Annotated in this window: 89 protein-coding genes, 3 tRNA genes and 1 pseudogene (1 of these 93 only partly in view); 47 read left to right on the forward strand and 46 right to left on the reverse strand. The window is 67.2% G+C overall.

All coding sequences use genetic code 11. The features are described from left to right. Nucleotides 1-820: tetratricopeptide repeat protein (locus ABWO17_RS13170; RefSeq protein WP_353119268.1), on the forward strand; the 820-nt coding region annotated here is incomplete at its 5' end. A 131-nt stretch (nt 821-951) separates the two neighbouring features. Here the strand turns inward: ABWO17_RS13170 and ABWO17_RS13175 are convergent. Together ABWO17_RS13175 and asnS are read right to left on the reverse strand one after the other, a co-directional pair. After that, nucleotides 952-1,395 (reverse strand): universal stress protein, encoded by a 444-nt coding sequence (locus ABWO17_RS13175; RefSeq protein WP_353119270.1) that lies wholly within the window; start codon nt 1,393-1,395, stop codon nt 952-954. A gap of 256 nt (nt 1,396-1,651) precedes the next feature. After that, a complete protein-coding gene (gene asnS, locus ABWO17_RS13180; protein ID WP_353119541.1) occupies nt 1,652-3,037 on the reverse strand; it encodes an asparagine--tRNA ligase in 1,386 nt (461 codons plus the stop codon). Nucleotides 3,038-3,877: 840 nt separating this feature from the next. Between asnS and ABWO17_RS13185 the strand changes: the two are divergent. Then, nucleotides 3,878-4,054, forward strand: a pseudogene (locus tag ABWO17_RS13185) (DUF8462 domain-containing protein); the annotation flags it as partial. Nucleotides 4,055-4,455: 401 nt separating this feature from the next. After that, nucleotides 4,456-4,531 (forward strand) — tRNA-Ala (locus ABWO17_RS13190). Between the two features lie 142 nt (nt 4,532-4,673). On the opposite strand, the gene ngr is transcribed toward ABWO17_RS13190, so the two are convergent. Beyond that, nucleotides 4,674-5,282 (reverse strand): nigerythrin, encoded by a 609-nt coding sequence (ngr, locus tag ABWO17_RS13195; RefSeq protein WP_353119272.1) that lies wholly within the window; start codon nt 5,280-5,282, stop codon nt 4,674-4,676. A gap of 476 nt (nt 5,283-5,758) precedes the next feature. Further along, nucleotides 5,759-8,080, reverse strand: coding sequence for a methyl-accepting chemotaxis protein (locus ABWO17_RS13200; RefSeq protein WP_353119274.1), 2,322 nt, complete (start codon nt 8,078-8,080; stop codon nt 5,759-5,761). Between the two features lie 704 nt (nt 8,081-8,784). On the opposite strand from ABWO17_RS13200, the gene ABWO17_RS13205 reads away from it, so the two are divergent. Further along, nucleotides 8,785-8,997 carry a hypothetical protein gene (locus ABWO17_RS13205; protein WP_353119276.1) on the forward strand — a complete coding sequence of 71 codons (213 nt, stop codon included), beginning with the start codon at nt 8,785-8,787 and terminating at the stop codon, nt 8,995-8,997. 232 nt (nt 8,998-9,229) lie between these two features. Here ABWO17_RS13205 and ABWO17_RS13210 read toward each other — a convergent pair whose 3' ends face one another. After that, nucleotides 9,230-10,945, reverse strand: a complete 1,716-nt coding sequence (locus ABWO17_RS13210) for a glycosyltransferase family protein (protein WP_353119278.1) — start codon at nt 10,943-10,945, stop codon at nt 9,230-9,232. A 393-nt stretch (nt 10,946-11,338) separates the two neighbouring features. On the opposite strand from ABWO17_RS13210, the gene ABWO17_RS13215 reads away from it, so the two are divergent. From ABWO17_RS13215 to ABWO17_RS13260, 10 genes are all read left to right on the forward strand, one after another. After that, nucleotides 11,339-12,445 (forward strand): glycosyltransferase family 2 protein, encoded by a 1,107-nt coding sequence (locus ABWO17_RS13215; protein ID WP_353119280.1) that lies wholly within the window; start codon nt 11,339-11,341, stop codon nt 12,443-12,445. Between the two features lie 375 nt (nt 12,446-12,820). After that, nucleotides 12,821-14,260, forward strand: a complete 1,440-nt coding sequence (locus ABWO17_RS13220; RefSeq protein ID WP_353119282.1) for a putative sulfate exporter family transporter — start codon at nt 12,821-12,823, stop codon at nt 14,258-14,260. 73 nt (nt 14,261-14,333) lie between these two features. Continuing rightward, on the forward strand, nt 14,334-14,507 hold the full coding sequence (locus tag ABWO17_RS13225) for a hypothetical protein (RefSeq protein WP_353119284.1): 174 nt from the start codon (nt 14,334-14,336) through the stop codon (nt 14,505-14,507). Nucleotides 14,508-14,595: 88 nt separating this feature from the next. Further along, a complete protein-coding gene (locus ABWO17_RS13230; RefSeq protein WP_353119286.1) occupies nt 14,596-17,145 on the forward strand; it encodes a c-type heme family protein in 2,550 nt (849 codons plus the stop codon). Continuing rightward, entirely contained in the window at nt 17,142-18,557 is a 1,416-nt protein-coding gene (locus tag ABWO17_RS13235; protein ID WP_353119288.1) for a sigma-54-dependent transcriptional regulator, read from the forward strand. Before ABWO17_RS13230 ends, ABWO17_RS13235 begins: the two co-directional genes overlap by 4 nt. 19 nt (nt 18,558-18,576) lie before the next feature. Beyond that, complete coding sequence (locus tag ABWO17_RS13240) at nt 18,577-18,918, forward strand: hypothetical protein (RefSeq protein ID WP_353119290.1); 342 nt, start codon at nt 18,577-18,579, stop codon at nt 18,916-18,918. A 356-nt stretch (nt 18,919-19,274) separates the two neighbouring features. Next, the gene (locus ABWO17_RS13245; RefSeq protein ID WP_353119292.1) at nt 19,275-19,961 is read left to right on the forward strand and encodes a flavodoxin family protein; all 687 of its coding nucleotides are present in this window, start codon (nt 19,275-19,277) and stop codon (nt 19,959-19,961) included. A 214-nt stretch (nt 19,962-20,175) separates the two neighbouring features. Continuing rightward, entirely contained in the window at nt 20,176-21,576 is a 1,401-nt protein-coding gene (locus ABWO17_RS13250; RefSeq protein ID WP_353119294.1) for an MFS transporter, read from the forward strand. A 69-nt stretch (nt 21,577-21,645) separates the two neighbouring features. Further along, complete coding sequence (locus ABWO17_RS13255; RefSeq protein ID WP_353119296.1) at nt 21,646-21,903, forward strand: type II toxin-antitoxin system RelE family toxin; 258 nt, start codon at nt 21,646-21,648, stop codon at nt 21,901-21,903. Further along, nucleotides 21,887-22,225: a helix-turn-helix domain-containing protein gene (locus tag ABWO17_RS13260; protein WP_353119298.1), complete on the forward strand. Its 339-nt coding sequence runs from the start codon at nt 21,887-21,889 to the stop codon at nt 22,223-22,225. The genes ABWO17_RS13255 and ABWO17_RS13260 overlap by 17 nt, the downstream gene beginning before the upstream one ends. Before the next feature lie 118 nt (nt 22,226-22,343). Here ABWO17_RS13260 and ABWO17_RS13265 read toward each other — a convergent pair whose 3' ends face one another. Next, nucleotides 22,344-23,687, reverse strand: coding sequence for a glutamine synthetase family protein (locus ABWO17_RS13265; protein WP_353119300.1), 1,344 nt, complete (start codon nt 23,685-23,687; stop codon nt 22,344-22,346). 444 nt (nt 23,688-24,131) lie between these two features. Here ABWO17_RS13265 and ABWO17_RS13270 point away from each other — a divergent pair, with 444 nt between their 5' ends. The 4 genes from ABWO17_RS13270 (at nt 24,132) to ABWO17_RS13285 (ending at nt 28,017) form a co-directional block, all read left to right on the forward strand. Next, nucleotides 24,132-24,626: a mobile mystery protein A gene (locus tag ABWO17_RS13270; protein WP_353119302.1), complete on the forward strand. Its 495-nt coding sequence runs from the start codon at nt 24,132-24,134 to the stop codon at nt 24,624-24,626. Then, on the forward strand, nt 24,626-25,249 hold the full coding sequence (locus ABWO17_RS13275; protein ID WP_353119304.1) for a mobile mystery protein B: 624 nt from the start codon (nt 24,626-24,628) through the stop codon (nt 25,247-25,249). The genes ABWO17_RS13270 and ABWO17_RS13275 overlap by 1 nt, the downstream gene beginning before the upstream one ends. Before the next feature lie 63 nt (nt 25,250-25,312). Next, on the forward strand, nt 25,313-26,284 hold the full coding sequence (locus ABWO17_RS13280; RefSeq protein ID WP_353119306.1) for a hypothetical protein: 972 nt from the start codon (nt 25,313-25,315) through the stop codon (nt 26,282-26,284). A 344-nt stretch (nt 26,285-26,628) separates the two neighbouring features. Beyond that, nucleotides 26,629-28,017 (forward strand): MFS transporter, encoded by a 1,389-nt coding sequence (locus ABWO17_RS13285; protein WP_353119308.1) that lies wholly within the window; start codon nt 26,629-26,631, stop codon nt 28,015-28,017. 156 nt (nt 28,018-28,173) lie between these two features. Here ABWO17_RS13285 and ABWO17_RS13290 read toward each other — a convergent pair whose 3' ends face one another. From ABWO17_RS13290 to ABWO17_RS13310, 5 genes are all read right to left on the reverse strand, one after another. Further along, nucleotides 28,174-29,043, reverse strand: a complete 870-nt coding sequence (locus tag ABWO17_RS13290; RefSeq protein WP_353119310.1) for a universal stress protein — start codon at nt 29,041-29,043, stop codon at nt 28,174-28,176. Next, nucleotides 29,030-30,088: a sulfite exporter TauE/SafE family protein gene (locus ABWO17_RS13295; protein ID WP_353119311.1), complete on the reverse strand. Its 1,059-nt coding sequence runs from the start codon at nt 30,086-30,088 to the stop codon at nt 29,030-29,032. Before ABWO17_RS13295 ends, ABWO17_RS13290 begins: the two co-directional genes overlap by 14 nt. 19 nt (nt 30,089-30,107) lie before the next feature. Then, nucleotides 30,108-30,431, reverse strand: a complete 324-nt coding sequence (locus ABWO17_RS13300) for a hypothetical protein (RefSeq protein ID WP_353119313.1) — start codon at nt 30,429-30,431, stop codon at nt 30,108-30,110. Nucleotides 30,432-30,508: 77 nt separating this feature from the next. After that, entirely contained in the window at nt 30,509-31,066 is a 558-nt protein-coding gene (locus tag ABWO17_RS13305; RefSeq protein WP_353119315.1) for a putative universal stress family protein, read from the reverse strand. A 90-nt stretch (nt 31,067-31,156) separates the two neighbouring features. Next, entirely contained in the window at nt 31,157-31,405 is a 249-nt protein-coding gene (locus ABWO17_RS13310; RefSeq protein ID WP_353119317.1) for a hypothetical protein, read from the reverse strand. Between the two features lie 282 nt (nt 31,406-31,687). Between ABWO17_RS13310 and ABWO17_RS13315 the strand changes: the two genes are divergently transcribed. From ABWO17_RS13315 to ABWO17_RS13335, 5 genes are all read left to right on the forward strand, one after another. Then, on the forward strand, nt 31,688-33,946 hold the full coding sequence (locus tag ABWO17_RS13315) for a S16 family serine protease (RefSeq protein WP_353119318.1): 2,259 nt from the start codon (nt 31,688-31,690) through the stop codon (nt 33,944-33,946). Then, the gene (locus ABWO17_RS13320) at nt 33,934-35,727 is read left to right on the forward strand and encodes a sensor histidine kinase (RefSeq protein ID WP_353119320.1); all 1,794 of its coding nucleotides are present in this window, start codon (nt 33,934-33,936) and stop codon (nt 35,725-35,727) included. Before ABWO17_RS13315 ends, ABWO17_RS13320 begins: the two co-directional genes overlap by 13 nt. After that, entirely contained in the window at nt 35,724-37,253 is a 1,530-nt protein-coding gene (locus ABWO17_RS13325) for a sigma-54-dependent transcriptional regulator (protein WP_353119322.1), read from the forward strand. The genes ABWO17_RS13320 and ABWO17_RS13325 overlap by 4 nt, the downstream gene beginning before the upstream one ends. Before the next feature lie 279 nt (nt 37,254-37,532). After that, entirely contained in the window at nt 37,533-38,537 is a 1,005-nt protein-coding gene (locus ABWO17_RS13330) for an ABC transporter ATP-binding protein (RefSeq protein ID WP_353119543.1), read from the forward strand. 243 nt (nt 38,538-38,780) lie between these two features. After that, complete coding sequence (locus tag ABWO17_RS13335) at nt 38,781-39,275, forward strand: hypothetical protein (RefSeq protein WP_353119324.1); 495 nt, start codon at nt 38,781-38,783, stop codon at nt 39,273-39,275. A 260-nt stretch (nt 39,276-39,535) separates the two neighbouring features. Here the strand turns inward: ABWO17_RS13335 and ABWO17_RS13340 are convergent, their stop codons facing one another. Continuing rightward, nucleotides 39,536-40,453, reverse strand: a complete 918-nt coding sequence (locus ABWO17_RS13340; RefSeq protein WP_353119325.1) for an ADP-ribosylglycohydrolase family protein — start codon at nt 40,451-40,453, stop codon at nt 39,536-39,538. A 355-nt stretch (nt 40,454-40,808) separates the two neighbouring features. Next, complete coding sequence (locus ABWO17_RS13345; RefSeq protein WP_353119327.1) at nt 40,809-40,994, reverse strand: hypothetical protein; 186 nt, start codon at nt 40,992-40,994, stop codon at nt 40,809-40,811. 248 nt (nt 40,995-41,242) lie between these two features. Between ABWO17_RS13345 and mnmM the strand changes: the two genes are divergently transcribed. Together mnmM and ABWO17_RS13355 are read left to right on the forward strand one after the other, a co-directional pair. After that, nucleotides 41,243-41,992 carry a tRNA 5-(aminomethyl)-2-thiouridylate-methyltransferase MnmM gene (mnmM, locus tag ABWO17_RS13350; protein ID WP_353119328.1) on the forward strand — a complete coding sequence of 250 codons (750 nt, stop codon included), beginning with the start codon at nt 41,243-41,245 and terminating at the stop codon, nt 41,990-41,992. A gap of 122 nt (nt 41,993-42,114) precedes the next feature. Beyond that, the gene (locus tag ABWO17_RS13355) at nt 42,115-42,357 is read left to right on the forward strand and encodes a hypothetical protein (RefSeq protein WP_353119330.1); all 243 of its coding nucleotides are present in this window, start codon (nt 42,115-42,117) and stop codon (nt 42,355-42,357) included. A gap of 102 nt (nt 42,358-42,459) precedes the next feature. On the opposite strand, the gene ABWO17_RS13360 is transcribed toward ABWO17_RS13355, so the two are convergent. The 6 genes from ABWO17_RS13360 to ABWO17_RS13385 form a co-directional block, all read right to left on the reverse strand. Then, nucleotides 42,460-42,918: a periplasmic heavy metal sensor gene (locus ABWO17_RS13360; RefSeq protein ID WP_353119332.1), complete on the reverse strand. Its 459-nt coding sequence runs from the start codon at nt 42,916-42,918 to the stop codon at nt 42,460-42,462. Nucleotides 42,919-43,169: 251 nt separating this feature from the next. Beyond that, nucleotides 43,170-43,793, reverse strand: a complete 624-nt coding sequence (locus ABWO17_RS13365; RefSeq protein WP_353119334.1) for a tetratricopeptide repeat protein — start codon at nt 43,791-43,793, stop codon at nt 43,170-43,172. Beyond that, a complete protein-coding gene (locus ABWO17_RS13370) occupies nt 43,783-44,175 on the reverse strand; it encodes a hypothetical protein (RefSeq protein ID WP_007525518.1) in 393 nt (130 codons plus the stop codon). Before ABWO17_RS13370 ends, ABWO17_RS13365 begins: the two co-directional genes overlap by 11 nt. A 2-nt stretch (nt 44,176-44,177) precedes the next feature. Then, nucleotides 44,178-44,846, reverse strand: coding sequence for a YkgJ family cysteine cluster protein (locus tag ABWO17_RS13375; protein WP_353119336.1), 669 nt, complete (start codon nt 44,844-44,846; stop codon nt 44,178-44,180). Between the two features lie 467 nt (nt 44,847-45,313). Beyond that, nucleotides 45,314-45,502 carry a ferredoxin gene (locus ABWO17_RS13380; protein WP_007525515.1) on the reverse strand — a complete coding sequence of 63 codons (189 nt, stop codon included), beginning with the start codon at nt 45,500-45,502 and terminating at the stop codon, nt 45,314-45,316. A gap of 256 nt (nt 45,503-45,758) precedes the next feature. Then, entirely contained in the window at nt 45,759-47,345 is a 1,587-nt protein-coding gene (locus tag ABWO17_RS13385) for a trypsin-like peptidase domain-containing protein (protein ID WP_353119339.1), read from the reverse strand. Nucleotides 47,346-47,695: 350 nt separating this feature from the next. Here ABWO17_RS13385 and cobT point away from each other — a divergent pair, with 350 nt between their 5' ends. Next, nucleotides 47,696-48,775 carry a nicotinate-nucleotide--dimethylbenzimidazole phosphoribosyltransferase gene (gene cobT, locus ABWO17_RS13390; RefSeq protein ID WP_353119341.1) on the forward strand — a complete coding sequence of 360 codons (1,080 nt, stop codon included), beginning with the start codon at nt 47,696-47,698 and terminating at the stop codon, nt 48,773-48,775. A gap of 227 nt (nt 48,776-49,002) precedes the next feature. Here cobT and ABWO17_RS13395 read toward each other — a convergent pair whose 3' ends face one another. After that, nucleotides 49,003-49,587 (reverse strand): cyclase family protein, encoded by a 585-nt coding sequence (locus tag ABWO17_RS13395; RefSeq protein WP_353119343.1) that lies wholly within the window; start codon nt 49,585-49,587, stop codon nt 49,003-49,005. A gap of 144 nt (nt 49,588-49,731) precedes the next feature. On the opposite strand from ABWO17_RS13395, the gene ABWO17_RS13400 reads away from it, so the two are divergent. Continuing rightward, nucleotides 49,732-50,271 carry a MarR family winged helix-turn-helix transcriptional regulator gene (locus tag ABWO17_RS13400; protein ID WP_353119344.1) on the forward strand — a complete coding sequence of 180 codons (540 nt, stop codon included), beginning with the start codon at nt 49,732-49,734 and terminating at the stop codon, nt 50,269-50,271. Nucleotides 50,272-50,457: 186 nt separating this feature from the next. Here the strand turns inward: ABWO17_RS13400 and ABWO17_RS13405 are convergent, their stop codons facing one another. Further along, the gene (locus ABWO17_RS13405; RefSeq protein ID WP_353119346.1) at nt 50,458-51,420 is read right to left on the reverse strand and encodes a LysR family transcriptional regulator ArgP; all 963 of its coding nucleotides are present in this window, start codon (nt 51,418-51,420) and stop codon (nt 50,458-50,460) included. A 240-nt stretch (nt 51,421-51,660) separates the two neighbouring features. Between ABWO17_RS13405 and ABWO17_RS13410 the strand changes: the two genes are divergently transcribed. Continuing rightward, entirely contained in the window at nt 51,661-52,290 is a 630-nt protein-coding gene (locus ABWO17_RS13410) for a LysE/ArgO family amino acid transporter (RefSeq protein ID WP_353119348.1), read from the forward strand. 231 nt (nt 52,291-52,521) lie between these two features. Here ABWO17_RS13410 and ABWO17_RS13415 read toward each other — a convergent pair whose 3' ends face one another. The 4 genes from ABWO17_RS13415 to ABWO17_RS13430 all read right to left on the reverse strand — a co-directional run bounded on the left by ABWO17_RS13415 (nt 52,522) and on the right by ABWO17_RS13430 (nt 56,399). Then, nucleotides 52,522-54,117 (reverse strand): DEAD/DEAH box helicase, encoded by a 1,596-nt coding sequence (locus tag ABWO17_RS13415; protein ID WP_353119350.1) that lies wholly within the window; start codon nt 54,115-54,117, stop codon nt 52,522-52,524. Between the two features lie 2 nt (nt 54,118-54,119). Continuing rightward, entirely contained in the window at nt 54,120-54,437 is a 318-nt protein-coding gene (locus ABWO17_RS13420; RefSeq protein WP_012613238.1) for a GIY-YIG nuclease family protein, read from the reverse strand. A 281-nt stretch (nt 54,438-54,718) separates the two neighbouring features. Further along, nucleotides 54,719-55,459 carry a metal-dependent hydrolase gene (locus ABWO17_RS13425; RefSeq protein ID WP_353119352.1) on the reverse strand — a complete coding sequence of 247 codons (741 nt, stop codon included), beginning with the start codon at nt 55,457-55,459 and terminating at the stop codon, nt 54,719-54,721. Nucleotides 55,460-55,808: 349 nt separating this feature from the next. Next, nucleotides 55,809-56,399 (reverse strand): UbiX family flavin prenyltransferase, encoded by a 591-nt coding sequence (locus tag ABWO17_RS13430; RefSeq protein WP_353119354.1) that lies wholly within the window; start codon nt 56,397-56,399, stop codon nt 55,809-55,811. Between the two features lie 444 nt (nt 56,400-56,843). Between ABWO17_RS13430 and ABWO17_RS13435 the strand changes: the two genes are divergently transcribed. Next, nucleotides 56,844-56,920 (forward strand) — tRNA-Arg (locus ABWO17_RS13435). A gap of 903 nt (nt 56,921-57,823) precedes the next feature. Further along, a complete protein-coding gene (locus tag ABWO17_RS13440) occupies nt 57,824-59,479 on the forward strand; it encodes an L-lactate permease (RefSeq protein ID WP_353119356.1) in 1,656 nt (551 codons plus the stop codon). A 338-nt stretch (nt 59,480-59,817) separates the two neighbouring features. Here ABWO17_RS13440 and ABWO17_RS13445 read toward each other — a convergent pair whose 3' ends face one another. Continuing rightward, complete coding sequence (locus tag ABWO17_RS13445) at nt 59,818-61,905, reverse strand: methyl-accepting chemotaxis protein (RefSeq protein ID WP_353119358.1); 2,088 nt, start codon at nt 61,903-61,905, stop codon at nt 59,818-59,820. A 463-nt stretch (nt 61,906-62,368) separates the two neighbouring features. Then, complete coding sequence (locus ABWO17_RS13450; protein ID WP_353119360.1) at nt 62,369-63,595, reverse strand: glycosyltransferase family 2 protein; 1,227 nt, start codon at nt 63,593-63,595, stop codon at nt 62,369-62,371. A gap of 303 nt (nt 63,596-63,898) precedes the next feature. On the opposite strand from ABWO17_RS13450, the gene ABWO17_RS13455 reads away from it, so the two are divergent. Further along, on the forward strand, nt 63,899-65,317 hold the full coding sequence (locus tag ABWO17_RS13455; RefSeq protein ID WP_353119362.1) for a B12-binding domain-containing radical SAM protein: 1,419 nt from the start codon (nt 63,899-63,901) through the stop codon (nt 65,315-65,317). A gap of 103 nt (nt 65,318-65,420) precedes the next feature. Here the strand turns inward: ABWO17_RS13455 and ABWO17_RS13460 are convergent, their stop codons facing one another. The 4 genes from ABWO17_RS13460 to ABWO17_RS13475 form a co-directional block, all read right to left on the reverse strand. Continuing rightward, the gene (locus ABWO17_RS13460; protein ID WP_353119364.1) at nt 65,421-66,728 is read right to left on the reverse strand and encodes an MFS transporter; all 1,308 of its coding nucleotides are present in this window, start codon (nt 66,726-66,728) and stop codon (nt 65,421-65,423) included. A 309-nt stretch (nt 66,729-67,037) separates the two neighbouring features. Then, nucleotides 67,038-67,637, reverse strand: coding sequence for a TetR/AcrR family transcriptional regulator (locus ABWO17_RS13465; RefSeq protein ID WP_353119366.1), 600 nt, complete (start codon nt 67,635-67,637; stop codon nt 67,038-67,040). A 275-nt stretch (nt 67,638-67,912) separates the two neighbouring features. Then, the gene (locus ABWO17_RS13470; protein ID WP_353119368.1) at nt 67,913-69,961 is read right to left on the reverse strand and encodes a diguanylate cyclase; all 2,049 of its coding nucleotides are present in this window, start codon (nt 69,959-69,961) and stop codon (nt 67,913-67,915) included. A 335-nt stretch (nt 69,962-70,296) separates the two neighbouring features. Continuing rightward, a tRNA-Ala gene (locus ABWO17_RS13475) sits at nt 70,297-70,372 on the reverse strand. 435 nt (nt 70,373-70,807) lie between these two features. Here ABWO17_RS13475 and lgt point away from each other — a divergent pair. Both lgt and infA read left to right on the forward strand, forming a co-directional pair. Then, nucleotides 70,808-71,605: a prolipoprotein diacylglyceryl transferase gene (gene lgt / locus ABWO17_RS13480; protein ID WP_353119369.1), complete on the forward strand. Its 798-nt coding sequence runs from the start codon at nt 70,808-70,810 to the stop codon at nt 71,603-71,605. A gap of 331 nt (nt 71,606-71,936) precedes the next feature. Next, on the forward strand, nt 71,937-72,155 hold the full coding sequence (gene infA / locus ABWO17_RS13485; protein ID WP_007525542.1) for a translation initiation factor IF-1: 219 nt from the start codon (nt 71,937-71,939) through the stop codon (nt 72,153-72,155). A gap of 386 nt (nt 72,156-72,541) precedes the next feature. Here the strand turns inward: infA and ABWO17_RS13490 are convergent, their stop codons facing one another. Next, nucleotides 72,542-74,593: a sensor histidine kinase gene (locus ABWO17_RS13490; RefSeq protein ID WP_353119372.1), complete on the reverse strand. Its 2,052-nt coding sequence runs from the start codon at nt 74,591-74,593 to the stop codon at nt 72,542-72,544. Between the two features lie 220 nt (nt 74,594-74,813). Continuing rightward, nucleotides 74,814-76,082, reverse strand: a complete 1,269-nt coding sequence (locus ABWO17_RS13495) for a MerR family transcriptional regulator (protein WP_353119374.1) — start codon at nt 76,080-76,082, stop codon at nt 74,814-74,816. A 431-nt stretch (nt 76,083-76,513) separates the two neighbouring features. On the opposite strand from ABWO17_RS13495, the gene ABWO17_RS13500 reads away from it, so the two are divergent. Genes ABWO17_RS13500 through ABWO17_RS13510 form a run of 3 tightly spaced genes read left to right on the forward strand, consistent with a single transcriptional unit; the run spans nt 76,514 to nt 79,591 of the window. Then, a complete protein-coding gene (locus tag ABWO17_RS13500; RefSeq protein ID WP_353119376.1) occupies nt 76,514-77,587 on the forward strand; it encodes a TRAP transporter substrate-binding protein in 1,074 nt (357 codons plus the stop codon). Between the two features lie 8 nt (nt 77,588-77,595). After that, complete coding sequence (locus ABWO17_RS13505; protein WP_353119378.1) at nt 77,596-78,306, forward strand: TRAP transporter small permease; 711 nt, start codon at nt 77,596-77,598, stop codon at nt 78,304-78,306. Nucleotide 78,307: 1 nt separating this feature from the next. Next, nucleotides 78,308-79,591: a TRAP transporter large permease gene (locus ABWO17_RS13510; RefSeq protein WP_353119380.1), complete on the forward strand. Its 1,284-nt coding sequence runs from the start codon at nt 78,308-78,310 to the stop codon at nt 79,589-79,591. A 42-nt stretch (nt 79,592-79,633) separates the two neighbouring features. On the opposite strand, the gene ABWO17_RS13515 is transcribed toward ABWO17_RS13510, so the two are convergent. Next, nucleotides 79,634-80,647 carry a LysR substrate-binding domain-containing protein gene (locus tag ABWO17_RS13515; protein ID WP_353119382.1) on the reverse strand — a complete coding sequence of 338 codons (1,014 nt, stop codon included), beginning with the start codon at nt 80,645-80,647 and terminating at the stop codon, nt 79,634-79,636. Nucleotides 80,648-80,847: 200 nt separating this feature from the next. Here ABWO17_RS13515 and ABWO17_RS13520 point away from each other — a divergent pair, with 200 nt between their 5' ends. Continuing rightward, nucleotides 80,848-80,979, forward strand: coding sequence for a hypothetical protein (locus ABWO17_RS13520; protein ID WP_353119384.1), 132 nt, complete (start codon nt 80,848-80,850; stop codon nt 80,977-80,979). Between the two features lie 302 nt (nt 80,980-81,281). Beyond that, nucleotides 81,282-81,866, forward strand: coding sequence for an NAD(P)H-dependent oxidoreductase (locus ABWO17_RS13525; RefSeq protein ID WP_353119386.1), 585 nt, complete (start codon nt 81,282-81,284; stop codon nt 81,864-81,866). A gap of 267 nt (nt 81,867-82,133) precedes the next feature. Here the strand turns inward: ABWO17_RS13525 and ABWO17_RS13530 are convergent, their stop codons facing one another. Next, nucleotides 82,134-84,263, reverse strand: a complete 2,130-nt coding sequence (locus tag ABWO17_RS13530; protein WP_353119545.1) for a peptidase U32 family protein — start codon at nt 84,261-84,263, stop codon at nt 82,134-82,136. A gap of 1,093 nt (nt 84,264-85,356) precedes the next feature. Between ABWO17_RS13530 and ABWO17_RS13535 the strand changes: the two genes are divergently transcribed. Next, on the forward strand, nt 85,357-86,226 hold the full coding sequence (locus tag ABWO17_RS13535) for a dihydroorotate dehydrogenase electron transfer subunit (protein WP_353119388.1): 870 nt from the start codon (nt 85,357-85,359) through the stop codon (nt 86,224-86,226). Nucleotides 86,227-86,283: 57 nt separating this feature from the next. Continuing rightward, a complete protein-coding gene (locus ABWO17_RS13540) occupies nt 86,284-87,210 on the forward strand; it encodes a dihydroorotate dehydrogenase (RefSeq protein ID WP_353119390.1) in 927 nt (308 codons plus the stop codon). A 93-nt stretch (nt 87,211-87,303) separates the two neighbouring features. Here the strand turns inward: ABWO17_RS13540 and ABWO17_RS13545 are convergent, their stop codons facing one another. The 4 genes from ABWO17_RS13545 to ABWO17_RS13560 all read right to left on the reverse strand — a co-directional run bounded on the left by ABWO17_RS13545 (nt 87,304) and on the right by ABWO17_RS13560 (nt 92,404). After that, nucleotides 87,304-87,843 (reverse strand): GNAT family N-acetyltransferase, encoded by a 540-nt coding sequence (locus tag ABWO17_RS13545; protein ID WP_353119392.1) that lies wholly within the window; start codon nt 87,841-87,843, stop codon nt 87,304-87,306. Continuing rightward, nucleotides 87,840-88,112, reverse strand: a complete 273-nt coding sequence (locus ABWO17_RS13550; protein ID WP_012613255.1) for a type II toxin-antitoxin system TacA family antitoxin — start codon at nt 88,110-88,112, stop codon at nt 87,840-87,842. Before ABWO17_RS13550 ends, ABWO17_RS13545 begins: the two co-directional genes overlap by 4 nt. 239 nt (nt 88,113-88,351) lie before the next feature. Continuing rightward, nucleotides 88,352-91,396 (reverse strand): L-glutamate gamma-semialdehyde dehydrogenase, encoded by a 3,045-nt coding sequence (pruA, locus tag ABWO17_RS13555; RefSeq protein ID WP_353119394.1) that lies wholly within the window; start codon nt 91,394-91,396, stop codon nt 88,352-88,354. Between the two features lie 480 nt (nt 91,397-91,876). Then, complete coding sequence (locus ABWO17_RS13560; RefSeq protein WP_353119396.1) at nt 91,877-92,404, reverse strand: periplasmic heavy metal sensor; 528 nt, start codon at nt 92,402-92,404, stop codon at nt 91,877-91,879. 354 nt (nt 92,405-92,758) lie between these two features. Here ABWO17_RS13560 and ABWO17_RS13565 point away from each other — a divergent pair, with 354 nt between their 5' ends. Both ABWO17_RS13565 and ABWO17_RS13570 read left to right on the forward strand, forming a co-directional pair. Continuing rightward, on the forward strand, nt 92,759-95,041 hold the full coding sequence (locus tag ABWO17_RS13565; protein WP_353119398.1) for an ATP-binding protein: 2,283 nt from the start codon (nt 92,759-92,761) through the stop codon (nt 95,039-95,041). Further along, nucleotides 95,038-96,489, forward strand: coding sequence for a sigma-54-dependent transcriptional regulator (locus tag ABWO17_RS13570; protein ID WP_353119400.1), 1,452 nt, complete (start codon nt 95,038-95,040; stop codon nt 96,487-96,489). The genes ABWO17_RS13565 and ABWO17_RS13570 overlap by 4 nt, the downstream gene beginning before the upstream one ends. A 120-nt stretch (nt 96,490-96,609) precedes the next feature. Here ABWO17_RS13570 and ABWO17_RS13575 read toward each other — a convergent pair whose 3' ends face one another. Next, nucleotides 96,610-97,782 (reverse strand): glycosyltransferase family 2 protein, encoded by a 1,173-nt coding sequence (locus ABWO17_RS13575; protein WP_353119402.1) that lies wholly within the window; start codon nt 97,780-97,782, stop codon nt 96,610-96,612. Nucleotides 97,783-98,118: 336 nt separating this feature from the next. After that, nucleotides 98,119-98,790 carry a LysE family translocator gene (locus ABWO17_RS13580; RefSeq protein ID WP_353119404.1) on the reverse strand — a complete coding sequence of 224 codons (672 nt, stop codon included), beginning with the start codon at nt 98,788-98,790 and terminating at the stop codon, nt 98,119-98,121. A 354-nt stretch (nt 98,791-99,144) separates the two neighbouring features. Between ABWO17_RS13580 and ABWO17_RS13585 the strand changes: the two genes are divergently transcribed. The 3 genes from ABWO17_RS13585 to ald all read left to right on the forward strand — a co-directional run bounded on the left by ABWO17_RS13585 (nt 99,145) and on the right by ald (nt 103,062). Next, complete coding sequence (locus tag ABWO17_RS13585; protein ID WP_353119406.1) at nt 99,145-99,681, forward strand: PaaI family thioesterase; 537 nt, start codon at nt 99,145-99,147, stop codon at nt 99,679-99,681. 85 nt (nt 99,682-99,766) lie between these two features. Next, the gene (locus ABWO17_RS13590) at nt 99,767-101,581 is read left to right on the forward strand and encodes a sigma-54 interaction domain-containing protein (protein ID WP_353119408.1); all 1,815 of its coding nucleotides are present in this window, start codon (nt 99,767-99,769) and stop codon (nt 101,579-101,581) included. Between the two features lie 365 nt (nt 101,582-101,946). Next, nucleotides 101,947-103,062 (forward strand): alanine dehydrogenase, encoded by a 1,116-nt coding sequence (gene ald, locus ABWO17_RS13595; RefSeq protein ID WP_353119410.1) that lies wholly within the window; start codon nt 101,947-101,949, stop codon nt 103,060-103,062. A 542-nt stretch (nt 103,063-103,604) separates the two neighbouring features. Here the strand turns inward: ald and ABWO17_RS13600 are convergent. From ABWO17_RS13600 to ABWO17_RS13620, 5 genes are all read right to left on the reverse strand, one after another. Further along, nucleotides 103,605-103,934: a P-II family nitrogen regulator gene (locus tag ABWO17_RS13600; RefSeq protein ID WP_309540538.1), complete on the reverse strand. Its 330-nt coding sequence runs from the start codon at nt 103,932-103,934 to the stop codon at nt 103,605-103,607. Between the two features lie 18 nt (nt 103,935-103,952). Beyond that, a complete protein-coding gene (locus ABWO17_RS13605; protein WP_353119412.1) occupies nt 103,953-105,335 on the reverse strand; it encodes an ammonium transporter in 1,383 nt (460 codons plus the stop codon). Nucleotides 105,336-105,879: 544 nt separating this feature from the next. After that, nucleotides 105,880-107,151 carry an ABC transporter permease gene (locus tag ABWO17_RS13610; protein ID WP_353119414.1) on the reverse strand — a complete coding sequence of 424 codons (1,272 nt, stop codon included), beginning with the start codon at nt 107,149-107,151 and terminating at the stop codon, nt 105,880-105,882. A 9-nt stretch (nt 107,152-107,160) separates the two neighbouring features. Continuing rightward, on the reverse strand, nt 107,161-110,412 hold the full coding sequence (locus ABWO17_RS13615; protein ID WP_353119416.1) for an ATP-binding cassette domain-containing protein: 3,252 nt from the start codon (nt 110,410-110,412) through the stop codon (nt 107,161-107,163). Then, on the reverse strand, nt 110,409-111,500 hold the full coding sequence (locus ABWO17_RS13620) for an HlyD family secretion protein (RefSeq protein ID WP_353119418.1): 1,092 nt from the start codon (nt 111,498-111,500) through the stop codon (nt 110,409-110,411). Before ABWO17_RS13620 ends, ABWO17_RS13615 begins: the two co-directional genes overlap by 4 nt. 148 nt (nt 111,501-111,648) lie before the next feature. On the opposite strand from ABWO17_RS13620, the gene ABWO17_RS13625 reads away from it, so the two are divergent. Continuing rightward, nucleotides 111,649-112,371 carry a TetR/AcrR family transcriptional regulator gene (locus ABWO17_RS13625; RefSeq protein ID WP_353119420.1) on the forward strand — a complete coding sequence of 241 codons (723 nt, stop codon included), beginning with the start codon at nt 111,649-111,651 and terminating at the stop codon, nt 112,369-112,371. A 107-nt stretch (nt 112,372-112,478) separates the two neighbouring features. Further along, a protein-coding gene (locus tag ABWO17_RS13630) for an efflux transporter outer membrane subunit (protein ID WP_353119422.1) crosses the window boundary here: on the forward strand, nt 112,479-113,385 show its 5' portion. It continues 677 nt past the right edge of the window; only the first 907 of its 1,584 coding nucleotides appear in the window; its start codon is at nt 112,479-112,481; its stop codon lies beyond the right edge, outside the window.

The raw sequence follows: 113,385 nt of genomic DNA on the forward strand, positions 1-113,385 counted from the left end.
AGAGGTACGGAGAGGGAGAACCTTTTTCAAAAGGTTCTCCCTCTCCGTGCTTTTGTCTTTCATTTTGGTACTTACAGTTGTTTTGGCTGGCTGCGAGAAGGCGGCGCCGCCGGACGACATGGCGGATGCGCGCACGGCGGCGGCGGAGCGGCGTTACGGCGAGGCGGAGAAGCTGCTGGAGCGGTACCTGCGTCTGAACCCGGAGGGTGACGAGCGGTGGGAGGCGTGGCAGCGGCTGGTGCAGATTACCCAGGACGTGCGGGCTGACGACAAGGCGGCCATGGAGTTGCTGGAGGCCATGTACCTTGAGTTCGGCATGGACGGGGACAAGGCACGCGAGATTCTGGTGCGGCTGGGCGGCCTGCTGGAGACGGCCCGGCGCTGGGACCGTGCGGCGGACGTGTGGCGCAAGCTGATGGAGGTGCCGGACCTGCCGGGCGACGAGAATGCCCGGACGCACCGGCGGCTGGCGCGCATTCATGCCTCGCGGCGCGAATTCGGCATTGCGGAGGACGTGCTGCACCAGTGTCTGCAACTGAAGGCCACCGAGGCCCGCCGGGCCGAATGCCTGTACGACCTGGCCGATGTGCAGATGTCCATGGAACACTTTGCGCGGGGGGCGGACCTGGCGCGACAGATACTGGCCATGCCCGGCGCGGACAAGGAACTGAAGGCGCTGGCCGGGTTCCTGCTGGGCGATGCGCTGGAGCAGCAGGGCCGGACGGCGGATGCGCTGGCCATGTTCGAATCGGTACGCGAGACGTACCCCAATGAAATGGTGGTGGAAACGCGTATCCGACAGTTGCGCAAGGGGCGTTAGTCGCCGCAGGGGTGCAACGCGCAGAGCCCGACACGCGGTACGACCGCCGCTCTCCCACATGGGGGGGGCGGCGGTCGCGTCGTTGTGCGGTCGGGTAAGGAGCGCGGGGAGAGGGTTTTCGGAAACAGTCCCTAGGCCGCCACCATCACGGTGCACGGTGCCGCGCGCACCACGTGTTCGGCAGTGCGGCCCACGTCCGGTTCGTCGTCGTTGCCCGTGCCGTGACGCCCCATGACGATGAGGTCGCAGTGTTCGCGCAGGGCCACGCCCAGGATGGTTTCCGCCGCGGGGCCTTCCACGGTGTGCTCCATGTACCGGACCTGATGGTCCTGAAGGATGTCGCGCGCGGGACCGACCCGCTCGTGGGTTGAGGGTGCCGCATACCCGGCAAGCTCTTGTAACCCTCCGGTTTTTCCGGTGGAAAACGGCAGGGACAGCGAGGGATGCGGGTCGGCGCAGTGCAGCAGGATGACCTCTGCTCCGGTGAGGTTGGCGATGAGGGCGGCCTGGTGCGCCGCGCGGTAGGAACCCTGGGTTCCGTCGATGGCCAGCAGAATGCGGGATGGCTTGATCATGTATTCCCCCTGTCCGTTCCCTTGTTCACAACCCGGTGGCATGCTGGCGCGCGGCAACGCGGTACACGCAGGGCCGGCCCGAACCGGACGGACGGACTTGCATTCACCATACCCCGTCAGTGGTGGCTGGGCAATGGGGGTAGCGAAAAAATGGTGCTACTGCTTGCTTTGCGGGCAGGCATTGCGGCGTGGAAAACGAAAACGCGGCGCAGGGTTGCCCCGGCGCCGCGCGTGCGTGAGATTTTTATGACGATGTTTAGAATTCGAGATTGCCGGGAGTCCGGGGAAAAGGCACCACGTCGCGAATGTTGGCGATGCCGGTCAGCAGCATCAGCAACCGTTCGAAGCCCAGCCCGAAGCCCGCGTGCGGCACGGAGCCGAAGCGCCGCAGATCCAGGTACCACCAGTAGTCGTCGGGGTTCTGATCCATCTCGCGGATGCGTGCTTCCAGCACGTCCAGCCGTTCCTCGCGCTGGCTGCCGCCGATCAGTTCGCCGATGCGCGGCACCAGCACGTCCATGGCGGCCACGGTCTCGTTGTCATCGTTCAGGCGCATGTAGAACGCCTTGATGGACTTGGGATAGTCGTACACGATCACGGGTTTGCCGAAGTGCTCCTCGGCCAGGTAGCGCTCGTGCTCGGTCTGCAAGTCCAGCCCGAAGGACACGGGGTAGTCGAACGTCTTGCCGCAGGTCTTCAGCAGCTCGATGGCATCCCGGTACGCTACCCGGGCAAAGGGCTGGTCCGCGATGGTGCGCAGCCGTTCGACGAGTCCGTTGTCCACGAAGCGGTCGAACAGTTCGATGTCGGCGGCGCAGCGCTCCAGCACGCGGGCGACCACGGTGCGGGTCATGGCCTCGGCCAGTTCCATGTCGTCGTTCAGGTCCGCGAAGGCGAATTCCGGCTCGATCATCCAGAATTCCGCTGCGTGGCGGGCGGTGTTGGAGTTCTCGGCGCGGAAGGTGGGGCCGAAGGTGTAGACCTTGCCAAGGCCCATGGCCAGCGCTTCGGCCTCCAACTGGCCGGACACGGTGAGGTTGCATTCCTTGCCGAAGAAATCGGCCTCGAAGCGGTTGCCGGAAGGCGGAACCGCAGCGCCGGACGCGGGCAGGGTGGTTACGCGGAACATCTCGCCCGCGCCCTCGCAGTCCGACCCCGTGAGAATGGGCGTGTGCACGTGGAAGAAGCCGCGCTCGCGGAAGAATTCGTGGATGGCGTAGGCGGCTTCCGACCGGATGCGGAAGGCCGCGCCGAACTTGTTGGTGCGCGCGCGCAGGTGCGCGATGGTGCGCAAAAACTCGTCGGAATGGCGCTTCTTCTGCAACGGATAGGTTTCCGCGTCGGCCCCGCCCAGCAGGGCAAGAGAGGCGGCGCGCACTTCCCACTTCTGGCCCTTGCCGGGCGATTCCACCAGTTCGCCGCGCACGTCCACTGCCGCGCCGGTATTCACGTCCTTGATCACGGCGTAGTCGGGCAGGGCTTCGTCCACGATGCACTGGATGTTGGCCAGGCACGAACCGTCGTTGATTTCGAGAAACGAGAAGCCCTTGGCGTCGCGTCGGGTGCGCACCCAGCCGCAGATGCGGATGTGGGCCACGGAGGCCTCTGCGGTAAGGGCATCGGCCACGGGGGTGCGGGCCATGGAGTTGGCGGAAGCGGTCATGCGGCGTCTCCTTGGTGGTCGGTGTGGCGGCCCGGCGTGTGGTGCGGCGGGCAGTGGAACGCGCAGCGCGCGGTGGGCGCGGGGTAACGCGCAGTAGGCGCGGCGCATGTGCAAAGGGTGTACGGTGCAATGGTGGGGCGGTCAACGGGGTGTGGGAGGGGAAGGGGAGGGGGGGGATGGGAAAGAGAGAAGAGGAGAAGAGGGGAGAGGAGGAGCGTTGTTTGGACACGCTTCTACGAAGACAGTTTTGCCCTGTTGGTAACGCCCGATTTCGTTATGCCTCCGGCGGGCAGGGGGTGTTGTAACGAACACCCCCTGCACCCCCGCGTTCCGGTGGCTACGCCCCCTGGACCCCCATCTTTTCATGCGCGGCGTCTCTTCGGCGGCAGCTTCCCTCCGGCGCAAGGCGCCTTCGGGCGATCTGCCCCCGGTGACGCCAATGCGCGTGGTGCTCTCGCCGCGATGATGAAGCGTATGCGCCTTCAGCCACAGGAATCCCGCACCGCATTCCCTGCCGGGCAGCTTCCCTCGGTCAAAGCTCCTCGGGCGATCTGCCCGGCGGCACACGCTTCTACGCACGAAGCGTTGTGTCGGGCAGAGCTTCAAGGCCCCAAGTCTCATGGTCTTGGGGGAAAGGCCGTGGGGCAGGGGGGGGGGCGAACGGGTGCGGCAAAGGCGTGGAACACGCGGCGTGGGCGTGTTAGGGTGCGGCAAGGTTTTGGTTGGCGGAAAAGTGGTGGGGTACGGGGTGAAATGGTTGACGAGCGGCGGCCATTTCATTATCAGTAATTATTCCTATTTTAATTACAAAGGAGCACACCCATGGAAGATCAGGTTCTGAAAGCCATGAAGGAAGCGGGCAAGCCCGTGCGCCCCGGTGACATCGCCAAGGCCCTCGCCGTGGATTCCAAGGACGTTTCCAAGGCCATCGACGCGCTGAAGAAGGCTGGCAAGATCCACTCGCCCAAGCGCTGTTTCTACGAGCCGGTGGCGTAGCGCCCAGGGGAGGGCACCATGAACGGATGGTAATCGCACCGAGACGATGCGGCCGCCTGGCCCAAGGCCGGGCCACCTGACCCACCCGTTTCAAAACCCCCGCCATGCCCGCAAGGGCAGGCGGGGGTTTTTCCTTGCGTTTCATCCTGCGGCTTCGGCCTTGCGCGGGTTCATGACCGTTGGCGGGGCCTGATATCCCAGAGGTTCCAACGGCCCGGTGATTCCAACGAGCCCCTGTGGTGGCCTGTGGAGCCCTGTTGAGCCCGGATGCTGATGAGATCGGTGCACGGCAGCGGGATGCGCCCCACCGCACGTTTTTCCTGCCTGATTGTTGACAAACCCGGTGTGCTGGGGCAATGTCTGCTCCGCGCCCGGCCAAGCCGGTGCGTCCCAACACGCCTGGGGCTGTAGCTCAGTTGGGAGAGCGCTTGAATGGCATTCAAGAGGTCAGGAGTTCAATTCTCCTCAGCTCCACCAGAAAGGATAAGGGTTCCACATCACTGTGGAACCCTTTTTCTGTTGTGGACGGTGCGTCCTTTCTCTGGCGCGGCTGCCGTCAGCGGGTTCGCGCGCGGGAAATGCGCGGCCCGCAAACGCGGCGAACCCGCGCGGATTCCGCTCAATACGCCGTAAAGGTGTCCTTGGGGCGGAAGCAGATCGGACACTTCTCGAAGTCCTCGCCCTTGTGGATGTACCCGCAGATGGGGCACAGGTAAAACTTGTCGTCGTCCGGCGCGTCCATGTCGTTGTAGGCGGCCAGGTAGCGTTCGGCGTGCACCGATTCGGCCAGCTTGGCCCGCGAGAACACGTGGACGGCCTTTGCGTTGCCTTCTTCCTGAGCCTTCCGGATGAAGGCCGGGTACATGTCCGACGTTTCGTAAATCTCGCCATTGGCCCCGGAAATAAGGTTGAGGTCGCATGCCTTGGCGGCGGGGGCAGCCACCGTGGGCTTCTGGTAGCCGGGTTCCATTTCGGCCACCAGGGTATACTCAAGATCGATGTGGATCAGCTCTGCCGCTGCCGTGGCCTCGAAAAGGCGGGCGATCTGCGTGTAGCCCTGTTCCCTGGCGGCCTTGGCAAAGGCCGTGTACTTGGCATTCGCACCGGTTTCACCGGCAATGGCGGCCTTGAGGTTGTCGAGGGTGCTTCCCACGGCGGTCTTGCTGTCCGCCACTGTATTGAAGTTGGTTGCGTTCTTGACGGTGGGTATCTGCGCGCGAACTTTCATGGATGCCGACTCCTTCCTGGTTGAAGTGACGTGTCTTGTGCGCCTTGCGGGATAACGATAATCAATGCCCCAAAGCCCAACGCACTACCATGTACGCCAGTATCTGCTCGCAATCGCCGTGCGCGTCAAGTTGCGGGCCACCGGTGAAGTTTTGGGGAGGGGGGCAGTGCATGACTGCATGACCGCGTGCATTCATGTGCGCGTCCTTGCCATGGCATGCAGTGCAGGCCGCAACCATGCCCGCCACCTTCAAGGCGCACACCTTGCCATTGCGGATGGGCGGTGGCTGCCATGACATGCGCGCCCTGTCGTACCGCGTCACGGGCGTACTGGTCGGCCGGGGGCAGGTTCGATTATCCCGGTTTCGCCACAAGGAAAAAGGAGGCCGCATGTCACGGTCTCCCTTTTTTCTTGCCCGATGTCGGCAGGTCGGCGGCAGGTCAGTGGATGGGGGACGACGGGGTGGACGGCACGCCTCACCCGTTACCCTGGTCCTGCTCGCCTTCCATGTCCGCAATGATGCGGTTCAGCGCCTGGGCCTGGTCCGCAAGTTCCACCACTGCCTGCGCCGATTGCCGCATGGTGCTGCTTGTCTCCGCCGAAATGCGGCTTACCGCTTCTATGGCGCGGTTGATTTCGTCGCTGGTGATGGACTGCTGCTCCGAAGCCCGGGCGATGGAACGCACCTGCTGCGAGCCGTGCTCCACAAGGCGCACGATTTCCTTCAGCAGGCTGCCCGAGGTGTTGGCCAGATGGGTCGCTTCCTCGATGGTCGCCGCAGCCCGGTCAACGTTGCCGATGTTCTTGCGGGTGCCGTCCTGAATGCCGCCAATGGCGCTGCCCACCTCTTTGGTGGCGGTCATGGTCTTTTCGGCCAGCTTGCGCACCTCGTCGGCCACCACGGCAAACCCCCGCCCCGCGTCACCAGCCCGAGCCGCCTCGATGGCCGCGTTGAGGGCCAGCAGGTTGGTTTGGTCGGCAATGTCGTTGATGACGTTCATGACCTGGCCGATCCCCTCCGCCTGCTGGCCAAGCGCGCCCATGTCCTGCTTCAGGTCCAGCGCATGCTGGCGCACCTCTGCGATTTCGCGGATCACCCGCTCGACCACCGTCTCGCCCTCCTGCGCCCGGTCGCGCGCGTTGTCGGTGGTTTCTGCGGCAAGGGATGCGCTTCTGGCCACCTCCATCACCGTGGCGTTCATTTCCTCCATGGCCGTGGCGGTTTCCGCAACCCGATGCGATTGCTCCTCCGCCCCTCGGCTGGACTGTTCCACCTGGGCTGACAGCTGTTCCGTGGCGGTGGACACCCGGTTGGAGACCATGCCCGCCCGAGAGGCCACTTCCAGCATTTTGCCGTGCTGCGCCTCTATGCGGCGCTGCTGCTCCATGGTGGAGGTAAGGTCGGTGACCAGGGCGAACCCGGCAATGACGTTGCCGTCCAGGTCCAGAAGGGGGGCGGCATCGACGGCGCAGGTCTTGGTGCGCCCGTCGCGGGTTTGCATTTCCACGCTGGGCACGCTGATCGACCGCTTTTCGGTGCATGCCTTGGTGGTGATGACCTGGCGGTTGCGGTCATTGTAAAAGAATTCGCCGTTCTTCATGCCCAGGTACTTTTCCGGCGGCTGGGGCAGCCCCACGAATGCCACCATCTCCTTGTTCAGGAACAGGATTTCTCCGTCCGGGCCGGACACGATGAACGGTACGGTAAGCCCTTGCAGGATGCCCTGCGAGAAGCCCAGCTTGCGTTTCAACTCGCCCAGCATGGCCGATATCTGGCGGGAAAGGTCGTCAAGTTCGCAGCGAAAGACGCCCTTGAGCTCCGAGGAAAAGTCGCCCGCCGCGATGCGGGCGGTGTGCTCGGTGATGGCGTGCAGTGGCCGGACGATGAAGTTGCTGGTCACCGCCAGCAGCACGGCTATGGCCGCCAGGGCGGCAACCAGCCCGATGCCGGCGATGGTCCAGCTTTGCCTGCGGGCTCCTGCGGAAAGGTCGTCGGAATAGGCAGTGGTCACCGCAGTCCACGGAGTGCCCCGAATGGCCTGCCAGACCTGAATCTTGCCGCGTCCTTCCCATTGGTATTCCTGCGTGCCCTCTCTGGTGCCCAGCGAGGCCTGCACGAACGCCTCGCCGGAAACATCCTTGAGCATCAATTCCGCCTTGGGGTGGAAGGCCAGCACGCCGTTGCCGTTCAGAATGTACGAATACCCCGAACCCGCCACCTTCACCGAGCGGATGTAGGTCGTCACCAGGTCGTCCACGCTGAGCGCCAGCCCGACCCCGCCGACAACAGCTCCGTTCACCCGCACGGGGCTGGCAAAGACCAGTGCGTGCCGCCCGGTGGTCTTGGACTGGACGGGCAGGCTCTGGACGTAGCTTTTGCCGGAAAGGACGGTGCGCACATATTCCCTGTCGGCAATGTCGAGCTGCCGCGCCTCCTTGCCCCCCTGCATCAGCAGGTACCCGGCGATGCCCTTGGCATCGAAGACGAACAGCGTGTCGAAGGCATCGTTCTTGGCCGCCTCCAGCTTGAGGAACGCGGCCAGGGGCTCCTGGCCGCCCTGGGTGAAGTAGTCGTGTACGGGCTGCGAACCTGCGAGAAATTCGCATTCCTTGGTGCTGGACTGGACGAACTGTTCGAAGGAATGGACCAGCATGGAATTCACCACGCGCATGTTTTCCGATTCCCTGTCCTTGGAATGGGCAATCGATGAGGCGACAACGTACGCGGTAAGGCCTGCGACTTGCAGTCCGATGATGCTGATGATGATAAGGCCCAGCCAGGATTTTATGCTGCGCATTTTCACAATGAATCTCCGCCGCGATTACAGTGTTTTATGCCAACAATGCATATTGTCACTTGGCAATGTTTGTATGCAACGGAGTGGTTTTATCCGTGAAGCTGTGCTCAAAAATATTAACAATGCGTCATTCGTCTTGTTTTGCCGTTGCGCTGGAAAAAGCATGAAATGATATGAATGCAATATTTCACCATGCAGCGACACGGTTCATCAAGAGCGCATCACGAATGCGTGCTGATATTTTTCAGGCATGATTCTAACCACACTTTGTGGAGCAGTACAAGTTGATCCGTCAGTGACGCATGGTATCGGCTTCGCAGAGATCAAGGGCGCGCCTGGTTGGTGTAACATGGATGTTTTTGATATTGTTGATATATGCGGAAGATGTATGCAGCACGATGAAAAATCATGGCAATCCATTTTTTGGTACCACAATGCAGAAAACGGCGACAGGACTGCCAGCGTCCGCGACATGGCGCGAGATGGGAAATCCCGATTCGCCGCGTGGAATCTGAAAACATATTCCACGTGCAAATAATACATCGCTATACACAGATTGCGTTTGCCGGTATTTTTCTAAAAATGGTAGCATCAGCCAATGCATGAAGTAAAATGGAATGAATTTATTTTTTATAAATCCTGATTGGAATAATCAAAATAATGGAACTGCGCTTTCAGGAAAGCGCAGGACAAGGGGAAACACCATGCCCAATTGCGAGATGATCGAGAAGTGTATTTTCTTCAACGACAAGATGGCCAACAAGCCCGGCACCGCCGACATGATGAAGAAAAGTTACTGTCAGGGAAACTGGCAGGAATGCGCCCGCTACAAGGTGTGCAAGAGCCTGGGGCGGGAGAAGGTGCCCGGCGACCTGTTCCCTTCGCAGATGGACAGGGCCAAGACACTGATGGGCTAGATGCGGTGGGGGGAGCGTCCTTGCGGTGCGCGACAGTCCCGACAGGCCCGACAGGCCCGACAGGCGCGTGCAGGTGCCAGGCCGGGGCAGCCGGTAGTCCGACAACCCAGCCGTGTGCGTGGGGAAAGGATTTGGCTGTCCGACGCCGACTTCTGGGCGTTTGGCTGGGCAGTTCGCCGGGAAGGTGCGGGGGAACGACAGGCAGGACACCGCGAACGGCTGCGCCCGGGCTCTACGTCAGGGTTTTCCTCAGCGCCCGAACGGCCACTTTCGCGAAGGAAACGTCGTAATATTCCAAGGCAAGCGATGCGGAAAGGGCGATCTGCGCGTCGGAAGCGGTGCCCGCCAGCGTGGCCTGCCGGATGAACGGCAGCGCTTCCGGGCCGATGCCCGCTTTGGCAGTGCAGCGGATGATGGCGTCCAGCGCTTCCGTGGTCTTTTTGGCGGCAAAGGCCAGCAGGGCGTATTCCAGGGCAGTGTCGGGCAGGTGCTCCGGCTCCTGCCGTAAAAAGCCCAGGTGGTGGTTGCTGCCTGCGTGGTGCAGGATTTCGCAGGCCAGCATGCAGCAGTTGTAGCGGACATCCTGGCCGTCCTTGAGGGCGTTCAGGTACGGCAGGTGGCGCCTCCGGATGTGCCCGGTGCGCAGCAGGGCGCTTGTCAGCTGTCCCAGGCTGGCCAGACGCCAACTGTCTTCGGCATGGAGCAGCAGCAGCTTCAGCAGGGCCGCAAGGGCCGGTGTCATCCCCGGTTTCGCCCCGGTTCCCATTCCCGCACCCGTTCCCGCTCCCGTCAAGGGTACCGTCCCCGATTCCGTTCCGGAGGCCGCCGCCCGTTGCAGCAGCGCAACGCCCGTCTCGGTCCTGCCCTGGCGCAGGAGGATGCCGCCCAACAGTTCCGCAGCGCGCATCGCGTGGCCAGGGACAAGGCCGGTCCGGTTCCTGCCGGGGCCGACCGTGTCGTCAGGGTTGTCCAGGGTGTCCGGGCCATCCGGCGTGGCCGCGGCGTGTTCCAGAAAGGCCACGGCTTCCTCGAAAGGGCCGCCAAAGCGCAGGGCATGGTGGTACTTGGCTTCCGCCTCGTCCAGCCTCCGCGCGCGCAGGGAAGATGCGACGCGCCCCCTGCCAGCCCCCGTTTCCGTCATGTCCCGCAGCACCTCCCGCGCCCTGTGCGCGCTGGTGTGGCGACGGGCGCATTCCTCCTGCCCGCGCGCGGCGATGCGCGCCGCGTCCTTCCTGCCCTGTTCCACGGAACGAATCACCGACATCACGTCGCCGGGTGCATAGCCCAGGTAGTGACGCCCCTCGCGAAAGTGACGGGCCACGCCGTACCCGCGCCGTTCGGTGAGCAGCAGCGACCCGGAGGCCAACGCGTGGAAGAAACGCAGGTTCAGGCCAGAGAAGAAGTTTTCGTTCAACACCATGTGCGACGCGGCAAAGACATCAAGCATCCCCGCCGTGGAAACGCCCTGCACCACATTGACGGGAAAGTGCCCGCTCAGGTGGCGCAGCAGGTTGTTACGTTTGATGCGGTGCGGGGTGGTGCGGCCCACGAAGGAAATCAGGTGCCGTTTTTCGGCGGGGGCGCGGAAGTCGCCCGCATTGACGCACAGGGGCAGCCACCGGGCATCCACGCCGCCCTCGCGGAATCGGGGCACCGAAGACAGTTGGTCCACGTAGATGTGGTCGAACAGCCGCGCCAGCGGGACGAGCCAGAATTCGTTGAGCGGGGCGTCGATGCAGTAGGCAGCCAACCTGTGGCGGCTTGCGGAAATGTCGCGGGGCAGGGAGGTTTCGCCAAAGAGTTCAAGGAACACCACGTCCGGGGCGGCTCCGTGTTCCTCGACCTGCTCGTCCAGCGTCCGCGCGGGGTCTATGCTGAACGGCACGACATCGCATCCGATGCTGACGAATCCTTCGCGCAGGAATGAGCCGGAGTGGAGTATGCGCATGACAATCCGTGTGCCCGAGGGGCAGCGTGAAGGGCGACATTCGCGGGGCCTCGCAGGGTACGGTCACTGCTCGCAGGTCTATCCAAGCCTTGCCGGGCGCGCAAGAGCAGGGGGCTTCGCGCGGGGCCGGGGCAGCATGCGCCCGCCACGGAAATTGCCGTGAGCATCCCGACGCACCGCCAACACCGGCAATGCGCACTCCAGGGCCACACTCCCCGACCTGCCGACAGCCGAAAGTGGGGTTGGCGCCCGGCCAGGCAGCCAAGGTTGTTTACACATCTTTACGTTCGGTCAAGGGAATGCGAATGCAGGCAGACCGCCACCCGGATGGGCGGCATTCCCGCCCGTCCTGCCGGTGCTGCCCGCGCACGCTCCAACACGTCATGGTGCCGCATGCAACTGAACGCCATCCTGTGCCTGTGGAACGAGGAAGACATCATCGCCTCTACCGTGCGGCATGCCTTTGCCCAGGGGTGCGCCAACGTCTGCTTCGTGGACAACGGCAGCACGGACGCCACGGTGCGCGTGGCGCAGGATGCCGGGGCGCGGCTGGTGGCCACGTTTCGCACCGACGTCTTCGACGAATCGAAGAAGGTGCACTACCTCAACGCCGCCGTGGAGGCCCTGAACAGGGCCTCGCCCCATGACGTCAACTGGTGGCTGTACATCGACGGCGACGAGTTTCCGGACCTTGGCACGGGCATGCCCCTGCGCGATTTCGTGGCCGGGCTGCCCGACGACACGGGCGCGGTGCACGGGTACATGCACGACCACCTGCCTACGCACCGGCCCTATTTCGCCTCCGGCTACCACCCGGCAGACTTCATGCCGCTGTGCGTGAACACCGGCGTGGGAAAGGTGCCGCTGCTGCGCTACGTGCGGGGTACGCCGCACCTCGTATCGCTGGGCGGCGCGCATACCTTCGATCCCAACGGCAACACCTTCGAGGTGGTGCACGGTGCGCTGGCCATCCACCATTTCAACCACCGTGACCTTGACCGCACGCTGGAGCGGCTGGCCCGGCTTGTCAGCCGCAACGCGGACGGAACCAGCCGCATCGACTGGATGGATGCCTACACCCGCAGGGTGCACGGCAGGGACAGGTCCATGTACCACGAACGGTACGCCACCCTGCGCGAAACCTATGCCCGCAACGCGGGCCTGGCGCTGAAGACGCGTGACCCCGGCTATGCGTACGGCAATCTGGTGCGCTGGTACGACGTGCACGCGGACAAGCACATCCCCTCCGCCACGCGGCTGGAAAACTGCATCGCCAACGGGCTGCACCATCTGTTCTGCGGCCAGCCCGACCTTGCCCTGTGCAGGTTCGACGACGCGCTGGAACAGTCCTGCCCCGACAGCACCCGGCTGTGGCTGCTGATCCGGATGGCGGAATGCTTCGCCCACACCGACAGGCAGGCCAGCCGCGAGATCATCGACGCCATCCGCCCTGCCTGCGATGCGGAAATGGCCGCCTACCTGCGCACGCTGCCGCTCTGAGCATCTGCCGCACGCTGCCCGTCTGAGCATCTGCCCCATCCGTCCCCGGCTCTTCCTTTCCCTTGTCCGCCCTTGTCCTTCCTGTCCGCCTTTGCCTGGCACGCCGGTTCGCGCGGCGTGCCTTTTTCGCAAGGCGCGGTGCCTTTTCGAGTTGGCGGTTTCGTTGCCGTCCTCCACCACGTTCATGCCGTAACTACGGTATATTCTTAATCGGACCGCCATGGTCCCGATCTTGCTCATACGTGAGTACTCAGGCCGCGCACGGCGCGCGGCCATCGCGGGGGCGGGCTCCCCCGCTCCGGATTCCCGCCGGTGGCCCTGCCACATGCCGGTCGCCGGATAGACACCGTACCCACACTGCGCAAGGAGATTCACATGGCACAAAAACGGTGGCTGACCGAGGACAAGCTGGCCCTGATCATGGGGCTGTTCCTCTTCCTGCTGGGCACGCTCAACTTCGCCGGGGTGGACGCCCTGGGCTGGAGCGTGAAGACCAACGTGTGGCTGAGCGTGGACAAGATATTCAGCGCCGCCACGGGCTCCTACAAAGGCATGCCGGGCTATGCCAGCCTGCTGCTGACCTACCTCTTCGTCACGGTGTTCCTGTCCGTGGGGGTGAAGTTCCTGGGCGGCGACGTACCCAAGTTCGTCAAGTCGTTCACCGTGGTCTTCTTCGTCAGCGTGGGCTGCTACGCCGCTGGCCACTATGCCGTGGTGGCCGCCACCCCCGACCAGGTGGCCAAGCTGGGCATTCCGTGGGCCATGGGCCTGACCGGCGAGGCGGGCTTCATCATCGCGCTGGTGCTGGGCATCGTCATCGGCAACTTCACGCCCGGCCTTGCGTCGGAACTGAAGGAAGCCCTGCGCCCGGAAATGTACATCAAGATCGCCATCGTCATCCTGGGCGCGGAACTGGGCGTGAAGGCCGTTGACGCTCTGGGCCTGGCCTCTTCGGTCATTTTCCGGGGCCTGTGCGCCATCGTCGAAGCCTACCTGATCTACTGGGCCCTCGTGTACTACGTGGCCAGAAAGCACTTCAAGTTCAGCCGTGAATGGTCGGCCCCGCTGGCCTCCGGCATTTCCATCTGCGGCGTGTCGGCGGCCATCGCCACCGGCGGCGCCACCCGCGCCCGGCCCGTGGTGCCCATCATGGTGTCGTCGCTGGTCGTGGTGTTCACCTGCATCGAAATGCTCATCCTGCCCTTCGTGGCGCAGTGGGGCCTGTCGTCCGAGCCCATGGTGGCCGGGGCCTGGATGGGGCTGGCCGTCAAGAGCGACGGCGGCGCCATCGCTTCCGGCGCCATTACCGACGCCCTGATCCGCGCCAAGCTGCTGGCCGATACCGGCGTGCAGTACCAGGAAGGCTGGATCACCATGGCGGCCACCACCATCAAGATCTTCATCGACGTGTTCATCGGCATCTGGTCGTTCATCCTGGCCATGGTGTGGAGCGCCTTCATCGACCGCAAGGAAGGCGAACGCATGAAGTTCAGCGAAGTGCTCGACCGTTTCCCCCGCTTCGTGCTGGGTTACGTGATCACCTTCCTGATCATGCTGGCCCTGTGCGCCAGCGGGCCGGAACTGCTGAAGTTCGGCAAGGCCACCATCGCGGGCACCAACACCTTCCGCGGCCTGTTCTTCCTGATGACCTTCTTCACCATCGGCCTCGTGTCCAACTTCAAGAAGCTGTGGGCCGAAGGCATTGGCCGCCTGGCCGCCGTGTACGTGGTGTGCCTGTTCGGGTTCATCATCTGGATCGGCCTGTTCATTTCGTGGCTGTTCTTCCATGGCGTCATGCCGCCTGTTGTTTCCTAGGGCAACAGCCTGAACGAACGATTCCGAACCGTTGGGCCGCGCCCGGCGCGGCATACGCACAAGGAGCTTGACCATGCAGCTTGAAGAAAACAAGATCGCCGAAGAAATCCAGAAGATGGAGTACGAGCCGCTTCTGCCCGTGGAGAAGAAGCTCATCGCCTGGAGCCTGACCATCGGGATCGTGTCCCTGGTGGTGCTCTACTGGGTGAGCGCCGTCTTCTTCCCCGCCGCCCACGGCGCCGCCTAACCGCCATCCCCCCTCCCGCCGCGTTCCGCGTCCGCCCCCGGCAGTCGGGCAGACGGGCCGGAGCGCGGCGGGGGCATCGGAACACCGCATGTCGCATCCCCTCCACGGCAAGATCCAGCACAAGTTCCTTCTGGGTCTTGCGTGCATCTTCCTGCTGCTGGGGGGGGTGTTCCTCTTTTCGCTCAACCTGCACCTGCGCGAGATGCTGCACATCGAAGCCGAGGCCAAGGCGGAACTGGTGTTCTCGCACGTTTCGTCGTTGCAGCAGTACGTGCGCGACACCCTGCGTCCCTCGGTGCGCGGGCACATCCCGGACGAGGACTTTCTGCTGGAGGCCATGAGCACCTCCTTCGTCACCCGCAAGGTGTTCGTGGAGCTGAACGGCCAGCGCGACCAGTACCTGTACCGCCGGGTGTCCATGGTGCCGCGCAACCCCGCCTCGCAGGCCAACGAGCTGGAGCGCGAACTCATCACCGGCTTCCGCAACGATGGCGACCTCAGGACCCTGCGTGGCTACCGGGTCATTGACGGGGTGGAGCACTACATCCTGGCCCGGCCCGTGTATTTCGAGGCCGACTGCATGTACTGCCACGGCGACCCGGCGGACGCCCCCCGCGTGCTCCTGGAGCGCTACGGCGCCGTGCGCGGCTTCGGCCACCAGGCCGGGGATCTGGCGGGCATGGACTTCGTGGGCATGCCCGTGGACAAGAGCGTGCAGCAGGTGCGCGAGGCCATCACCCTGTTCGGCAGTTCGTTTTACGCCGCCGCCGCCGGGGTGTTCCTGCTTATCATCATCTTTTTCAACCGGCTGGTCGTGGCCAACCTGCGCCGCCTGACGGCCATCTTCCGCCAGAACTTCCAGAGCCCCGGCGACAGGAGCATCCTGAACCGGCTGGACGAGGGCGACGAGATCAATTCGCTCATGGAGGCCTTTGGCGCGTTCGCCGCGCACCTGCGCGAGGCCCGCGTGAAGCTGGAAGACTACGCCGCCAACCTCGAGGACAAGGTACGCGAGCGCACCGAGGACCTCAGCCTGGAAGCGTCGGAGCACCGCACCGACGTGGAACTGTTCGTGGACCTGCTGGGCGACCTGAACAGCAGCCAGAGCCACGCCGAACTGCTGAAGGGCGCGCTGCCGCGCATCGCCGCCCGCTTCGGCGCCAGCCGGGCCACCTACCTGTGCGCGCCCATGGGCCGCGAACAGTACGCCTGGCCCACCCCTCCCGGCCCCGACGACGCCACCCGCATGCCCGAAGACTGGCTGAGCGTGGTCAACGCCCGCCAGGTGCGGGTGGAGCCGGGCCGGGTGCTGGTGCCGGTGAGCACGTCCGACTTCAGCCGGGGGCTCATGGCCCTGTACTGGGAGAGCGGCGGCACGCCGGACCTGACGCCGGAAGTGCTGCTGGCCCTTGGCCAGCAGCTCGGCATCGCCATCGAGAACCTGGACGCCATCGACGCGCTGCTGCGCCAGAACCGCCTGCTGGAACTCATCTTCGAGGGCATTTCCGACCCGGTGCTGCTGGTGGAGGAAGGCGGTACGGTGGTGCTGGCCAACACCTCGGCCCGGGCGCTGGCCGAGGGGGTGCGCCCCGGCGCGCGCATCGGCACGTGGCTGGGGTCCATCTCCGCCCGTGCCCTGGCCGACGGCGACCTTGCGGCGGCCATTGCCGGGCGCGATCCTTCGAACCTCGAACTGGAACTGCCGGGGCCGCGCGTCATGGCCGTGAGCGTGTACCCCCTGCGCGACGGCGGTGACATGGGCCGCGCCGTGGTCTACCTGCGCGACACCACGCTGGAGCGGCGCGTGCGCGCCCAGATGCAGCAGAGCGAAAAGCTGGCCGCGTTGGGCCAACTGGCAGCGGGCCTTGCCCACGAGATCAACAACCCCCTCGGGGTCATCAATTGCTACGCCCAGCTATTGCAGAAAACCCAGCAGGACCCCCAGGCCCAGGAAGACCTGGAGGTCATCGTGCAGCACACCCAGAAAGCCCGACTGGTGTTGCAGGACCTGCTGGGGCTGGCCCGCGCCAACCGCACCCTGACCGGGCCGTCGGACCTCAATGCCGTGCTGCGCGACATGGCCCAGATATTCCGCGTGCAACTGGAAAGCGCGGGCGCGGACATCGTGCTGGACCTTGCGCGCGGGTTGCCCCGCGTGGCGGCGGACGCCACCTCGCTGGAGCAGATCCTGACCAACCTGCTGGTCAACGCCATCGACGCCATGCCCCCGGGCAAGGGGCGCATCCGGGTGCGTACCGAAACCATGGGCACCGATGCCGCGGGTGCGGACGCCGAAGGGTACGGCGACAGCGGACGGGGCCGCAGCGGCGGCTACGTTCGCCTGACCGTGTCCGACAACGGTCCCGGCATTCCGCCGGAAAACATGACCCAGATTTTCGACCCGTTCTTTACCACCAAGGAAATCGGCAAGGGCACCGGCCTTGGCCTGACCGTGGTGCACGAACTGCTGCGCGACCTGGGCGGCATGGTGGAAGTGACGGGCGACGGCGGCGCCACCTTTGTCATCACCCTGCCCGTGGCGCCCGATGTGCCCGAGATGCCGGATACGCCCGAAATTCAGGACGCCGCCGGTGGTGACGACGCCACCCGCGCCAACCCCGAAGGAGACCGCGCATGAGCCCCGCATCAACCCCGTGCTGCGGCAGTGTGCTGGTGGTGGACGACGAGCGCGTGTTCGCCGTGGGCCTGGCGCGCCTGCTGTCCACCCAGTTTCCGGACTGGACCTTCGATGTGCGGTGCAGCGGAGAGGAAGCCCTTTCCGCCATTGTCCACGGCGACTATGCCGTGCTGGTGACCGACCTGCGCATGCCCGGCCTGTCCGGCCAGACCCTGATGCAGGAGGCCCTGGCCCAGGACCCCGCGCTGACGGTGATCATGCTTACCGCCTTCGGCTCCGTGGAAACGGCGGTGGCCGCGTTGAAGCAGGGTGCCTACGACTTTCTGACCAAGCCCATCGACCAGGAGCACCTGTTCCGGGTGGTGGGCAAGGCCATGGAGCGCGGCGTGCTGCTGCGCGAAAACGGTCGCCTGCGCCAGAAGGCCGCCGACGGCGACCTTGGCCCCATGCTCATTGGCAAGAGCCCGGCCATGCAGCGGCTGCGCAAGTCCATAGCGGCAGTGGCCGCGTCGGACTACACGGTGCTCATCCGGGGTGAATCGGGCACCGGCAAGGAACTGGTGGCCCGCGCCGTGCAGTCGCTCAGTCAACGGGCCGACGGCCCGTTCATCATGGTCAACTGCCCGGCCATTCCGGACGCATTGCTGGAAAGCGAGCTGTTCGGCCACGTGAAGGGGGCCTTCACCGGCGCGGACAGGAACCGCAAGGGCCTGTTCATGGCGGCGGACAAGGGCACCATTCTGCTGGACGAAATCGGGGACATTCCGGCTTCGGTGCAGAGCAAGCTGCTGCGGGTCATCCAGGAGGGCGAGGTGCGCCCCGTGGGCACCAACGAGGCCCAGCGGGTCAACGTGCGCATGGTAGCCTCCACCAACCGCAACCTGGAAGCCAAGATCGCCGACGGCAGCTTTCGCGAGGACCTGTACTTCCGGCTCAACGTGCTGACCATCAACGTGCCTCCGCTGCGTGACCGCATCGAGGACATTCCCCACATCGCCGCCCACTTCCTGTTCCGGGTGTGCAACGAACTGGGCGTGCCGGAAAAGGAATTCTCCAACGAGGCGCTGTCCTATCTTTCGTGCCGCCAGTGGCCGGGCAACGTGCGCGAACTGCTGAACCTGGTGCGGCGCGTGGCCGTGTTCTGCCCCGGCGAACGCATCGAGGGGGCCTTCGTGCACCGCATGGAGCACGGCACGGACGCGGACCCGGAGTGCGGGGCGGGCTTTTCGCCCTACAAGGACGCCAAGCAGGTGGCCGTGGACGAATTTACCCGCAGCTACGTGCACCGGCTGCTGGAGCATACCCACGGCAACATTTCCGAGGCCGCGCGCCTGAGCGGGGTGGAACGGTTCACCTTGCAGAAGATCCTGAAGCGCATGCACATCGACACGGCGGACTACCGCAGGGGGTAGCGCCATGGGAGAACACGACATGGATACCGCAACCACCGCCGGGGTTGGCGCCGCCAACCGCAATGCTTCCACCCCCATCGCCCGCGACCCGGAACTGGACCGCGTGCTGGCAGGCCTGCTGGCCATGCTGCGAGAGGGCGAGCGCGACCGCCTGCGCACCCGCATCGAGGCCGCCGTGGCCGCAGAGGCGCGCGGCGAGGCAGACGATGCGGCCCGGCAACTGCGCTTCGTGCAGGATCTGGACATTCTGGTGCATGTGCACGGCCCGCAGTTCATGTATTCGCGCGGCATCGCCGAAACCCTGCGCGTGGGCGAGGACATCGTGGAGTTGGCGTACGACCTGCAAAAGGCGCTGAAATAGTCCGAATGGTCTTTTCGTCCGTTGGCGTCCGACCCGAAGGGCTCGAAACGGGCGGAGCTTCATTTTCGGATGAATGGCAAATGACGGCACTTGTCCGTCAGGATGCCTAACCATCGCCGCACCCGCGCGGCGCGTACCTGTCGGCCCTTGCCGGGGTGTGCGCCGCGTTTTCCGTTTGTCCACTCCGCGCGTTTCGTCCGCTTCATTTGTCGGGCAGCCGTTCGTCCGCCCGTCATTCCTTCGGCATGGTTCCCAAAGGGGTACTATCTACCCTTGCGGACAGTTCTTGCCTTTTCCCCACCAGTGGGCATCATGGTTCTTTCGCAACCCGCAACCGCCCGCCGGGCAGGAGTGCCATGAACATCATCGCCATCAACGGCAGCCCGCGCAAGAAATGGAACACCGCCACCCTGCTGCAAAACGCGCTGGAAGGCGCGGCGGAGCGCGCCGCGCAGGCGGGCCATGCCGCCAGCACCGAACTGGTGCACCTGTACGAGCATGACTACAAGGGCTGCATCAGCTGCTTTGCCTGCAAGAAGATCGGCGGCAAGAGCTACGGCCATTGCGCGGTGAAGGACGGCCTGACGCCCATCCTGGAGCGCGTGGCCGAGGCGGACGTGCTGCTGCTGGGCTCGCCCATCTACTTCTACACCGAAACCGGCGAGATGCGCTCGTTCCTGGAACGGCTGCTGTTCCCCTACCTTTCGTACTCGCCGGGCTATCAGCCGCTGTTTCCGCGTCAGTTGCCCACGGGGTTGGTGTACACCATGAACATCCCCGAGGATAAGATGCCCGACTACCAGCAGGACCGCGCGGTAAAGGCCACCTGGGCGGTCACCCGCAGGATTTTCGGCAAGTGCGAACTGTTCCTGTGCACGGACACCTTCCAGTTCGACGACTACTCCAAGTATGTTTCCACCAGTTGGGACCCGGTGGCCAAGGCCAAGCGGCGCGAAGAGGTCTTTCCGCAGGACTGTGCCCGCGCGCGCGACCTGGGCGCGTTGCTGGTGGATCAGGCCGGACAGGTGGGCCAGGCCGATTAGGTGAGCCACACGGGCCAAGCGGGCCATGCCCGCCGGTGACAGCGCTGCTGCCGCCGGACTGGACACCGACGCGGCCCGGTCGTAGGTACTGACGTCCATCCCGTTCGTACCGTTTCGTCGCGCTCCGCGACGCGGCAGCGCCACGTGACGCCGCCCGCCCTGCGCCGTGCGGGGACGGGCGGCGCGGGCCATCGTTTTTCCGCGAGGTAGCGCAATGCAGTTCACGCCGGTACGGCTGGGAGATGCCGGATCGCCGCGCATGGTGCTGGCCACTGTGTGCATCGCCCAGTTCATGGTGCCGTTCATGCTTACCGCCGTGGGGGTGGCCCTGCCTTCGCTGGGGCGCGACCTGGGCGCGTCCGCCGTGCAGTTGGGCCTTGTGGAGCAACTCTACGCCCTGGCCCTGGCCATGAGCATGCTGGCCTGCGGGCGGCTTGGCGACATCGTGGGCCAGCGCCGGGTGCTGCTGCCCGGCCTTGCCGTGTTCACCGGGCTTACCCTGCTGGTGGGGCTGGCTCCCTCGGTGGAGCTGGTCATGACCCTGCGCTTCGGCCAGGGGATCGGCGCGGCCATGATGCTGTCCGGCAGCCTGGCGCTGGTGGCGACGGCCTACCCGCCGGAACTGCGGGGCCGGGTCATCGGCATCGTCTCCGCGTTCACCTATGCCGGGCTGTCCATCGGCCCGGTGCTGGGCGGCTACACCACGGACCACTTCGGCTGGCGCAGCGTGTTCCTGATGGTGGTGCCCCCCGGCCTTGCGGCCACGGCCATGTGCCTGTGGCGCATGCGCCCCCAGCCCGGCGCGGACAGGGGCGCGCACATGGACTGGCCCGGCAGCCTGGTCTACGCGGTGTCGGTGTGCATGGTCATGACCGGGGCCGCCCGCGCCACCTCCGTGCCCCTGGGGCCGGTGCTGATGGCGGCGGGTCTGGCGGGCCTTGTGCTGTTCCTGAAGGTGGAGGCGCGCAGCAAAAGCCCCCTGCTGGACGTGAACCTGCTGCTGCGCAACCGGTTCTTCTCGCTGAGCTGCCTGGCCGCTTTCGGCAACTATGCCGCCGTGTTCGGCGTCACCTTCCTGTTCAGCCTGTTTCTGCAATACGCCAAGGGCCTGCCCCCGCGCGAGGCCGGGCTGATCCTGCTTATCCAGCCGGTGATGCAGGTGCTTACCGCGCCGCTGTCGGGCCGTCTGTCGGACAGGATCGACCCCGGTCGCGTGGCCACGGTGGGCATGCTGTGCAGCGCCGCCGGGCTGCTGCTGGCCATGACCACCATTTCGCCGGGCATGCCCGTGTGGCTGCTGGCGGCGGAACTGGTGTGCATCGGCATCGGGTTCGGCATCTTCGTCACGGCCAACTCTGTGGCCATCATGAGCAGCGTGGACAAGGCCCACTTCGGCGTGGCCTCGGGCATGGTGGGGGCCATGCGCACCCTGGGCATGGCGTGCAGCATGACCGCCGTCTCGCTCATCTTTGCCCTGCACCTGGGCGAGGCCGCCATCACCCCCGCCGTGCTGCCCGAATTCCTGTCCGCCACCCGTACCGGCCTTGCCGTGGCCGCCGTGTTCTCGTGCCTGGGCGTGCTGGTTTCCGTGGGGCGCGGGCGAAAGCGGGATTGAGAGGCTGGCTGACGGACGAACGAGCCGCCGGGGCTTGCCAGAAAACTTATTTTTACTTATTAAAAACTCATGGTGCGCATCGAATGGGCAGTGCGAGCGGTGAAGCAGTTGCGCAAGCTGCCGCATGGGGATCAGGTGAAGGTGCATGCCGCCGTGGGCGGGCTTGCGCAATGGCCTGACGTGCGGAACGTCAAGGCGCTGGTCAACAGGGTCGACTACCGCCTGCGCGTGGGCCGCTACCGCGTGCTGTTCCACGTGCTGCCCGACGGTTCGGTGACCGTCATCAATATCGACGAGGTGAGGAAGCGCGATGAACATACCTATTGAACATCAGGTCATCCGGCACAACGGGCAGCCCGTGGCCGTCGTGGTGCCCTATGCGGAGTATGTTCGCACCTTCGGCGGGCAGGCCGTGCCGGAACCCACGGTGCCGCACGACGTGGTGGGCCGGGTTGTCGGTGATGGGGCCTCCCCTTGCCGGGCTTGGCGCGAACACCTTGGGCTGACCCAGGCCGAGGTTGCCAGCCGCATGGATATCAGCCAGTCCGCCTATGCCCAGATGGAGGCGGCGGATGCCCGACCTCGACCGGCCACGCGCCGCAGGATAGCCGCCGCGCTGGGCATTGCGGTGGAGCAACTCGATCTGTAGGCGGCGGACTTTCTGCCATGCCGCCCGGTGTGGCATGCGCCAGTTTTCGAAACAAAAGGCGTCGCGACCAACTGGTCGCGACGCCTTGCGTTTTCTGGGGCGTATCGGGTGCGTGCGCCTACAGCACGGGCAGGTAGCGCTGCAATTCGAACTCGGAAACGTGGGTGCGGTAGGCGTCCCACTCGATGAGCTTGTTGCCCACCAGGTTGGCGTGGGTGTGTTCGCCCAGCACTTCCTGCATCAGGGTACTGCCCTTCAGTTCCATGGCCGCCTCGTACAGCGAGCCGGGCAGGGAGCCGATGCCGTGCTTGGTCAGGTCTTCCTCGCCCATGTGGAAGATGTTGGCTTCCACGGCCTTGGGCAGTTCATAGCTCTTTTCGATGCCTTCAAGCCCGGCGGCCAGCATCACCGAGAAGGCCAGGTAGGGGTTGCAGGCCGGGTCGGGGCTGCGCAGTTCGATGCGGGTGGCCGCTTCCTTGCCGGGCTTGTACATGGGCACGCGGATGAGGGCCGAACGGTTGCGCTGCGCCCAGGCCAGGTACACCGGGGCCTCGTAGCCGGGCACCAGGCGCTTGTACGAGTTGATCCACTGGTTGGTGACGCAGCAGAACTCGCGCGCGTGCTTCAGCAGGCCCGCGATGTACGAGCGGCATTCGCCCGACAGGTGGTGCGGGTCGTTGGGGTCGAAGAAGGCGTTGCGGCCGTTGCGGAACAGCGACTGGTGCACGTGCATGCCGCTGCCGTTCTGGCCGAAGATGGGCTTGGGCATGAAGGTGGCGTACACCCCGTGCTTGCGGGCCATCTCCTTGACCACGACCTTGTAGGTCATGACCACGTCGGCCATCTTCATGGCCTCGTTGTAGCGCAGGTCGATCTCGTGCTGCGAGGGGGCCACCTCGTGGTGCGAATATTCCACGGGAATGCCCATGCGCTGCAAGGCGAAGATGATGTCGCGCCGCACGTCGTTGCCAAGGTCCAGCGGGGGCGCGTCAAAGTAGCCGCCCGCGTCGATGGGCTGCGGGCACTGCGAGCTGGCGAACAGGAAGAATTCCAGTTCCGGCCCCACGTAGTAGGTGTAGCCCTTTTGCGCGGCCTTTTCGGTCAGCTTGCGCAGGATGTAGCGGGGGTCGCCCTCGTAGGGGGTGCCGTCGGGGTTGCGCACGTCGCAGAACATGCGGGCCACGGGGCGCTCCAGGGGGCGCCAGGCGCAGATCTGGAAGGTGGTGGCGTCGGGAAAGGCCACCATGTCGCTTTCCTCGATGCGGGTGAAGCCCAGGATGGACGAGCCGTCGAAGCCCATGCCTTCCTCGAAGGCGGCCTCGAGCTCGCTGGGGGTCACCTGAAAGCTTTTCAGGTTGCCCAGAATGTCCACGAACCAGAACTGGATGAAGCTGACGTTGTATTCCTTGACCGCCCTGATGACATCATCGCCGTTCTTGCAATTGAAAACGGGAAAGTCCATGTGCACCTCCTGCAATTGGTGCTTCGCGCCCGGGTCGCGGCCCGGCCGGCCCCGCATGGCCGTGGTGTGTCTGTATGTGCCGCGTCGGGTGGCGCGTGTGAAGCCGGACGAAAGTCCGGCAGGAAACAGGTCGGGGCAATGCTAGGCATAGCAGATACGCAGGGGGGGTCAATGAAAAGGCCCCCGCTTGACATCATTGTAAAACGGCGTGGGGATGCAGGCATGACGCGGCATTGCGGGGGGCTTGCCGGAGGCGGAGGCAGCTGCGGCAGACGGAGCAGAGGGGTGCGGACCCGCACGGGCAGCGAGGGCCATGGCGGGAGAGGCGCACGGTAAGACTGCGACCGGCAGGCCGCGCGTTAGATAGAAATAGCTACCTTCTTGGCAGATTGAAAATTATGTATTACTATCTTTCAAAACCAAAAAAGATAGGAATAGCTACCTATGAGTGTCAGGGACACGGTTCGTTTGCAGCAGGCCAGGCTGGTGGATGCGGCGGCTGGCAAGGTTTCCGGGGTGTCCGTGCCCAAGGGGGGCTGGATTGCGGCGGTACGCAAGGCGCTGGGCATGTCGGGAGCGCAGTTGGCCCGACGGCTTGGGGTTACCAATGCCGCCGTGTACCAGCACGAACGTAGCGAGCCGGAAGGGGCCATCACCCTGCGGCAGATGGAAAAGATGGCCCAGGCCATGGGGTGTCGTTTCGTCTACGCCATTGTGCCGGATGCACAGATGGAAAAAACGCAGGCGGAAAACGGGCGGGTGGAGGATGTTCTTCGGCGGCAGGCGCGCGCAAAGGCCGAGGCGCTGGTGCTGTGGGCCAGCGGGCACATGGCGCTGGAGCAGCAGGCGCTGCCGCCGGAACGGGTGCAGGAGGAAATCGTGAGGATGACCGAAGAGCTTGTGCGTAATCCTCCCTCGGATTTCTGGGAGGAACGCTGATGTTCCCCGAACCTGAAGGGGCGACGCCCCTTGATCCCAACGAGACGCGCGACCTGAAGCACAAGCATGTCGCCACGCGCGGTGAACTGGATGAACTGGAGCAGGACAACATACAGCGAGGTGGGGCTTGGCTGCGGCGCAAACGTAAGGGCGACATCTTGACCCTGAATTTTCTTTGCAAGTTGCACGACAAGCTGTTCGGCGACGTGTGGCGCTGGGCGGGCAGGTTCCGGAATACAGAAAAAAACATCGGTGTGACGCCCTCACAGGTGCCCGTGCAGTTACATGCGCTGTGCGGCGATGCCCGCTTCTGGGCGGAAAACGCCACCTGGTCTCCAAAAGAGGCTGCCGCCCGCTTCCACCATCGCCTGGTGAAGATCCATCCCTTTCCCAACGGCAACGGGCGCCACGCCCGCATCGCGGCGGACGAGTATCTGAAGCAGTATTTCAATGCACCCCCCATCGACTGGGCCACCGGGGTGAACCTGCAAGTCGATTCGGCGCGGCGCACCGCCTATATCGCGGCCCTGCGCGCCGCCGATGGTGAAGACTATGGGCCGTTGCTGGTGTTCGTGGGCGCGCAGGAGCAGCCCCCCGCAGGGAATTTTCCAGCCGCCCCCTAATCTCCTGCCCGGTGCTGCCGAAAAGACGACCAGCGGGGTGTGCCACACCCCCGGGAGCACCGCATGAGCCTGAACCTGACCCTTGGCGCGCTGCACGCGCGGAACGGCCTTTCCCCGTACGGGGAAGGGCTGGGCGCGCTGCTGGGCACGTCTGTCGGGTCGGGCACCAGCACGGGATCAGGGACGCGGGCTTCGGGCCTGTCGCCGGACAAGACCGCCGACGTGTTCGGGGCGGACATCGTGCGCCGGACATCGGTTGTGCCCGCAGCCGCCAGCACGGACACGGCAGGCACGAATACCGACGCCACCACGGACGCCGCGTCCACGGCGCCGACCGACGCCGAGCGCGAGGCCCTTTCCGGTGCGTTGTCCGGCAGCGTGCGCTGGGTGGCCGACAAGTTCGGCGATGCGGCGGCCACCGCCGTCATGGGCATCGTGTACAAGAGCATCGGCGACGGCCCGGTCACCGAGGATGCGCTGGGCGAAGGGCTGCTGGATGCCCTGCGCTTCGTGGACCGCCAGTTCGGCACGACATCGGGCGATGCGTTCATGGCCCAGCTCAATGGCGGTGGCCTCAACGACGCCCTCAACGACTATTTCGACAACGGCCTTTCCGAGCGGTTCATGGTGGCGGGCGCGGGCAACCTTGCCGCCGACGCGGTGCAGGGGGCCGAGGCGGCCAAGGCCACGCTGGTGCAGCAGGCGGCGGACGGCGAGGGCGACAGCGGGGCTGACGCCATGCAGTCGCTGCTGGACACGCTGCGCGAGATGGGCGTTTCGGATGCCCAGGATTCCACGGATACCACCCAGCCTGCCGCCGCCTCTGGTGCGACCGCAGGGGGGCAGCCCGCAACAGCCACCGCTGCCGACTCCATGGCAGGGCTGTTGTCCGGCGCGTTGTCCTCACTCTCCGGACTTTCAGGGCAGGCCGGATACCGCACGGGCGGTCTTGCCGCCGGGTACGGCCCCACCGGCGCGGCGTCGGAAACTCCGGGCACCCTTGCCCCCGGCCTGCTGCTGCAAACCAGCGTCTAGCCGTTTGCCGCGCCTGCGGGCGCCTGCCGATGTTCGTCGGTCACACTTCCTCACCGGGCGTTGCCCGGTGTTTCCGTTTCAAAAGCCCTGCCGCGCAAGGCGCGTCACGCTGGCTTGCCATGGGGTGCCAGAGGCGTATACCGAACTCCCCGCCCGCTCAATGAAGCGGCGGCGACCGGTACCGGGTGTGCGCGCCGTGACCTGTGTCGGTGCATCCTCCCCGTCCGGCTTCAAGAGGTCGCGTCCGCCCCGTCTGGCCCGTCTGGCCGTCCGTATCGCCCGCATCGCCCGTATCGGGCAGACCGCCCGGACCCTCAGCCACATTTCGCCCGCCCGGTATTCCCATGCCCACACCATCGCCCTCCACGCCCGCCAGCACGTCCCCGCTGCGCGAGGTGACCCGCATCCCCTCGCTGCCGCGCTTCTGGGTCAGCCAGTGCGGCTCGTACCTGGCCTACAACATGCTGGCCGTGGTCATCGGCTGGCAGATCTACGCCATGACCGGCAGCGCCATGCATCTCGGCCTGGTGGGTCTGGCCCAGTTCACCCCGCAACTCCTGCTCACCCTGGTGGTGGGCGGCGTGGCCGACCGCTTCGACCGGCGGCGCATCGCCTTTTGCTGCCAGCTGGCCGAAGGGCTGATGGCCGTGGCGCTGGCCGTGGGCAGCGCCACCGGCACCCTGACCCCCGCCGGGGTGTTCGCCGGGGCCTTTCTGACCGGCGCGGCACGCGCCTTCGAGCAGCCCGCCATGAGCGCCCTGCTGCCCGGCCTGGTGCCGGTGGTGATGCTGCCGCGCGTGCTGGCCTTCGGTGCCGGGCTGCGCCAGGCGTCCATCATCGCCGGGCCCGCGCTGGGCGGCTTTCTGTGCGCCGCCGGAGCGCAGGCGGGCTACGGGGTGTGCGGCGCGGCATTTCTTGTTGCGTGCGCGGCCATCCTGCTTGTCCGCCGCCCGGACACGGCCACGAAACGCGAGCCCATGACCCTGCGTTCGCTGTTCGGGGGCATCGACTACGTGCGGCGCAACCCGGTCATCCTGGGGGCCATCAGCCTGGATCTCTTTTCGGTGCTGCTGGGCGGGGCCACGGCCCTTTTGCCCATCTACGCCAGCGACATCCTGCACACCGGGCCGTGGGGCCTCGGCCTGCTGCGCGCATCACCGGCCGTGGGTGCGTTGTGCATGTCGGTGTACCTGGCCCGCGTGCCCATGCGGCGGCGGGTGGGGCGTCGGCTGTTTGCCGGGGTGGTGGGCTTTGGCGTGGCCACCATCACCTTCGGCCTGTCGCGCAGCTTTCCCCTGTCCATGGCCGCGCTGGCCGCGCTGGGCGCCTGCGACATGATCAGCGTGGTGGTGCGCCAGACCCTGGTGCAGCTGGAAACGCCGGACGCCATGCGCGGACGGGTGGGCGCGGTGAATTCGGTGTTCATCGGCACCTCCAACCAACTGGGCGAGTTCGAATCGGGCGTTACCGCCGCATGGTTCGGGGCCACGGCTTCGGTGGTGCTGGGCGGGGTGGGCACCATTGTGGTGGCCCTGCTGTGGATGCGCCTGTTCCCGGCCCTGCTGCGCCGTGACCAATTGGCGATCACATCCGCCGAACGTCCGGAGCAGGCATCCCTGAATGCGCCAGATGCGCCAGATGAGGATGACGCGCCAGATGAGGATGATGCACCGGATGAGGATGATGCGCCAGGTGCGGAAACCCAGCCGGAAACGGCGCAGGCACCCGGCTAGCCGTTCCGTTTCCTGCCTTGTTCGCGCGCTTCCTTTCCATACGTACAAGGGCCGCGCGGCGGGCGTGCCATGCCCGGTCGCGCGGCCCTTTCCCCTGCCTCTTGCAGTTGGCAGGGTGTGGCCTGATCGAAATTCAAGAGATATGTCGGGAGGTTGTTACCGCCGCAGCTTGTCCCGCACGGCCACGTAGACCGGAATGTGCGCACTGGCCACCACCTCTTCGGCCACGCTGCCCAGCAGCAGCCGGGCCAGGCCCCCCTTGCCGTGCGAGGCTATGAACAGGCACTCCGCGCCCAGCCGTCTGGCCGTGGCCAGGATGCGCTCCGCCGCCTCGCCCTGGGCCACGTGGCCGCATGCCCGCACTCCTTCCTGCCCGGCCCGCGCCGCAATGGCCTCCACCACGGCCCTGCCGTGCTCCACTTCCATGTCCGCCGCCAGCTGCCCTTCCGCCGAATCGGGAAAGGCCAGGTCGGCCACGTACAGCACGTGCAGGTCCGCGTCGTGCTCGCGCGCCAGTTGCAGCGCGGTGACGGCGGCATAGGTGCAATAGCGCGAACCGTCCGTGGCCAGCAGAATGGACCGGAAGCCCAGCACCGCGCCCTGCGGCACCAGCAGCACGTCGCGCTCGCTGTGGCCGATGGTGCGCAACGGCACGTTGCCTCGCACCAGCCGCCCCAGGGCGGAGCGGTCGGCCACGCCCATGGCGATGAGGTCGGCCTTCACCCTGCGGGCGGTATCCACGATGACCTCGAAGGGCTCGCCCTCCTCGCACAGGCAGTCGATATCCATGCCGCGCGCGTTGGCCATTTCCAGCGCGCGGGCCAGGGCCAGTTCGCTGGGTTGGCGCAGCAGCCGCTTCAGGTCCGCCAGCGCGCTGGAGCCAAGGTCGCCGGTGTAGGGCGGCACCACGGAGAGGACCGCCACCCGGCACTTGCGGGTGGCGGCGAACTCCAGGACCTGATCCAGCGCGTACAGGGAATGCTCATCGCCGGTGACGGGCACCAGCAGACGTTCAAGCCTGCCCATGCGCCTCCTCCTGCGCGGCCGCGCGGCCTTTCCACATGCTGCCGAGGATGATCACCGCGCCGGTCAGCAGGGCTAGGCACATGGACGCGAAGCTGATCTTGCCCAGCACGTCGAGCATCTCGGGCGACATGTCCATCAGGCCCAGCTTCACCAGGTAGCGCGGCAGGGCAATGCCCCGGCTCACGGCCACGATGAGCATGATCACGGCCATGACCATCTTGATCATGTGCTCGCGCACGTAGGTGGTGCCGATGGCCCCCAGCTGCACGCCCAGCAGCGACCCGCCGAGGATGATCAGCACCAGGCGGATGTCCACCATGCCGTGCATGGCCCAGTTGATGGACCCGCCAAGGCCCATGACGAAGGCGATGACCAGTTCGGTTGCCGAGGCCATCAGCCCGGGCACGCCCATGACATAGATCATGCCGGGCACGCCGATGAACCCGCCCACGGCGATGGTGGCGGCCAGCATGCCGGTGGCGAAGCCCACGGGCAGGGTGAACCACAGCGAAATGCGGATGCCGGAGCGGCGGAAGGTGATCATGGGCGGAAGTTCGATGGCCTGCAGGCGCAGGGCCAGGGGCGCGGTGGTTTCCACGCCGCCGCAGCGGGCGCAGCGCAGCGCGTCGCGCATGACGTAGCCGCCCACCAGTACCAGCACGGCCACGAAGGACAGGCTGACGTACAGGTCCGACCCGACCTGGCCCCATTTTTCAAGGATGACCTGCTGGATGCGGATGCCGATCTGCACGCCCACGGCAGCGGACGCCGCCATGACCAGACCCATCTTCACGTCCACCTGGCCGTACCGGAAGCGCTTGATGGCTCCCACCAGTGCCTTGGGGAACTTGTGGCACATGTTGCTGGCCACGGCCACGGTGCCGGGCACGCCCAGGCTCATCATGCCGGGGGTGAGCACGAAGGCCCCGCCCGAGCCGATGAAGCCGCTGACCAGCCCGCCGATGAAGCCGACGAGGAACAGGAAACAGATGCCCGATGCGGTAAGGTCGATGAATTTCGTGGGGTCAAGGGCAAGAATATCCATGCTTCGTCTCCTTGGGCGCCTAAGCGTTCAGCGTGGCGCGGCGAGCGGCCGGGCGGGCGGTGGCGGGCTTGCCGACAGTGGTCGCGGTGGTCGTTTCCGTCTTGCGGGCGGGCTTGCGGGTGGCCTCTATGCCCAGCACGCTCCACAGGTTGCCGGTAAACTCGCCGTGCACGTACGAGAACAGGAACACCGTGGCGATGGGCCCGGCGGCCCAGTACGAGCCCTGTGCGAAATGGGCGGCGATGGTGTCCGCGAAGGCGAACACCCCTGCGTACAGGGCGGCGGACAGGATGCCGAAGACGATGGTCTTGGCCCAGGGTTTGCGTGCGGTTTGCGTTGCCATTGCTGACTCCCGTGGTGGCGCCGCCTGCGTGACGGCCCGTTGTCCCCGTTGGCGGGGGTTGTCGAGGGCGGTCGCCCTCATTCCACCGTGAACAGCGCAAGGCCGGTGCGGCCCCGCATCAGTTCGCTCTCTTCCGGTTCGCTCAGGATCAACTCGACGCGGCCATGGGCGCGCGCCGCTTCTTCCACTGCATGGTCCGGCCTTCCGGCCGGGGCAAAGCGCACCTCGTGCAGGGCCGCCATGCCCTCCGCCCGCGCCGCTTCCATCCATTCAAGGGCCCCCGCCCGCGCCTGCCGTTCGAAGGCCGCGCGGCGGTAGGCGTCGTGCGATGCATCGCCCACGTGCAGGAACAGCAGGCCGCTGCCCATGCGTCCGGCCAGGCTCAGTGCGTAGCCCGCAAGACGCGATGACAGGCCGCAGCCGTGCCCCAGCACCAGGATGCGGCGGACCTGGGCCTCGCCCCGGCGGATCACCGCTCCGGCCAGCAGCTGTTCGCCCGCCTCGGCCAGGGCCAGGGCCTCGGCGTAGTCGGCCAGGCGTTCCTCCATCCGCACGGCGGCGGTGGAACGCATGCGGATGTCGCCCTGCCCGGCCGCACCGCCGGGGGCGGTACGGCGAAACCATCTACCGGGCATGGGCGGCCTCCATGAAAAAGGGGCGGGCGGGTGAGTGGTCGGCTGCGCGAAAGAAGCGGGCCGCCCGCGAAAACGAAATCAACAGCATGCTCATTCGGCTCTCAGCACCGGGCGCTGGCGTTGCCCGGCGGTTGCGGTGCGGGCTTGCGCACCCGTTGCGGGGGACGCGGGGGACGCGGGGGACGCGGAAGGCTGGACCGCCTCCGTATGGTGGGCCTGCCCGGTCTGGCGGGTGTCGTCGCCCCCGCGCAGTTGCCACACGGCCTCGTCCGCCCGGTTCCGCTCCGCAAAGGCCACTGCGACAAATGCCGACTCGATCGATTCGCGGATGGTTCCCATTTTGCTTCCTCACGGTTTGTGTGTGCTTACGCATAAACAAGTGTCGTGCCAGAACATGTATTTCTGCATAACAATATGAATTTACAGATGATTAAGGATTGTCTCGAAAGGCGGGCCGCAGGCATGTGCTGTTGCACTTTGCAACGCCAACTGCTACCAGTCCGCGTAACAGGCCGGTTTCGCGCGGGTTCGTGAAAAAAAGCACAGCGTTGCGAAACGCAACGGTGCTTCACTCCGCAACGGTGATGCCGGCCAGCCCAGAGGGAATGCGAGGAGGCGCGCATGATCTTCTTTCGGCGGCAGGGTGGGGACACCCCGCCAGAACCATCCGGGGCGACGGGCCAGGCAGGGCAGACGGGCGGCCAGTCCGGTCCAGCGGATCAATCAGGTCAGGCAGACCCCACCGGCCTGCGCGCCAGATGCGCGGCGGCGGACCTGCCCGATGCGGTGCGCGAGGTACTGGAGGCGGAAACAGGCCGCATGGAAAAGACCGACGCAGCCGCGCCGGAAAACGCCATCGCCCTCAACTACGTGGAATGCCTGCTGGACCTGCCGTGGAACGCCCTTACCCGCGACAGCCTGGACCTTGCGCGCGCGGCGGCGGTGTTCGACACCAGCCACGCGGGCCTTGGCCAGGTGCGTGAACGGGTGCTGGAGCACCTGGCCGCGCGCGTGCTGTGCGCCACCCAGCCCGCCGCCGTGCTGGTGGTGGACGATGAATCCATCGCCCGCGACAACGTGGCCCACGTGCTGGCGCGCGATGGCTACGCCGTGGACACGGCGGCCAACGGTGAAGAGGCGTTGGCCTGCCTTGCGCGGCGGCGGTACGACTGCATCGTCACCGACCTGAAGATGGACCGCATGGACGGCATGCAGCTCATCGAGGCGGCGCGGCGGATAACCCCGGATACGCGCATCGTGGTGGTGACCGGCTATGCCACGGTGGACACCGCCGTGCAGGCCCTGAAGACCGGCGCGGTGCAGTATCTTTCCAAACCCATCGACATCGCCGAACTGCGCGCCACCGTGCGCGAGGCACTGGCCGACCGCGTGCAGGGCCTTTCGTCGCGCGCGCCGGTGTTGTGCTTCACCGGGCCGCCCGGCGTGGGCAAGACCTCGGTGGGCCGGGCGCTGGCCGAGGCGCTGGGGCGGCGCTTCTACCGCATGTCGCTGGCCGACCTGCGCGACGAGGCGGAACTGCGCGGTCACCGGCGCACCTACGTGGGGGCCATGCCGGGGCGGATCATCCAGGCCCTGCGCACCACGGGGGTGCGCAACCCGGTGTTCATGCTGGACGAGATCGACAAGGTGGGACAGGACGCCAAGGGCGACCCGGCCATGGCCCTGCTGGAGGTGCTGGACCCGGAGCAGAACGCCCGCTTCGTGGACCGGTATCTGGAAATTCCCTTCGACCTTTCGCAGGTGCTGTTCATCGCCACGGCCAACGGGGTGGAGCGGCTGCGCGGCCCCCTGCTGGACCGCATGGAGGTGGTGGAATTCCACGGCTACGCAGAGGCGGACAAGCTGGATATCGCCACCCGTTTCCTGCTGCCCCGCCAACTGCGCGAACACGGGCTGACCGCGCCGTATCCGCAGGTGACCCCGGCGGCCCTTGCGCGCATCATCAACGATTACACCAGCGAGGCGGGCGTGCGCGGGCTGGAACGCGAGCTGGCCCGGCTGTGCCGCAAGCTGGCCCGGCTGCGGCTGGAGGCGGGGGGACATGCGGGCGCAGCGGACCCGACTGAACCGACTGGCGACATCGCCCCCGGAAAGTCGTCGCCGGATGCCCAGCCGCCGAATACCCTGCTGGTGGACGATGCCGTGGCCGCCGCCCTGCTGGGGCCGCCGCGCTACCGGCACGACGCCGTGCACGGCGCGCCCCGCGTGGGCACGGCCACCGGGCTGGTGTGGTCCGAGGCGGGCGGCGAGATCGTGTTCGTGGAGGCGGCCCGCATGGCCGGTTCCGGCCAGCTCATCCTTACCGGCTCGCTGGGCGAGGTGCTGAAGGAATCGGCGCGCATCGCGCTCAGCCACATCCGGGCCGAGGCGGAGCATCTGGCAGAGCATTGGGGCGTGCCCGGCCTCGGCAACCCCGGCAGTCTGGATATCCCGGCGGGCGGCGGCCAGGGCGGCCACCCCGCGCAGGACATCCACATCCACATTCCCGCCGGGGGCATCGCCAAGGACGGTCCCTCCGCCGGGCTGACCATCTGGGTGGCCCTGGTCTCGCTGCTGTCGGGCCGCCCGGCGCGGGCCGACGTGGCCCTTTCGGGCGAACTTTCGCTGTCGGGCCGGGTGCTGCCGGTGAGCGGCGTGCGCGAAAAGCTGCTGGCCGCAGCACGGGCCGGGGCGCGCACCGTGGTGCTGCCCGCCGCCAACGAACCGGAGGCACGCGGCCTGCTGGCGGAATTTGCCGCGCGCGGGTCCGGCGGCCTGCCGCAGGTGGCATTCGCCGCGCGGGTGCAGGATGCGCTGGCCGTGGCCCTGCTGCCCGCCGGGGCTGCGGGTGACGAAGGGGGCGCGCCGTGCAGTTCCTGATCCGCCGCCTGGCCGAAGGCAACATCCGGCAACTGGTGCTGTTCGGCATCTCGGTGTCCATCCTGGGGTTCTCGCTGCTGGGCGGGCTGTCGTACAACTACCTGCTGCAGATCGAGGACGCCCTGGCCCTGGCCGAGGTGGTGGACGACCTCAGCAACGACATCCTGGAAATCCGCCGCTACGAGAAGAACTACCTGCTCTACGCCATGGAGGAGGACCACGCCGAGAACCTGGTGTTCATAGGCCGGGCGCTGGATGTCATCGAACGCATCGAGCCGGGCGGCAACGGTGTACAGGGCGCGGACCTGCGGGGCAGCGACGGGCTGCGCGCCCTGCGCCGCGACCTGCACGGCTACCGCGACACCTTCAGCCGCCTTGGCGAGGTGCAGCTGGCCGGGCCGCAGCGCGAACGCGAGCGGGGGGCGCTGCGCGACGACCTGCGCGAGCAGGGCAAGGCGCTGGTGGCGCAGGCCCGCCAGATCGTCACCTACCAGCGCGAGCGCATCCTGGGCATCGTGGGGTCGCTGAAGCACCAGTTGCTGCTGTCCATCGGGGCCATGGTGGGGCTGGCGGCGTTCTTTTCGTGGCTCATCGGGCGGCGCATTCTGGGCGCGCTGTCGGTCATCGAGCGTTCGGCCCGGCAGATCGTGCAGGGCAGCCTGGAACGGTTGCCCCTGCCCGCCACCAGCGACGAGACGCGCGGCGTGGTGGAGGCCTTCAACCACATGCTGGTGGAGCTGGAGCACCGCCAGAACCAGCTGGTGCAGGAAAAGAAGCTGGCCTCGCTGGGGGTGCTGACATCGGGCATCGCGCACCAGTTGAACAACCCGCTGAACAACATCTCCACCTCGTGCCAGATACTCCGCGAGGAGTTGCGGTATGCCACGGGAGGCAAGGGGGTGGATGGCGGTCAGGCCGGGCCGGGCGGGATTAATGGGACAGGCGGGACTAACGGAGCAGGCGGAGCAGGCGGAGCAGGCGGAGCAGGCGGAGCAGGCGGAACAGGTGTAACGGGCGCCCCCGTGTTCGCCTCCCCCCCGGCGTCCGCCGTCGCGGCAGGACTCGATCCGGCCCTTGCCGGGCGTATGCTGGAAAACATCCATCAGGAAGTGCGCCGTTCGCGCGACATCGTGAAAGGGCTGCTGGAATTTTCGCGCGAGACGGAATTCTCGCTCAAGCCCGTGGCCCTGCGCGACGTGGTGGGCCGCAGCGTGGCGCTGGTGGCCAGCGAGGTGCCCGCGTGCATCGCCATTGACGCCGACGTGCCCGGCGACATCGTGCTGCCGCTGGACGTGCAGCGGTTTCAGGAAGTGCTGTTGAACCTGCTCATAAATGCCATTCAGGCGGTGCAGGCGGCACAGGAACGGGACGGCGGCGCGCCGGAAGGAATCACATCGGACGGGGGCACGCCGGAAGGGGGCATGCCAGACGGGAGGGGGCCAGACGGGAGGGGGCCAGACGGGAAGGGACCGGACGGGGCCTGCCCCCGCGCCGGGGCCATCACCGTCACCGCCGCGCGCGATGCGGCGGCGCGGCAGGTGGTGCTGCGCGTGGCAGACACGGGCATCGGCATCGGGCCGGAGCATCTGGGCCGCATCTTCGACCCCTTCTTCACGCTGAAAGAGGTGGGCAAGGGCACCGGCCTCGGGCTGTCCGTGGCCTTCGGCATCATCCGCAAGCACGGCGGGACCATCGGGGTGGAAAGCACCCCCGGCGCGGGCACGTGCTTCACCATCCGGCTGCCGCTGGGCGCGCCGGAACCCACGGGAGACGCGGCATGAACGACGCACCCGGACGGCCAACGGGCGCTGCCGCCAAGACGGCGGGCGCCTCTGCGCCCTCTCCATCCCCGGTCCCCCCGTATTTGCCGGATACCCCTGGTCCGGCCCGCATCCTGGTGGTGGACGACGAGGCCATCGCCCGCGACAACCTGGCCCTGGTGCTGGGGCGGCAGGGGCACGAGGCGTTCACCGCCGCCAACGGGGTGGAGGCGCTGGAACTGCTGGCCGGGGCGGACTTCGACCTCGTGCTCACCGACCTGATGATGCAGGGCATGGACGGGCTGGACCTGCTGCGCGCCGTGCGGCTGCGCCACCCGGACACCGAGGTGGTGGTGGTTACCGGCTACCCCACGGTGAAAACGGCGGTGGAGGCCATGCACGCCGGGGCCTACCACTACCTGCCCAAGCCCTACGACCTGGACGAGGCGCGGGTGCTGGTGCAGAAGGCCCTTGAAAAGCGCCGCCTGAAGCAGGAGGTGGCCCGCCTGCGCGAACAGCTGCGCGAACGGTCGTTGCCGGTGCCCCTGCTGGGGGCCGCGCCGTGCATGCAGGCGCTCAAGCGCACCATCGCGCAGGTGGCCCCGTCGGACGTCACCGTGCTGATCCTGGGCGAGACAGGCACCGGCAAGGAACTGGCCGCGCGCATGGTGCACCTGTTCAGCCGCCGCTCCGAGGCGCGCTTTCTGGCCATCAACTGCGGGGCGTTCAACGAGGAACTGCTGGAAAGCGAACTGTTCGGTCACGAGCAGGGGGCCTTTTCCGGCGCGGTGCGCCAGCGCAAGGGGTTGTTCGAGGCGGCGGAAGGCGGCACGCTGTTCCTCGACGAGGTGGGCGAAATGTCGCTGCCCATGCAGGTCAAGCTGCTGCGCGCGGTGCAGGAACGCACCATCCGCCGGGTGGGCGGCACGGCGGACATCCCCGTGGACGTGCGCCTGCTGGCCGCCACCAACAAGGATCTGGCGGCAGAGGCGGCGGCCGGGCGCTTCCGGCACGACCTGTATTACCGCCTGAACGTGGTGGTGCTGCGCATGCCCCCGCTGGCCGAACGCATGGAGGACGTGCCCCTGCTGGCCCAGTACTTCGCGGAAAGGGCCGCGCGCGACACGGGCAGGCCCGCACCGCACATCGCGCCGGAAACGCTGGCCGTGCTGGCCCGCTATCCCTTTCCGGGCAACGTGCGCGAGTTGCACAACATCATCGAACGGGCCGCCGTGCTCTGCGCGGGCGATACCATTACCCCGGCGGACCTGCCGCCCGACCTGCGGGCGCTGGCGGGGACGGTCGTCGACAAGGGCGGTGCGGCGGTCCCCGCGCTGGTGTTGCGCGCCGATGGGGGGGCCTGCATGCCGGGCGGGACGGGGGAAGGCGTGGCGCCCGATGGCCGCCCCATGACCCTGGACGAGAACGAGCGCGCGCACATCGAATGGGTGCTGGAACTGGCGGGGGGCAACCGGACGCAGGCGGCCAGGGTGCTGGACATCGACCGCGCCTCGTTGTGGCGCAAGCTGAAGCGCTACGGACTGTAGCCGGACGCGCACCAAAGGGTGCAGGGCAGGGCAGCTTTCCTTGCCCGGCGGTCTGGACGCGCCACCGCCCGGCGTGCCATGCTGCCGCCGGTTGGCCCCAACCGCCGTGCCCCAAAGGTGTTGATCGGGCTGCACCGGTTTGGGCGGCATCGGTTCCGGCTGTTTGACCATGCCGCCGTGCATTGGCGGCCAGACGTTTTTCGTGAGCACAGGAGATTCGCCATCGCATCGCTTCTGGAACTGCGCGGCCTTGGCCGCCACTTCACCGTGCGCCGGGGCATGTTCGACCCCACGCCCGCCGTGCTGCGCGCCGTGGACGGCGTGTCGCTGACCCTGGACCGGGGGCGCACCCTTGGCCTGGTGGGCGAAAGCGGCTGCGGCAAGTCCACCCTGGCCCGCATGGTGGTGGGGCTGCTGCCCCCCAGTACGGGGCAGGTGCTGCTGGATGGTCGCCTGTTCGTGGGTGCAGGCCCGGATGCAGGCCCGGATGCCAGTCAGGACACGAGGCCGGGGGGCGACGCGACGTCCACCTCCACCGGCCCCGCCATTTCGCGCGCCGAGGCGGCCCGACTGGTGCAGATGGTCTTTCAGGACCCCTTCTCGTCGCTGAATCCGCGCCGCACCGTGGGGGCCTCCATCGGCGAGGCGCTGGCCGTGGCCGGAATGCCCGGCGAGGAGCGGCGCGCCAAGGTGGCGGACATGCTGCATCTGGTGGGCCTGCGGGCGGAACACGCCGACCGCTACCCGCACGAATTTTCCGGGGGCCAGCGCCAGCGCATTGCCGTGGCCCGCGCCCTGATCACCCACCCGGCCCTGGTGGTGTGCGACGAGCCGGTGTCCTCGCTGGATGCTTCGGTGCAGGCGCAGGTGCTGAACCTGCTGCGCGAGTTGCAGGAACACATGGGCCTCGCCTACCTGTTCATTTCGCACGACCTTGGCGTGGTGGGCCACATGAGCGACCACGTGGCCGTGATGTACCTTGGCCGGGTGGTGGAGGAAGCCCCGCGCGACGCCCTGTTCGCCGCGCCCGCCCACCCGTACACCCGCGCCCTGCTGGCCTCGGTGCCCGTGCGCGACCCGGCCCGGCGCGTGGAGCGCCCTGCCCTGTCCGGCGACCTGCCCAGCCCCATCGCCCCGCCCTCCGGCTGCCCCTTTCACCCGCGCTGCCCGCAGGTCATGGACGTGTGCCGCCGTCAGGTGCCCGGCTGGCATGCCGTGGCCGAGGGGCAGCATGCGCGCTGTCATCTTCATGCGCCGGAATCGCTGGTACGCGCGGCTGGGTAGCTGCGACGACGTGCGTCGCGTCGGGGTTCGTCCGGACTGTTATCGTTCTTTCACATCGCTTGTGAAAAAACGTACTTGACGAGCGGCCTTGGCGTCACCATAGTGCGGGTGCCCCGCCGCGCGCCGCGTCACGTCGCGATTCCGTGCGGCCCCGTACGGCCCAGTGCGATTGGGGGCCATCGAAGACCACGAACCCCGCCCCGGCAAATCCGGCGGCAGGGGTGAACACGCCAAGGAGTGTCCATGTCCGCGGAATTCGTCACCGCCATCCATGCCGTCAGCGAAGTGCTGATGTTCGAAAACTGGCTGCGTTTCTATTTCATCACCGAAGAAGACGACAAATTGTTCATCCGCGTGCCGGAAACGGCGGAAAAGCGCATCCGCGAGGAGTATCCCCACCTGTTCGGCCTGCTGGAGCTGCTGAACAACAAGGAGATCACCTACGAAACCTCGCGCGACGCGGTGTGCAGCTTCGTGGCGTCCGACGTGGATGGTTCGCGCATGAAGGCGGGCAGTTCCGAGAAGGTCTTCGACAGCAGTCTGTTCCAGTTCGAGATGCAGTTGTTCAACATCTGGGTGCAGTCGCACGAGGAACAGTTGGACAAGAGCTTCATGGACCTGCGCACGTGGCAGGAATTGTACGCGGACTGGAAGCGCTCGGACAAGGTCAAGGAATACATGGCCGAACTGAAGGACGCCTCCACCCGCACCGCGCCCGACTGCGATTCCGTGCAGTAGGGCGTCGAGCCTTCCCGCCATGGCGGGAGGCAGGCAATGTACTGAAGACGGGGAGGATGCTGCGGCATCCTCCCCGTTTGTTTTTGATAGCCCGGCGAGCACGAAAAGGTCGCCAAGGGGCTGTTTCTAAATGAGGATTTTCGTTCGTTGGCAAGGAAAACGAGCCTGTCATGAGGGAGTATACTTTTGCCGTATTTGACCGAAATGGCAGGCGAAGTTTGACGCAGCCAACGGGCGAAAAGACAATTTAGCAACAGCCCCTACACGCCCAGCGTGTCCAGCGCCGCCTCGATCTCCGGACGCGCAACCAGCGGGGCCAGCCAGCGCTCGGGCATCCAGCCCGGGCCATGCCGCGCGCCGAACAGCATGCCCACGGCCAGGCCGCGCGCGCACGAATCGCCCCCGGCCATGACGTTGTCGATGAGACCGGTTTCCGGTGCGGCTTCGTGCTTCAGGGCAATGTGCACCACCCCCAGAAAGGCCCCCTGCATGCCGCACGACTGCCCGAAGCGGGCGATGGCGGCGGGGGTGTCCTCGGTCAGGGACATGTCGGCGAAGGCCAGCCAGTCTTCGGCGGGCAGGGCCGCGTAGCGGGCCGTGGCGGCATGGTCGAAGGCGCCGCGCATGTCCGCCCCGCGCAGCAGGGCGGCGGCGGCACGGGCCATGAATTCCGCGCCGTCGGCAATGACCGGGCTGCCGTGGGTCATCAGGGTCTGGGCGCGCGCGGCGTTGACCAGCCCTTCCTCGTCCTTGGGATCTGAACCCAGAACGGCCAGCAGCGGGGCCATGCGGGCCGCCCCGGCAAAGTCGTTGGTGGCGGCCCCGGTCTGTTCGGGCGCACGCCCGGCGGCAAAGTTGGCCAGCGCCTCGCGGCTGGCCTTGTCCATGTAGCCGGTGTAGCCGCCCTCCATCAGGCCGCGCCAGCGCCCGGCGAAATCGGACAGGTCGAAGGCCCCCTTGCCCGCCACCGAACGGAGCAGCAGCAGGGTCTGGTCGCCGTAGTGCGACTGGTCGCCCGCGCCCTTGCCGGAATGATAGTCGTTGAGGGCAGGCGGCAGCAGTTCCGTCACCCGGCCCAACTGGCGCACTATGCGCCCCTGATCGTATTCCCAGTGCGCCCCCAGCGACAGCGAATCCGCCACCAGCGACGCCAGAATGGCGCTGCGTATCCTGCTCATGTTCCACCTCGGGGTTGCGGCCCGCGAGGGCGGGCCGGTGAGCGACACCTTTCCACACTATACGACACGATGCGCGCCGGGGCCAGTGGCAGCGGCACATGGACGCGATGGTACGGCGGTGAATGCGGACAGTGGGGGGCGACGGGTGCGGTGCGGCAGATGCGGCTGTCGCGGCCGGCTCATGCAGGATGCGGTGCGCAAGACACGAAACGCACGGGAGGTCCGTGCGTTTCGTGGCCCGCGCGGGATGGCGGACCGAATCGTGGGGGTGAGGAGGGGCCGGGGAGGCCCTTGCGGGCCTCCCCGGTGCCGGAAACCGCTCGCCCGGTTTGCCGGCGGGGGCAGAGGAGGTCAGCTAGCTGAAGCTGACGGTGGGGGTGTCCAGGATGGACGGGGATGCCGGGGATATGCGCTGCGCTTCCCGCCAGAGGGCCGCCAGGGCCACGACGGCTTCCCTGTCTTCTTCGGGAAGGGCCTCGATAAGGGCATCCAGGGGAGGAGGGGTTGCCGCTGCGTTGCGGCAAGTTTCCGGAGTGTGCATGTGTCTTGCGGCTCCTTGTTCCGTTACGCCACAATTAGCAGGGACCGTGCCAAACATATTTAGTGTGAATATTCAGCATGTTGTTGTGTTCCATTGGGGCGCGGGCGGCGGCGGAGGTGCAAGCGGCGGCACAGGGGCTGTGCAGTATGCTGCACATGTGCACAGATTCGCGTCCGGCGCGCGTGCGCCTCGGCCCGGGTGCTTGTCGTGGGGGGGGCGGGTGGCGTACCACGGTGCCGGAGGTGCGCATGTCCCGTTTCGGTTCCGATGTTGCCGCCCGGCCCGCTCCGTTCATGGAGCTGTTCGGCTGCTCCGGCGGCGAGGGGTTGCCCGCCCTGCGCGACCTGGCGCGGCAGGCGGTGGCCCATGCGCTGGCCAGGGCCGTGGCGGGTTGCGCGCCAGGTGACGCGGCGGGCAAAACGCCGGAACCCGTGGCCGTGGACGGCACGGCGGGCAATGGCCACGATACGCTGTTCCTGGCCCGGCTGGTGGGTGCGCGCGGGTTGGTGCACGCCTTTGACGTGCAGCCCAGGGCGCTGGCCCGCACGGCGGAACGGTTGGCGACGGCGGGGCTGGAGGAGCGGGTTGCCCTGCATGGCCGGGGGCACGAGGAGCTTGCGGCGGCGCTGGCTGCCCCACTGACTGCACCGCCAGCAACTCCAGCAACGTGGCCGGGCGGAAGCGGGCGGCCACCGCGCATTACGGCGGCCATGTTCAATCTGGGCTTTCTGCCCGGCAGTGACCGCAGCGTGACCACCCGACCGGAAACCACCCTGACGGCGCTGGAGGCCCTGCTGCCATTGATGGTGCCGGGCGGCATCGTTTCGTTGCACGTCTACGCCGGGCATCCCGGCGGGGCGGACGAGGCCGCCGCGCTAGACCGCCGTCTTGCCGGGCTGGACTGGAACCGCTGGCGGGTGGCCCGCTACGAGTTCACCAACAAGCCCCGCAACCCGGAGCGGCTGCTGCTGGCGTTGCGGCTGCCCGGCCCCGCGTAGCCTTTCGTCATCCCGAGAACCATGCCGCCGCGCCGTCCATGTTGTCCGCACCCCGAGGGCATCGGGGCCATCCGGGCCATGGGGTGCGCGGCGCACGAACACATCACCGCGAGCAGATTGTCATGACCACCGACCCTTCCGTATTCCCCGATCCTTCCGACGATGACCTGTGGGAAGCCGTGCGCGCCGACCTGGAAACCCGCTTTCCCGGCCGCTACGACGAGGCCACCGTGCGCCGCGCCTTCGAGGCGGTGTGTGCGAACGAGGAAGACTACCTGCCCCAGCGCGCCCTGCTCAAGAAGGTGCGCATGGCCTGCATGTGGACCCGCCCCAGCCTGGACGGCCGGGCGGAAGGGGCGGAATAGCCCTCAGGGCCGCGCCTTTCCGGGGGGTGACGCCGCGCCCGTGCATGAGGGGCCACTGCGGAAATGCGAGCCCGTCCTGCTCGCCGCTTTCCACGCACGCCTTCAGGGCAGCAGGGGATGGCGGAACAGCGGGTGTGCGGCGTGGCGGTCCAGCAGCCCGGCCAGGCGATCCCGCTGCGCCGGTGACAGCCCGGCGTGAAATTGCACGAAGGCGTCGCGCGCGTTGGCGTAGGCCTGCTCGGCCAGTTGGCGTTTTTCCGCGAACAGGGCGTCCAGCGCATCCGGGGCCATGGCCCCGTCGCGGATGACCGCGTGCAGGCGCTGGCGCAATGCCGTGTTGTGGCGGCGCAGTTCGTCCAGCGTGCGTTCGTGGGCGTCCAGACGCCGGGCCAGTTGCCGCGCCTCGTCCGGCGCAAGCTCCAGTTCGCGGGCCACGGTGCGCGCCACGCGGCGCATGTCCACCCCGGCCAGGCGCGCGGCAATGCGCCGCCTGTTGTACCACAGCACGCAGAGCACGGTGGCCTTGACCGCCACCACCCCCACGGCGAATTCCCAACTCATGCGGTGTCTCCGGATATGTTCGTGGCGGCTCCGCCCGGCGGAGAGGTCCGGCCTCTCCGTGTCGGGGCTGGCCCCGCCGCCACCGGGTTTCGTGGTGCCCGATCATGTCCATCCGACATGCACGAAAAAGGGGGAAGGGCCAAGGCCCTTCCCCCGTCGTCATTCCCTGTGTGATCCCTGTTCCCCTGCCCGCCCTGTGGCCAACGAAGCCAACTCGACCAATTGGCCAACGGGCAAAGGGCTGATTCGGGCTAACGGTGGGCTTCCAGATCCTTCAGGAACTCCGGACGCACCTCGAAGCCGCAGGCAGCGGCCTGGTCGGCGAACTGCACGGCCTGGGCGAATTCGCCCCGCTCGAAGTGGGCCAGCGCCAAGTTGTTGTAGGCCGGGCCAAAGCCGGGCTCGCGCTTGATGGCCTCGCGGCTGATCTGGATGGAGGCCTCGTAGTCGCCCTGCATGTAGTAGGCGGCGCCCATGGTGGCCATGGCTTGGATGAAGTCCGGGTCCCACTTCAGGGCCTTCTTCAGGGCCTTGACGGCTTCTTCCGGCTCGCCGCGCTGCAGGTGCACGAAGCCGATGTTGCTCCACGGCACCGGGAACTTGGCGCGGCACTGGGCCGCTTCCTCGTTGTAGCGCAGGCAGCCGTCCAGGTCGCCGCGTTGCAGGCAGATGCCGCCCAGTTGCACGTAGGCTTCGGCCAGGCGGGGCGAATTGCGCACCGCGCTCAGGAACGATTCTTCCGCCGCCACGAAGTCGCGCTTGTGCAGCAGGGCCACGCCAAGGTTGTAGTGATGGTTGGCGCAGTTCTCGCTTTTCTCTATTTCGGCGCGCAGATCGGCGATGTACTCGTCAATGTCATCATATTTATCCTTCATCGACATGACCCTCCTTGATCAGAATATTGTAGTACCACACGCAGAAATCGAACACGCCGCGGTACTTTTCGTCCTTGTTGACGATGCCGAGGGCGGTTTCAAGCGCGCCGCGACCGTATTCGTTGGTGTAGTCCTTCTTGTTGGCGGTCTGCAAAAATTCGCGGACGAGCTGCTGGGTGGTGCGCTTGGTGATGTCCTGGCGCGTGTCCAGTGGGTCGTTGGGCTTCTGGAAGGGGTCCCAGTTCTCGTAGCCGATGCGCTCGACGTACTTGCGCCGCCGGGGAGACATGGCGTCCCAGATGGCGCGCTTCTGGACTTCCTCGTCCGGTGTCAGTTCCCGCGTGGTGCTGTCGCGGAACATGGAGCCCGAGATGTTGACCATGCTCAGTCCTCCTTCTTCACCGGGCCGACGCCAAGATAGGCATTGTCGTATTTGGTGATCAGCGCCATGGACACGGGCACGTACACCTTGTCCAGTTCGCGGTAGCGCGACTGCACGGCCACCAGTATCTCGTGGCTGAGGCCCGCCAGTCGCTCGTGGATCTTGTCCAGGGCCACGGTGGGGTACCGCCCGCCGGGGGCAAACCCCGTGCGGCCACAGGTATGGGCCACGCCGCCGATGGCGGTGGGAATGCCGTACAGGCGGCAGGTGATGGGCCGGTGGGCATACATGGCGCAGGTGTCGTCGTCGCCCAGCAGGGGGCAGCGGATGCGTTCGCGCGCCACTTCGGCCAGCAGTTCGGCGGAATCGCGCCCGGTCAGCGATTCCTTGTACAGGCGGCGCTTCAGGCGCACGGCGTGGCGGTCTGCCGCGTCGGCCCGCTCGAGAATGGCGGAGCGCTCTGCCCCGAAGCCGAACGATCCGGCAAAGCGCTGGTTCAGGTACATGGCCTCCACGAGGCCAAGGTCGAAAAGGGCGTGGCAGCAATCGCTGCAACCAAGGCCGCAGGTCACGCAGTCGGCGTGCTGCGAACGCACGCGCTCGAACAGCGCATCGGCTTCTGCCACCAGTCGTTCATATTTGGCGAAGATTTCCGTCAGGTCCACGGTCATCCATTCTGCTCCTTGGGGGCCGCGCGTGCGCGACCGTCATGCGATGGCCCGACAGGTTGGCGTATCGGGCGCTGGGCGGACTCGGTCGTTCTGTGGCCGGAATGCACACCCCAAGGTTGCCGTGGCCGGTTGCCTTTCGGAACGGTGTGCCGAAAAGGCGTGCGGACGGTGGTTCGCGCGGCTCCCGCGCGGGCGTGCGGATGTGCGGGAATACGCGATGCGGCGGTGCGCCGCGATGCGGGCGGGCGGCACGTCACGGGAAGGCAACCCCCGTTTCCGTCGGGGCACCGGGCTTGGGGCGTGGGCGTGACATGGGGCGTTGCGCGGGCATGGCCCCTGCCCCCCTCGTGCCCACGCAGACCGCGTGAAACCTGCCTTGGAGTCTCCCCTTTGATGCGGCAAATGCCGCCGGACGGCGCAAACGTCGTCCGGCGGCATGACGTGCAGCAAATCCGGAAAGGCGGCGACTAGTTCTCTTCGACGGTGATCGCGCCGGCTTCGCAGACTTCCACGCAGGATTCACAGCCCAGGCATTCTTCTTCGTTCACGGGAACAGCCTTGCCGTCCTGCAGTTCGTAAACTTCGACGGGGCACACGTCCACGCATTCGCCGTCGCCGGTACACTTATCGGTGTCAACAGTAACAGTCCAACCCATGTCATCCTCCAGGCGTGTTTTTCGGCCGACGACGTAGTCGGCTTTTTGGGAACAATCTCCTGTCGTGATTGCGGAAAAACCGCGTCACGACAGGGTTTGACGGCTTACCATCGAAATTGCAGATAGCTGTCGGCAACCGGGGTGTCAAGCTTTGACGCAAATTCTCATCGTTGCGGGATGCGGGAATCTTGGCGGCCGGAAATTGCCAACCCCGCAGGGCTTCACCGCAACCGGGATTTTTGCCAAGCGACGGGCCTCACACCGCCAGTGACACGTAGTACCCCTTGCCGCCGCGCTGGATGAGCAGGGTCACCTTGCCCGCCAGCCGGTGCCGGGCAAACGCCTGGGCAAAGTCGCGGGTATTGGCCACGCGTACCCCGCCTACCTGGCGCACCATGTCGCCGGGGGCAAGGCCCAGCCGCGCGGCGGGGCTGCCCGGCAGCACGGCATTGATGCGGACTCCGTTACCCTGGCCCTCCTGCACGCGCAGGCCCCAGCGCCGTTCGGCCAGCCGTTCCGCCGTTTCCTGCGTGAACACGGCCGGGGTCAGGCGCAGGGTGGCCGTTTTGCCTTCGCGCAGCAGGCCCACCTCCAGCGTGTCGCGGTGGGTGTAGTTGCGCAGCAGCATGATGTAGGCGTCCTTGTCTTCAACGGGGTTGCCGTTGACGGACACCAGCACGTCGCCGGGGCGCAGCCCGGCCTTGGCCGCCGGGGTGCCCTGCTGCACCTCGGTCACCAGCATGCCCGAGGCCCGCTTCAGCCCCAGCCACGCCGCCGTGCGCTGGTCGATGTCCTGCCCCAGCACGCCCAGCCACACCGGGTCCACCCGGCCCTGGCCCAGCAGTTCCTCGACCACGCGGCGGGCCTTGTCCACGGGAATGGCAAAGCCGATGCCCTCGCCCTTGGCATACACCGCCGTGTTGATGCCGATGAGCTCGCCCGTGATGTTCAGCAGCGGGCCGCCGCTGTTGCCGGGGTTGATGGCCGCGTCGGTCTGGATGAGGTCGGTGATCATGCCCTGCTCCACCTTGATGGACCGGCCAAGGGCCGACACCACCCCGGTGGTCACGGTGTGCGCGAAGCCGAAGGGGTTGCCGATGGCGATGACCGTCTCGCCGGGCATCAGGTCGGACGAGGTGGCCATTTTTACGGCGGGCAGGTTCTGGGCGCCGGGCACGCGCAGCACGGCGATGTCGAAATCGGTGTCCGATCCCAGCAGTTCGGCGTCCAGCGAGCGACCATCCAGCAGGTGCACGGCAATGCCCGTGGCCCCGGCGATGACGTGGGCGTTGGTGAGCACGATGCCGGGGTGCCCGCCATCGGGGTTGATGATCACCCCGGAACCCAGGCTGCGCCGGGTCTGGCGCTGGGTGGGCAGGCTGGGGAACATTTCGCGCGCGGCCTCGTCGTCCATCAGGCCGGGGAAAGGATTGAAATTGCGCTCCACCACGCGTGCGGTGGTGATGTTGACCACGGCGGGGGCCACGGCGCTGACGGCGCGCACCACTGGCGTGAGGCGCGGGCTGTTGTCCGGAATGCCGGGGGGCAGGGTGGGCGAGCGCGGCGTGGGCACGGTGATGGCCGCGCGGCCCGGCTGCGAGGACACCGGCTGGTCCGCCACCAGCGGGGCGGGGGAAGATTCCGCCGCCAGGGCGATCCGGGGCGAAAGTGATGACGCGGCGGGCAGCGCCACGGGTGCGGCAGTCAGGGCCAGGGCGGCCAGCGTAAGGGCCGCGTGCCGGGCGATACGGACGATACGGACGATACGCTCGGCACGGGCAACGTGGCCGGTGCGATCAGGCAACATGTCATGGCCGGGCAACAGTCTGTGGATGAACATCATGGGTGCTCCCCGTGGGATGTGCGATTTTCGCACGCACACTATGCGGCCTGCGGCGGGCGTCGGCAAGGGGGCAAGGAGGCGGACAGACAGGAGACATGTGCAAGGGGCCGTGCACGAACAAGCGCACGTCGCGGGGCGACGGCTTTCCCCGCCGTGCCGGTCGTCGTGTCCCATGCACAGGGGGGCACAGGCGCACAAGGGAAGGGCGGACAGATGAGGCGGAACCGCCTGCGGCGCGGCCGTCCTGCACCGTCGTTCGCCGCCGCACGCCGCGCCCCGGCTTGCCTTGCCCGGCCCGTGGCGCTACCGTGCGCCGGTTCCCGTTCCACACCGACACTCCGGGGGTTCCCATGCCGTCTCTTTCTCCGCGTCTTCTCGACCTCATCGCTGCCATCGACCCCGTGGACCACGGCCACGACCCTGCCGGGCAGGCCCATCTGGACAACCTTACCAAACCGCGCGGCAGCCTGGGCCGTCTGGAAGAGCTGGCCTTGCAACTGCACCGCATCCAGGGCGGCGCGCGCCCGCTGGCCGTCGACCCCGCGCGCATCTTCACCATCGCGGGCGACCACGGCGTTGCCGCCGAGGGCGTTTCGCTGTTTCCGCAGGAAGTGACCCGCCAGATGGTGCTCAATTTCCTGAACGGCGGCGCGGGCATCAACGTGCTGTGCGCCACTGCGGGCATTGACCTGCGCGTGGTGGATGCCGGGTGCCTGGGCGACGACTTTGCCCCGCACCCGCAGCTGATCCGCCGCAAGGTGGCCCCCGGCACCGCCAACATGACCCACGGCCCGGCCATGACCCGCGAACAGTGCGAGGCCGCCCTGCTGCTGGGCGCGGACCTTGCCGCGCAGGCCGCCGCCGACGGCTGCCGCTGCGTGGGCACCGGCGACATGGGCATTGCCAACACCACGCCGTCCACCGCCCTGTACTGCGCGTACCTGGGCCTTGACCCCGAAGCCGTCACCGGCCCCGGCACCGGCCTTGACCCCCACGGTGTGGCTCGCAAGGCCCGGGTTATCCGCGCCGCCCTGACCGCCAACCGCCGCGCCGTGGAATCCGGCGACCCGGTGGACATCCTGGCCGCCGTGGGGGGCCTTGAAATCGCCGCCCTTGCCGGGCTTATCCTTGGCGCGGCCCGCCACCGGCTGGTGGCCGTCATCGACGGGTTCATCTCCACCGCCGCCTACACCGCCGCGTGGAAAATAGCCCCCGCCGTGGCGGGGTACTGCGTGTTCAGCCACGCATCGGCCGAACAGGGCCACAAGGCCATCCTGCACAAGCTGGACATCCGCCCCCTGCTCGACCTCGGCCTGCGCCTTGGCGAAGGCACCGGCGGCGCGCTGTCCATCTTCCTGCTGCGCAGCGCCGCCGACATCTTCGAAAAGATGGCCACCTTCGGCGATGCCGGGGTGGATGCCGGGAAGTAGGGGCGCAGCAGAAGGGAAAGGGAAAAGAACGACAAGGAGAGCATCGGGGAGGGTGGTTTTTCCCTTCCCCGGTGCTCTCCCTGCTTTTGGAAGGGCAGCAGCCTGAGGGGCTTTCCGGAGTCTTTCCCCCGGAGGCCCGTGGCGCAGCCGGAACGCGCTGCTGCCATGCGGGACTCAACCGCCGGAACGATGCGGCGCGCGTCCCTTCCGGTCATCGGGACCGGGCGTTACAACTCGGCAAGTATCCTGCACGGCAACCCCGTTGCGTCTTCAAGGCGCAAGGGAAATGTGCGTACGCAGAAGGGGCGCTGCCCGGCGTTCCGGCCCAGCGCCTCAAGGTTGTGCACGTTTTCCACCACGAAGGAACCGGCCTCTGCGCAAAAGAGGTCGGCTTGCCTGTGTTCTTCGGGAAGCCGGACACCCGAGCAATCCACGCCGATCATTGCAACCTTGTGCGCTGTCAGGGCGCGGAGCAGGTTCCACGAAAGTCGGGCGCCCGCCTGCATGTATTCCGGCGTGGCATAGCCGTATTCCGCAAGGCTGCCCGTGTGGAAGAACACGAAATCGCCAGCCTGAACGGCATCCATGGGTACGTCGGCCACCCCGACATCCCGTTGCCGCACGTGCCGCACGTCGAAGATCCGCCCCTGCCGCGTGAAATAGTCCTCCGGCCAGCTTTTGCCCATGAGGTCCAGATGGGTGCCCAGATGGCCGAAAAGATCCGACCGGGATGCATGGGGGTGCCTTGCGACCGCAGCTTCGCTTGCCTCAATATCCTTGCGGCCCAAGGGGTATGTCAGGTCCAGCAGCATGTGTGGCTCCTTTGGCGGTGTGTGCCGCCTGCACACTTTGTTAACCAGGAAACAATCTGCCGAACATTGTTTCCTTGTCAACAAAAAGTTTTCTGCTAGACTGTCCCCGTTTCTCCAAAATGCAACGCAACCAGCGAGGAAAGCATGACATCCCGTACAAGTCCGCTGAAGGTCCAGGTCCTCAAGGGGCTGCTGGATCTTGCCCATCGGATGGAAGAGGTGGATGGGCTGTTCGGCAAGGTGGGCCGCAACGTTGCGGGTGACGGACTGGGAGAATTGACCGTGGCGGAATGTCATTTCCTGGCTGCCCTGAACACGGTTGCCCCGGCCAATGGCGCGACGCTGGCCCGCCATCTGGGCATGACGCGGGGCGGTGTGTCCAAGATGGCCACGCGGCTTCAGGCCAGAAAGCTTGTGGAGCCTCTTCGGGTGGAAGGCGACAGGAAGAGCGTGCACTATTCGCTGACCGAATCGGGCAGGCAGGCCGTGCACATACACGACGCCCTGCACGGTCTTGCGGAAGACATGCTGTGGGAACGGTTACGGAATCGTTCCGACGAGGACCTGGAGTTTCTGGGGCGGGTTCTGGCGGAAGTGGCGGGCATGCTGGCGGAAGTGAACAGGGAAGTGCAGGCCAACGCCAGCGTCTTGCTGGCCCGGAAGCAAGCCCCCGCCGGGGCATGACGCCTCCGGCCCAGGCGCAACCCGCAGGTGTCGCCCGTGCCCGACCCGCACTGCGCCCTTGCGCCGCTGTGCCCCGGCCGGTATGGCCAGCCCTGTCAACGCGGGCCCGGAATCACGCAGTTGCCGCACGCGCCCACGGGCGCGTTTTTTTGCGGCTGCGGTACGGGTGGCTCTTGTCCCTTCCCGCTATTCCTGTGCCAACACCTGTTGGGCATGGGTGACCACATGGTGGGTCAGGGCATCGAGCAGGCGGGTGCGCAGTCCCCAGCAGTGCCAGTAAAGGCGGATGGGCACGGCGTGACCGGGGGCGAGATCGACCAGACGGCCATCGGCAAGGTGCTCGCGGGCCTGGGGCAGGGGGATCATGCCGTAGGCAAGGCCTTGGGCCACCACGTCCACAAAGCGTTCGGACGAGGGGATGTAGTGCAGCGGCAGGCTGCGGGTGATGCGGTCGAAGGACGCGGCGGTGGGCAGCAGGCCGCGCAGGAACTGGTGGTGCACTTCGTCGGCGCGGTTGAAGATCACGGCGGGCGCGCGGCACAGGGCGGCTTCGGTCAGCCCGGTGGGGAGCCACTGCGCGGCGAAGTCGGGCGCGGCAAGGCACAGGTAGTCCACCCGGCCCAGCGGCAGGCAGCGGCAGCCCTGTACGGCGGCGGCGCGGGTGGACACGGCGGCGGCCACGTGGCCGTCGCGCAACAGAAGATGGGTGCGTTCCTGGTCGTCCACGGAAAGGTCGAGCAGGGCGCGTTCCGTGCGCAGGAACGGGGCTACGGCGTCGGGAAACCACGTGGCCAGGCTGTCCGCGTTCACGGCCACGGGCAGGGTGGTCCATGGAATGTGGGCCGGTTCGGAGTCGTCCGAATCCGGCGAACCGGACGCCCCGCCAACCCCGCCCTCTGGCCGCAGGACGGCGGCAAGGTCGGTTTCCAGCAGGCCCACCTTGTCGCAATGGGCCAGCAGGCGGCGTCCTTCGTCGGTGGCGCGGGCCGGGGTGGCGCGCACCACCAGCACGGTGCCCAGTTGGTCCTCCAGCGCCTTGACCCGCTGCGACACGGCGGACTGCGTCAGGTGCAGCACCCGCGCGGCCCGCTCGAAGCCCCCTTCACGGATGACGGCGGCCACGGCCTCCACAAGTCGGTAGTCGAGCATGGTCGATTAGTACGTTTGCTTATGCAACAACACAACAAGTAATTTCACGCATGACGCGGAACGCGGTAGAGCAGGGGCGTCACGGCGGATTGCCGCCCGTACGGCATGTATCCCGGAGACACCCCCCCCAAGGGCAGTCTCTTCCGGACAGGTTTGTCGGGAAACGTTTTCCCGACAACGTGTGCCGACGGACGACGGGCGGCGCTCGCCGGACATCATTCCTGCTTCCGGAGTTGCGCCATGCACCTTACCCCTTACCTTCAGGGCCTTGGCATCGGGGCCAGCCTGATCATCGCCATCGGCGCGCAGAACGCCTTCGTGCTGACCCAGAGCCTGCGCCGCAACCACCACATGGCCGTGGCCTCGCTGTGCGCATGCATCGACGTGGTGCTGATAACCGCCGGAGTGGCCGGGGTGGGCACGGCGGTTGCCGCCAGCCCGCTGCTGCGCCAGGGCGCCGCCGTGGGCGGCGCGGTGTTTCTGGCCTGGTTCGGGTTCGGCGCGCTGCGCTCGGCCCTGCGGCCCGGCATCCTTGAAGCCGACCGGGCAGTGGGCGACGGCGGGCGCACCAGCCTGCGCCGGGTGCTGGGGGCCACGCTGGCCGTGTCCCTGCTGAACCCGCACGTGTATCTTGATACCGTGGTCATGCTGGGCGGCATCAGCGGGCACTACCCGGCGTCGGAGCGCTTCTCCTTCGGCGCGGGTGCGGCCACGGCGTCGTGTTTGTGGTTTCTTGCCCTTGGTGGCTGCGGCAGGGTGCTGGCCCCGCTGTTCCGCAAGCCCGTGGCCTGGCGCGTGCTGGACGGCAGCGTGTGCCTGGTGGTGTGGGGCGTGGCCCTGTCCCTGGCCCGGCAGGCCTGGGCGGGGTAGGAACTGTTTTGACGCGTAGCGGCCACCACCCGTGCTGCGTGAAGGCCCGCATAAGGGCCGCGGCTCTCACCAACGCTATTTCTGTGCGGCGCTGTTTTTTCGGCAAAAAGAAACGTGAGGCCCCGATGCCGGGACCTCACGTTTCTTTTTTATGGTCTTTGTTTCGTTACGGGCAACGACAGGTGGCGTTGCCGCAGGCAGAGGGCAAAAGGCGCCTTGCGGCCATGCCACCTATTCCCGGTCGCGCGGCGTCGCCGGTTCCACCGCCAGGCGGAAGCCCCGGATCTGGTTGCCGTTCATGACGGAGAGCACCTCTTGCGCGTAGTCGGAGGGCACTTCCACGAACGACACGCGGTCGCGGATGTCGATGGCCCCGATCATGCGACCGGGTATGCCGGTTTCGCCCGCAATGGCCCCCACGATGTCGCGCGCGGTGACGCGCATCTTGCGGCCCACGTTCAGGAACAGGCGCACCATGCCGGGTTCGGCGCCGGTGCCCGCCGGGGTCTTTTCACCGCCGGGCACGGCGTCGCCCAGTTCGCGGCGCATCAGCAGCTTGAGCAGCGCTGCGGCCATGTCCACGGTGGTCACGTCCTCGTCCAGGAACGATTCCACGATGTCGGTGTACTTTTCCAGTTCGCCCGCTTCGATGTGGCGACGCACTTCGGCCAGCAGCTGGTTGGTCTTCACCGTGGCCACGTCGCTGGACGTGGGCACCTGGTGCTGCACGATGTGCGCCTTGGTGAACTTCTTGATGTCGCGCAGCTTGTAGAAGTCGCGCCCGGAGACAAAGGTGAACGCCCGGCCCGAACGCCCGGCGCGGCCCGTGCGGCCAATGCGGTGCACGTAGTGCTCGACCGCGTTGGGGATGTCGTAGTTGACCACGGCTTCCACGTCGTCCACGTCGATGCCGCGTGCGGCCACGTCGGTGGCGACCAGAATTTCGATGCCGTTGCTGCGGAAGCGGGCCATCACCCGGTCGCGCTGCGACTGGTTGAGGTTGCCGTGCAGGCCGTCGGCCTGGTAGCCGCGCCCTTGCAGGTGCTGGGTCAGCTCATCCACGCCGCGCTTGGTCGAGCAGAACACGATGGCGCGCTTGGGGTTGTACAGGTCCAGCACGCGACACAGCGCCTCCAGCTTCTGGAAGGGCCGCACCTCGTAGTAGATCTGTTCGATGCTGGGCACGGTGACCTGCTTCTGGGTCACCTTGAGGAATTCGGGCGTCTTCAGGAAGCGCTGGGCCATGTCGAGGATGGCCGGGGGCATGGTGGCGGAAAAGAACACCGTCTGCGCTTCGCTTCGCACCTGGCCGAGGATGTGCTCGATGTCATCGCGAAAGCCCATGTCCAGCATTTCGTCGGCTTCGTCCAGCACGGCCATGCGCACCGTGGAAAGGTTGATGGTGCCGCGCTCCATGTGGTCCATGACGCGACCGGGGGTGCCCACCACCACCTGCGCGCCGCGGCGCAGGGCCTTGAACTGGCGGTCGATGGGCTGCCCGCCGTACACGGGCAGCACGTACAGCCCGCGCTTGCGCGAGGCAAGCTGGGTAAGTTCTTCCGCCACCTGGATGGCCAGTTCGCGCGTGGGGCACAGGATGATGCCCTGGATGTCCTTTTCGCGCGGGTCCACCCGCTCCAGCAGGGGGATGCCGAAGGCGGCGGTCTTGCCGGTACCGGTCTGGGCCTGGCCGATGACGTCGCGGCCTTCCATGATGTGGGGGATGGCCAGCGCCTGGATGGGCGAGGCTTCTTCGAAGCCCATCTCTTCGATGGCCTTCAGCATTTCCTTGGAAAGGGACAATTCTTCAAAGCGTAAGGTTTCCATTCTCATTCCTTCGTGCGCGGGGCGCTCGGCGGCGCCGCGACGGGAAGTGCGTTGGCGTATCGTGCCAGTGCTTCCTGCTTCCTGTCGGGGGGCAACCGTTTGACGTGATGCTCGGCCTTCTGTGCGGTGCTGCGGTCAGGGAACGGGGCGGTGGCGATCAGCGTGACCGGGCGGCGCGAGCGCGTGTAGCGCGCGCCCCTGCCCCGGTTGTGTTCGCCAAGGCGCCGTTCCATGTCCGTGGTGACGCCGCAGTACAGCGTCCCGTCGGCACAGCGCACAAGATAGACAACCCATTTGTATGTTACCGCCGCGTGTTCCATGGAGGTACCGAATCGGGGCACACGCCCCGTTCGCTCCGGACCTCCCGCGCACGATGCCAGCCGCACGCGAAACCGGAGGCGATGCCCCGCGTCCGTGGGCCGGAATCCGCATTCCGGCGCGTGGCGCGCGAGGCGTGTTACACTATTGACGATGCGGGTCCGTTGCCGCGAGCGCGCGGCCGGTGCCCGGTCTTTCCCAGAGTACTCGTCGCATCCGTTCGCGCGCGAGTATTACTTGCGCGCTGGCGGGGCTGCCCGCCAGCGGCAAAAAGACCGCGTGCCTAACAGTAGGCGCAGCCCCGGCCATCCTCGCCCATGTCGAGCATGATGGTGTCGCCGGGTTTCATGTCGAACAGCCGACAGTCCGGGGCATGGTTGCGCAACTGCTCGCGGAAGCGCTCGGTGTTCTGTTCCAGCACCGGAAAGGTGCCCCAGTGCATGGGCACCACCGAGCGGGTGCGCAGCATGGCGCTGGCCATGGCCGCCTGCCGCGCGTCCATGGTGAAGGTGCCGCCGATGGGCAGCATGGCAAGGTCGATGGAATGCAGCCGTCCCCACAGCTCCATCGACGCGAAGATGCCCGTGTCCCCGGCGTGGTAGAAGGTGAACCCGCCCGGCATGGTCACGATGTACCCCACGGGCGCGCCCGATTCCGACGAGTGGAAGGCCTGGGTCATGGTGACGCTGACGCCCTTGTGCGTCACCGTGCCGCCAATGTTGAAGCCGATGGAGTTCAGCAGCAGGCCGGGGCGCAGCCCTTCTTCAAGCAGGCGCTGGGCCGTGCCCACGATGCACCCCAGCAGCGCACCCGTGGTGTTGCATATCTGCACCGCCTGGCCCACGTGGTCGCCGTGGTCGTGGGTGACCAGCACGAGGTCCGGCGGGGCGATGTCGCTCCACGGGGTGGACGCCGAGGGGTTGCCCTCGAAGAACGGGTCTACCAGCACGTTGGCCAGCCCGTTGGCCCCGTCGCAGGAAATCTGGAAATTGGCGTGGCCGTGCCATGTGAGGCTGTACTGCATGGTCTGATCCTGCCTTTCCGCAAAAAAGGTTTCCGCGTCGCCCAGGCCCTGCCCCGGCGCATGTCCGCGCACGGGAAGGCCTGTTGACGATGCGGCAGGAGGAACGCTGTTCCGGTTCCTTCCGGTATCGACGCAATACCGGGGGAATCGGGGTTCCCGTTCGATGCCGCGCGGCGGTCCGCACGTCACGGATGTCCGGGCCGTTGCCCGGTGCACAGGCTGTGGCGCGGCCCCCGCGCCCTGCCCCGTGCCCGGTCTGTCTGCCTGACTGGCCCTGTCTGGCCCTGCCTGGTCATCTCTCGGGCCATCTCAGGCCATCTCGGGCCATCCGTGCGCCGTGGCGGCGCGGCTATTCCCTGTCGGCGGCCTCGCCCCAGCGGGCGGCAAGGGCGTTGGGCACGCCGATCTGGTCCAGAATGCGCCCGGCAAGGTGGTCCAGGATATCCTGCACGCAGGTGGGCCGCGCGTAAAAGCCGGGGCAGGGCGGCATGATCACCGCGCCCGCCTCGGCGGCGGCCAGCATGTTGCGCAGGTGTACCCGGCTCACGGGCGTTTCGCGCACCACCAGCACCAGCGGGCGGCGCTCCTTCAGGGTGACGTCGGCGGCGCGGTGCAGCAGGTTGCTGCCGGTGCCGTGGGCGATGGCGGCCAGCGTGCTCATGGAGCAGGGGCAGACCACCATGCCGTCGTGCGGCCACGATCCGCTGGACGGCGGCGCGCCGAAGTCGCGCGCGTCGTGGGTCACGTCGGCCAGGGCCAGCAGGTCTTCCGCGCGCAGGTCCGATTCCAGCGCCAGCACCTGCCGGGCCGCGTCGGACACCACAAGGTGCACCTGCGCGCCGCCGGGCAGGGCGCGCGCGGCATCGCGCAGACCGCGCAACAGGGTGACGGCCAGCGGCATGCCGCTGGCGCCGGATATGCCGACAACGAAGCGTTTCATGAAATCTCCGGAACTGGCCCCGCCTTCATGGCGCTGTGCGCTGCTGCCGCGCGGCGCGCGGACAACCGGCACCCTTGCCGTGCCAGATGGCGCCCGTTGGCGCGGACCAGGCCGATACCGTGCCGGCCGGGGCGTAAAAAGTCGGGCGGGCGGCTTTCGGGGCGGAAGGGGCGACGCAGTGGAGGTGGGGTGGGATGTTTTTATCGAAAATGTGCACGACGCGCCATGCCTGCAAGGCCGTCCGACACGTTTTTTTTCAAGACCGTCACACATTGGCGGCCATTGGGGCATGCCGGAAGGGGGAGGCTCGTCAATTCGGAGCTTGCCGGTCGTGTTCGTTCCCCCGGCAGCAGGGGGTGGAAAGGGCGGGTGGCGCGCGGTACGCGCGGGAATCACATATGTCTTGACAGCGCATGTGGGCAAGCGATAGTTGTCCCGTTTCGCGGGCAATTAGCTCAGATGGATAGAGCGTTGGCCTCCGGAGCCAAAGGCCACAGGTTCGAATCCTGTATTGCCCACCACGCGACCCCTTGGGGCGCTTTCGCAACGCTGCGGAAGCGCCCCTTTTGCGTGCTCGCCGTTTCCGCCCGCCAGCCTGCTCCACCGGTTCATTCCTCGCGCACCTTCGCCCCACGCCCCTTCCTGTTCCCTTTGACTACCCTGTTTTGAAAAAAATAATGCCCCGTGCAAAAAATTTTTATCCGTTTTTTCGGACAGAAATGACCGTGCACATCTTTTGAGTGTAGCAAGACATTTCAAAAAAGTAGCGAGCAGGCACAATACGCCTTACCGCGCGGTGCATTCCCTTGCATGGGGCCACGCCTGCAATCCGGCACGGCACAGGGCAAACGGGGAAGGCGTTGTTGCGTCACCGGGTTGAACGACGTCTTCCGGGGCTCCATCGGCGTCACGGACATGCCGGGGACACGCAGTGTTCCCTGTTCCGCAGCCTATGAAGTTTGCAATGTCTGCCTTGGTGCGCGGGTGTTCCGTAGCGCATATCGGCTGTTGTCCGTGCAAATGCATATGTCGCGCACAACTCTGGTAACGAATGGCATGTCGTGTATTGTCACAAGTTGAATTTCATGCACATATCAGCGGTGAGAGACGTGCATTAATTGGTGTATTCACGTGTCGTAGTGCTTAATGGTGCGCTATTTTGCTGTCATGAGTGTTTTTACTCGAATGTTTCCTGTGCTTGAATCATGATAAAGATATTGGTTGTATGAACAGTGAGTTGCAGTGCGTCCCATATTGCGGAGAGGACATGATTTTTCCTTGAAAATATACGTCATGTCTGAAAAAAAAGATTCGCCTTCCCTTCTTGAAGTCGTGTATTCCATGAGCTAATTCGACCATCAAGAGTAAGCCCATGGGCTGGGGCCGGTGCAGGTCCTCATCATAATCCGTAAGGGAGGAGTTTCATGAACTGGGTGCAGAACTACGATCCGCTCTCGAACATTCTTTTGTCGGCACTGGTCGCAGCCGTGCCGCTGTACGTTCTCTTCTACATGCTGGCCGTGCGCCGCGCGAAGGGTCACTTCGCCGCCGCCCTCGGCACCACCGCAGCCGTGCTGCTCGCCATCCTGGTGTGGGGCATGCCCGTCGGCCTGGCCGTCAATGCAACCCTGTACGGTGCAGCGTACGGGTTGTTCCCCATCGTCTGGATCGTCATCACGGCGGTGTGGATCTACAACATGACCGTTGAGTCCGGCGAATTCGAAATCATCAAGGATTCGCTGGCACGCCTTACCGACGACCGCCGCCTTCAGGCCATCTTCATCGCCTTCGCGTTCGGTTCGTTCATCGAAGGCACCGCCGGCTTCGGCACCCCGGTGGCCATCACCGCCGCCATGCTGGTGGGCCTGGGCTTCAACCCGCTGTACGCCGCAGGCATCTGCCTTATCGCCAACACCGCCCCGGTGGCCTTCGGCGCCATCGGTATTCCGGTCATCGTGGCCGGTCAGGTGTCCGGCCTCGACACCATGCACATCAGCCAGATCGTGGGCCGTCAGCTGCCCTTCCTGTCGATCATCGTGCCCCTGTGGCTGTGCGTGACCATGTGCGGCTTCAAGCGTTCGCTCGAAGTGCTGCCCGCCGTCATCGTGGCCGGCGTGTGCTTCGCCGGTTCGCAGTACGCCTTCTCGAACTTCCACGGCCCGACCCTGCCCGACATCATGTCGGCCATCATCACCATCATCGGCCTCGTGCTGCTGCTGCGCGTGTGGAAGCCCGCCACCACCTGGCACTTCCCCGACGAAACCCCTTCGTCCCTCACCGGCCCCTCGCCCTACTCCTTCGGCGAAATCCTGCGCGCCTGGACGCCTTACATCATCCTGGCCGTCATGGTGTTCTTCTGGGGTCTGCCGGAAATCAAGCCCTACCTCGACGGTGCCCTGGGCGCCGGTTTCACCCCGCTGGCCGCCAAGGGCTTTGCCTGGCCCGGCCTGCATAACGCCATCGAAAAGACCATGCCCATCGTGGCCGCCAATGCCCCGTACGGCGCCATGTACAAGCTGAACATCATCTCCGCCGCCGGTACCGCGATCCTGTTCACCGGCCTTGCCGCGGTGCCCATGATGCCCAAGTACGGCTACGGCCAGGCCATTGCCTGCCTGTTCCGCACCATGCATCAGCTGCGCTTCCCCATCCTGACCATCGGCATGATCCTGGGCCTTGCCCAGATCATGAACTACTCCGGCATGAGCTCGACCATGGGCCTCGCCTTCACCAAGACCGGCTGGCTGTTCCCGTTCTTCTCGCCGCTGCTGGGCTGGCTGGGCGTGTTCCTGACCGGTTCGGACACCTCGTCCAACGCGCTGTTCAGCGGTTTGCAGCGCACCACCGCCACCAGCGTGGGCATGGATCCGCACCTGGCCGTTGCCGCCAACTCTTCGGGTGGCGTCACCGGCAAGATGATCTCGCCCCAGTCCATCTCGGTCGCCACTGCGGCCACCAAGATGGTGGGCCAGGAAGGCCAGCTGTTCCGCTTCACCCTGTGGCACTCCGTTGCCATGACCGGGTTCATCTGCGTGCTGACCATGCTGCAGGCCTACCCGCTGAAGTGGATGCTGCCGTAGCGTGACAGGACTTTCGTCCGAAAGCGCGGGGTGGGCATGAATGCTCCCGCCTGCCCCGCGCCCCGCGTGCACCCGCCGGGCGAAAAAAAGCACCCCCTGGACCCTGGTCCGGGGGGTGTCCCTTTTGCGAGGCGGGTGCGAAGCCAGAAGGCCCCGGCGGAAGCAGTCCGCCGCTGCCAGCAATGGAATGCCCGGCCGCAGGCAACGGCTGCCTGGCGGCTGCGCTTGCGGGGCGGGCGGTGGCGGTCGCGACGGGCTGGCACCGCACATCGAATGACAACGGGCCGGTCCGCATGGACCGGCCCGTTGATGTTGCGCCGGGTTTTCGGTCGGTCGGCCTACTTTCCGCCCTTCAGTTCCCTGATGATGCCCCCGATCAGGGCCATCTGCTCCGACAGGTCGCGCACCGCGTCGGACGTGCGGGACACCCCGTGCACGGTGTCTGCGGTGATGCGGTTGATTTCGTCGATGGACCGGTTGATCTCGTCACTGGTGGCGGACTGCTGCTCGGCGGCGGTGGCTATGCCCCGGATCTGGTCGGCGGAGGTTTCCACCCCGCGCACGATTTCGTCCAGCACCTGGCCGGAGGCCCCGGTCAGTTCCACCACCCGCTCCATGTCCTGCACCGCGCCTTCCACGGCCTGCATGTTCTGGCGTGCCTCTGCCTGGATGGCCCGGATGGAATCGCCCACCTGCTTGGTGGCGCCCATGGTCTTTTCGGCCAGCTTGCGCACCTCGTCGGCCACCACGGCAAAGCCGCGCCCGGCATCACCGGCCCGCGCCGCCTCGATGGCCGCGTTCAGCGCCAGCAGGTTGGTCTGGTCGGCGATGTCCTCGATGACGGTCATGATGGTGCCGATGGACTCGGCCTGGCGGCCCAGGTTGTCCATGTTGGCCTTCAGCCCCATGGTGCGGTCGCGGGTGGCCCGCATGGCCTCCATGGAGCGCTGCACGGTGCGCTCGCCGTCCTGGGCCTTGTCCTTGGCGGCGGTGCTTTCGGTGGCGGCCTTGCCCGCGTTGCGAGCCACCTCAAGCACGGTGGTGTTCATTTCTTCCATGGCGGTGGCCGTTTCGGCAATGCGCTGGCCCTGCACCCCGGCCCCGTGGCGGATTTCTTCGGTCTGGCGGGCTATTTCGGCAGAGGCGGCGGTGACGTGGGCCACCACGTCCTCCAGCCGCAGCGCGGCGGCCTGCATGCCCTCGCGCTGGGCCACTTCGGCCATGGCGCAGGCGGCCTCGGCCCGGCCGGACGCCTCCTGCGCGTCACGGGCCCGGCGTTCGGCTTCCTCGGTCTTGCGGGTGATTTCGGCGATGTTGCCTTCCAGCGTGGCGGCCATGTCGTCCAGTGCGGTGTAGATCTGGCCGATCTCGTCGCGGCGGGCAATGCCGATGCGCGCGGCGTAGTTGCCTTCCGAGATGCCCCGCAGGAACGTGGTGACCCGCAGCAGGCCGCGCACCACCAGCCGGTCCATGAACAGGCCCAGCGCCGCCAGGATCACCACCACGGAGACGGCCATGACCATGCCGATCTGGAACAGCAGGTCGTTGACACCCGCCAGCACCTCGGCCCTGTCGATGATGCCGATGAACCGCCAGCCCAGCCTGGGCGAGGTGAACACCTCGGCCAGGCACTCGGTGCCGCCGATGGTGACCTGGGCCGAACCGGAGCCGAGGTCGAACAGGGTCTTGAAGGCCGGGTCGCCCGCGTCGGCGATGTTCTTGAAGTTCATGGCCTTGTCGCGCGGGTTGGCGATGACGGTGCCATCGCCCTGCACCAGCAGCACGTAGCCGCTCTTGCCCAGCCGGATGGTGGCCATGGCGTCGGACAGTTCGTTCAGGGTCAGGTCTATGGCGGCCACGGCCACGGCCTCGCCCCCGCGCACGTACGCCTTGGCCACGCTGATCATGGCGTCGCCGGTGGTGCCCTTGTAGGCGGCGGTGACCTGCGCCTGCGAGGTGTCCTTCAGCGCCACCTGCCACCACACCCGGGTGCGCGGGTCGTAGCTCTTGCGGGTGCCCTGCACGTTGCTGAGCACGTTGCCGCCCCAGCGGGTGCCTATGTACACGCTGTCGTAGCTGGGGTGGCTGGTCTTGATCCACTGCAACAGCGGGCTCATCTGCTGGCCGTAGGCATCGTCCGGGGCGGGGGTGCGGGGCTTTTCCTCGGGGCCGAGGTAGCTGGTCACCCGTTCGTCGATGAGGGCGTTCAGGGGGCTCGCGGCTATCATGTCCGCGTTGCGCCGGGCGTCGTCCAGCAGAAAGCCCATGGCCCGGTCCACCTGCGTGATTTCGTTGCGGGTGGCGGTGGAGAAGGCGGCCACGGCCTGGTCGCTTACCCGTGAGTGGATGATCGAATAGATGACCAGGAAGGGAACGATGACGGCCAGGCAAAGGCCTACGAGCAGGGTGAGCTTGATGGAGCGCATGGGGGTCTCCTGGGTGTGCCGGACACGGCGGGACGGCGGAGCCTGAGCGCCGCGCGAAAGAAACCTGTTGAGCGCCGCGCGAATGGAATTTCGTGGAGCGCCGCGAGAAACGGCAACCAGTATATGGGGACGCTGGATGCGCGGAAAGTATAACCCGCAGCATGCCAGAAAAGCGTGACGGATTTCCGACCGCCGACAGACAGTCGGGTAACGCGCGCGGAACTTCGTTGGGCGGGGGGAGAACTGCCGGGAGCGTGAGCGTGAGTGCAACGGGCGCAATCGCCCCTTTTCATAAACTGTGTGCTCAGTCAAGGGGTGGGTAAGGCACGCGACCGGCCACGTGGACGGATACTGTCTCGGCAGCACGGTGGTGGGGCGGAGCGGAGGGGCGGAGGGTGCTGGTAAGGAGCGATGGTTCTGCGGTGTGCGCGGGGCGGCGGTGGGACGGTTGCAATGCCCGTGTCTACCAGATGCCCAAGCCGCGCCTGGCGTCGATCCTGCGCAACTCCGCGTATTCCGGGCTGGCGGTCTGCTTCAGGATTTCGCAGGCAAAGCGGAGGTACCGCCCCGCGTGCAGGGCCTTTTCGCGCTCGCCCAATTTGTCCAGCACGTAGAAGCGCTGGTAGTGTGACCGGACCGAGGGTTCGTGCCGCAGCAGGCTGTCGGCCTCGGCCAGGGCCATGTCCTTGCGGCGCAGGGCCAGCCAGGCCAGCATGGTCAGCCAGCCCGCGCTCCAGCAGTAGCCGTGGGTGTTGCGGTACAGCACGGCATGCAGCAGGGCCGCGTGGGGCCGCCCGTGGGCCAGGTGGCCTTGCACCGTGGCGTACAGTCGGGCCTCGTCGGCGCAGGCGGTGTCCACGTCCAGGTGCGGGTCGTCACGGTAGGGCTGGCCGGTGGCCACGGCCCGCCGCAGCCGCAGCGAGCGCTGGTGCGACAGGGGGCGCCACGCGGCCGTGGGGCGGGTTGCCTGGCGCCAGAACCCCTCCAGCTTGCGCAGGTCGCTGAATTCGTGGTTGTCGGCGCGGCCCCGGCGCATCTTGGCCTCGTAATCCTGCTGCGACTTGAACAGGTAGTGGTTCAGCTGCACGATGTCCGCCGTGAAGGGGGCAAAGGCGCTGGTTACCGGGGTGCCGTGCTCGTCCACGCAGCCGTGGCCGGGGGTGAAGAGGAACTGGTGCGGGTCGCGCGCGCGTTCGGTGCGGGCGGGCTGCACGATGCTTTTCACGTGCAGGTTGTCGGGTACGTTGTCGGTGAAATATTCCGGGTACTCGTCCAGCACCAGCCCGCCGGGCCTGCCCAGGTGCCCGGACGAGCCGTGGGTGACCCAGTGCACGGCCAAGCCCGCGTGGGCCTCGTACTCGAACAGCAGCAGGCGCACGTCGGCGTGCCGCTTGAGGATCAGGAATTCGTCCGCGTCGATGAAGGCGATCCAGCGCACTTTGTCGCGGTAGTCCTTGATGCACTGGGTGTAGCAGGGCATCTGCATGCTCTTGCCCACCACGCGGTAGACGTCCACGATGCCGCGCGCCACGTATTCCTTCAGGGTCTCGCGTACGGGGATGGCGCTTTCGTTGTCGTAGAAGATGAATTTTTCGAAGCCGATGGAATGGTGATAGGCCACGAATTCCGGCAAGGCGAGCTGCTCGTCCTTCACGATGGCGCAAATGGCCGTGTAGTGGCTGCATCCCATGCTGTCCGACTCCGATGGCAGGGGGTGGGGCCCCGGCACCGTGATCGGGCGGGGCCGGTGTGCCATGCCTAGGGTGTGCAGGAAGCGGGGCAGGGGCGTCAAGTGCGCCTGCCCAGCCCTTTCGCCGTTTTGGGCAAGGGTGGCATTTCAAGTGTGGGAACGGTATTTGCAAAAGCGTGACAGGCAGGGCTCCTGCGGCGGATTTCTGGCGGCCCTTGCGGGCCGTGTGCCTGCCGCGCGCCATCCCCGGAATCAGACGAAGCGGGACCCGGTCGATAACCAGCAAGCATTTCCGGAGGCACCATGCATATCCTGCTCCTTTCCATGCCGACACCGCACAACCCCAGCAGGGTCCAGATCGTGCCGCCAATGTCGTTGCTGTGCATCGGGGGGATGTTGCGCAAGGCAGGGCATACTTCCGAAATCCTGAACATGGATCTGCTCGGCAAGGCGGGGGCGGTGACCGATGCCCAGAAGGTGGAACAGGTGTGCGCGCGGTTGGCCGCTGGCGGCTATGATGCCGTTGGGCTCAACTGTCTGGTGTCTTCGCAGTTTCCGTTTGCCCGCAAGCTTGCGGAGGCCATTCGCGACCGGGCCGCGCATTTGCCGATACTGCTTGGGGGGATGCACCCCACCCTTTTTGCGCGGGAAATACTGACCAACTGCACGGCATTCGATTATGTGATCCTGGGGGAAGGGGAACAGCAGACGGAAAGCCTGTTGCGCGTCCTCGGCAAGCCCGACGACGCGGCCCTTGCCACCATCCGGGGGATTGCCTGGCGGGACGGCGCGGGCCGGGTGCACGTGAACGAACGCATGTCCCCGCTGAGTTCCGCCGACATGCCCATGCCCGCCTGGGACATGCTGCGGCTGGACGACTACCGCGCCGACTATTCAAAATGGTACAACCCGAAGGGCAACGCCATAACCATGGTCGCGCCCTTGTACACCAGTCGTTCATGCCCGCTGAGCTGCACGTTCTGTTCCGCGTTCCACATGATGGGGCGGGGGTTGCGCCTGCGCGCCATGGACAGCATCTTCGAGGAGATGGAGTTTCTGTACCATGAGCATGGCGTGACGTACTTTTCCATTTTCGACGACAATTTCACGCTGCACAAGCAACATGCCATGGCGTTCTGCAAGGAGCTGAAGAAGCGGAACCTGAACATTCAGTTCGATTCCTCGTCCGGATTCAATCTGGGTGCGCTGGACGAGCAGATGATGGAGGCCATGGCGGAGGCGGGGTGCGTGCACTTTCCCATGCCCATAGAAAGCGGCAACGACAACATTCGCCAGCGGGTGATTCGCAAGAACCTGACGCGAAAGAAAATTTACGAAATCGCAAAGCTTGCGAAAAAATACGACATGCTGACCACGGGGATGTTCATCATCGGCTTTCCGGAGGATACCCCGGAAACGCTTGAGGACACCCGGCGCATGATTCTGGAACTGGAACTGGACAAGTACCACGTCTATACGCTGATTCCCTTCCCCGGCACGAAGATATTCGAGCAGGCCATGCGGGATCAACTGTTCCTGGAGGATGTGCCGCTGGACTCGCTGTGGGAAGGGGCTTTCAATTTCGAGAAGCCTCGCGAGGATTTCGCCCTGCGCCCCTATGCCTGTTCGTTGGACACGTTGCGCAAGTACAAGGAAGAGTTCGGGCGGTACTGGTTCTTCAGCGACAGGGTGAAGGCCCTGCAACAGCGCGCGTCGGACTAGGCGCCATGCGCCGGGGCATGCCCTGGGCGCGGGCGTGTGCTTTCCGCGACGGGGAGCAGCGGCGGCTGACGCCCGCGGCTGCTCCCCGTCGCCGTTTTTTCACCTACGCCCTGCCGCCAAGGTATTCGCAGGCGAATCCCAGCAGCGAACTGACCGCGCCAAAGCCGCATACCCCGGCCCAGCCGAAGTGCGCGTAAGCCTGCGCGCCAATGGCGGTGCCCAGCGCCCCGCCAAGGAACATCATGGTCATGTACACGGTGTTCAGGCGGCTGCGCGCCCCGGCGTCCAGCGCGTAGACCCGGGCCTGGTTGGCGACCATGGCCACCTGCAAGCCCGCGTCCATCAGGATGATGCCCGCCACCAGCACGGCCATGGACGTGCGCCCCGTCCAGAACAGCGCGAACGAGGCGGCCACGGCGGCGGCGCCCAGCACGATGATGCGCCGGTTGCCACCCTGCCCGCTCCACTTGTCGGCCAGCCGCCCGGCCAGGGGGGCGGCCATGACCCCGACGATGCCGATGACCCCCAGCGCCCCGGCCACGGAACTGCCCATGCGGAACGGGGGTTGCTCCAGAAAGAAGGCCAGGCTGGCCCAGAACGACACGAAACCGGAAAACAGCAGCCCCTGTACCAGCCCGGAGCGCCGCAGCAGGCCGTGCGCGCGGAACAGTTGCAACAGCGAAAGCAGCAGCCGGGGATAGCTGATGGCCGTGGCGGGCCGGACCACGGGCAGGCGCCCGGCCAGCACCGCCGCCAGTACCGCGCACATGCCGCCCGCCATCCAGAACAGCAGGCGCCAGCTGGCGTATTCCGAAACCAGCCCGCTGACCGTGCGCGACAGCAGGATGCCGGACAGCAGCCCCGCCATGACCAGGCCCACCACGCGGCCTTTCTGGTTGTCCGGTGCCAGTTGCGCGGCCATGGGGATGATCTGCTGGGCCACGGTGGCCAGGGCGCCCACGGCCAGGCTGGCGGCGGCCAGCGTCCACAGCCCCTGCGCGAAGCCGGACAGTACCAGTGCCACGGCCAGGGCGGCCACACTCCACACGATAAGCCCGCGCCGCTCCAGCCGGTCGCCCAGCGGGGTGAGCAGCAACAGCCCGGCGGCATAGCCCGCCTGGGTCAGGATGGGGATGATCGATATCTCGCCCTGCCCGGCATTGAAGGCGCGGGCCAGAATGCCCAGCATGGGCTGGTTGTAATAGATGCTGGCCACGCACAGGCCAGCCGCCGCTGCCATGAGCAGGACCAGCGCCCCGCTCAGTTCATGGTCGTGGTCGCGCCCGGGCACCCGGTCCGGGTGGCCCTCCGGTTCGGAGACAAGGCCGCGCGGCGCGGTGGCGCCCCGGGAGTTGGCGGACGGGGCAGGGGATGGCGCGGCGGGCGTTGCGGCGGAAATGCTGGCGGGCATGGTGGTGGCTCCTTTTCATAGAAACGATACGGGTCGTATTTAAAATCAGAACGATGCGGCGTCAAGAGGCAAGGAGGGGCGGGCGCAAAAAAACTCCGACGCGGGATGCGGCGGAGGGCGGAAGCAACGGGTGCCGGGACGTGGAGAAAGGGACGCGTGGGAAAAGGCGAGGGAAACGGGAGGCGGGGTGGGCAGCCCTGCCCCCCCCCTTGGTCCACCCTGACCAGTCATGACCAGCCCAGCCCTGACCAGTCATGACCCGTCATGCCTCTGCATGGCTGGGCACGACTGGCCGAGGCCGTGTGAGGCTTAGCGGGGCAGCACCACGGAGGCGAACGCCGTGGCGGCCACGGCGCGGATGAACGCATCGTCCAGCGGCCCGTGCTGAAGCAGCAACCGGTGGAAGATGGGGGCGTACAGCGCATCCACCAGCAGGTCGAGGTCGAGGTCCGGGCGCAGTTCGCCCCGGGCGATGCCGCGCCGCAGCACGTCCTTGGCCGCCGCGCGGCGCGGCAGCAGATAGCTTTCCACAAAAGCGGCCAGGGTTTGCGGGTCGCCCTGGCCAAGCCCGATGAGTTCGCGCACCAGCCGCCCGGTAACGCCGCGATAGACGGCGGCCAGCAGGTGCATCTGGGCGGTCACGTCGGCCACGGCGGAATCGGTGTGCGGAAAGTCGATGCGCGGATTGGTGGCGTGCATGAACGCCTCCATGGCCACGGCCCCCTTGCCGGGCCACCAGCGGTACAGCGTGGCCTTGCTTACCCCGGCGCGCGCGGCAATGCCCTCCATGGTCAGGCGGGCGTAGCCGACCTCTTCGAGCAGGGCGTTGGTGGCCTCCAGGATCTGCGTGCGCGAGGCATCGCAACGGGGGCGGCCACGGGGGCGTTTTTTCGGGGCGGGTGCGTCCATGGTGTTCTGGGGGGCCGCTTTGGGAGCGGGGAGAGTTGTCGGAGGTCGCCTGCCGTTGGCGGTGGCCCGGAGCGGCCTGCGGGGCTGGGGGCCGGGGTGCCGCCACGCCCGGGGCAGATTCGCCGGGGGTGGATGTGGTTTGCTGCCGGTATGCCGGGTGTGCAGGATACACCGGCCTGCGTCAAGTGAGGGGAATCAGCCCCTTCGGCGATGCTGGCGGGGCCATCCCGTCCACTGTCGGCTGGCAGTGAAACCGCCGATCCGAACGCCGGGGGTTACGTGTCGCGGCTGGTCTTGAAGTGCAGGTGGTATTTTACGTCCTCGCAGAGCATGTGCTTCATGACAAGATCATGGATGATGATCTGGAGAATGTCCGATTTTCGTTCAACGCAGGCGTCGTCGTCCTGCATCAGGGTGTCGCAGAGGTGCAGCAGGCGCGCATGCTCCGCGATGTGTTCATCAAGTTCCGGGTAGTCGATGGCGCGCAGGATGTCTTCTTCATCCTTGAAGTGCTGCGCGGCATGGTGGATGATTGTGCTGATGCAGGAACGCACTGCGGCTGCGCTGTTGTCGTCGAAGATATGCCGAAGAAGATCGTTCGACAGGTCCATGAGGCTCATGTGCTGCTGGTCGAGCGTGATGTTTCCTGATGCAAAATCCTTGGCCCAGAGGATTTTCAGCGCGCCTGAGACGTGGTGCGTTTGTTCCAGGTACAGCGGGTCGTTCATGGTGCCGAACGTTACCCGGTTTCTGCCTTCGTTCTTTGCCTGGTACAGGAGCGCGTCCACATTCTTGATGATCTGGTCGGGCGTTGTCCCGGCGTTGCAGGTGAGGGAGATCACGCCGATGCTGACCGTCACCACGTTGGCGACCTGGGATGTTGCGTGTGCAATCGCCAGGTCGCGGATGGCGCTGCGTATGGTTTCCGCCAGGCTGACAGCCCCTATCAGGCTGGTTTCCGCAAGCAGGCACATGAACTCCTCGCCGCCGTATCTGGCGGCGATGTCCGTGGGGCGCCTGATGCTTTTCGATATGGCTTGCGCAACGCGTTGCAGGCATTCGTCCCCGGTGACATGCCCGTATGTGTCGTTGTAGTTCTTGAAGTAGTCTATATCGAGCATGATGAGCGAAAGTGGCGCCCCGGAGCGGGCATGTCTGCCGCATTCGTAGGAAAGCATGCGGTCAAGGTGTCGCCGGTTCGAGATCCGGGTCAGCGCATCCTCGTTGCTCATGGATTCCAGCTGTCTGTTCAGCTTGGCGAGCTCTATTTCGCTCAGCTTCCTTTCGGTAATGTCTTCATGCGCGATGACGGCCCTTCTGGGGCCGTGTCCGGGAAATCGCGTGACCCTGCCGACGAACCACCGCTGGGTGTCGGGGGAGTGGCATGCATATTCCATCGTGAACGAGTCCGTGTTGCCGTTCAGGACGGACTTGATGCCTTCCGCAAAGCTGTCGGCCTCATGGCTGCATTCTGCCGCGCTGCTTTCGCAGATGCTGACGTAGTTTGTCCCTTCGGAAACCGCCCTGGGGTCGATCCCGTTGGCAGCGGCAAAGTTGCGCCAGGCCTTGTTGACGAGGATGATTTCTCCGTGCTCGTGGATAAGGGCGATATGGGAGGACAGGGCATCCAGCGTGGATTCCAGGAACTGCTTCGAGGTCGTCAGCCGTTCGGAAAGCTTTTGATTGACGAGGGTGGCCAGGCAGAATGCCCACAGTGTGCTCGTCGTCATGATGAGAAGGTAGGAGAGCGTGAGGGGGGCTGGCGGTTCCATGAACGGCATGGTCCCGGCGGTGGCAAGGGGAATGATGGCCAGCGCAAGCAGCCAGAAGGCGTTGAACAGGAAAAGAAGCTGGGTGAATGCGGCGAGGGAGTTGCGGCTGTTTTTGGTGCCCTGATTGACTGCGCGGGCACACGCCAGTGAAAAGATGGCGCAGGCGGTGGACGTTGTGGCCCTGCGCATGGGGATGCTGTAGTCTGCAAGTGTGTAATATATCAGGAATGCGGTGGTGACTGCGTAGGCCAGCGGGAATATCTTCAGGGAGATTGCCGTTTTGTTCAGCTTGGTAATGCCTACGTATACAAGGGATATGTTTGCAACAAACGACATGTTGTAAAAGATTGCAACAGCGCTGTGCAGATGAGGTGCGTCTCTGAAGAAGCTTGCAATGAACCCGAGGACTGAAAAGCCGCTTGCGATGGCCCACCATCCTGGTCCGTCTTCTGATCTGCTTGCATTGTATTGAAGGATGAAGGCAATGCATTGAATGCAGCATGTTATGCCGTAGCAGATGGAGAGTGTTTCAGCATCAAGGTTTACTGTCATTGCATTGTGGTTTGGCGTAAGGGTTTGTTTATTACGCCTTGTCACGGAAACAACGAAAAGTAAACGCGATTTCCCCGCCATGTCCAGGCGGAAGCATTTTGACATGCGCCTGGAACCTGCCTGCAACATGTCGCGGCCGGGAGTGCGATGGCCAGCTCCGTTGGGGCAGGACGCCTGGTCTCGATGGGCGGGGTGCCTGCGGGTGCAGGGGGCGCGGTCCGGGTGCGGTTTCGGGCGGATTGGCGGCGGAGAGGGCTTGGGGTGCCCCGGTCCGTTGTATTGCCGGGCGCAAAAAGGCGCAGGGGTTACCCTTTCGGATAACCCCTGCGAAATTCTGGTGGAGCTGAGGAGAATTGAACTCCTGACCTCTTGAATGCCATTCAAGCGCTCTCCCAACTGAGCTACAGCCCCAAGCGGAAGTAGGTTCTTGCCCGAAACCCCTCGGGTTGTCAACAGGATTGTGTGCACTCCGTGCGGATTGGCCAGATTTGTGGGATGCGTGGGGTGCGTGACGTGCGCGCGGCTGGAGGCCAGACGGGCGTGACTCCCTGCCGGGCGCTGTGGCGGTTTCCCGCCTGTGTGGTGGCGGTTTCGCATCCGGCATGGCCCGGCATTGACGTGAGCGGGCACTGGTCGTACCACAGCGTCGGGTGTTCGACCCTCTGCGCGGCCTGCGTGGCGTGCCGGTGTGCCCAGTTGGCATGGCTGTGCGCCGCAGGGGGCCACCGCGCGTGCCCAACCTCGTGGTGACTGCCATGCTTCAGGATAACCCGCCGCACGCTGGCGCCCCTGCCATGCCCTGTCGTTCTGGCCTTTTCCGCAACCCAAGCATCACCGGGAGTCCCGATGCTCGCATACCCCCGCATAGATCCCGTGGCCGTTTCCATCGGCCCGTTGCAGTTCCGCTGGTACGGGCTGATGTACCTGTTCGGCTTCGTCTCCGGCTGGTGGCTGGGCCGCCGCCGCGCCGCGCAGCCCGGCAGCGGCTGGCACCCGCAGCAGGTGGACGACATGGTCACCTGGGCCATCTTCGGCGTGGTACTGGGGGGGCGGCTGGGCTACATCCTGTTCTACGACCTCGCCTACTACGTCAGCCAGCCCGCCGCCATCTTCCAGATATGGCACGGGGGCATGTCCTTTCACGGGGGATTGCTGGGGGTGCTGTTCGCGGTGTGGATGTACGCCCGGCGCGCCGAACGCGAATTCCTGTCCGTGGTGGACTTCGTGGCGCCGCTGATTCCGCCGGGGCTGTTCTTTGGCCGCATCGGCAACTTCATCAACGGCGAATTGTGGGGCGCGCCCACCACGTTGCCATGGGCCATGGTGTTTCCCGATGGCGGCCCCTTTCCCCGCCATCCTTCGCAACTGTACGAGGCCGCGCTGGAAGGCGTGGTGCTGTTTGCCGCCGTCTGGTGGTTTTCCGGGCGCAAGCGCCCGGTGGGCGCGGTGTCCGGCCTGTTCGGCGTGCTGTACGCGATCTTCCGCTTTGCCGTGGAGTTCGTGCGCGAGCCCGATCCGCAGTTGGGCTATCTGGCCTTCGGCTGGCTGACCATGGGGCAGGTGCTGTGCCTGCCGTTGCTCGGCGTGGGGCTGTGGCTGCTGCTGCGCAATCGCGGTGCAGCGGAAGGGGCAGCCGCAAGATAGCGGGTATGCGCCCCCCCCCCGTGTGTCCGGTGCCGGGGGATCGACCGCCGGTCGCGGTGGCCCGCCCTCCCGGTTCTGCCGAGGGCGAGGGGCAGCGCCTGCCGTGGGCGTGTCTTTTCCCGCAGGGTTCCGCTGAGTTCCTCCGGTCTCCTTCGGCCTCCGCTGGCCCTCCGGATGACAGCGGAGCGCATTGCCCGGCTTCACTGGTCGGGAACAGGCCGCGAGCCCTTGTGTGGTGCGGTTTTGTTGACAAAACAGGCATTATATGAAATGGCGGTGCAGTTGTTTTGCCCCGCCCGCACGGGGTGCGAGAGAACGAGACGGAGGATCCATGGCAAAGGAAGATGCCATCGAGGTTGACGGCGTTGTGCAGGAAGCCCTGCCCAACGCGATGTTCCGTGTGGAGCTCGAGAATGGCCACGAAGTGCTGGCCCACATCTCCGGCAAGATGCGCAAGTTCTACATCCGCATCCTGCCCGGCGACCGTGTGAAGGTAGAGCTTTCACCGTACGACCTGACGCGTGGCCGCATCACCTACCGCATGAAATAGCCTCCGTCCCGCGCCGCGTTCCTGCGGCCCCAGCCCTTGCCGTCACCCCTTGCCGTCAGCATGCCGCTGCCGGGTGGGGGGGCGGCTCCACGCCCCTCCTCGGCCCCCACAGTCCTCAAGTGCTGTCGCCCTGCCCGCCGTTTCCGAGCCCTGCGCGGCAGTGGCGGGCCTGTCGTGTCGGGCGGTGTCCGGCGTGGGGCCGGTGTCTGGTCAGCCCCGTCCCGCCATCCCCCTTCCCCCCTGTTCTCTTGCCGTGCGCATTGCCCTGCCCCCATCGCCAGCGCGTCCGGCACGCCCCAACGCAACGGGGACGCCGCGCGGCGTCCCCGTATGGCCCGGCCATGCCGGGAAGCTGTCTGTCGATTTCTTGCGACGAACGCGCGCGATCATGCCTCGCGTGAGGGGCCGTGCGGCTCGCCCGCCCCTGTGTGCCCCGATGCATCGGGTTTGTCTGCATCGGGCCCGCCTGCCGTAGCGGTGGAACCTTCCGGCGTAGCGGCTCCGGCGTTCGGCCCCGTGGACGTGCCAGCGTGCAGCACTGCCGGGGTGTCCGGAATGTCGTCCGTCCCGTCGCCGTCCGTCCCATCACCGTCCAGTTCGTCGCCGTCCGGCGCTTCGCCGTTCATGTCACCGTCCCAGCCCTCGTCCTGGGGCCGGGGGGCGGCCAGCATCACGAAGAACGCGGCGCCCGTGCGGTTGACGGCATCCAGCGGGCTTTCCACCCAGATGTCGCCGCCGTGGCTCATGACGATGCGGCGGCAGATGGCCAGGCCCAGCCCCGCGCTGCCGTTCTTGGTTCCGTCGCCGTCGCGGTCCAGGCGGTAGAACCGTTCGAAGATGCGTTCCCGGCTCTTTTCCGGAATGCCCGGCCCCTGGTCGCTCACGCACAGGGTCACCCTGCCGTCGGCGGCGGTGGCGGACACGGCCACCCGCGTCTGCGGCGGGCTGTACTTGATGGCGTTGTCCAGCAGGTTGCGGAACACCTCCACCAGTCCGTCGCGATCGGCCAGCACCACCAGCGGTCCTGCCCCCACGCCGTTGTCTAGCGTGATTTCCTTGCGCGAGGCCACCGGTTCCAGTTCACGCACGGTCTGGCGCAGCACCTCGGCGGCGTCCACGCCGGTCAGGGCCACCTTGTCGCCCTTGTGTTCCGAGCGGGCCAGCACCAGCAGGCTGTTGACCATCTTGGTCATGTGGTTGGCGTTCTTGAGGATGGTGCGCAAAAAGGCGGACATCTGCTCGCGCGAGGCGGGTGGCCCTTCCAGCAGCGTTTCGGCATAGCCCTTGATGCTGGTGAGCGGAGTCTTGAGCTCGTGCGAAACGTTGGCCACGAAGTCGCGGCGGATGTGCTCCAGCTTTTCGCGCTCGCTGATGTCGTGGAATACCAGGACCATGCGCTGGCCAGAGGCATCGCGGAAGGGCACCAGCGAAATCTCGAAGGCGCGGCCCTCGCCAAGGTCGGCCTGCATGCTGATGCCGCGCGCGTTGGGCGATACCAGCATTTCGTCCACCATGCGTTGCAGTTCCGGCTTCATGGTGGCTTCCAGCGGGGTGGCGCCCAGCTTGTTGCCGATGCCCGTGAACATGGCGGTAAGCGCATGGTTCATGGAATCGATGCGCCCGGCGGCGTCCAGCACCATGACCCCTTCGTGCATACCGTTGAACACGGCTTCCAGCCGCCCCTTCTGCTCGTTCAACTGGTGCAGGTGCTGCTCGATGTTGTGGGCCATGCCGTTGATGGCGTGGGCCAGGGGGCGCAATTCACGGCCCGGTATGTCGCGGATGCGTCGCCCGTATTCACCCTGGCCGATGGCCTGGGCCGCCATGGCCATGGTTTCCATGCCGCGCAGCAGGGGCCGCGTGACCACCAGGCCCAGCGCGCCGCTGGCCATGAGCGAGAACAGGAAGGCCCACACCAGCCCCTTTTCCATGCGGTCCAGCCGGTCGTGCACCACCGACAGGGGCAGGGCAAGGCGCAGGGTGCCGGGGTCCAGCCCGGCGATGCTGTCCACCATGCGGGCGGCGTAGATCAGGTCCTTGCCCAGGGTGGCGCTGAAGCGCACGTCGGTGCCCAGCGTTCCGGTGCGGGCGGCCAGCACCTCGGGCCGGTTGGCGTGGTCTTCCAGCGTGGACAGCCGCTCGAAGGGCACGTCGGAATCGGCCATGACATGGCCGTCCACGATGTAGGTGATGCGGGTGCCGGTGCGGCGCGAGAGTTCCGTGACCCAGGCATTGAGGTGCTGGTACGTGGGAAAGGGCGGGTGCTCGCGCAGCAGCCAGTAGGTGGTGTCCACATCCTCGGCGGCGCGGGCCTTGGCCTCCAGCAGCACGTCGCGGCGCAGGGTCTTGTCGAAATAGAGATAGGGCGGCAGCAACGCCACGATCAGCAGCAGCCAGGTGCCCACGACGAGCCGTTTGCGCAGGGAGTACTGTTTCATCATCCTTGTCTCGCGCCGGTCCGTGTCGCGCCCGTCACACGGATGTTACAATTCGTCGAACGTGTGTCGGTCCGTGCGCGCGGGGCACCTTGCGGGCATGCATTGCGAGGGGGGCGCGCACGGAACCATGCAAGCGCAGCATACGCGCTATTCCGGCGCGTTGCACGCCGTAACGGGGGGTTCACCGGCACACGCGGGGCGCGCGGGGAACCCGCACCGCCTAGCCCTGCACCGCGCGCAGAAAGCCGTAGATTTCCGTGGGGTGGCTTTCCACGCCGTTGGCCACGTAGCGGCGCACCACGGCGACCTGATTGCCGCGCGGGGTGACCGATTCGTCCACCAGCAACACCACGTCATACGGGGTTTCGGCCTGCGGCTGTTCCAGGGTCAGCCACCATCCGCCTTCCTCTGTCGGTTCGCAGCGCAGGGCGTAGTGGTCCGGCGGCTGGAAGGCAAAGGCCAGCATGGCCTTCAGGTCGTTGATGCAGAACCGCCCGCGCGCCCGCCCGGCCACGCCCAGAAATTCTCCTTGGGGCGACTGCACCACCAGGGGCAGGGCCAGCAGGTGGCGCGGCAGGTCCTGCTGCGCGGGAAAGGCGGTGTCCGGTGCGCCGGGTGCACTGGCCGGGGGGGCGGACAAGCCGCCGGGGAAGGGCACCACCCGACCGCCGGAGGGTGCGGGCGTGGTGGCGGCCTGGGCATCGTCCCCGTCGGGTTCGCCGTCGGGGGGCGCGGGTGTGGCAAACGTTTCGGGCGCGGGCGATGCGGGGGCGCCGGACATGCCGGATGTGGCGGACATGCCGGGCACGCCGGACATGGCAGACATGGCGTGGGGGGTGTCCATGGGGGCGGCAGGTGCGGACTGCCTGTCGTCGCTTCCTTCGGAACCGGCCACGGCACCCAGCAGGGCCTCGAACCGGGCGGCCAGGGCCTGCGCCTCGTCCAGCCAGGCGGGGCGGCCCTGCAAGGAGGTCGTGCCAGTCGAGCCTGTCGAGCCTGTCGTGCCCGTCGAACCGGCCACACCATCCCCGGCGGGGGCCAGCGCGGTGATCAGGGTCTCGATGTGCTGCACCCGTTTCAGGATGGCGTTCTGCTGCTGGGTCAGCCCCACCATGCTCTTGGCCAGGTTGCTCACGGCCAGGGTGAAGTCCTGCGGCAGTTCCACCTGGGTGGGCTGGGCCAAGGTGGCAGGTTCGGCGGGTTCAGCGTCGTCCCGGTCATCCCGGTCGTCACGGGCAGGGGCTTCCGGCGCTATCCACGCGAATTCTGCGGCCAGGCGGGCGCGCACCTCTTCCACCGACATGCCCATCTCGAACAGGTCGCGGATGCGCAGGGACACTGCCGCCGCCTCCGCCGTGAAGCGGATGGGCTTGCCCTGGCTGGCCACGGGGATGCAGTCCGGGAACTTGCGGCGGTAGCTTTTGACCGTGGTTTCGGAAACGCCCAGCAGGCGGGCGAGGTCGCGGTGGGTCAGGTTGCCTTCGGTCATGGAAATCCTTTGGTGTGTCTCGATGGATGCGGTGGCGCGGACCGTGTGCAAACCGGGCGCGGGTGCGCGTTGCGGCGTTGTGTGCTAGGCTGTAGCCGTTCGGATAATCCAACGTGCCGGGTCGGCAGGGGGGCACGCGGGCGCGCCGGGGGTTGAACCCCGCCGTCCGAGCGGCTATGGTGCGCGCCCGCCGCCGGTCCGGGGGACGGGGTATTTCCCGCAGCCGCCAGCGCGCGGCCCGGCCCGAAAGGTGGCCGGGTATCGCATGCTTACCATGCGCCTATCGGTATTTCAACCTGTGGTAACAGTGGGTTCACGCTGCGAGATCATGCGCTTTCCGCAGGGTTGCTGATGTCCGCGCGGCCCGGTTCACCATGCCCGCCGTACCTCCGGCTGCCGTGTTTCCCTTCCGTCATCCGGTGAGGATCGCCATGCACCACCGTTTTCGTTCTCTCTCCTCGCTCGCGTCGTTGCCGTCCGCCGTGGCCCGCCCACGCCGTGGGCGCGCCCTTGCCGTGTCCCTTGTGCTGGCCTTGGCCTGTCTGGCGGCCATCCTGCCCGCAGGGCTCCGCCCCGCCCGCGCCGCCACCCCCACGGAACTGACCCTGGCCGTGGTGACCACGCCCGGCTCGGCCCAGCACGTCTGCGCCGAACGGTTCCGGCAACTGCTGGAGGAACGCTCGCACGGGGCCTACCGGGTGGTGGTGCACCATTCCGGCACCCTGGGCACGGAGACGGAAATCCTGCAACAGTTGCAGTTGGGCGGGGTGCAGTTGGCCATCATCACCCTTGGCGTGCTCGACCCGTTCGTGCCCGAGGTGAAGGTGCTGGACTACCCGTTCCTGTTCCGCGATGCGGCAGAGGCGGACCGCGTGCTGGACGGGGCGGCGGGAAGGTCGCTGCTTGATGCGCTGGAGCGGGTGGGGCTGAAGGGGCTGCACTTTTCGGAGAACGGCTTCCGCCACCTGACCAACAACGTCCGCCCGGTGCGCACCGTGGACGATGTGCGCGGCCTGAAGATCCGGGTGCTGGAATCGACCCTGCACCGCGAGTTGTGGCGTGCCCTGGGCGCCAATCCCACGCCCATGGGCTGGCCCATCTACGCGGAATTGCAGCAGGGCACCATTGACGGGCAGGAAAACCCCCTGTGGGTCATGGCGGAATACCGCATGCCCGAGGTGCAGAAATACCTTTCGCTGACCGGGCATGTGTATTCCGCCCACGCGGACCTGGCCAATCTGGCCTGGTTCAACGGATTGCCCCAGGCCGACCGGGAGATGGTCATGCAGTGCATGGCCGCCGCCGCCGTGTACCAGCGGGACTACAACCGCCGGAAGGACGCCGAGTACCTGCGCCAACTGCGCGAAGCGGGCATGCAGGTGGTGGACGCGCCGGATCTGGCCTCGTTTCGGGCGCGCACCGACGCGCTGCGCCAGGGCTCCCTGTTCGCCGACCCGCGCACCCACGACATGCTGGCGCGCGTGCTGGCGGCGGTGGGGCGCTAGGGGCGGGCATGGCTGACGGACACTTCTTCGCGCCGCCCGCCGCCGTGTCCGCGTCCGTGGCCGGGGGCAACGGCTCTGGCGGGCGGGGCCCCGGCCCGGCCGTGACCCGGGCGCTGCTGTCCGTGGCCGCGCGGTGCGATGCCGTGGCCCGCGTCTGGCTGGCCGGTGCAACCCTGGCCATGGCCGGGCTGCTCATCGCGCAGGTGGTCTTTCGCTATGCGTTTAACAATTCGCTGTTCTGGTCGGAAGAACTGGGCCGCGCCCTGCTGGTGCAGCTGACCTTCATCGGCGCCTCGGTGGCCTGGCGGGGCCGGGCGCACATCGGCATGGACGCGCTGGTGGCGCGCTTTTCGCCGGACTGGGCATGGCGGGCGCGGCTGCTGGTGCTGTGCGTGTGCGTGGCCTTTTTCGCCGCCGTGGCCTGGCACGGCGCGCGGTTCGCCCTGTTCCTGTTGCCGCAGCAGACGGCGGCCCTTGGCGTGTCGCGGGCCGTGGTCTTCGTGGCCGTGCCCGTGGGCGGCGCGCTGCTGACCCTGCACGGACTGGCGGACCTGCTGGCCCACCTGTGGCCCGGTGCCAGCGGTACTGCGGGTGCTGGCGGGCAGGGCAGGGGCGATGCCGCGCTGTCATGCGGCATGGCGGACCGGGACGCGGACACCGCCGCCGCGCCGCCTTCCGACGGCGCTTCTGTGGCGCCCCCCATGCCGGAGGGCCGCTGACATGGTGGGCCTGATCCTGTTCGGCGGCATGGTGTTGCTGTTCGCCCTGAACGCCCCGGTGGCCGTGGCCCTGGGTGGTGCCGCCTTTGCCGCCGTGCTGGCCAAGGGGCTGGCCATGCCCGCCGGGCTGGAGCCCATGCTGGCCGTGCAGCGGCTGTACGCCGGGGCCGATTCCTTTCCGCTGCTGGCCGTGCCGCTGTTCATGCTGGCAGGCGAACTGATGTCCGCCGGGGGCATTTCGCGGCGCATCGTGGCCCTGGCCGATGCGCTGGTGGGCCACCTGCCGGGTGGGCTGGCGGCGGTTTCGGTGGTGTCGGCCATGTTTTTTGCAGGGGTGTCCGGCTCTGCCGCCGCAGATACGGCCGCCGTGGGGTCCATCCTCATTCCGGCAATGGTCCGGCGCGGTTACCCGGCTCCGCTGGCGGGTGCGGTGCAGGCCGCCGGGGGGTGCATCGGGGTGATCATTCCGCCCAGCATTCCCATGATCGTGTTCGGCGCGCTGACCGGGGCCTCCATCGGGCGGCTGTTCGCGGGCGGGTTGCTGCCGGGGCTGCTCATGGGGGCATCGCTGGTGGTCTTGTGCGTGGTGGAGGCTCGCCGCACGGGCCGGCTGCCGGAACGGCACTTCGACGCGCGCGCCCTGTGGCCCGCCATCCGTTCCGGGGCATGGGCGCTGGGTGCGCCTGCCATCATCCTGGGGTCCGTCATCGGCGGCGTGGCCACTGCCACCGAATCGGCGGCCATGGCCGTGGCCTATGCCCTGCTGGTGGGGCTGTACGCCCACCGCGAACTGCGCTGGCGCGACCTGCCGCACCTGGCCCTGTGCGCCGGGGTGACCTCTGCCGTGGTCATGCTGATCATCGCCGCCGCATCGCTGTTCGGATGGGTGATGGCGCTGGAACGGCTGCCGCAGGCCATTGCGGGGGGGCTGCTGTCCCTGACCGGGGACCGGGTGGCGCTGTTGCTGCTGGTGAACCTGTTGCTGCTGGTGGTGGGGGCCTTTCTGGAAACCACCGCCGCCATCCTGCTGTTCGTGCCGGTGCTGGTGCCGCTGCTGCCCGCGCTGGGTATCGACCTGGTGCACCTGGGGGTCATCGTGGTGGTGAACCTGGCCATCGGCATGCTGACCCCGCCGCTGGGGGTGTGCCTGGTGGTGTCGTGCTCCATCGCGCGCATCCCGCTTTCCGCCATCAGCCGGGCCATCGTGCCCATGCTGGTGGTGCTGCTCGTCGATCTGTTGCTGGTGACCTTCTGTCCGCCGCTGGTGCTCTGGCTGGGCGGGTAGGCCCCGCCGCCACGCACTGCGGGGCCAGCGCTGTGCCCGCCGCTAGTCCGCCGGATTCTCGCCTTCCGCGTCCTCTCCGTCCGCAACGCCGGAATCCCCCCCGAGGGGCGGGACGGTGTCGCCGTTTGGTGCGTCCCCGTCGTCTTCCCCGCCGAAGCTGCCCACCACGTCCAGAAAGCCGCGCAGCAGGGCGTCATCGCGTCCGGCGCGCCAGACCAGGTCCAGCCGGATTTCCGGCAGGCCGGGCATGCCTCCCGTGGTCTCGTCGCCTGCCGCCACGTCGCGGTACACCACCCCCTCGCGCGGTTCGCTGCGGGCGGATGCGGGCACGATGGCCGCGCCAACCCCCGCCGCCACCAGCGCGCGCTGGGTGTTCAGCCCCACGGCCTCCTGCGGCACTTCCGGCGAAAAACCTGCCCCGCGACACGCCGCGATGATGGCATCGTACGCCGCCGGAAACACCCGGCGCGGATAAAGGATCAGCGGCACCCCGGCCAGCGCCGCAAGCGGCACCATCCGCAGCCCGGCCAGCGGGTGCTGCGCGGGCAGGGCCACCACCTGCGGCTCGTGCAGGAACGGCGCGTGGTCGAAGCCTTCCGGCAGGCCGTCCAGATTGCGCAGCAGGCCTACGTCCAACTCGCCGGATTCGATGCGCCGCAGTTGCAGCAGGGTGCCCATTTCGCGCAGTTCCAGCCGCACGCCGGGGCAGCGCACCCGATAGGCGGCCACCGCCTGCGGAAAGCGCGTGGCCGCCGCGCTGACGACGAAGCCCAGCCGCAGCCGCCCCCGTTCGCCCCGCGCCGTTGCGCGTGCCCGCTCCACTGCCGCGTCCACCCCGGACAGCAGCGCCTGCACGTCGTCGCGCAGGGCCTCGCCCGCCGGGGTGGCCCGCACCGTGCGGCTGGTGCGCTCGAACAGACGCACCCCCAGTTCCTCCTCCAGCGCCTGAATCTGCTGGCTGAGCGGCGGCTGCGAAACGTGCATGCGCCGGGCGGCCCGCCCGAAGTGCAGCTCTTCCGCCACGGCCAGGAAATAGCGCAGTTGGCGCAGCTCCATTATTGATATCCTTTGCGTATTGATTTGCGAGAAAATTCGAATTGGACATATCATTCGAGGCGCCGTAGCGTCCAGACCATGCACTCGGCCCTTGTGGCCGGTTGGTGCGTACGGACAGGTGGAGCACGGCGGCGGCCCGTTGGAACAGGTTGCGTTCCCGGCCGCCCGCTCCATCCCTCCGCAACCTTACGGAGCCTGCCATGTTCGCCCTTGTCCTCATTCAGCCCCGCCCCGACCGGCGCCCGCCCGTGCTGGTGCGCCTGGCCCTGGCCGTGCTGATGGGCGTGGTGCTGGGCGTGGCCATGGGGCTTGGCCCCTCGCTTGCCCCGTAACGCTCGCCATGGTCGACCGCCACGCGCCTACGGGTCCGCCTGAAGCCCGGACGCGCGAAACAGGACGCCCCCTACCTGCCGGAGGGGGCGTCTTTTGTTGCGGGCGAAATGGGCGGGGGCGGGATGCGCGGCAGAGTACCACCGCAGCATAGGTCAGCTTGCGGCAGCAGTCTTCACACGCACCAAAAAGTGCCCACTTGACCATGTCGCCCGGCGAGATATGTAGGAGACAGTGAGCAAACCGCGCCCGACGTCCGGCAGGCAGTTGCTGCGGAGCGGGCGCACAGCCCAGCGAGGTTGCCATGAACGTCCTGATCATCAACGGGCACGAGCCGTATCCCTTTTCGCCCGGCACACTGAACCGCCACCTTGTCGAACTGGCCCGTACCACGCTGGAAGGGCTGGGGCACGCCGTGCAGGTGACCGAAACCGCAAAGCCCTACGATGCGGCGGCGGAAATCGACCGTCACCTGTGGGCGGACAGGATCATCGTGCAGTCGCCGGTGAACTGGATGGGCTTTGCGTGGAGCTGCAAGAAGTACATGGATCAGGTCTATACCACGGGCACCGACGGCAGGCTGTGCCAGGGCGACGGCCGCAGCCGCTCCGCGCCGGAGCAGCAGTACGGATCGGGCGGGGCGCTGCACGGCAGGCAGTACATGCTCTCGCTGACCTTCAACGCGCCCGCCGAGGCCTTTGGCGATGCGGGCCAGTACCTGTTCGGCGGCAAGACCGTGGATGACCTGTTCTTTCCCGCGCACATGAATTTCCGGTTCTTCGGCATGACGCCGCTGGAAACCTTCTGCTGCCACGACGTGGTCAAGAACCCGCGCATCGAGGAAGACTGCGAGCGGTACAAGGCGCATCTGGCGCAATTGTTCGGGTAGGGCCGGATGCAACATGAGGGCGGAAGGTCGTATACCTTCCGCCCTCATTGTTTCATGGCGGGCTAGGGCTTTTCAATGCAGGCAGGACTGCCGAATCGGAGATTTCGTTCGTTGGCGAGGAAAACGCCGCCTGCCATGAGGGAGTGCCTCAGCCGTTGGCGAGCTTGCGAGTCTTACGGATGAGGACCGCAGCGCGTACTCTTATCGTATTCGACCGAAATGGGAGGCGGCGTTTGACGACGCCAACGGGCGAAAGAACGATTCGGCTTACAGCAGCGGAATGTCCCAGTTGAAAGGACTGGTCCGGCGCGGTTCGGGCACGGTCAGGGGCGGGTGCTCGTCGATGCGCACGAACAGGGTGTACCCGGCGGACTCCAGCTGCCCGCGACGGTCCTCGATGTCCAGCGGCCAGCCGGGGTAGATCCAGGTATTCTGGCCGTAGCGGCGGGCCCAGAACACCTCGTTCTTGGGGCTGTTGAACGGCTCGCCCGGCTTCAGCCCCTCCAGGTGGTGGCGGGTGACGCCCATGGGCCAGTAGCCGGACAGCACCACGCCCAGCGGCAGGCAGCTCTGGCGCGGCAAGGCCAGGATGTCTTCACCGGGCAGTTCGGGGCTGACGATGGCGGCGGCAAAGCCCAGCTTGCGCAGTACGGCCAGCGCCGCCGGGTTGGACGTGTTGCAGAAGGGACCGGCGGTCAGCACCAGGTCGCGCCGGGCGTGCGCATCCCCGAACAGGCCGACCTGCCACGGCGCGTTGAGCACGAAGTGGCGCGCGCCGTCGCGGACGGCCTCGCGGGTCATGCGCAGCCACTGGGCTTCCTCGTCCGGCCAGATCACCGGCGGCAACCACCACGAGATGCGCGGGTACAGCGTGCGCGATACTTCGCGCAGGGCTTTCGGCGACAGCCACAGCCCCATCACCGTGCCGGGGCGCACCCCGGCCTTGCCTTCGCGGCCATGCGGCAGCGATCCGCGCAGGATCACGTCCAGCGGGCGGGCGGACTTGCCGGGGGCGGGATAGGTGGGGGTGAAGTCCACCGCGCCGCCTTCGCCGCCGCCCCTGCGGTGGCGGTCCAGCTTGGCCTGCCAGGCGCGCACCTCGCGCGTCAGTTCGGGCTCGCGGCGGTCGATGAGGAACACCGGTGTGCCCAGTTTGGGCGTCTTGTGGCGCGGCAGGCGCAGATTGAAGGTGCCTGCCTTGGGGATGTGGCGGGCCACCGGAAGGGTGGTGTGCCACGATTCGTCCTCGTACCCGATGCGCAAGAGGTCCTGCGGCAGCAGTTGGAAGCGCGGCTTGAAGAAGATGTCCCCTTCCGGGGTCTGGCCGACCTTGCCCGCCAGCAGGCCGGAACTGGTCTGCTCGCCGGGGGCGGTGGGGTCGTCGCCGCGCTGGGGCAGAAAGCGTGAATGGGTGCCGGGGCGGCCCAGGCCCATTTCCAGGATGTCCTCGGCCTGCTTGCGGGCCTTGGGGTCGTCCGGGTTGTCACGCAGCAGGCGGTAGGCCGACACCGCGTAGTACACGTAGTGCGGCCCCTTCTTGCGGCCCTCGATCTTCCACGAGGCCATGTGCGGCACCGACAGCAGCGTTTTCGCCAGCACGTCCAGCGAAAGATCGAGACAGGAGAAGAAGCGCCCTTCGCGGCCCTTCTGGCGGTACACCCGGCGACACGGCTGCACGCAACGGCCCCGCAGGCCGCTCTTGCCGCCCATGTAGCTGGACCAGTAGCAGCGGCCCGACACGCAGTAGCACAGCGCCCCGTGCACGAAGAATTCAAGATCCAGATCATCGGGGCAAGCGGCCCCGCAGGCGCGGATTTCGTCGATGTTCAGTTCGCGCGGCAGGATCACCCGGCTGGCGCCCAGGTCGCGCGCCACGGTGAGCGCGGCGGGGTGGGTGACGTTGGCCAGTGTGGAAAGGTGCAGTTCACCCGTAAACCCGGCCTGCCGGGCAATGTCCAGCATGCCGAGGTCCTGCACGATGAGCGCGTCGGGCCGCACGTCGCGGGCAAGGCGGGCCACCAGACGACCGGCGGCGCCCGGATCGCCGGGCTTCAGCATGGAGTTCATGGCCACGTAGATGCGGCGGCCCTCGGAATGGGCCAGGTCGGTCAGCGCGGCCAGTTCGCCGGTGGAGAAGTTTTCCGCCTGCATGCGGGCCGAAAAGTGCTTCAGGCCCAGGTACACCGCGTCGGCACCGGCGGCAAAGGCGGCCAGCGCGGCCTGCATGTCGCCCGCCGGGGCAAGGATTTCGGGCGTGCGCAGGTTGTCCGCCCGAGTGGGTGTGGCGCTGCCGGATGCGGCGGCCCCGGCGGTGATGCTGGGGGGCAGCAGTTCCGCCAGTTCGGCATCGGTCAGGCGGGTGCGGTGGTGCTCGCGTTCCGGGGCGCGGTTATCCACGAATTCGTCGGCCTTGCCTGCGGACTGGACGGGCGGGGCCTGGCGGGCGGGGCGGCGGTCTGCGCGGTCGTCCTGCCGGGAATTCTGGCGGTTGTCCGGGCGGCCCTTGGAACGGCGGTCGCCATCCCCGGACTTGCCGTCACCGGAGCGACGGTCGCCACCACGAGGGTCTCCACCACGAGGGTCCCCACCACGAGGATCTGTGGTCCAATCGTCGTTGTCCCGCTTGCCGGAGCGCTTGCCGGAGGATTTGCCCGACGGCTTGCCGGCCTGCCCGCCCTGCGGTCCGCCCTGTGGTCTGTCGGACCGTTTGCCGCCGCGCGGGCCGGTGGGTTTGGGCGCGTCCTGTCCGTCTTGTTGCTGCGGGCGACGCGGGCGTGCGGGGCGGTCTTCGCGTTCGGCCTGTGCGTCCGCGTCCTTACGGGAAGGGCGGGAAGGGCGCGCGGGGCGGGGCTGCTGGTCGTCACGCCCGCGCGAGCGGGGGGCGTCGCCCGTATCGGGCTTGCCGGATTTTTTCTGGCCTGCCGGGCGTTTGCCCGTGGCGGCGGCACCCTTGGGGCCGGATGCGGGGCGTGAAGGCTTGCTGGACATGTATGATTCTCCGCGAGGGGGATGAAATATGCGTGGGGCTGCCCGCCGGGCACAAGGGCCGGGAATGGCCGCGAAATGGGCAGGCCGGATGGTCCGGCTGGCCCCATGGGCCGGGGGCGCGTGGCGGCGGGGACGGATGGCGTCGCGGTGGCCGCACGGGGAGCAGTGCATCTAACCATAGAACGCCCGCATGGCAACCGCAATGGCCCGTGCGGTTTTTCGGCGGAGCTCGGAAGGGGTGCGCCGGGGCGGTGCGGGGCCGACCCGCGTGGCACCGTTGCGCAGTTCCTCGACAGCCTTTCGCAGAAGTCCCGGCGGCCCGAATTTGCCCATCCGCGCCACCTGCGCGGCCCCGCACCGTCCCCCGGCGCTTGACCCCGCCCGCCACGCCGACTACACCCGTATGCACGGGGGGCACGCGCGGTTCCCGCCTTCGGGTGCGCCCGCACCCCCGGCGGCCACACGACGCGGCCACATTCTTTTCGAGGACACCATCACCGCCATGAACACACCTGCCTGCACCGACCTGACGGTGCTCGACCTTGTTCCCTTCGGACAGACCGGCGGCGAGGCCCGCTTTTTTGCCCTGCGCCTGGAACGCCCCCAGTGGGCCGACTGGAAGCCCGGCCAGTTCGTCATGCTGCGCCCCGCCGGATGGGCGCTGGACATGCTGTGGGCACGTCCCTTTTCCATCTGCCGCATCAGCGCGCGCGACCTGGTCATCTTCTTCCAGGTGGTGGGGCGCGGCACCGCGCGCCTTGCCCAACTGCGCACCGGCGACGTGGTGCACGTGTGGGGCCCGCTGGGCAACGCCTTTGCCATGGAGCCGGACACCCCCACCCTGATGCTGGCCGGGGGCATCGGCATTGCGCCGTTCATCGGCTATGCCCACACCCACCCCAAGCCGTGGAACCTGTGGATGGACTTCGGCCACCGCATGCCGCTGGGGTGCTACCCCTTCGAGAGCATCAACGAAAAGATCATGGCCGACAGCCACCACGAGGAAGGCCCCGAAGACCTTTCGCGGTTCATCGAGACCATGGGCCGCCGGATGCGCGAATTCCGCGACCAGAACGGGCTGGTGCTGGCCTGCGGGCCCACCCCCTTCCTGCGCACGGTGCGCTCGTTCGCGCTGGAATACGGCGTGCGCACCCAGCTTTCGCTGGAAACGCGCATGGCCTGCGGCGTGGGCGCGTGCCTGGGCTGCGTGTGCCGCACCACCGAGCAGTGGCCCGACCCGGCCAAGGCGGGCGGCAACGTGCAGACCTGCACCCAGGGCCCGGTGTTCTGGGCAGAGCAGATCACCTTCGACGACGAAACCGCCGCCCCGCCCACGGCTGCCGATGCGCCCGTGCAGGCCTGCGAACGCTAACGTAAATCCTGATTTGGAATCCGCCCCTGGGATCCGGGACATAGGATCAGAAAAGTCATGATCGACATGCACGTTACCCTTCCCGGCGGGCTGCACCCGCTGACCCTGAACAACCCGGTCATGACCGCCTCGGGCACCTTCGGGTACGGGGTGGAGTTCGCCCCCTACGGCGACCTGACCAGGCTTGGCGGCATCGTGGTCAAGGGGCTGTCCCTGGCCCCGCGCCGGGGCAACCCCATGCCCCGCGTGGCCGAAACGCCCTGCGGCATGCTGAACGCCGTGGGCCTGCAGAATGACGGCGCCGAGTACTTCGTGCGCACCACCCTGCCGAAGCTCCCGTGGCGAGAGGTGCCCATTGTGGCCAACCTGTACGCCTGCGACCCCGGCGAATTCGGCGAACTGGCCGCCGTGCTGGCCGCCGAAGAAGGCGTGGCCGCGCTGGAAGTGAACATCTCGTGCCCCAACGTGAAGGAAGGCGGGGTGATCTTTGGCCAGGACCCGCGCCAGGCCGCCAAGGTGACCGAAGCGGTGAAGATGCGCGCGGGCAGCAAGCCGGTCATCGTCAAGCTGTCGCCCAACGTCACCGACATCGCCCACATGGCCCGCGCCGTGGAAGACGCCGGGGCCGACGTGCTGTCCTGCATCAACACCCTGACGGGCATGGGCGTGGACATCAACACCCGCAAGCCCCTGCTGGCCAACGTGGTGGGCGGCCTGTCCGGCCCGGCCATCAAGCCCGTGGCCCTGCGCTGCGTGTGGCAGGTGGCGAAAGCCGTGTCCATTCCGGTCATCGGCATCGGCGGCATCACCAGCGCAGAGGACGTGCTGGAGTTCCTGCTGGTGGGCGCGCACGCCGTGCAGGTGGGCACCGCCAACTTCATCCGCCCCGACTTCGTGTTCCGGCTGGTGGACGACCTGGCCGCCCTGTGCGAGCGCATGGGCATCGAGCAGTGGGATGATTTTCGGGGCACGCTGAAGGTGTAGCACCACCGCTCTTGAACTGAAACGCCCGGCAATGCCATTGCCGGGCGTTTGCGTTTGGTGGCGGTACGTGTGGCAGGGAAAACCTGCCCGACCCTATTCTGTGCGCTGCGGGTGCAGGTATTGCTGTATCTCTTCCATCCGCAGCAGCAGCGTCAGCGGGCTTACGGGAGAGGGCTGGAATCCGCAGCCGGCATAAAAGGCCGCCGCGCGCTCGTGCAGCGCATGCACCAGAATGCCCCGGATGCCCGCTATGCCTGCCGCCTGGCCGGTGCGCAGCAGGGCGTCGCGCACAAGTGCCCTGCCAATGCCCCGCCCCTGCATGCTTTGGTCTACGGCAAGGCGGGCCAGAATCATCACCGGCACCGGGTCGGGCATGTTGCGCCGGATGCTGCCGGGGGCGATTCCGTGGGCCACGCTGCCTACCGCCAGCGAATAGAAGCCGACCACCCGCGCCCCCGGCTCCTCCTGCCCGCCTTTTTCATGCAGGCAGGTTACGTAGGTGCGGGTGGCCTTGCCCTCGTTTCTGACGGCGCGCGTGCGCAGCCAGTCGTCCAGTGCGGGTTCGCCGCTGCAAAACAGGATCAGGTCATGTTGCGGAGCAAGCGGTTCCGGGGCCGCAATGCGCCCGCTCATTCGCCGTCATCCCACGGAGCGGGCGTGGCAAGCAGGCGCTTCAGGGCCGGGTTGTCGCGGACAGGCGCGTCCAGCGCGGCCTGAAAGGCGTTCCATTGCGCCGTGGAAAGCTGAAAGTGGGACTTTTCCAGCAGCAGTTCCTCGGCGGAACGAACGGCATGCTCAAGGATGAAGGCCGTGCGGTTCTTGCCCGCCAGCGCAGCGGCCAGATCGATGATGGCCTTCTGCTCCGGGGGAACGCGCAGGTTGATGATGTCGGTGCTTGCCATGGCGGCCTCCTGTGCGGAAAGGCTAAAGCCGGGCGGCATCATTGTCAACACAATGTCTATACGGACATGTGGTTGGGGCATGCCCCTTTGAAAGGTTTTGCAAAAAGGTGTTCCCCCGAACCCGGCGCCTCATCCGATTCCATGAAACAAAACGGGCCGCGCACCATGCAGTGCGCGGCCCTTGTCTTTTGGTTCGTCCCGGTCTGTCCCGGTCCGTCGGCGTAGCCGCCAGCGGCAGCCTACCCGATCCAGTCGTCGTCTTCCTCGATGGGGGCAAAGCCCCGGCGCATGGTATTTTCGGTCACGCAGCGCGGGTCCATGAACTGCAGCAGGTAGTCGGGGCCGCCGGTCTTGGAGCCGACGCCGGACATCTTGAACCCGCCGAAGGGCTGGCGTTCCACCATGGCCCCGGTGGAGCCGCGGTTCAGGTACAGGTTGCCCACCCGGAAGTCGCGGCGGGCCTTGGCCAGGTTTTCGGGGCTGCGCGAGAACACGCCGCCGGTCAGGGCAAAGCGGGTGCCGTTGGCGATGGCCAGCGCCTCGTCAAAGCTGCCCGCGCGCATCACGGCCAGCACCGGGCCGAAGATTTCTTCCTGTGCAATCCGATGATGCGGCTTGATGCCTTCCACGATGGTCAGCGGCACGTAGCAGCCCTCGGCCGGGATGTCGGTGCGCTTCACCAGCACCTTGCCTTCCTGCTCGGCCACCTTCACGTATTCCATGATGTTCTTTTGCAGGGATGCGTCGGCCACCGGGCCCATGTAGTTGGCCGGGTCTTCCGAAGGGCCGATCTTGATGGCCTGCGCCGCCTTGACGAGGCGCTCCACGAAGCGGTCGTAGATGGGGTCCAGCACGATGACCCGCGAGCAGGCCGAGCACTTCTGCCCCTGGAAGCCGAACGCGGAGTTCAGCACCTGCAACACGGCCTCGTCGAGGTCGGCGTCGTCGTCGATGATGATGGCGTTCTTGCCGCCCATTTCCGCGATGACCCGCTTGCACTGCATCTGGCCGGGCTGCACCTTTGCCGCCTTTTCCTGAATGCGCAGGCCCACTTCCATGGAGCCGGTGAAGCAGATCATGCTTACCTGCGGGTGTTCCACAAGGTAGTCGCCCATGACCGAGCTGCGGCCCGGCACGTAGTTGAACACGCCCTCGGGCAGGCCCGCCTCGCGGAAGATTTCCGTAAGGTTGTACCCGATGCGAGAGGCAATGGACGACGGCTTGAAGATCACCGGGTTGCCGGTGACGATGGCGGCGGCGGCCATGCCGATGGCGATGGCGAAGGGGAAGTTCCACGGCGCGATGACCGCGGCGATGCCCTTCGGCTGGTAGAACAGGTGGTTCAGTTCGCCGGGGGCGCGGCCCATGCGGCGCGGCGTGCCCAGGCGCAGCATTTCGTGGGCGTAGTAGTCCAGGAAGTCGATGCCTTCGCCCACGTCATGGAAGGCCTGGTCCCACTGCTTGCCCACTTCCAGCACCTGCCAGGCGGACAGTTCAAACATGCGGCGGCGGGCGATGTCCGCCGCGCGGTGCAGGAACATGGCCCGGTCCGCCGGGGAGGTGTCGCGCCAGGCCGGGAAGGCCTTTTCGGCGGCTTCGATGGCGGCGTCCACTTCCGGCTTGCCGCCCTGGCAGACCCTGGCGATGACCTCCGCCGGGCTCGCCGGGTTGGTGGAGGCTATGGTGTCCTCCGTGGTCACGTCCTTGCCGCCGATGAACAGCGGAATCACGCCGCCAGCCTTGCCGCGCACTTCCGCGATGGCGTTCACGAAACCGGCGCGGTTGGCGGGCAGGGTCAGGTCCAGCATGCTTTCGTTGACGAACGGGGGCAGGCCGTCGAGCTGGGTCGATGGGGCCGGGCGGGGCGGCGGGGCGGCGGCCAGTTCACGCTCCAGCGTGGCCTGCGGGTTTTCCAGCAGCCGTTCCAGCTCCGCGCCGTCCACGAAGCTCTGACGCAGGAAGGATTCGTTGGCGGTGTTTTCCAGCAGGCGGCGCACAAGGTAGGCCATGCCGGGAATCAGTTCGCCGTAGGGGCAGTACAGGCGCACGCGCCCGGCCACGTTCTTCAGCCCCTTTCGCACCGGCTCGGCCATGCCGTACAGCACCTGGAATTCGTAGCGGTGGGCGGGCACGTTCAGCGCGCGGGCCGTTTCCATCACCGTGGAAATGGTGCGCACGTTGTGCGAGGCGCAGGCGAAGTAGACGAGGTCGTTGTTTTCCAGAATGCGGCGGGCCAGCTTTTCGTAGCAGATGTCCGATTCCGGCTTGCGGGTCCACACGGGAATTTCCCAGCCGTTCTGCTTGGCCATCACCGTTTCGTAGTCCCAGTAGGCACCCTTCACCAGGCGGATGCCGAAGGGCAGCTTTTCGGCGCGGCCCCAGGCCAAAAGATCATCCAGATCGTGTTCGGTGCAGCGCAGGTAGGCCTGCAACACGATGGACAGGTGCGGGTAGTCGCGGAATTCCGGCATGGTGCGCAGCCGCTTGAACAGTTCCAGCGTCATTTCGCGGTACTTCAGCTGCTCCATGTCGATGCACAGAAAGCCGCCCATCTCCACGGTCTTGCGGTAGATGGGCACCAGGCGCGACAGGATGCCCTGCACGGACCCTTCCACGTCGCCGGGTTTGGCCTGCGAGTAGAGGGCGGAAGGCTTGATGGACACGTTCACCTTGGGGGTGTGGCCCCAGTCCCCCTCACTCAGGGACGCGCCGGGACCGGCAGTGGCCCCGGTGGAATCGGCCAGCGGCGCCCATCTGGCGTACTCTTTGGCGATGGCGTCCAGCACTTCCAGGTAGCCGTCGCGGTAGGCGTCGGCTTCTTCCTCGCTCACCGTGGCTTCGCCCAGAAGGTCCACAGTGAAGGCAAAGCCTTCCTTGCGCAGCTTGGCCAGCCCCTTGATGGCTTCCCTGGTGTTTTCGCCGATGATGAAGGTGCGGGCCATGCCTTCGATGTTGGACCGGATGAACTTGCCCATAAGCATGCCGGTGAAGGCCCCGCCGAAACCGGCGGCACCCGCGCCCCACTTGAGCACGGGGGGCACGTCCGCTCCGTCGGCGGAAAAGTATTCGCGGATGTGGCGGGTGAGCGCCTCGGAGGTGTTCAGGTAGGGCAAGACGTCCACGAAGCGGAACAGCTGGACCTTGAAGCCCTCGTTCTGCATGGCCCAGTCCATGACCTTGCCTGTCCAGAAGCCCTTGTTGAAAATGGACGGGGCCTCGCCGCTGATGCTCTTGAAGAATTCCTTGCCGCGCTCGACGATGCGGGCATCAAGATGCTGTTCCATGCGGTTCCTCCTGGGCGTCGCGCGGGTGTGGTCCCGGCGGGTGCGGTGTGGGTGCGGGTCGTGTGGTGTGGTGAAAAGGCTCCTGCGGTGTCGCGCGGCGGCAGGGCGGGCGGTCCGCTTTCTGCACCGTCGTGCGGCATGATTTTTCGATATTCGGAATGGTTGTAGGCGCTGGAATGCCAGAAATCAAGCCCGCGCCGGGTCGGAGTGGAGCGGTCGCTCTTGCGTCCAGACGGGCCGGGGCCTGGCGGGTAAGGGGAGCGGCATCCGGGGAAGGGACCGGGAGGGGAAGCGCGGAGTGGACAGATGGGGCGGAGGGAGAGAAAGGGACAGGGCGGGCAAACCGGACAAAACGGAAAAGGGCCGCCCGTGTCGTGCGACGCGGGCGGCCCTCTGCTTCAGTCATGTGGGGCGCGGAGGTTGGGAAGTCCTCTGTGAAGGCTGGTCGGTGCGCCCCCCGGCAATTCGCCCGGATTCAGGCTACTGGTTGGCCTGGGGCATCTGGCCGTCATGCATGGGGCCGTGGCCCATGCCCTGGCCGCCCATCATGCCGCCGCCATGGCCCATGCCACGGCCGCCCATCATGCCGCCGCCCATGCCCATGTGGCCCATGCGGCCGTAACCGGGGTTGACGCCCACTTCCTTTTCCAGGCGTTCGTCAAGGGCGGTGTATTCCTTGCGAATCTGGGTACGCAGGTCGGCCAGTTCGCCCGCCAGCTTGGAAATGGTTTCCGGCTTGGTGTTGGGGTTGGTGGACAGGGCGTTCAGTTCGGTGTGCTTGGCCCAGGCCTTGTCCTTCAGCGGCTGGATGCGGGCGTCCGCTTCCTTGTAGACGGCGTCGAACTTGGCCTGCTTTTCCGGGGTCAGGGCGTTGTACACCGCGCCCGTGGCGCAGCCGCCGCCCATGCCCATGCCGCCCATGCGGGCGAAGGCGCTGTCGGTGATGCCGGTGATGGCGAGCAGGCCCGCGAGGGCGACGGTGCCGAGGACGAGATGCTTGGTCTTCATGATGTGTGCTCCTGTACGGTTGGTTGATTCGTTACCGCCCCGTCTGGCGTCTTCGCTGCATCCTCGGTGGATGGCGCGGCCATGTACTGTGGTGCGGGGCTGGTGCGCTTGTTGCTTGCCCCTGCATGAGCAACCGGCGTGCCAAACGGCGGGATCATCTCACAACATACCGTAATTGAACATTAAAAATGCACGCGCAACGCGCCGCAACGCTGCCGGGCCTCTGCATGAAAACCATGCGCATGTATAAAAACTATACGCAGCCGCACGAGTGGCGTATGAAAATCGAACAGGTGAAGCGGTATCGACCAGCCCCGCCCCCGGCGGGCACCGCGCGCCGCAAGGAAGATTCCCATGCCTACGAATAACGCGAACAGCGCGGGCAATATGGACGACAGCAACGGCACGAGCGCGTCCCCGCATGCGACACGTCAGGGACAGCCGGGCCTGTTCGGGCGCGGCGCAAGTGGCGGGCGCTGGGGCAGTGGCGAAAACCTGCCCTCGCCATGGCTGATCATAGGGGCCACGGCTGTCCTGGCCCTGATGGTGGCCGTGCTTACCGCGCTGAACCACGACGGCGAGCAGGAGGCCATGCGGCGCATCCTGTCGGAAAAGGGGGCTTCGCTCATCCGGGCCTTCGAGGCGGGGGCGCGCACCGGTTTGCGTGGCCGCACCGGGGGCGAACTGCGCTTGCAGATATTGCTGGAGGAAATGGCCGACCAGCCGGACATCCAGTTCATTGCCGTCACCGACAGGCAGGGCGTGGTGCTGGCTCACAGCGACCCGCAGTGGATTGGCCGCCCCCTGGCCGATCCGGCCACCATGGAAGCCCTGGCCGTGCCCCCGCCGCCCGCTCCTTTGGGGCGTGACGGGCGCGACGGAAGTCCGCAAAACCGCGACGAGGTGGGCTGGCGGCTGATGGAGGCGGGCGGTCAGCGGGCCTTTCTGGTGTACCGCACCTTCATTCCCCTGCGCCCCACGGCGCGCCATATGGGCATGGGCGGGATGGGCGGCCACATGATGGGCCACCCCCCGCGCGATCCGGAGCACGGCAACATGATGATGGGCTCCATGCCCGGCTGGCTGCGCCGCGAGATGGAGGCGGACATGCAGGCCGAGCGCGACGCCCCGCCCCCGGTGATCATCGTGGCGCTGGACACCGCACCCTTCGACGCCGCCCGCGCGGCGGACCACCGTCATACATTGATCATGCTGTCCATCCTGGCCCTGCTGGGCGGGGCCGGGGTGCTTTCGCTGCTGTGGGCGCGCCATGCGCGCGCCTCGCGGCGGCTGGTGCGGCAGGCCCAGTCCTTTGCCCTGCACGTGGTCACCAGCCTGCCCGACGGGTTGGTGGTGCTGGACGGCGCGGGCCGCGTGGCCACCTGCAACGCGGCGGCGCGCGATCTGCTGCGCCTGGGGGATGCGGTGCCCGCCGGGGCCGCGCCGGAAGCGGTGTTGCCCGCCCCGCTGGCGCAACTGGCCGCCCAACTGCATGGGGGGAAGCACGGCGAAACGCGCGGCGGTGAAGACGCCGGGGCCGATTCGGCTTCCAATGGCGGGCCCAATGTGACGCCAGATGCCCCCTCCGCTTTCGGGGCGGAAGTGACCCTGGACTGCCCCGTGGCGGGCGGCCCGCCCGTGCCCATGAGCGTGCGCGGGGTGCGCATAGCCGCCGGGGACAGGGAAGAGGCCGGTGTCATCCTGATCCTGCGCGACCTGCGCGAGGTGCGCCGCTTGCAAGACGAGGTGCGCCGCCGCGAAAAGCTCGCCGCCATCGGCAGCCTGGCCGCCGGGGTGGCCCACGAACTGCGCAACCCGCTCAGTTCCATCAAGGGCTATGCCACCTATTTCGGCAGCCGCTTTGCCGAGGGCAGCGAAGACCGCGAAGCCGCACGGGTGATGGTGCAGGAGGTGGAACGGCTGAACCGGGTCATCTCCGACCTCATCGGGCTGGCCCGGCCCTCGGACATCGCCCCCCACCCGGTGGACGCGGGATTCCTGGTGCGCCACGTGCTGCGGCTGGTGCGGCAGGACGCCGCCCACCGGGGCGTGACCGTGCGGGTCGAGCCGCAGGACGACGCGCAGGACGGTGTGCCCGGCCCCCTGCCCCGGGTCATGCTGGACCCGGACCGCTTCTCGCAGGCACTGCTCAACGTGTTCCTGAACGCGCTGGAGGCCATGCCCCACGGCGGGGAACTGGCCGTGCGCCTGTCCGCCGCGCCGGGCAACCGCATTGCGGTTTCGGTACGCGATACGGGCACCGGCATTGCGCCGGAGCATCTGGCCACCATCTTCGACCCGTACTTCACCACCAAGAGCCAGGGCACGGGCCTGGGCCTTGCCATCGTGCACAAGATCGTTGAGGCCCACGGCGGCGAGGTGTCGCTGCGCTCCACCCCTGGCCGGGGCACGGAGGTCACCTTCCTGCTGCCCGCGGAGCCGATGACGGGGCAGGAGGGAACGCAAGGTGGGGGGCGCCCCGGCGCGGAGGATGCCGATCCTGCTGCCGATCCTGCTGACGATCCGGCAGCCGCTTCCGCCGCCGTGCAGGATGCATCCCCTGCCGCTTCCGCAGCATTCACCGCTTCCGCCGATTCCGCACGATCCGGCAGTACCGCAAAGGATGACACGCCATGAGCATCGCCACCATCCTCATCGTTGACGACGACGCGGCGCACCGTTCCATGCTGCGCACCATGCTGCGCGGCTGGGGCTACGCCACCGAAGAAGCCGACGACGGCGAATCCGCCGTGGAAAAGGTGCGCCAGCGCGCCTGGGACGCCGTGCTCATGGACGTGCGCATGGCCCGCATGGATGGCATAGCGGCGCTGCACCACATCCTGGACTGGAACCCGGCCACGCCGGTGCTGATCATGACCGCGTTCTCCTCGGTGGATACCGCCGTGGAGGCGCTGCGCACCGGGGCCTACGACTACCTGACCAAGCCGCTGGACTTCGATGTGCTGCGCCACACCCTCGCGCGCGCCCTGGACCACACCCGGCTGGCCAGCGAAAACCGCGAACTGCGCGAGCGCCTGTCGTCACAGGGGGGGCAGGGGGCGCCGGGCGCACCGCACGGCATCATCGGCCGCAGCGCGCCCGTGCACGAACTGGTGGAGATGATCGCCACGGTGGCCCCCTCCGAGGCCACGGTGCTCATCACCGGCGAATCGGGCACCGGCAAGGAACTGGTGGCCCGCGCCCTGCACACGGCCAGTCACCGGGCCAGCCGCCCGCTGGTGACCGTGAACTGCGCCGCGTTGACCGAAACCCTGCTGGAATCGGAACTGTTCGGGCACGAGCGCGGGGCCTTCACCGGGGCCGACCGGCGGCGCGAGGGGCGCTTCGTGCAGGCCGACGGCGGCACGCTGTTTCTGGACGAGATAGGCGAGATGCCCCTGACGTTGCAGGCAAAACTGCTGCGCGCCCTGCAACAGGGCGAAGTGCAGCGGGTGGGCAGCGACACTCCGCTCACCGTGGACGTGCGGGTCATCGCCGCCACCAACCGCGACCTGCGCGAAGAGGCGGCGGCGGGGCGGTTCCGCGAAGACCTGTACTACCGGCTCAACGTCATCGCCGTGCACGTGCCCGCCCTGCGCGAGCGCGCGGGCGACGTGCCCCTGCTGGCCGCGTTCTTCCTGGGGCGGTATACCGAAAAGAACCGCAAACACCTCAAGGGGTTCACTCCGCAGGCCATGGACCTTCTGCTGCGCCACGACTGGCCGGGCAACGTGCGCGAACTGGAAAACGCCATTGAGCGCGCCGTGATCCTGGCCACCGGCGACTACGTGACCGAGCGCGAACTGCCGCTGCATCTGGGGAGTGGGGGCGGGGGGAGCGGAGCGTCTGGCGGCAATGGCGGCAGCGCTGGCGGTGCGGCGGGCGGCGCGGCGGGCGCGGGATACTTCCCGCCCGAGGGCGACGGGCTGGCTCCCTACGCCGGGCTGTCGCTGGAGGACCTGGAGCGCCGGGCCATCATCGCCACCCTGCGCGAAACCGGCGACAACAAGAGCGAGGCCGCGCGCCGTCTGGGCATCACCCGCGCCACCCTGCACAACAAGTTGAAGAAGTACGATCTGGAGTAGCCGTCCGCAACGCGGAAGCAACAGGACGGGCGGAGCGCGGCACGGTGGGTGCCGGTTCCGCCCGCCGTATTTTCTGGGGGTGGGTGGGGGGCATCGCGGACGCCTTTATGGGGCTGTTCGCTACAATCCCGCGCGAGAGAATATCTCTCCCGCCCGCGCGGTGCCCATGCGGGCCACGAACAGTTCGCGCAGGGCGCGGATATCGGCGGCGCGAGGAATGATCCCCCGCGTGAAGGGGACCGCCCACGGTTCGCCGCGCATGAGCGCGCGCGCCCAGGCCCGTACCTCCGACTCGAAGAAGGCCGGGTTGTCGCGCACGATGCGCGCCTTGGCCCTGCCGTCGTCGATGCGGGCCGCATGCGAGTAGTTGGCGTCGTGGAAGACGTAGTGCAGCAACGGCTCTGCCACGCGCACCACGCCGAACCCGGCCATGGCTGCCTGTACCCAGAAATCCCAGTCCTCGTAAGCCGTTTCGGTACGGAAGCCCCGGCTGGCCAGCCACACCTCGCGCCGCATCAGCGAGGTGGTGGGGAACAGGTTCTGGGTGCGCAAAAGGTCCGGATGGAAGTCCGGCACCCGCACCACCCGCGAGCCGGTGGGCGATTCCTCGATGTAGTCCACGCAGGCGATGTGCGGACGGGAGATGCCGGGAGCGGGCATGCCCGTGGGCAGGTCGCCGGGGGCAAGACCGCCTTCGACCCCGGCGGCGTGCAGCGCCGCATGGGCAAGGTCGCGCAGGGAGTGCATACCGGGGCTGGGGGCGGGGGTGTCGGATGTTTCGTCCGATGGCCTCGGTCCCGCTGCCGGAGCGGACGTGCCTGTTCCGCCAGCACCCTCCGCGCGTGCTGTCTCGCCAGCGTCGCCCGTCTCGCCGGTTTTGCCGGTTTCACCTGATGTGGCCCGCCCGTCTCGTTCTTTGCGTTCGGTCCGCTCGGCCTTTCCGTCGGGCTCTGTCAGGGCCGCGTGGGTGCGGCGCAGAAAGTCCGGGGCCAGGTAATCGTCCGGGTCGCAGAACAGCAGAAAGGGGCTGCGCGCCGCCTGTGCCCCGGCATTGCGCACCGGGCCCGGCTTGCCCACGCGCGGCAGGGCCAGCACGCGGAACGCCGCCCACGGGCCATCGGCCTGCCAGCGGCGGGCGCGCTCGCGCGAATCGTCACTGCTGGCATCGTCCACGAAAACCACTTCCACCGCGTCGGGCGGAAAGGTCTGTGCGGCCAGCGTGCCGAAAAAGCGGTCGAGAAATCGGCCGTAGTTGTGGTTGGTCACCACCACGGATATGCGCGGCGCGTGCATGACGCTGCCCCCTGGGTTGCCCCGGTGTTCCCTTGTCGTTTGTCGTCGCCTTTCGAAAGGCGTGGCGCGCAGGGCGTCCGCTGGTCTTTTCGGTGCGCTGGCGCAAAGGTTTAGCGCCCCCGGCGTAAAAAACCGGGGGCGCTGAAGGGGCGAGGACATTGAGGTCGGGGGCCGGGCCGGGGAAGGCCGGGGCAAGGTGGGCGGTGCCGCCGTGCCGCAAGGGATGGGGACGCCGTGCGCCGAACGGGTCAGCTGACAGGTCAGTGGACGGTTCGGGCCGGTTCGGGCCGGTTCGGGACGGCTCAGGCCGGATCAGGGGCCGGATCTGGGGACGGATCAGCGGGTGGCGATGGCCGCGCCAGTGCCCACCATCACCGCACCGGCGCCGCGGTGCAGCAGCCGGGTGGCGCGCGGGGTGGACAGCATGCGCCGGGCGCGCGCGGCCATCACCGCGTAGCCGCCCAGCACACAACCCACCACGGCCACGGTGGTGGCCGCAACCAGCGCGGCGCCCGTGGCGTCCAGGGTGCGCAGGTCCACGAAGGTGGGCAGAAAGCCCACGTAGAACACGATGACCTTGGGGTTGCCCAGGGTGAGGGCCAGGCCCCCGCAGACGGTGCGCAGCAGGCGCAACGGTGTTGGCGTGGGCAGCGGCGCGATGCCGGTATGGCTTGTTGCGTCGTCGGACGCCGCCCCTTCGGGCACGGCCATGGGCCGGGCCGTGCCCGCGCCGCGCCACAGGCCGATGCCCAGCCAGATCAGGTAGGCCGCGCCGCCAAGGCGTACCACCAGGAACAGGTCGCCCATGCTTTCCGCAAGCACGGTCAGCCCGGCCATGGCCAGCAGCAGAAAGATCAGGTCGCCGCAGATGATGCCCGCCGTAAGGGCCAGCGCCGTGGGCAGGCCGCGCCCCAGCGCGGCGGACAGCACGGCGAACACGCCGGGACCGGGAGTGATGGCCAGGATGAACAGGGCAACGGCCAGGGCTGCAAGGGAATGGATGGTCATGGAAGTCTCCGGGCAGGCCCCTGTGGAGAGGTAGCGGGGGGAGCCGTTGGGCCACAGGGCGGCGGGGCGAGGCCGCCCGGCGCATTTTTGCCAGACGCGTTTGTACATTTATGGATGCACCGGGGTGGGCTGCCCCGCAGGGGCTGCGTGTGCCGCCGGATGCCCGTCCTGCATAGCCCCGCGCGGTACGCCAGGCAAGTGGTGTGCGGCGCGGCGGCCTGCCGACATCGCGTTGCCCCTCGACAAGGCAGGGTTCCTGCCGCTACGGTGCGCCTTGCCGTCCGACCGTTTCACGCTTTCGTGAACCGGTCCCGTTCCGCTCACGCTGTTGCGCGCACCCCGCGCGGAGACGCCATGTCAGCCACACCTTCCGCCACACCGCCCGCAGCGCATGCCGCAGCCACCTCCGGTTCCGGTACGCCCGCATCCCCCCTTGCGCCCGCATCAGGTGACGACATGGAGCACGTCCGCCGGTTCATCGCCGAGCGCGACATGTTCGCCAGACATCTGGGCATAGAGATCACCGAGGTCGCGCGCGGCTATGCCCGCGCCGTCATGCCCATGGATGCGCACCATCGCAACGGCGTGGGCATGGCCCACGGCGGGGCCATCTTTGCCGTGGCCGACTTGGCCTTTGCCGTGGCCTGCAACACGCGCGGCAGGGTCAGCGTGAACCTGAACACCTCCATCTCGTTCCTGGCGCCCGGCAAGTGCGGGCCGCTGACGGCAGAGGCGCGCGAAATAAGTGCCGCCAGACGGGTGGCCACCTACGAGATCCGCATCACCGACGGCGAGGGCACGCTCATCGCCATCTGTCAGGCCACCGCCTACAGCAAGGATCAGCCGGTGCCCGGCATGGCCAGTGCCGGGGAATCCCGGAGCGCGGACTAGCCGCGCCATTCACAACAGGGCACAACAGGCCGCAACAGGCCGCAACAGGGAAGCCGCAACGCCCGCCCCGTCGGAAGACGCACGCATGAAACTACGAATGGAATGCATCTTTCGCGACAGGGTGGGCATCGTCTCCGACCTGTCCTCGCTGCTGGCCGGGCAGGCACTGTCCATCGTCTCCATGGAAGTGGAGCGCCGCCCCGGCAGCCCGGCAACCGCGCTCGCCACGGACTCGGCCCCCGCCCCATCCCCCGGCCCATCTTCCGCCCTATCCGCTGGCCCGTCCCCCGGCATGGACCGCGCCTTCGTGTATCTGGAGGCGGACAGCTCGCGCGACGTGGACCGCGCCGCCCTGTTCGAGACGCTGGGGCGCATTCCCGACCTGCTGGAATTCCGCATCGTGGAGACCCTGCCCGCCGAGGAACGCGCCAACCGTTTTCTGGTGCTGCTGGACAACCTGCGCGACGGGGTGCTGTCCATCGACGCGGAGGGGCGGGTGACCTCCATCAACAAGGTGGCCCGCGAGGCTTACGGGTGTACCGGCACGCCGGGTGCACCCGCCTCCCCCGCCTCCCCCACCTCCCCCACTGGCCCCACTGGCGCGGGCACCACGGGCACGTCCCCAGCCGCAGACCTGTCCGGCTTGCCGCTGGACGCGCTGGGCCTGCCCGACCGGGGCATCCTGGACTGTCTGTCCGGGCGCGAACTGGTGGACGCCAAGCGCGAGGTGGCCACCCCCGGTGGCGGGCGGTTGCAATTCTTCGTCACCCGCAGGCCCATCCGCGATGGCGAGGGGCGCATCATCGGCGCGGTGGAAGTGGCCCGCGACATGCGCGAAATCCGCAAGCTGGCCCGCTCCATCACGGAGCCTGCGCAGGTGACCTTCGGCGACATCGTGGGCCAGCACCCGGCCATCGGGTTTGCCATTTCCTTTGCCCGGCGCGTGGCCACCACAGATTCCATCATCGCCATCCGGGGGGAGAGCGGCACCGGCAAGGAACTGTTCGCGCGGGCCATCCACACCGCAAGCATGCGGCAGGGGCCGTTCGTGCCGGTGAACTGCGCGGCCCTGCCGGAACAGCTGCTGGAAAGCGAACTGTTCGGCTACGAGGCCGGGGCCTTTACCGGCGGTCGGCGCGAGGGCAAGCCCGGCCTGTTCGAGACGGCGCGCGGCGGCACGGTGCTGCTGGACGAGATAGGCGACATGCCGCTGGCTTCGCAGGCCAAGATGTTGCGGGTAATGCAGGAAGGCAGCGTGCGCCGGGTTGGCGGCACGGCCGAGGTGCCCGTGGACGTGCGCATCATCACCGCCACCAACCGCACGTTGGAACGGCTGGTGGAGGAAGGGCGCTTTCGGCAGGACCTGTACTACCGCATCAATGTGCTGCCCATCCACATTCCGCCCCTGAAGGAACGGCCCGAGGACATCACCGTGCTGGCCGAGCATTTTCTGCTGGGGCTGGCCGCCCGGCTGGGCGGACCGGTGCGCAGCCTGTCGCCGGGGGCGCTGGCGCGGCTTGCGGGCCACCACTGGCCGGGCAACGTGCGCGAGTTGAAGAACGTGGTGGAACGCGCGGCCATCCTGTGCCCGGACGAGGTGGTGGGGGCGCGGTTCATCCTGTTCGCCCACGAACTGGAAGGCGGGCTGTTCGGCGAGTCGGCCCGGCTGGCCGATGGCGTGGCAGACACCGTGGCCGACGCGGCGGCCCTGGCCTCGGGCCACGAGCACCATGGCGGCGGCGAAGGGCGGCTCAAGGACATGATTGCCGTTTTTGAAAAACGGATCATCGTCGATGCCGTGGCTGCTGCGGGCAGTGTGCGCAAGGCAGCAAGAAAGCTGGGTATTTCTCACACGGCCTTGCTCGACAAGCTGCGGCGGCACGGCGTGAAGCCGGTCTGAAAATCTTCCAGTGGTCTGAAAATATTCCGCCTGCCCTGCGGCATTATCTCGGGTTTTATGCCTTGTTTACTTGAACAGTGGTCTGATTTATTTCCACTTTGCGCATGATCCCTTGCTGTGCCGCTTCCATTCCCCGCTGCTCTCCGCTCCGTCCCCTCCTCCTTGTGCTTCCGCAACTCACTGGTCCGATTTGCGTTTTTGTGACTCGTTCGGGAATTGCGGCGTTTCGCCCGATTTTCCGGCAAGTTGGCAAGGTGTTTGCTGTAGGAACGATGCGCCCGCGCGGGCGCACCCTGTCCGGGGTTTTCACAGCGCACCGAAACGCACCGCAACGCGCCGCACCACCGGCGTATCTGGAGGCTCAGATGATCGTTGGCATCCTGAAGGAGATCAAGAAGGAAGAAAACCGCGTCGCCATGACCCCCGCCGGAGTCGAGGTGATGGTGCATGCCGGGCACACCCTGCTGGTGGAAAAGAACGCCGGCGCGGGCAGCGGCTTTGCCGACGAAGCCTACGTGGAAGCGGGCGCCACCATCGTGGCTACCCCTGCCGAAATTTACGCCAAATCCGACATGGTCATGCACGTCAAGGAGCCGCAGGCGTCCGAATACGGCATGATCCGCCCCGGCCAGATCGTGTTCACCTACCTGCACCTGGCCGCCGACGAACCGCAGACCCAGGCCCTGCTGAAGAGCGGTGCGGTGTGCATCGCCTACGAAACCATCCAGAAGGCCGACGGCAGCCTGCCCCTGCTCACCCCCATGAGTGAAGTGGCCGGCCGCATGGCCATCCAGCAGGGCGCCAAGTACCTGGAAATGGCCCAGGGCGGTAACGGCGTGCTGCTGGGCGGCGTGCCCGGCGTGGACCCCGGCACCGTGGTGGTCATCGGCGGCGGCGTGGTGGGTACCCACGCGGCCCGCATGGCCTGCGGCCTGGGCGCCAAGGTGTACATCCTGGACATGAGCCTGGACCGCCTGCGCCACCTCAGCGAAGTGATGCCCTCCAACTGCTTCCCGCTCATGTCGTCCCCGGCCACCGTGCGCAAGCTGGTGCGCGAGGCCGACGTGGTGGTGGGCGCGGTGCTGGTTACCGGCGCCAAGGCCCCCAAGCTGGTCACCCGCGACATGCTGAAGACCATGAAGCCGGGCTCGGTGCTGGTGGACGTGGCCATCGACCAGGGCGGCTGCTTCGAAACCTCCAAGGCGACCACCCATACCGACCCCACCTTCGTGGTGGACGGCGTGGTGCACTACTGCGTGGCCAACATGCCCGGCGCGGTGGCCAAGACGTCCACCCTGGCCCTGACCAACGCCACCCTGCCCTACGCGCTGACCATCGCCAACAAGGGCTGGAAGCGCGCCATGCAGGACAATTGCGAAATCGCCAAGGGCGCCAACGTCATCGATGGCAAGATCACCTTCAAGGGCGTGGCCGAGGCCTTTGGCCTGGACTACGTTTCCGTGGATACCTTCCTGAATTAGTCCCCTTCGGGGCGGACTTCATGCTGCACCTCCGCGCGGGGCCGGGCGGACCGCCCGCCGCCCGGCCCGCGCACCGCATTTCCCCGACTCCGGCCTTTGCATTCCCGGCCCCCGCGAGTGTTCGTCGCATTCGCGGTAAAGGCCCGCCCTACGGGGGGCGGGCCTTTTTTGTTGGCGGGGCAAGGGCAAGAACAGGGGTATGACGACGGGGGCTGCGGGCGCAGCGGTCAGGGTGCCATGGCAGGGAACGCCACGGGATGGCGACAGGCACTGGCGCGGGGCGCAATGCCCTGCCCCCGGCCATGGCAGGCCCTGCTGGCGGACGCCGCACCCGGGTTGCAAGCCTGTGCGCCATTGCCGGTTTCCGCACGGCAGGCCGGTGCGAACACGGGGCCTGTCCGGGGTGTGGGGGCACGGACGCGGTCCCCACCTCCCCCGCGCGCACCACGCAAAACCGCCCGGACCTTGCGGTCCGGGCGGTATCGTTTGCGTTCAGGCTGGCGGATCGGCCTGTCGCCGGGTGGGCACCCGGCAACGGGGCGCTAGGCCACCGGGTTGCCGGTGCGGATGCGCAGCCCCTTGGCCACGTCCATCACGAAGACCACGCCGTCGCCTTCCTTGCCGGTGCGGGCACCTTCGGTCACCGCTTCCAGGGCGGCGGCCTCCAGTTCGTCCTTGATGCCGATCTCGATGCGCACCTTCTTCAGCAGGTTCACTTCGCTGACCACGCCGCGGTAGGTTTCGGTGTAGCCTTTCTGGCGACCGGCCCCCAGGATGTTGGTGACCGACATGCTGTAGATCTGCCGGGCGTACAGGGCCTGCTTCACGGCGGTCAGGCGCTCGGGCCGGACGTATGCGATGATGAGTTTCATGGTGTTATCCCCCTGCCCTTACTCGTTGGAGAAGATCTGGAAGCCGCTGTAGGCTTCGGAGCCGTGTTCGGTGATGTCGAGGCCCTTCAGTTCCTCTTCGGCGGGCACGCGCACGCCCATGGTCATCTTGAGCACGCTGAACAGGATGAACCCGGTGCCGAAGGCCCACGCAAAGGCCGCGGCCACGCCGATGGCCTGGGTGACCAGCTGGCCCGCGCCACCGCCGTAGAACAGGCCGGTGATGGTGCCGTAGCCGGGGGCGGCGAACAGACCCACCATCAGCGTGCCGTAGGCGCCGCACACGCCGTGCACCGAAATGGCGCCCACGGGATCGTCGATCTTCAGCACCTGGTCGATGAACAGGACGGAGAGCACCACCAGCACCCCGGCACCGAAGCCGATGATCAGCGAGCCGATGGGCGATACTTCGAAGCACCCGGCGGTGATGGCCACAAGGCCCGCCAGCGCGCCGTTCATGCTCATGGAAACGTCGGGCTTGCCGTACTTCAGCCAGATGGTGATCATGGCGCCCAGCATGCCGGTGCAGCCCGCAAGGCAGGTGTTGACCGCGATGTAGCCGATGGTGCCGTTGGCCACGGTGGTGGAGCCGGGGTTGAACCCGAACCAGCCGAACCACAGGATGAACACGCCAAGGGCGGCCAGGGGCAGGCTGTGGCCCTGGATGGAGCGGGCCTTGCCGTCGGCGGAATACTTGCCAAGGCGCGGACCGACCACGATGGCGCCGGCCAGGGATATCCAGCCGCCCACCGAGTGGACCACGGTGGACCCGGCGAAGTCGGCAAAGCCCATGGCCGCCAGCCAGCCACCTTCATTGCCGAACAGGTTGCCCCACGCCCAGTGCCCGGTGACCGGGTAGATCAGGCCCGTAACCACCATGCTCATGAGGATGTATGCGCCGAACTTGGTGCGCTCGGCGATGGCACCGGAGACGATGGTGGCCGAGGTGGCCGCGAACACGGCCTGGAAGAACCAGAAGGTCATGGCCCACATGCCCTCAGGCGTGGAGCCGTCGAACGATGCCAGCGCGAAGTCCGAGCCGCCGATGAAGCCGCTGATGGACTTGCCGAACATCAGCCCGAAGCCGAACAGGAAAAAGATGGGCGCACCGGCGGCGAAATCAAGAAAGTTCTTCATGATGATGTTGCCGGCGTTCTTGGCGCGGGTAAGGCCCGCCTCCACGAACGCGAACCCCGCCTGCATGAACATGACGAGGATGGCGGCGATGAGCGTCCAGAGCGTGTTGGCGTCGGACTGCGACAGGAACTGTGGTGCGTCCTCGGCGTAGGCGGGCAGCGGTGCGAGCGCGGCCAGACCCAGCACGGAGCACCCGATGGCCAGAGACAGCAGGGAGCGTTTGCCCGTGGGCGATGCAGTGATCATTGGTTCCTCCTTCGACCCCTTTGATCGAAAACCCCTTTCGAAGGGTGCGGTGATGATGTGGAGCCGTAGGAGCAATCTCTGGTCCAAGCGTGAAAAATATTGAAATTATCGGGGTTAGCGTGATGCCGAGTGTGCGAGGCCGTGATATTTTTCTTTATTTTTACAAAAACAGCGCAAAAAATGCGCCATGATACTTCATAATTGTAAAATTGAATGCAGCGTGAGGGGTTGGCTGCGGAGCCGGGAAGAACGTTGCGTGCTGTCCGAGAGCGGACGGAGGCTGCTGGTGTTCGACCGTGGTCGGCGCCCTGCGCCGTGGAGCAGCGGCTGCGCGATGGAGTCGGGCTGGGCGGAGTGGAGAGAGAGTGGCGCGCGCCGTGTCATTCGGGGTTGTGGTGGGGTATGGTTGGAGGCGGCGCGAGGAGCGTTGCGGGCCGGATTGAGCGACGAAAAAGAGGGAGCAGACACAATTGTAGCGCCGATGCCGCAACGCGCGGGAAAGATGCGGAGCGTTTTTACAAAAACAGCAATTTGCCCTGCCGCGTCATTGGATGCGGTGCCGGAAAAGCCATCCGGCGGCGGCCATGCACACCGCGCCGATGAGCGCCAGCGGCCACAACTGCGGGGCCAGCAGGGTCAGGTCCGCCCCTTCCAGAAACACCCCCCGCACGATGATGAGCACGTAGCGCATGGGGTTAACCAGGGTAAGCCACTGCACCGGCTCGGCCATGTTGGCGATGGGCGTGGCGAACCCGGAAAGGATGGCGGCGGGCATGGTGAACAGGAACATGCCCAGCAGCCCCTGCTGCATGGTCACCGACAGGGACGAAATCATCAGGCCGATGCCCACCACCGAGAACAGGAACAGCACCAGCCCGGTGTATAGGGTCAGCAGGTTGCCGCGCAGGGGCACCCCGAACCAGAAGACCGCCATGGCCACGATGAGCGATGCCTCGAACAATCCCACCAGAAAGCCGGGGGCGGCCTTGCCGATCAGCAGTTCCGTGGGGCGGTAGGGGGTGACCAGCATCTGGTCGAAGGTGCCCTGTTCGCGCTCGCGGGCCACGGACAGTGCGGTGATGATTAGCGTGACCACCATGGTCACCATGACCACGATCCCCGGCACGAAAAACCATCGGCTGAGCAGGTTGGGATTGTGCCATGCCCGCGTCAGCAGCGTGGAAGGGCGGGGCTGGCCGCCATGTGCGGCCATGTAGCGCGCGCCGAAGTCATCCACGATGGAGGCCATGTAGTTGAGGGCAAGCCCGGCGGTATTGGAGTTGCGTCCGTCGGCAATGGCCTGGATCACGGCCTGCGAGGGCGCGGGGGATACGCTGGGGGCATTGCCGCCGTCAGTATCCGCAGTGGTCGGTTGCCCCACCCCGCCGCGCAGGGTCAGGGCGCGCTCGAAGCCCTGGCCGATGCGCAGCACCAGCCGCACCTGTCCGGCGTCGAGCAGGCGAGCCATGTCCGCATCGCGGCGCAGGTATTCCACCACGCGGAAGGTGGGCGACCCGGCCACCCGCGCGGCCAGCTCGCGCGAGGCCGCACTGAGGTCCTCGTCATAGATGGCGCAGGGCACGTCCACCAGATCGAAGGTGGCGGCATAGCCGAAGATGATGGTCTGGAGCAGCGGGGGCAGGATGACCACCGTGCGGCTCTTGGGGTCCTTCAGCAGGGTCAGGAATTCCTTGGCGATGAGCGCCAGCAGGCGGTGCAGCAGGGCCAGCGGGCCCCTGAGAGGAGGGGCAGCAGGGGCGACGGCAGCGGGGGCGGGCTTTCGGGTGCTACGGTGTGCGGTGGTGTGGTCGTGCATGGCGTGCCCCTAGTCCAGCCGTTTGCGGCAGCGCAGCCTTGCCACGGTAAGGAAGAAGAACGCCAGCGCGGCAAGGGCCAGCGCATTGGGCACGATGACCTCCCATACTTCGCCCGCCAGAAAGATGGTTTTGAGCAGGGTGGCGAAGTAGCGCGCCGCGATGACGTACGACACCGCCTGCACGAAGCCGGGGGTGCTTTCCAGGTCGAAGATGAACCCCGACAGGAACAGCGCGGGCAGAAAGGTGGACAGCAGCGCCGCCTGCCCCGCGATGAACTGGTTGCGCGCCAGCACCGAGATCAGCAGCCCCATGCCCAGCGCGGCGGTGAGGAACAGCGACGAGGCTCCGGCCAGCACCGCCAGCGAACCGCGCAGGGGTACCCCGAACAGGTACAGGGCCATGATCACGGTCAGCACCATGCCCCCCATGCCCAGCACGAAATAGGGCAGCAGCTTGCCGGTGAGCAGTTCGCCCATGCGCACCGGGGTCACCAGCAGGGCCTCCATGGTGCCGCGTTCCCATTCGCGGGCCATGACCATGGCGGTCAGCAGGGCGCCGGTCAGGGTCATGATCAGCACCATCAGCCCCGGCACCAGAAAGTGGCGGCTGTCCGAGGTGGGGTTGAACCACATGCGCGTGGCCAGCCGTACCGCCGGCACCTGCCCGGCGGTGGCCACCCGTCCGGACAGCCAGCTCTGCCACACGCTGGTGACGTAGCCGGATACGGTGCGGGCGTTGTTGGGGTCCACCCCGTTGACGATGAGCTGTACCGGCACGGTGCCCGTATCCCCAGCCGGGGGGGCGTCGTCAGGGCGTGCCGTCCACCCCGCGCCAGCGCCGGTGGCATCCGAAAGGCGGCGGGCGAAGTCGGATTGCAGGTGCACGATGGCATCCACCCGCCCGGCGCGCAGGTCTTCCTCTGCCCGGCGCATGTCGGTGACGACGCGGGGGCGAAAGGTATCGGCCAGCAGCAGGCGCGCGGCGAGTTCCATGGCCTCCGGCCCCAGGTCGTCGGCCACGATGGCCACGGGCACGTCTCGGGCGTCCAGGCTGATGCCGTAGCCGAACAGGAACAGCAGCGCCACCGGCATGATCAACGCGATGGCGATGGCGCTGGGGTCGCGCACCACTTGCAGCCACTCCTTGCGCAGCAGGCCGCGCATGCGCAGCAGCAGCCCGCGCAGGGCGGAGGGGCGGACATCCTGCTCCATGGCGCCGGGGACGGTGCTGTCGGCCCGGGGACGCGTGCCGGGGCCGGGAGACGGCCCGGCCGTGCCGCTTGGAGCGGTCGCGCCGGATGTGCCTGCTTCGGTGGCCCTGTGCCGTTCCGCCAGCGCGATGAAGGCCCGCTCGATGGTGGCCGCTTCGGGGGGTAATGCCGTGTCGTGCCCGGCGCCGTCCTGTCGCCTTCCGTGCGGCGGGGTTGCCTCCGTGGGCGCCAGTGCCCGGATTTCCGCCGGGGTGCCCAGGGCCAGCACTTCGCCGCCCACCAGAATGGCCATGCGGTCGCAGTATTCCGCCTCGTCCAGGAAGTGGGTGGTAACGATGACCGTGACGCCCGATTCGGCCAGCGCGGTGATGCGTCGCCAGAACTCGCGCCGGGCCAGCGGATCCACGCCCGAGGTTGCCTCGTCCAGAAACAGGATGTCCGGCTGGTGCATCAGGGCACAGGCCATGGCCAGCCGCTGCCGGTAGCCCAGCGAAAGTTCGCCGCTCTGGGCATCGGCCACATCCGCAAGGTCGAAGTCGCGCAGGGCCCAGGCGATGCGCGCATCGCGCGCGGCGCCATGCAGGCCGTAGGCGCTGGCGAAGAAACGCAGGTTCTCCAGCACCGAAAGCTGCCCGTACAGCGAAAATTTCTGGGCCACGTAGCCCACCCGCCCGCGCGCGGCGGCCGGGGCGCGGCGCAGGTCCACACCGGCCACGCGCAGGGTGCCGCCCGTGGGCGGCAAGAGGCCGCAGAGCATCCGGAAGATGGTGGACTTGCCCGCGCCGTTGGGCCCCAGCAGCCCGAAGATTTCGCCGCGCCGCACATCGAAGCTGGCGCCCTTCACGGCCATGAACGTGCCGAAGCGGCGTTCGAGGCCGCGCACCTCGATGACCGGCGGCGCGTCCGGAGAATCGGTCCGGGTGGGAATATCGGGGGTGTCGGGGGTATCGGGCGCGGATGAAGGCGCCGGGTGCCGCAGGGCGCGGTCCGGTTCGGACCGGGGGATGGGGGCAGCGCTGGACGTGGCGTCAGGCGGCGCAAGCTGCCCGCCCGTCACGCCATCCTTTGGGCCGGACTCTTGCGGCAGCGCGGCGAACAGGGCCAGGAAGCCATCCTCGAAGTCGGGGGCGCGGGGGTGCAGGCTGCCGAGGACGCCCGGCGCGGAAGCCTGTTCCGCCAGCAGGCCGCCGTCCACCAGCGCCCGTGCCGCCTGCGGGGTCTCCGTCAGCAGGCGTACCCCACCCGCGCGCAGCACCGCATCGGTCACGCCGGGGGCCTCGCCCAGCAGGTTCTGGGCCGCGCGGGCGCGCGCAGCGGGGGTGACGGACCAAGTCCGCCCCGCCATGGGCCGGGTGAAGTCTCCTGGCGGGCCGTCGCCCACCAGCCGCCCGTGGTGCATGATGGCCACCCGGTCGCAGTGTTCCGCCTCGTCCAGGTAGGCGGTGCTGACCAGCACGGTGATGCCGTGCTCGCGCACCAGCGAGAACACGATGTTCCACAACTCGCGCCGGGACAGCGGGTCCACGCCCACGGTGGGTTCGTCAAGCAGCAGCAACCGGGGCGAGCGCACCAGGGTGCAGGCCAGCCCCAGCTTCTGCTTCATGCCGCCGGAAAGTCGCCCGGCCAGGCGGTCGAGGAACGGCGCAAGGCCGGTCATGCGCATCAGCGCGGGCCAGCGCTCGGCCTTTTGCGCGGCGGATACCCCGTGCAGGTCGGCGTACAGGGACAGGTTTTCGGCCACGGAAAGGTCTTCGTACAGGCCGAAGCGTTGGGGCATGTAACCGATGGCCGACTGCACGGCCTGCGCCTCGGCCACGGTGTCGTGCCCAAGCACGGTCAGGCTGCCCGCATCGGGCAACAGCAGCCCGGCGGCCAGGCGCAGCAGGGTGGTCTTGCCCGCGCCGTCCGGCCCCAGCAGGCCGTTGATGGTGCCGGGGGCAAGGTCCAGGGTCACCCCGTCCACGGCCCGGACAACCGAAGCCATGCTTCCCGGGGCGGGAAAGGTCCGGCACAGCCCGCGCGCGGCAAACACGGGCGAGGGGGGTGTCATTGCGGAACTCCGGGCGCGGCGTCAGCGCCTGCCATGGCATTGGGCGTGGCGCTTGTCGTGGCGTTGGCCTGGCGCGCCCCATCGGTGTGCACGGGCACCGCGTGGCCCTCGCGCAGGGTGACCGTGGCGGGCATGCCCAGGCGCAGCGCGTCGTCGGGGTCACGCACGAACACGCGGGCCTCGTACACCAGCGAGGTGCGCAGTTCCGGCGTTTCCACGTTGCGTGGGGTGAATTCCGCCGTGGGCGAGATGAACCCCAGCCAGCCCTCCAGCGGCTGGCCGGGCCGGGCGTCGGTGGCAATTTCTGCGGGCATGCCTTCGTGCACGCGGCCAAGCTGGGTTTCCGTCAGGTAGGCGCGCACCCACTTGGGGTCGGTGATGGCCACGGTGCATACCGGGCGCTGGGCAGAGGCCATGTCGCCCGGTTCCAGCAGGCGCGAGCGTACCACGCCGGACAAGGGGGCGCGCAATTCGCTGTCGGCGCGGCGCTGCTCCAGCACGGCCAGGTCGGCCCGCTGGCCAGCAAGCGTAGCGCGGGCCTCGTCGATATCCTCGCGGCGCGGGCCTTCCTCCACCAGGGCCAGTTGGGCCTGGGCCACGCGCAGGCGGGCGGCGGCCTGGTCGCGCGCGGCCAGGGCGTCGTCCACGTCCTGCTCGCGCGCGGCCCCGGTGCCGGACAGGGCGCGCAGCCGGTCGTAGGTGCGCCGGGCGTTGTCCAGTTCCACGGCGGCGGCGTCGGCATCGGCGCGGGCGCGGCGCTTTTCCTGCGGTCGCGAGCCGTTTTCCAGCCGGGCAAGCGCGGCGGCCTGCGCGGCCACGCGGGCCTTGGCACGGGCAATCTCGCGGTTCAGGCGGTCGGTTTCCAGCACGGCCACCAGCGTGCCGGGGGCCAGCCGGTCGCCCTCGCGTACCAGCACGCGGGCCACCCGTTCGGCGTCCTTGAAGGCCAGGGAAACCTGGCGCAGGTCCACGTTGCCGTACAGCACCACCGGTCCCGCATCGGGCACGGGACGCAGGGCACGCCAGGCCAACGCGCCACCAGCCATGCACAGCGCCAGCACGGCGAGGGCGAGAATGCGTTTCTTCATGCGCTGCTCCGGGGAAGGGGCACGCGGGGTGCGCGCGGTAGGGGTTCCGGTGTGATGGCGCCAGCCTAGTGGGCTGGAGGATAAAAGTCAAATTCAAATTTAAATTTTGAATTTGACACTATCCCCGTGCCCATCCTATAGCATGTGCATGAAGAAGTCGTCCGATCGGAACAGCGGCCAGGGCAGCCGCGAACAGGGCCGGGAACAGGGCCGCGAATCCACCCGCCAGCGCCTGCTGGAGGCGGCGGGCATGGTCTTTGCCGAGCACGGCTACGACCGGGCCACCGGCAAGGAAATCTGCGAGCGGGCCGGGGCCAACCCCGCAGCCATCAACTACCATTTCGGCGGCAAGGACAAGCTGTACGCCGCCGCCCTGCACGAGGCGCACCGCCGCTTCCTCACGGCGGAAGACCTGCGCGTCGCGCTGCCGCCGGGCACGCCAGCGGCGGAACGGGTGGGCATCATCATCCGCGACCTGCTGTCCAACCTGCTCACGACAGACCCTTCCGCCTGGCAGCTCAAGCTGATGACCCAGGAAATGATGCGCCCCACCCCCTTTCTGGACGAACTGGTGCGCGCCGAAATCGTGCCCAAGTCCATGTTCCTGCGCGCGGCGGTGGCCGAACTGCTGGGCCGCCCAGACAGCCATCCTTCCGTCCAGCTTTCGTGCATGAACATCATCGCCCTGTGCCTCAGCCAGTATCTGAACCGCGAAATTTTTCGTCGGGTGTTCCCCGCCCTGGCCCTTTCGGCGGACGGACTGGAATTGCTCACCGCACACACCCTGTCCTTCGTCACCGGCGGGCTGCGGCAGGTGGCCGCCACATTGCCGGGGGCGCCGGGGGCACCCTTGCCGCAGGAGACACCATGAACGCGGACCACGCTCCGGCGCGACGCACCCGGCTCTTTCGGAAGATGATTCCGACGCCAGCGCAGCCCCTCCTTTTCGCCGCCCTGCCTGGAGTGCTCGCGCGGCCCGTGCTTCCCGCGTTGCTGATCCTGGCTCTGGCGGGCTGCGCCGTGGGGCCGGACTACGACCGCCCCGCTCCGCCCGCCGCGCCCACGGAATGGAGCGCGGCCGCGACCCGCCCCGAAATTGCCCCCAAGGTTTCCGGGAACGCAGACAAGAACGGCGCCGCGCCCAAAGATTCGGATGCACCCCGCGCCGCCGTAAGCGCCGCCACCCCGGACGGGCAGTGGTGGGAGCGCATGGGCGATCCACTGCTGTCGGAGCTGGTGGCCATGGCCGTGGGCCACAACAACGACGCCCTCATGGCCGCCGCCAACCTGCGCGAGGCCCGCGCCGTGGTGGGCGTGGCCCGTGGCGCCCTGCTGCCCGAGGCGGCGACGGGCGGCAGCTTTGAGCGCAGCCGGGTGAGCGCCAACACCCTCACCGGGCAATCGCTGGAAATGGCCAACATGCCGCTGGAAAGCGACCTGTATCAGGCCGGGTTCGACGCGCGGTGGGAAATCGACATCTTCGGCGGCGCCCGGCGCGGTGTGGAAGCTGCCCGTGCCCGGCAGCAGGCGGCGGAGGCCGGGCTGTCCGACGTGCTGCTTTCCGTGGCGGCGGAAACGGCCCGCGCCTACGTGGAACTGCGCGGTGCGCAGGCCCGGCTGGACGTGGCCGAACGCAACGCCGAAGCCCAGCGCCATACCCTGGAACTGGTGCGATTGCGCCGCGACGTGGGCGTGGCCAGCGACATGAACGTGTTGCAGGCCGAGGCCCAGTTGCAGCGCACCCTGGCCCTTGTGCCCCCGCTGCGTGCGGCCACGGACGCCTCCATCCACCGGCTGGGCGTGCTGTGCGGCTTGCCCCCGGCGGCCCTGCGCGATCGGCTGACCCCGTGCGCGCCCCTGCCCACCGTGCCCGACCTGGTGCCCG

Origin of the sequence: Nitratidesulfovibrio sp., from assembly GCF_040373385.1 — a bacterium.
In the GTDB taxonomy this organism is placed as follows: domain Bacteria; phylum Desulfobacterota; class Desulfovibrionia; order Desulfovibrionales; family Desulfovibrionaceae; genus Cupidesulfovibrio.

What these genes read in the sequence shown, in the direction of transcription:
- ABWO17_RS13415 (WP_353119350.1), bottom strand. Translation starts at nt 54,117, where the DNA reads ATGGAAACCTTACGCTTTGAAGAATTGTCCCTTTCCAAGGAAATGCTG.
- ABWO17_RS13515 (WP_353119382.1), bottom strand. Translation starts at nt 80,647, where the DNA reads ATGGAGCTGCGCCAACTGCGCTATTTCCTGGCCGTGGCGGAAGAGCTG.
- ABWO17_RS13290 (WP_353119310.1), bottom strand. Translation starts at nt 29,043, where the DNA reads ATGGGCAGGCTTGAACGTCTGCTGGTGCCCGTCACCGGCGATGAGCAT.
- ABWO17_RS13305 (WP_353119315.1), bottom strand. Translation starts at nt 31,066, where the DNA reads ATGCCCGGTAGATGGTTTCGCCGTACCGCCCCCGGCGGTGCGGCCGGG.
- ABWO17_RS13220 (WP_353119282.1), top strand. Translation starts at nt 12,821, where the DNA reads ATGGCACAAAAACGGTGGCTGACCGAGGACAAGCTGGCCCTGATCATG.
- asnS (WP_353119541.1), bottom strand. Translation starts at nt 3,037, where the DNA reads ATGGCCCGCACCCCCGTGGCCGATGCCCTTACCGCAGAGGCCTCCGTG.
- ABWO17_RS13280 (WP_353119306.1), top strand. Translation starts at nt 25,313, where the DNA reads ATGAGCCTGAACCTGACCCTTGGCGCGCTGCACGCGCGGAACGGCCTT.
- ABWO17_RS13490 (WP_353119372.1), bottom strand. Translation starts at nt 74,593, where the DNA reads ATGAAACAGTACTCCCTGCGCAAACGGCTCGTCGTGGGCACCTGGCTG.
- pruA (WP_353119394.1), bottom strand. Translation starts at nt 91,396, where the DNA reads ATGGAACAGCATCTTGATGCCCGCATCGTCGAGCGCGGCAAGGAATTC.
- ABWO17_RS13250 (WP_353119294.1), top strand. Translation starts at nt 20,176, where the DNA reads ATGCAGTTCACGCCGGTACGGCTGGGAGATGCCGGATCGCCGCGCATG.
- ABWO17_RS13375 (WP_353119336.1), bottom strand. Translation starts at nt 44,846, where the DNA reads ATGACCGTGGACCTGACGGAAATCTTCGCCAAATATGAACGACTGGTG.
- ngr (WP_353119272.1), bottom strand. Translation starts at nt 5,282, where the DNA reads ATGAAAGTTCGCGCGCAGATACCCACCGTCAAGAACGCAACCAACTTC.
- ABWO17_RS13395 (WP_353119343.1), bottom strand. Translation starts at nt 49,587, where the DNA reads ATGCTGCTGGACCTGACATACCCCTTGGGCCGCAAGGATATTGAGGCA.
- ABWO17_RS13410 (WP_353119348.1), top strand. Translation starts at nt 51,661, where the DNA reads ATGCACCTTACCCCTTACCTTCAGGGCCTTGGCATCGGGGCCAGCCTG.
- ABWO17_RS13600 (WP_309540538.1), bottom strand. Translation starts at nt 103,934, where the DNA reads ATGAAACTCATCATCGCATACGTCCGGCCCGAGCGCCTGACCGCCGTG.
- ABWO17_RS13510 (WP_353119380.1), top strand. Translation starts at nt 78,308, where the DNA reads ATGGTGGGCCTGATCCTGTTCGGCGGCATGGTGTTGCTGTTCGCCCTG.
- ABWO17_RS13405 (WP_353119346.1), bottom strand. Translation starts at nt 51,420, where the DNA reads ATGCTCGACTACCGACTTGTGGAGGCCGTGGCCGCCGTCATCCGTGAA.
- ABWO17_RS13275 (WP_353119304.1), top strand. Translation starts at nt 24,626, where the DNA reads ATGTTCCCCGAACCTGAAGGGGCGACGCCCCTTGATCCCAACGAGACG.
- ABWO17_RS13370 (WP_007525518.1), bottom strand. Translation starts at nt 44,175, where the DNA reads ATGGTCAACATCTCGGGCTCCATGTTCCGCGACAGCACCACGCGGGAA.
- ABWO17_RS13460 (WP_353119364.1), bottom strand. Translation starts at nt 66,728, where the DNA reads ATGCCCGCCAGCATTTCCGCCGCAACGCCCGCCGCGCCATCCCCTGCC.
- ABWO17_RS13525 (WP_353119386.1), top strand. Translation starts at nt 81,282, where the DNA reads ATGAACGTCCTGATCATCAACGGGCACGAGCCGTATCCCTTTTCGCCC.
- ABWO17_RS13430 (WP_353119354.1), bottom strand. Translation starts at nt 56,399, where the DNA reads ATGAAACGCTTCGTTGTCGGCATATCCGGCGCCAGCGGCATGCCGCTG.
- ABWO17_RS13550 (WP_012613255.1), bottom strand. Translation starts at nt 88,112, where the DNA reads ATGGCAAGCACCGACATCATCAACCTGCGCGTTCCCCCGGAGCAGAAG.
- ABWO17_RS13605 (WP_353119412.1), bottom strand. Translation starts at nt 105,335, where the DNA reads ATGATCACTGCATCGCCCACGGGCAAACGCTCCCTGCTGTCTCTGGCC.
- lgt (WP_353119369.1), top strand. Translation starts at nt 70,808, where the DNA reads ATGCTCGCATACCCCCGCATAGATCCCGTGGCCGTTTCCATCGGCCCG.
- ABWO17_RS13535 (WP_353119388.1), top strand. Translation starts at nt 85,357, where the DNA reads ATGAACACACCTGCCTGCACCGACCTGACGGTGCTCGACCTTGTTCCC.
- mnmM (WP_353119328.1), top strand. Translation starts at nt 41,243, where the DNA reads ATGTCCCGTTTCGGTTCCGATGTTGCCGCCCGGCCCGCTCCGTTCATG.
- ABWO17_RS13385 (WP_353119339.1), bottom strand. Translation starts at nt 47,345, where the DNA reads ATGATGTTCATCCACAGACTGTTGCCCGGCCATGACATGTTGCCTGAT.
- ABWO17_RS13610 (WP_353119414.1), bottom strand. Translation starts at nt 107,151, where the DNA reads ATGCACGACCACACCACCGCACACCGTAGCACCCGAAAGCCCGCCCCC.
- ABWO17_RS13255 (WP_353119296.1), top strand. Translation starts at nt 21,646, where the DNA reads ATGGTGCGCATCGAATGGGCAGTGCGAGCGGTGAAGCAGTTGCGCAAG.
- ABWO17_RS13540 (WP_353119390.1), top strand. Translation starts at nt 86,284, where the DNA reads ATGATCGACATGCACGTTACCCTTCCCGGCGGGCTGCACCCGCTGACC.
- ABWO17_RS13265 (WP_353119300.1), bottom strand. Translation starts at nt 23,687, where the DNA reads ATGGACTTTCCCGTTTTCAATTGCAAGAACGGCGATGATGTCATCAGG.
- ABWO17_RS13420 (WP_012613238.1), bottom strand. Translation starts at nt 54,437, where the DNA reads ATGGAACACGCGGCGGTAACATACAAATGGGTTGTCTATCTTGTGCGC.
- ABWO17_RS13230 (WP_353119286.1), top strand. Translation starts at nt 14,596, where the DNA reads ATGTCGCATCCCCTCCACGGCAAGATCCAGCACAAGTTCCTTCTGGGT.
- ABWO17_RS13340 (WP_353119325.1), bottom strand. Translation starts at nt 40,453, where the DNA reads ATGAGCAGGATACGCAGCGCCATTCTGGCGTCGCTGGTGGCGGATTCG.
- ABWO17_RS13455 (WP_353119362.1), top strand. Translation starts at nt 63,899, where the DNA reads ATGCATATCCTGCTCCTTTCCATGCCGACACCGCACAACCCCAGCAGG.
- ABWO17_RS13355 (WP_353119330.1), top strand. Translation starts at nt 42,115, where the DNA reads ATGACCACCGACCCTTCCGTATTCCCCGATCCTTCCGACGATGACCTG.
- ABWO17_RS13380 (WP_007525515.1), bottom strand. Translation starts at nt 45,502, where the DNA reads ATGGGTTGGACTGTTACTGTTGACACCGATAAGTGTACCGGCGACGGC.
- ABWO17_RS13260 (WP_353119298.1), top strand. Translation starts at nt 21,887, where the DNA reads ATGAACATACCTATTGAACATCAGGTCATCCGGCACAACGGGCAGCCC.
- ABWO17_RS13200 (WP_353119274.1), bottom strand. Translation starts at nt 8,080, where the DNA reads ATGCGCAGCATAAAATCCTGGCTGGGCCTTATCATCATCAGCATCATC.
- ABWO17_RS13285 (WP_353119308.1), top strand. Translation starts at nt 26,629, where the DNA reads ATGCCCACACCATCGCCCTCCACGCCCGCCAGCACGTCCCCGCTGCGC.
- ABWO17_RS13225 (WP_353119284.1), top strand. Translation starts at nt 14,334, where the DNA reads ATGCAGCTTGAAGAAAACAAGATCGCCGAAGAAATCCAGAAGATGGAG.
- ABWO17_RS13235 (WP_353119288.1), top strand. Translation starts at nt 17,142, where the DNA reads ATGAGCCCCGCATCAACCCCGTGCTGCGGCAGTGTGCTGGTGGTGGAC.
- ABWO17_RS13295 (WP_353119311.1), bottom strand. Translation starts at nt 30,088, where the DNA reads ATGGATATTCTTGCCCTTGACCCCACGAAATTCATCGACCTTACCGCA.
- ABWO17_RS13270 (WP_353119302.1), top strand. Translation starts at nt 24,132, where the DNA reads ATGAGTGTCAGGGACACGGTTCGTTTGCAGCAGGCCAGGCTGGTGGAT.
- ABWO17_RS13445 (WP_353119358.1), bottom strand. Translation starts at nt 61,905, where the DNA reads ATGCGCTCCATCAAGCTCACCCTGCTCGTAGGCCTTTGCCTGGCCGTC.
- ABWO17_RS13325 (WP_353119322.1), top strand. Translation starts at nt 35,724, where the DNA reads ATGAACGACGCACCCGGACGGCCAACGGGCGCTGCCGCCAAGACGGCG.
- infA (WP_007525542.1), top strand. Translation starts at nt 71,937, where the DNA reads ATGGCAAAGGAAGATGCCATCGAGGTTGACGGCGTTGTGCAGGAAGCC.
- ABWO17_RS13620 (WP_353119418.1), bottom strand. Translation starts at nt 111,500, where the DNA reads ATGAAGAAACGCATTCTCGCCCTCGCCGTGCTGGCGCTGTGCATGGCT.
- ABWO17_RS13495 (WP_353119374.1), bottom strand. Translation starts at nt 76,082, where the DNA reads ATGACCGAAGGCAACCTGACCCACCGCGACCTCGCCCGCCTGCTGGGC.
- ABWO17_RS13245 (WP_353119292.1), top strand. Translation starts at nt 19,275, where the DNA reads ATGAACATCATCGCCATCAACGGCAGCCCGCGCAAGAAATGGAACACC.
- ABWO17_RS13570 (WP_353119400.1), top strand. Translation starts at nt 95,038, where the DNA reads ATGAGCATCGCCACCATCCTCATCGTTGACGACGACGCGGCGCACCGT.
- ABWO17_RS13575 (WP_353119402.1), bottom strand. Translation starts at nt 97,782, where the DNA reads ATGCACGCGCCGCGCATATCCGTGGTGGTGACCAACCACAACTACGGC.
- ABWO17_RS13450 (WP_353119360.1), bottom strand. Translation starts at nt 63,595, where the DNA reads ATGGGATGCAGCCACTACACGGCCATTTGCGCCATCGTGAAGGACGAG.
- ABWO17_RS13210 (WP_353119278.1), bottom strand. Translation starts at nt 10,945, where the DNA reads ATGCGCATACTCCACTCCGGCTCATTCCTGCGCGAAGGATTCGTCAGC.
- ABWO17_RS13330 (WP_353119543.1), top strand. Translation starts at nt 37,533, where the DNA reads ATGTTCGACCCCACGCCCGCCGTGCTGCGCGCCGTGGACGGCGTGTCG.
- ABWO17_RS13615 (WP_353119416.1), bottom strand. Translation starts at nt 110,412, where the DNA reads ATGACACCCCCCTCGCCCGTGTTTGCCGCGCGCGGGCTGTGCCGGACC.
- ABWO17_RS13580 (WP_353119404.1), bottom strand. Translation starts at nt 98,790, where the DNA reads ATGACCATCCATTCCCTTGCAGCCCTGGCCGTTGCCCTGTTCATCCTG.
- ABWO17_RS13365 (WP_353119334.1), bottom strand. Translation starts at nt 43,793, where the DNA reads ATGAAGGATAAATATGATGACATTGACGAGTACATCGCCGATCTGCGC.
- ABWO17_RS13470 (WP_353119368.1), bottom strand. Translation starts at nt 69,961, where the DNA reads ATGACAGTAAACCTTGATGCTGAAACACTCTCCATCTGCTACGGCATA.
- ABWO17_RS13560 (WP_353119396.1), bottom strand. Translation starts at nt 92,404, where the DNA reads ATGAAGACCAAGCATCTCGTCCTCGGCACCGTCGCCCTCGCGGGCCTG.
- ABWO17_RS13310 (WP_353119317.1), bottom strand. Translation starts at nt 31,405, where the DNA reads ATGGGAACCATCCGCGAATCGATCGAGTCGGCATTTGTCGCAGTGGCC.
- ABWO17_RS13315 (WP_353119318.1), top strand. Translation starts at nt 31,688, where the DNA reads ATGATCTTCTTTCGGCGGCAGGGTGGGGACACCCCGCCAGAACCATCC.
- ABWO17_RS13465 (WP_353119366.1), bottom strand. Translation starts at nt 67,637, where the DNA reads ATGGACGCACCCGCCCCGAAAAAACGCCCCCGTGGCCGCCCCCGTTGC.
- ABWO17_RS13585 (WP_353119406.1), top strand. Translation starts at nt 99,145, where the DNA reads ATGTCAGCCACACCTTCCGCCACACCGCCCGCAGCGCATGCCGCAGCC.
- ABWO17_RS13625 (WP_353119420.1), top strand. Translation starts at nt 111,649, where the DNA reads ATGAAGAAGTCGTCCGATCGGAACAGCGGCCAGGGCAGCCGCGAACAG.
- ABWO17_RS13215 (WP_353119280.1), top strand. Translation starts at nt 11,339, where the DNA reads ATGCAACTGAACGCCATCCTGTGCCTGTGGAACGAGGAAGACATCATC.
- ABWO17_RS13400 (WP_353119344.1), top strand. Translation starts at nt 49,732, where the DNA reads ATGACATCCCGTACAAGTCCGCTGAAGGTCCAGGTCCTCAAGGGGCTG.
- ABWO17_RS13300 (WP_353119313.1), bottom strand. Translation starts at nt 30,431, where the DNA reads ATGGCAACGCAAACCGCACGCAAACCCTGGGCCAAGACCATCGTCTTC.
- ABWO17_RS13440 (WP_353119356.1), top strand. Translation starts at nt 57,824, where the DNA reads ATGAACTGGGTGCAGAACTACGATCCGCTCTCGAACATTCTTTTGTCG.
- ABWO17_RS13175 (WP_353119270.1), bottom strand. Translation starts at nt 1,395, where the DNA reads ATGATCAAGCCATCCCGCATTCTGCTGGCCATCGACGGAACCCAGGGT.
- ABWO17_RS13505 (WP_353119378.1), top strand. Translation starts at nt 77,596, where the DNA reads ATGGCTGACGGACACTTCTTCGCGCCGCCCGCCGCCGTGTCCGCGTCC.
- ABWO17_RS13360 (WP_353119332.1), bottom strand. Translation starts at nt 42,918, where the DNA reads ATGAGTTGGGAATTCGCCGTGGGGGTGGTGGCGGTCAAGGCCACCGTG.
- ABWO17_RS13425 (WP_353119352.1), bottom strand. Translation starts at nt 55,459, where the DNA reads ATGCAGTACAGCCTCACATGGCACGGCCACGCCAATTTCCAGATTTCC.
- ABWO17_RS13545 (WP_353119392.1), bottom strand. Translation starts at nt 87,843, where the DNA reads ATGAGCGGGCGCATTGCGGCCCCGGAACCGCTTGCTCCGCAACATGAC.
- ABWO17_RS13565 (WP_353119398.1), top strand. Translation starts at nt 92,759, where the DNA reads ATGCCTACGAATAACGCGAACAGCGCGGGCAATATGGACGACAGCAAC.
- ABWO17_RS13345 (WP_353119327.1), bottom strand. Translation starts at nt 40,994, where the DNA reads ATGCACACTCCGGAAACTTGCCGCAACGCAGCGGCAACCCCTCCTCCC.
- ABWO17_RS13335 (WP_353119324.1), top strand. Translation starts at nt 38,781, where the DNA reads ATGTCCGCGGAATTCGTCACCGCCATCCATGCCGTCAGCGAAGTGCTG.
- ABWO17_RS13500 (WP_353119376.1), top strand. Translation starts at nt 76,514, where the DNA reads ATGCACCACCGTTTTCGTTCTCTCTCCTCGCTCGCGTCGTTGCCGTCC.
- ald (WP_353119410.1), top strand. Translation starts at nt 101,947, where the DNA reads ATGATCGTTGGCATCCTGAAGGAGATCAAGAAGGAAGAAAACCGCGTC.
- ABWO17_RS13240 (WP_353119290.1), top strand. Translation starts at nt 18,577, where the DNA reads ATGGATACCGCAACCACCGCCGGGGTTGGCGCCGCCAACCGCAATGCT.
- ABWO17_RS13520 (WP_353119384.1), top strand. Translation starts at nt 80,848, where the DNA reads ATGTTCGCCCTTGTCCTCATTCAGCCCCGCCCCGACCGGCGCCCGCCC.
- ABWO17_RS13590 (WP_353119408.1), top strand. Translation starts at nt 99,767, where the DNA reads ATGAAACTACGAATGGAATGCATCTTTCGCGACAGGGTGGGCATCGTC.
- ABWO17_RS13205 (WP_353119276.1), top strand. Translation starts at nt 8,785, where the DNA reads ATGCCCAATTGCGAGATGATCGAGAAGTGTATTTTCTTCAACGACAAG.
- cobT (WP_353119341.1), top strand. Translation starts at nt 47,696, where the DNA reads ATGCCGTCTCTTTCTCCGCGTCTTCTCGACCTCATCGCTGCCATCGAC.